98 protein-coding genes and 1 pseudogene (1 of these 99 running past the window's edge) are annotated in these 115,343 nt (G+C 49.8%); 81 read left to right on the top strand and 18 right to left on the bottom strand.

What is annotated here, in order from left to right; all coding sequences use genetic code 11:
* From ABID13_RS20220 to ABID13_RS20205, 4 genes are all read right to left on the bottom strand, one after another.
* Window positions 1–123: the beginning of a hypothetical protein gene (locus ABID13_RS20220; protein WP_007865815.1), read on the bottom strand. It extends 921 nt beyond the left edge of the window; the window shows 123 of its 1,044 coding nt (coding positions 1–123); its start codon is at window positions 121–123; its stop codon lies off the left edge, out of view.
* A gap of 87 nt (window positions 124–210) precedes the next feature.
* On the bottom strand, window positions 211–1,617 hold the full coding sequence (locus tag ABID13_RS20215) for a sensor histidine kinase (RefSeq protein WP_045092419.1): 1,407 nt from the start codon (window positions 1,615–1,617) through the stop codon (window positions 211–213).
* A gap of 4 nt (window positions 1,618–1,621) precedes the next feature.
* Complete coding sequence (locus tag ABID13_RS20210; RefSeq protein WP_007865817.1) at window positions 1,622–2,332, bottom strand: response regulator; 711 nt, start codon at window positions 2,330–2,332, stop codon at window positions 1,622–1,624.
* 43 nt (window positions 2,333–2,375) lie between these two features.
* Window positions 2,376–4,814, bottom strand: a complete 2,439-nt coding sequence (locus tag ABID13_RS20205) for an endonuclease MutS2 (RefSeq protein ID WP_007865818.1) — start codon at window positions 4,812–4,814, stop codon at window positions 2,376–2,378.
* A 190-nt stretch (window positions 4,815–5,004) separates the two neighbouring features.
* Between ABID13_RS20205 and ABID13_RS20200 the strand changes: the two genes are divergently transcribed.
* The 3 genes from ABID13_RS20200 (at window position 5,005) to rlmD (ending at window position 8,968) form a co-directional block, all read left to right on the top strand.
* Window positions 5,005–6,348, top strand: coding sequence for a S1C family serine protease (locus tag ABID13_RS20200; RefSeq protein ID WP_007865821.1), 1,344 nt, complete (start codon window positions 5,005–5,007; stop codon window positions 6,346–6,348).
* A 98-nt stretch (window positions 6,349–6,446) separates the two neighbouring features.
* Window positions 6,447–7,400 carry a 3'-5' exoribonuclease YhaM family protein gene (locus ABID13_RS20195; RefSeq protein ID WP_007865824.1) on the top strand — a complete coding sequence of 318 codons (954 nt, stop codon included), beginning with the start codon at window positions 6,447–6,449 and terminating at the stop codon, window positions 7,398–7,400.
* Between the two features lie 173 nt (window positions 7,401–7,573).
* Entirely contained in the window at window positions 7,574–8,968 is a 1,395-nt protein-coding gene (gene rlmD / locus ABID13_RS20190) for a 23S rRNA (uracil(1939)-C(5))-methyltransferase RlmD (protein ID WP_048930015.1), read from the top strand.
* 89 nt (window positions 8,969–9,057) lie between these two features.
* Here rlmD and ABID13_RS20185 read toward each other — a convergent pair.
* Window positions 9,058–9,694, bottom strand: a pseudogene (locus ABID13_RS20185) (PBECR4 domain-containing protein).
* A gap of 516 nt (window positions 9,695–10,210) precedes the next feature.
* Between ABID13_RS20185 and ABID13_RS20180 the strand changes: the two are divergent.
* The 26 genes from ABID13_RS20180 to ABID13_RS20055 all read left to right on the top strand — a co-directional run bounded on the left by ABID13_RS20180 (window position 10,211) and on the right by ABID13_RS20055 (window position 36,319).
* Entirely contained in the window at window positions 10,211–10,531 is a 321-nt protein-coding gene (locus ABID13_RS20180) for a hypothetical protein (protein ID WP_045093597.1), read from the top strand.
* Between the two features lie 146 nt (window positions 10,532–10,677).
* Window positions 10,678–11,613: a sensor domain-containing diguanylate cyclase gene (locus ABID13_RS20175; protein ID WP_007865836.1), complete on the top strand. Its 936-nt coding sequence runs from the start codon at window positions 10,678–10,680 to the stop codon at window positions 11,611–11,613.
* A 202-nt stretch (window positions 11,614–11,815) separates the two neighbouring features.
* Window positions 11,816–12,838, top strand: a complete 1,023-nt coding sequence (locus ABID13_RS20170; RefSeq protein WP_048930120.1) for a nucleotidyltransferase domain-containing protein — start codon at window positions 11,816–11,818, stop codon at window positions 12,836–12,838.
* A 2-nt stretch (window positions 12,839–12,840) separates the two neighbouring features.
* A complete protein-coding gene (locus tag ABID13_RS20165) occupies window positions 12,841–13,632 on the top strand; it encodes a nucleotidyltransferase domain-containing protein (protein ID WP_007865842.1) in 792 nt (263 codons plus the stop codon).
* A 109-nt stretch (window positions 13,633–13,741) separates the two neighbouring features.
* Window positions 13,742–14,569, top strand: coding sequence for a hypothetical protein (locus tag ABID13_RS20160; RefSeq protein WP_227162486.1), 828 nt, complete (start codon window positions 13,742–13,744; stop codon window positions 14,567–14,569).
* A 171-nt stretch (window positions 14,570–14,740) separates the two neighbouring features.
* Entirely contained in the window at window positions 14,741–15,751 is a 1,011-nt protein-coding gene (locus ABID13_RS20155; protein ID WP_048930014.1) for an aromatic acid exporter family protein, read from the top strand.
* A 131-nt stretch (window positions 15,752–15,882) separates the two neighbouring features.
* Complete coding sequence (locus ABID13_RS20150; RefSeq protein WP_048930119.1) at window positions 15,883–16,311, top strand: DUF3788 domain-containing protein; 429 nt, start codon at window positions 15,883–15,885, stop codon at window positions 16,309–16,311.
* A gap of 446 nt (window positions 16,312–16,757) precedes the next feature.
* On the top strand, window positions 16,758–18,035 hold the full coding sequence (locus ABID13_RS20145) for a PTS sugar transporter subunit IIC (RefSeq protein WP_007865855.1): 1,278 nt from the start codon (window positions 16,758–16,760) through the stop codon (window positions 18,033–18,035).
* A 69-nt stretch (window positions 18,036–18,104) separates the two neighbouring features.
* Complete coding sequence (locus ABID13_RS20140) at window positions 18,105–18,440, top strand: PTS sugar transporter subunit IIB (protein ID WP_007865859.1); 336 nt, start codon at window positions 18,105–18,107, stop codon at window positions 18,438–18,440.
* 18 nt (window positions 18,441–18,458) lie between these two features.
* Window positions 18,459–18,797, top strand: a complete 339-nt coding sequence (locus ABID13_RS20135) for a PTS sugar transporter subunit IIA (protein WP_007865861.1) — start codon at window positions 18,459–18,461, stop codon at window positions 18,795–18,797.
* Window positions 18,794–19,810 (top strand): SIS domain-containing protein, encoded by a 1,017-nt coding sequence (locus ABID13_RS20130; RefSeq protein ID WP_007865863.1) that lies wholly within the window; start codon window positions 18,794–18,796, stop codon window positions 19,808–19,810. Before ABID13_RS20135 ends, ABID13_RS20130 begins: the two co-directional genes overlap by 4 nt.
* A gap of 62 nt (window positions 19,811–19,872) precedes the next feature.
* Window positions 19,873–20,604: an amidohydrolase family protein gene (locus tag ABID13_RS20125; protein ID WP_048930013.1), complete on the top strand. Its 732-nt coding sequence runs from the start codon at window positions 19,873–19,875 to the stop codon at window positions 20,602–20,604.
* Window positions 20,605–21,324: an amidohydrolase family protein gene (locus ABID13_RS20120; RefSeq protein WP_048930012.1), complete on the top strand. Its 720-nt coding sequence runs from the start codon at window positions 20,605–20,607 to the stop codon at window positions 21,322–21,324.
* 21 nt (window positions 21,325–21,345) lie between these two features.
* The gene (locus ABID13_RS20115; RefSeq protein WP_048930011.1) at window positions 21,346–22,434 is read left to right on the top strand and encodes an SIS domain-containing protein; all 1,089 of its coding nucleotides are present in this window, start codon (window positions 21,346–21,348) and stop codon (window positions 22,432–22,434) included.
* Between the two features lie 85 nt (window positions 22,435–22,519).
* On the top strand, window positions 22,520–23,287 hold the full coding sequence (locus tag ABID13_RS20110) for a DeoR/GlpR family DNA-binding transcription regulator (protein ID WP_007865873.1): 768 nt from the start codon (window positions 22,520–22,522) through the stop codon (window positions 23,285–23,287).
* A 220-nt stretch (window positions 23,288–23,507) separates the two neighbouring features.
* Window positions 23,508–24,023: a GNAT family N-acetyltransferase gene (locus ABID13_RS20105; protein ID WP_007865876.1), complete on the top strand. Its 516-nt coding sequence runs from the start codon at window positions 23,508–23,510 to the stop codon at window positions 24,021–24,023.
* 57 nt (window positions 24,024–24,080) lie between these two features.
* Entirely contained in the window at window positions 24,081–24,908 is an 828-nt protein-coding gene (locus tag ABID13_RS20100; RefSeq protein WP_007865880.1) for a DNA-formamidopyrimidine glycosylase family protein, read from the top strand.
* Window positions 24,909–25,026: 118 nt separating this feature from the next.
* Window positions 25,027–26,016, top strand: a complete 990-nt coding sequence (locus ABID13_RS20095; protein ID WP_007865882.1) for a LacI family DNA-binding transcriptional regulator — start codon at window positions 25,027–25,029, stop codon at window positions 26,014–26,016.
* A 361-nt stretch (window positions 26,017–26,377) separates the two neighbouring features.
* Window positions 26,378–26,851: a NanQ anomerase/TabA/YiaL family protein gene (locus ABID13_RS20090; RefSeq protein WP_007865884.1), complete on the top strand. Its 474-nt coding sequence runs from the start codon at window positions 26,378–26,380 to the stop codon at window positions 26,849–26,851.
* 139 nt (window positions 26,852–26,990) lie between these two features.
* Window positions 26,991–27,992, top strand: coding sequence for a 3-dehydro-L-gulonate 2-dehydrogenase (gene yiaK, locus ABID13_RS20085; protein WP_040416971.1), 1,002 nt, complete (start codon window positions 26,991–26,993; stop codon window positions 27,990–27,992).
* Window positions 27,993–28,280: 288 nt separating this feature from the next.
* Window positions 28,281–29,480 carry an ROK family protein gene (locus ABID13_RS20080; RefSeq protein WP_007865887.1) on the top strand — a complete coding sequence of 400 codons (1,200 nt, stop codon included), beginning with the start codon at window positions 28,281–28,283 and terminating at the stop codon, window positions 29,478–29,480.
* A 244-nt stretch (window positions 29,481–29,724) separates the two neighbouring features.
* Window positions 29,725–30,801: a substrate-binding domain-containing protein gene (locus ABID13_RS20075; protein ID WP_045093590.1), complete on the top strand. Its 1,077-nt coding sequence runs from the start codon at window positions 29,725–29,727 to the stop codon at window positions 30,799–30,801.
* A gap of 34 nt (window positions 30,802–30,835) precedes the next feature.
* Window positions 30,836–32,332 (top strand): sugar ABC transporter ATP-binding protein, encoded by a 1,497-nt coding sequence (locus ABID13_RS20070; RefSeq protein WP_045093589.1) that lies wholly within the window; start codon window positions 30,836–30,838, stop codon window positions 32,330–32,332.
* Window positions 32,333–32,341: 9 nt separating this feature from the next.
* Window positions 32,342–33,331 (top strand): ABC transporter permease, encoded by a 990-nt coding sequence (locus tag ABID13_RS20065; protein WP_007865894.1) that lies wholly within the window; start codon window positions 32,342–32,344, stop codon window positions 33,329–33,331.
* A gap of 21 nt (window positions 33,332–33,352) precedes the next feature.
* Entirely contained in the window at window positions 33,353–34,831 is a 1,479-nt protein-coding gene (gene xylB, locus ABID13_RS20060; RefSeq protein WP_007865896.1) for a xylulokinase, read from the top strand.
* A gap of 15 nt (window positions 34,832–34,846) precedes the next feature.
* Entirely contained in the window at window positions 34,847–36,319 is a 1,473-nt protein-coding gene (locus tag ABID13_RS20055; protein WP_007865899.1) for a family 43 glycosylhydrolase, read from the top strand.
* 19 nt (window positions 36,320–36,338) lie between these two features.
* Here ABID13_RS20055 and ABID13_RS20050 read toward each other — a convergent pair whose 3' ends face one another.
* The 3 genes from ABID13_RS20050 to ABID13_RS20040 form a co-directional block, all read right to left on the bottom strand.
* A complete protein-coding gene (locus ABID13_RS20050) occupies window positions 36,339–37,283 on the bottom strand; it encodes a LysR family transcriptional regulator (protein WP_040416899.1) in 945 nt (314 codons plus the stop codon).
* An 83-nt stretch (window positions 37,284–37,366) separates the two neighbouring features.
* Window positions 37,367–39,334, bottom strand: coding sequence for a DNA topoisomerase (ATP-hydrolyzing) subunit B (gene gyrB / locus ABID13_RS20045; protein ID WP_048930010.1), 1,968 nt, complete (start codon window positions 39,332–39,334; stop codon window positions 37,367–37,369).
* A gap of 93 nt (window positions 39,335–39,427) precedes the next feature.
* Window positions 39,428–40,135 carry a Crp/Fnr family transcriptional regulator gene (locus ABID13_RS20040; RefSeq protein ID WP_007865905.1) on the bottom strand — a complete coding sequence of 236 codons (708 nt, stop codon included), beginning with the start codon at window positions 40,133–40,135 and terminating at the stop codon, window positions 39,428–39,430.
* Window positions 40,136–40,394: 259 nt separating this feature from the next.
* Here ABID13_RS20040 and ABID13_RS20035 point away from each other — a divergent pair, with 259 nt between their 5' ends.
* The 17 genes from ABID13_RS20035 (at window position 40,395) to ABID13_RS19955 (ending at window position 58,764) form a co-directional block, all read left to right on the top strand.
* Entirely contained in the window at window positions 40,395–41,258 is an 864-nt protein-coding gene (locus ABID13_RS20035; protein WP_048930009.1) for a DUF3100 domain-containing protein, read from the top strand.
* Window positions 41,255–41,701 (top strand): hypothetical protein, encoded by a 447-nt coding sequence (locus ABID13_RS20030; RefSeq protein WP_007865912.1) that lies wholly within the window; start codon window positions 41,255–41,257, stop codon window positions 41,699–41,701. Before ABID13_RS20035 ends, ABID13_RS20030 begins: the two co-directional genes overlap by 4 nt.
* Before the next feature lie 70 nt (window positions 41,702–41,771).
* On the top strand, window positions 41,772–43,082 hold the full coding sequence (locus tag ABID13_RS20025; RefSeq protein WP_007865915.1) for an amidohydrolase family protein: 1,311 nt from the start codon (window positions 41,772–41,774) through the stop codon (window positions 43,080–43,082).
* Window positions 43,083–43,152: 70 nt separating this feature from the next.
* A complete protein-coding gene (locus tag ABID13_RS20020) occupies window positions 43,153–43,914 on the top strand; it encodes a sulfite exporter TauE/SafE family protein (protein WP_007865917.1) in 762 nt (253 codons plus the stop codon).
* Between the two features lie 418 nt (window positions 43,915–44,332).
* Window positions 44,333–46,324, top strand: a complete 1,992-nt coding sequence (locus ABID13_RS20015) for a DUF4118 domain-containing protein (protein WP_048930008.1) — start codon at window positions 44,333–44,335, stop codon at window positions 46,322–46,324.
* Window positions 46,325–46,452: 128 nt separating this feature from the next.
* On the top strand, window positions 46,453–46,650 hold the full coding sequence (locus ABID13_RS20010) for a hypothetical protein (protein WP_045093584.1): 198 nt from the start codon (window positions 46,453–46,455) through the stop codon (window positions 46,648–46,650).
* A 232-nt stretch (window positions 46,651–46,882) separates the two neighbouring features.
* A complete protein-coding gene (locus tag ABID13_RS20005; protein WP_007865927.1) occupies window positions 46,883–47,320 on the top strand; it encodes a potassium channel family protein in 438 nt (145 codons plus the stop codon).
* On the top strand, window positions 47,317–47,700 hold the full coding sequence (locus ABID13_RS20000) for a potassium channel family protein (RefSeq protein ID WP_007865930.1): 384 nt from the start codon (window positions 47,317–47,319) through the stop codon (window positions 47,698–47,700). The genes ABID13_RS20005 and ABID13_RS20000 overlap by 4 nt, the downstream gene beginning before the upstream one ends.
* A gap of 49 nt (window positions 47,701–47,749) precedes the next feature.
* Entirely contained in the window at window positions 47,750–49,231 is a 1,482-nt protein-coding gene (locus ABID13_RS19995; RefSeq protein WP_007865933.1) for an ATP-binding protein, read from the top strand.
* A complete protein-coding gene (locus ABID13_RS19990) occupies window positions 49,224–49,913 on the top strand; it encodes a response regulator (protein ID WP_007865934.1) in 690 nt (229 codons plus the stop codon). Before ABID13_RS19995 ends, ABID13_RS19990 begins: the two co-directional genes overlap by 8 nt.
* 118 nt (window positions 49,914–50,031) lie before the next feature.
* Window positions 50,032–50,973: a leucine-rich repeat protein gene (locus ABID13_RS19985; protein WP_045093582.1), complete on the top strand. Its 942-nt coding sequence runs from the start codon at window positions 50,032–50,034 to the stop codon at window positions 50,971–50,973.
* Between the two features lie 13 nt (window positions 50,974–50,986).
* Entirely contained in the window at window positions 50,987–52,381 is a 1,395-nt protein-coding gene (locus tag ABID13_RS19980) for an aminopeptidase (protein ID WP_007865969.1), read from the top strand.
* Window positions 52,382–52,555: 174 nt separating this feature from the next.
* On the top strand, window positions 52,556–53,656 hold the full coding sequence (gene tig, locus ABID13_RS19975; RefSeq protein ID WP_048930007.1) for a trigger factor: 1,101 nt from the start codon (window positions 52,556–52,558) through the stop codon (window positions 53,654–53,656).
* Window positions 53,657–53,686: 30 nt separating this feature from the next.
* On the top strand, window positions 53,687–54,271 hold the full coding sequence (locus ABID13_RS19970; protein ID WP_007865972.1) for a xanthine phosphoribosyltransferase: 585 nt from the start codon (window positions 53,687–53,689) through the stop codon (window positions 54,269–54,271).
* On the top strand, window positions 54,249–55,058 hold the full coding sequence (locus ABID13_RS19965) for an HAD family hydrolase (RefSeq protein ID WP_007865975.1): 810 nt from the start codon (window positions 54,249–54,251) through the stop codon (window positions 55,056–55,058). Before ABID13_RS19970 ends, ABID13_RS19965 begins: the two co-directional genes overlap by 23 nt.
* A 14-nt stretch (window positions 55,059–55,072) precedes the next feature.
* On the top strand, window positions 55,073–56,626 hold the full coding sequence (locus ABID13_RS19960) for a metallophosphoesterase (RefSeq protein ID WP_045093580.1): 1,554 nt from the start codon (window positions 55,073–55,075) through the stop codon (window positions 56,624–56,626).
* A 143-nt stretch (window positions 56,627–56,769) separates the two neighbouring features.
* On the top strand, window positions 56,770–58,764 hold the full coding sequence (locus ABID13_RS19955) for a gluzincin family metallopeptidase (protein ID WP_048930006.1): 1,995 nt from the start codon (window positions 56,770–56,772) through the stop codon (window positions 58,762–58,764).
* Here ABID13_RS19955 and ABID13_RS19950 read toward each other — a convergent pair whose 3' ends face one another.
* A complete protein-coding gene (locus ABID13_RS19950) occupies window positions 58,765–60,399 on the bottom strand; it encodes a response regulator (protein WP_156200090.1) in 1,635 nt (544 codons plus the stop codon).
* An 11-nt stretch (window positions 60,400–60,410) separates the two neighbouring features.
* Window positions 60,411–62,192, bottom strand: a complete 1,782-nt coding sequence (locus ABID13_RS19945; RefSeq protein ID WP_494337789.1) for a cache domain-containing sensor histidine kinase — start codon at window positions 62,190–62,192, stop codon at window positions 60,411–60,413.
* A 286-nt stretch (window positions 62,193–62,478) separates the two neighbouring features.
* Here ABID13_RS19945 and ABID13_RS19940 point away from each other — a divergent pair, with 286 nt between their 5' ends.
* The 6 genes from ABID13_RS19940 to ABID13_RS19915 all read left to right on the top strand — a co-directional run bounded on the left by ABID13_RS19940 (window position 62,479) and on the right by ABID13_RS19915 (window position 69,405).
* Window positions 62,479–63,906 (top strand): ABC transporter substrate-binding protein, encoded by a 1,428-nt coding sequence (locus tag ABID13_RS19940; RefSeq protein ID WP_048930003.1) that lies wholly within the window; start codon window positions 62,479–62,481, stop codon window positions 63,904–63,906.
* Window positions 63,907–64,078: 172 nt separating this feature from the next.
* Window positions 64,079–64,840 carry a carbohydrate ABC transporter permease gene (locus ABID13_RS19935; RefSeq protein WP_197092182.1) on the top strand — a complete coding sequence of 254 codons (762 nt, stop codon included), beginning with the start codon at window positions 64,079–64,081 and terminating at the stop codon, window positions 64,838–64,840.
* A 12-nt stretch (window positions 64,841–64,852) separates the two neighbouring features.
* A complete protein-coding gene (locus ABID13_RS19930; RefSeq protein ID WP_045093575.1) occupies window positions 64,853–65,689 on the top strand; it encodes a carbohydrate ABC transporter permease in 837 nt (278 codons plus the stop codon).
* Window positions 65,690–65,755: 66 nt separating this feature from the next.
* Entirely contained in the window at window positions 65,756–67,552 is a 1,797-nt protein-coding gene (locus tag ABID13_RS19925) for an FAD-dependent oxidoreductase (protein WP_048930002.1), read from the top strand.
* An 18-nt stretch (window positions 67,553–67,570) separates the two neighbouring features.
* Window positions 67,571–68,401, top strand: coding sequence for an SDR family NAD(P)-dependent oxidoreductase (locus tag ABID13_RS19920; protein WP_048930001.1), 831 nt, complete (start codon window positions 67,571–67,573; stop codon window positions 68,399–68,401).
* Window positions 68,402–68,427: 26 nt separating this feature from the next.
* Window positions 68,428–69,405, top strand: a complete 978-nt coding sequence (locus ABID13_RS19915; RefSeq protein WP_048930000.1) for a Gfo/Idh/MocA family protein — start codon at window positions 68,428–68,430, stop codon at window positions 69,403–69,405.
* Window positions 69,406–69,481: 76 nt separating this feature from the next.
* On the opposite strand, the gene ABID13_RS19910 is transcribed toward ABID13_RS19915, so the two are convergent.
* From ABID13_RS19910 to ABID13_RS19900, 3 genes are all read right to left on the bottom strand, one after another.
* A complete protein-coding gene (locus tag ABID13_RS19910) occupies window positions 69,482–70,663 on the bottom strand; it encodes a DUF3810 domain-containing protein (protein ID WP_048929999.1) in 1,182 nt (393 codons plus the stop codon).
* Between the two features lie 49 nt (window positions 70,664–70,712).
* Window positions 70,713–71,774 carry a sporulation integral membrane protein YtvI gene (gene ytvI, locus ABID13_RS19905; protein WP_007865987.1) on the bottom strand — a complete coding sequence of 354 codons (1,062 nt, stop codon included), beginning with the start codon at window positions 71,772–71,774 and terminating at the stop codon, window positions 70,713–70,715.
* 201 nt (window positions 71,775–71,975) lie between these two features.
* Window positions 71,976–73,880, bottom strand: a complete 1,905-nt coding sequence (locus ABID13_RS19900; protein WP_048929998.1) for a FeoB small GTPase domain-containing protein — start codon at window positions 73,878–73,880, stop codon at window positions 71,976–71,978.
* A 267-nt stretch (window positions 73,881–74,147) separates the two neighbouring features.
* Between ABID13_RS19900 and ABID13_RS19895 the strand changes: the two genes are divergently transcribed.
* The 6 genes from ABID13_RS19895 (at window position 74,148) to ABID13_RS19870 (ending at window position 82,055) form a co-directional block, all read left to right on the top strand.
* Window positions 74,148–74,543, top strand: coding sequence for a DUF6483 family protein (locus tag ABID13_RS19895; RefSeq protein WP_007865991.1), 396 nt, complete (start codon window positions 74,148–74,150; stop codon window positions 74,541–74,543).
* A gap of 13 nt (window positions 74,544–74,556) precedes the next feature.
* A complete protein-coding gene (locus ABID13_RS19890; RefSeq protein ID WP_045093570.1) occupies window positions 74,557–76,563 on the top strand; it encodes a helicase-related protein in 2,007 nt (668 codons plus the stop codon).
* A 30-nt stretch (window positions 76,564–76,593) separates the two neighbouring features.
* Entirely contained in the window at window positions 76,594–77,859 is a 1,266-nt protein-coding gene (uraA, locus tag ABID13_RS19885) for a uracil permease (RefSeq protein WP_007865995.1), read from the top strand.
* A gap of 389 nt (window positions 77,860–78,248) precedes the next feature.
* Complete coding sequence (gene iorA / locus ABID13_RS19880) at window positions 78,249–80,117, top strand: indolepyruvate ferredoxin oxidoreductase subunit alpha (protein ID WP_048929997.1); 1,869 nt, start codon at window positions 78,249–78,251, stop codon at window positions 80,115–80,117.
* A gap of 24 nt (window positions 80,118–80,141) precedes the next feature.
* Window positions 80,142–80,729, top strand: coding sequence for an indolepyruvate oxidoreductase subunit beta (locus ABID13_RS19875; RefSeq protein ID WP_007866001.1), 588 nt, complete (start codon window positions 80,142–80,144; stop codon window positions 80,727–80,729).
* 93 nt (window positions 80,730–80,822) lie between these two features.
* A complete protein-coding gene (locus ABID13_RS19870) occupies window positions 80,823–82,055 on the top strand; it encodes a phenylacetate--CoA ligase family protein (RefSeq protein ID WP_007866003.1) in 1,233 nt (410 codons plus the stop codon).
* Between the two features lie 55 nt (window positions 82,056–82,110).
* Here the strand turns inward: ABID13_RS19870 and ABID13_RS19865 are convergent, their stop codons facing one another.
* The gene (locus ABID13_RS19865) at window positions 82,111–82,353 is read right to left on the bottom strand and encodes a FeoA family protein (RefSeq protein ID WP_040416901.1); all 243 of its coding nucleotides are present in this window, start codon (window positions 82,351–82,353) and stop codon (window positions 82,111–82,113) included.
* Window positions 82,354–82,496: 143 nt separating this feature from the next.
* Here ABID13_RS19865 and ABID13_RS19860 point away from each other — a divergent pair, with 143 nt between their 5' ends.
* On the top strand, window positions 82,497–82,814 hold the full coding sequence (locus ABID13_RS19860) for a hypothetical protein (RefSeq protein WP_007866008.1): 318 nt from the start codon (window positions 82,497–82,499) through the stop codon (window positions 82,812–82,814).
* A 172-nt stretch (window positions 82,815–82,986) separates the two neighbouring features.
* Here the strand turns inward: ABID13_RS19860 and sfsA are convergent, their stop codons facing one another.
* Window positions 82,987–83,736: a DNA/RNA nuclease SfsA gene (gene sfsA / locus ABID13_RS19855; protein WP_048929996.1), complete on the bottom strand. Its 750-nt coding sequence runs from the start codon at window positions 83,734–83,736 to the stop codon at window positions 82,987–82,989.
* 203 nt (window positions 83,737–83,939) lie between these two features.
* On the opposite strand from sfsA, the gene thrC reads away from it, so the two are divergent.
* The 9 genes from thrC (at window position 83,940) to rho (ending at window position 98,415) form a co-directional block, all read left to right on the top strand.
* On the top strand, window positions 83,940–85,436 hold the full coding sequence (gene thrC / locus ABID13_RS19850; protein ID WP_048929995.1) for a threonine synthase: 1,497 nt from the start codon (window positions 83,940–83,942) through the stop codon (window positions 85,434–85,436).
* A 119-nt stretch (window positions 85,437–85,555) separates the two neighbouring features.
* Window positions 85,556–86,419, top strand: a complete 864-nt coding sequence (gene fba / locus ABID13_RS19845; protein WP_007866016.1) for a class II fructose-1,6-bisphosphate aldolase — start codon at window positions 85,556–85,558, stop codon at window positions 86,417–86,419.
* Between the two features lie 259 nt (window positions 86,420–86,678).
* A complete protein-coding gene (locus tag ABID13_RS19840) occupies window positions 86,679–88,793 on the top strand; it encodes a glutamine synthetase III family protein (protein WP_007866023.1) in 2,115 nt (704 codons plus the stop codon).
* A 217-nt stretch (window positions 88,794–89,010) separates the two neighbouring features.
* Window positions 89,011–90,894 carry a sugar phosphate nucleotidyltransferase gene (locus ABID13_RS19835; protein ID WP_048929994.1) on the top strand — a complete coding sequence of 628 codons (1,884 nt, stop codon included), beginning with the start codon at window positions 89,011–89,013 and terminating at the stop codon, window positions 90,892–90,894.
* Between the two features lie 164 nt (window positions 90,895–91,058).
* A complete protein-coding gene (locus tag ABID13_RS19830; protein WP_007866027.1) occupies window positions 91,059–92,132 on the top strand; it encodes a PspC-like choline-binding domain-containing protein in 1,074 nt (357 codons plus the stop codon).
* A gap of 93 nt (window positions 92,133–92,225) precedes the next feature.
* Complete coding sequence (locus tag ABID13_RS19825) at window positions 92,226–94,064, top strand: GH25 family lysozyme (protein ID WP_048929993.1); 1,839 nt, start codon at window positions 92,226–92,228, stop codon at window positions 94,062–94,064.
* A gap of 204 nt (window positions 94,065–94,268) precedes the next feature.
* Window positions 94,269–94,997 carry a polysaccharide deacetylase family protein gene (locus ABID13_RS19820; protein ID WP_007866029.1) on the top strand — a complete coding sequence of 243 codons (729 nt, stop codon included), beginning with the start codon at window positions 94,269–94,271 and terminating at the stop codon, window positions 94,995–94,997.
* 71 nt (window positions 94,998–95,068) lie between these two features.
* Window positions 95,069–96,385 (top strand): replication-associated recombination protein A, encoded by a 1,317-nt coding sequence (locus ABID13_RS19815; RefSeq protein ID WP_040416978.1) that lies wholly within the window; start codon window positions 95,069–95,071, stop codon window positions 96,383–96,385.
* 257 nt (window positions 96,386–96,642) lie between these two features.
* Window positions 96,643–98,415 carry a transcription termination factor Rho gene (gene rho / locus ABID13_RS19810; RefSeq protein WP_048929992.1) on the top strand — a complete coding sequence of 591 codons (1,773 nt, stop codon included), beginning with the start codon at window positions 96,643–96,645 and terminating at the stop codon, window positions 98,413–98,415.
* A 22-nt stretch (window positions 98,416–98,437) separates the two neighbouring features.
* Here the strand turns inward: rho and mscL are convergent, their stop codons facing one another.
* Both mscL and ABID13_RS19800 read right to left on the bottom strand, forming a co-directional pair.
* On the bottom strand, window positions 98,438–98,893 hold the full coding sequence (mscL, locus tag ABID13_RS19805; RefSeq protein WP_007866038.1) for a large-conductance mechanosensitive channel protein MscL: 456 nt from the start codon (window positions 98,891–98,893) through the stop codon (window positions 98,438–98,440).
* Window positions 98,894–99,258: 365 nt separating this feature from the next.
* Entirely contained in the window at window positions 99,259–99,741 is a 483-nt protein-coding gene (locus tag ABID13_RS19800) for a MarR family winged helix-turn-helix transcriptional regulator (protein ID WP_007866040.1), read from the bottom strand.
* A 271-nt stretch (window positions 99,742–100,012) separates the two neighbouring features.
* On the opposite strand from ABID13_RS19800, the gene ABID13_RS19795 reads away from it, so the two are divergent.
* The 7 genes from ABID13_RS19795 (at window position 100,013) to prfA (ending at window position 108,102) form a co-directional block, all read left to right on the top strand.
* Window positions 100,013–101,206 carry a MalY/PatB family protein gene (locus ABID13_RS19795; RefSeq protein WP_048929991.1) on the top strand — a complete coding sequence of 398 codons (1,194 nt, stop codon included), beginning with the start codon at window positions 100,013–100,015 and terminating at the stop codon, window positions 101,204–101,206.
* Entirely contained in the window at window positions 101,207–102,589 is a 1,383-nt protein-coding gene (locus ABID13_RS19790) for a cation:dicarboxylate symporter family transporter (protein ID WP_007866044.1), read from the top strand.
* A gap of 98 nt (window positions 102,590–102,687) precedes the next feature.
* Entirely contained in the window at window positions 102,688–104,385 is a 1,698-nt protein-coding gene (locus ABID13_RS19785; protein ID WP_007866046.1) for an FAD-dependent oxidoreductase, read from the top strand.
* A gap of 357 nt (window positions 104,386–104,742) precedes the next feature.
* On the top strand, window positions 104,743–104,949 hold the full coding sequence (gene rpmE / locus ABID13_RS19780; RefSeq protein WP_007866051.1) for a 50S ribosomal protein L31: 207 nt from the start codon (window positions 104,743–104,745) through the stop codon (window positions 104,947–104,949).
* Window positions 104,950–105,083: 134 nt separating this feature from the next.
* A complete protein-coding gene (locus ABID13_RS19775; protein ID WP_048929990.1) occupies window positions 105,084–106,106 on the top strand; it encodes a DUF1385 domain-containing protein in 1,023 nt (340 codons plus the stop codon).
* Window positions 106,060–106,980: a peptide chain release factor N(5)-glutamine methyltransferase gene (gene prmC / locus ABID13_RS19770; RefSeq protein ID WP_048929989.1), complete on the top strand. Its 921-nt coding sequence runs from the start codon at window positions 106,060–106,062 to the stop codon at window positions 106,978–106,980. The genes ABID13_RS19775 and prmC overlap by 47 nt, the downstream gene beginning before the upstream one ends.
* Before the next feature lie 48 nt (window positions 106,981–107,028).
* Complete coding sequence (gene prfA, locus ABID13_RS19765) at window positions 107,029–108,102, top strand: peptide chain release factor 1 (protein ID WP_007866058.1); 1,074 nt, start codon at window positions 107,029–107,031, stop codon at window positions 108,100–108,102.
* A 139-nt stretch (window positions 108,103–108,241) separates the two neighbouring features.
* On the opposite strand, the gene ABID13_RS19760 is transcribed toward prfA, so the two are convergent.
* Window positions 108,242–109,117, bottom strand: a complete 876-nt coding sequence (locus ABID13_RS19760) for a LysR family transcriptional regulator (protein WP_007866060.1) — start codon at window positions 109,115–109,117, stop codon at window positions 108,242–108,244.
* Between the two features lie 221 nt (window positions 109,118–109,338).
* Between ABID13_RS19760 and ABID13_RS19755 the strand changes: the two genes are divergently transcribed.
* Genes ABID13_RS19755 through ABID13_RS19730 form a run of 6 tightly spaced genes read left to right on the top strand, consistent with a single transcriptional unit; the run spans window position 109,339 to window position 115,130 of the window.
* Window positions 109,339–110,304, top strand: coding sequence for a cupin domain-containing protein (locus tag ABID13_RS19755; RefSeq protein ID WP_007866063.1), 966 nt, complete (start codon window positions 109,339–109,341; stop codon window positions 110,302–110,304).
* Between the two features lie 13 nt (window positions 110,305–110,317).
* On the top strand, window positions 110,318–111,262 hold the full coding sequence (locus ABID13_RS19750; protein WP_007866065.1) for a cupin domain-containing protein: 945 nt from the start codon (window positions 110,318–110,320) through the stop codon (window positions 111,260–111,262).
* Between the two features lie 57 nt (window positions 111,263–111,319).
* Window positions 111,320–112,249 (top strand): ABC transporter permease, encoded by a 930-nt coding sequence (locus tag ABID13_RS19745; RefSeq protein ID WP_007866068.1) that lies wholly within the window; start codon window positions 111,320–111,322, stop codon window positions 112,247–112,249.
* Between the two features lie 11 nt (window positions 112,250–112,260).
* Entirely contained in the window at window positions 112,261–113,142 is an 882-nt protein-coding gene (locus ABID13_RS19740; protein ID WP_007866070.1) for an ABC transporter permease, read from the top strand.
* 12 nt (window positions 113,143–113,154) lie between these two features.
* Complete coding sequence (locus ABID13_RS19735) at window positions 113,155–114,168, top strand: ABC transporter ATP-binding protein (RefSeq protein WP_048929988.1); 1,014 nt, start codon at window positions 113,155–113,157, stop codon at window positions 114,166–114,168.
* Complete coding sequence (locus tag ABID13_RS19730) at window positions 114,165–115,130, top strand: ABC transporter ATP-binding protein (protein ID WP_048929987.1); 966 nt, start codon at window positions 114,165–114,167, stop codon at window positions 115,128–115,130. The genes ABID13_RS19735 and ABID13_RS19730 overlap by 4 nt, the downstream gene beginning before the upstream one ends.
* Window positions 115,131–115,343: the final 213 nt, after the last annotated feature.

Genomic DNA, 115,343 nt, shown 5'->3' with positions numbered 1-115,343 from the left:
ATCAATGGTAAGATTGATCTTGCCCACTTTCTGTTTGCTTGCTGCCATGACTGCCGGTGCCATTGCAGTGGACAGCAGGGAAATGATTAAAAGTGCAGCGCCTGCTTTTTTCCATATGATCATATCGGCATGTCCTTCCTTTCTTGGTTTTTACAAGGTTTATCTACTTATAACTATATCACATTATTCCAGGAAATGTCTTACAAATTATTAAAGGTTGGTGGAGCGGGGGAGGGAGAAGATAAATTCCGTGCCTACCCCTTCCGTGCTTACCACATCGATGTTTTCCCCGTGAGACTGGATGATCTCCTTCACGATGGAAAGCCCCAGCCCGGTGCCTTTTTTATCCTTGCCCCTTGACAGGTCCGTCTTATAAAAACGCTCCCAGATCTTTTTTTGGCTGTCCTTTGGGATGCCGATCCCCGTATCCTTCACTGATACGAATATTTTCTCATACCGGCCTGATGCCTGTATATAGATGGTGGAGTTGTGATGGCTGAATTTGATCGCATTGTCAATGAGATTGTAGAGGACCTGCTGTATTTTCCCAAGGTCCGCAAACACCATCTGGATGCTGTCGGAGAATGTGAGTTCAAAGCTTATATTCTTGGCATCGCAGGTGCCCTCAAATGAGGCCGCCGTATCCTTGATGACCCGGTTGATGTCAAAGTTTGTGCGGGACAGGTAACCTTTGGCATCCAGTGAATTCAGGGTCAGCATGCTTTCAGTCAGCTTGTGCAGGCGGTCTGTCTCTGAGATAACACGGGAAATATACTTCTCGTACATCTCGCTGGGAATGGTGCCGTCCAGGATGGCTTCCAGGTATCCTTTGATGGAAGTCAGCGGTGAGCGGTAATCATGGGAAACATTGGCAATGAAGTTTTTCTGGTACTCCTCCATCTTATTCAGCTCATCGGACATGTAGTTCAGCGTGTTGGCCAGATAGCCCACCTCATCATGGGTTTTTACTTCAATCCTGTAATCCAGATTGCCTGCGGCATATTCGTTGGCGCCATAGGTGATCTTGCGCAGAGGCAGGTATACGGTCTGGGTAAATACCAAAAGGATGATCAAGGACAAAGCAAACACAATGGCGGATGTGATGTAGAGGATGTTCAGGATATCATTTTGGGACTGGGTGATCTGACTCAGAGGGAGATGGATCAGAACGTAGCCGTAGGTGTTGTAATTCCCTGTGATGGGAGCGGATACGCTGAGTACGTCCTCTTTAAATAACCCATAATAGTTGCCCATGGAATAGGATCGGTTGCCCACTGCAGTGGGGTCAAAATTGGTGATGGTGGTCTGGACCCGGGAACTGCCCTGGCTGTCCATGACAACAGTCCCCTGCCGGTTGACAACCCATATTTCGGCCCGCAGGTACTTGGAAAGAGCCCGGATCTGGGAGGTGACCTCCTCGGAGTCCAGACGCTTGCCCTGGTACATGGTGCTGCAGGAGGATGCAATGATATTGGCTTCGTCATACATGGCATCCGCCTGGTATCTCACCAGATAGTCGCGTGTCATTTTCGATGAAAATGTGGCGATTGTGATGAACCCTAAAAGCCCGAATATCAGGTATCCCAGTATGAACTTGGAATATAAGGAACGGGTCATCGTGTTACCTCTTTACTTCAAATTTGTAGCCGATTCCCCACACAGTGGTGATGGCCCAGTTGGTATGATCTTTTATTTTTTCCCGGAGACGTTTGATATGTACGTCCACGGTGCGGGTGTCGCCTATATACTCATAGCCCCAGATGTGGTCCAGAAGCTGTTCCCTGGTGAATACCTGGTTGGGTGAGGATGCCAGGAAATATAAAAGCTCCAGCTCCTTTGGCGGCATTTCCACGGAGTGGCCCATGTAGATCACGGAGTAGTTGGTCAGGTTCACAATCAGATCCGGATACTCCACATACTCCCCCTGCTGCTGGGTGGAGGAGGGCATGGGAGCGGGAGCCGCCTGGTAGCGGCGCAGCACGGCCTTTACCCTGGCCACCAGTTCCTTGGAGTCAAATGGTTTTATCATATAATCGTCAGCCCCCAGCTCCAGGCCCAGGACTTTGTCAAAAATCTCTCCCTTGGCCGACAGCATGATGACCGGTACCTGAGAGGCGGACCGCAGCTCCCGGCACACCTGATATCCGTCCATGCCCGGAAGCATCAGGTCCAGAAGGACCAGGTTGGGCTTAAATTCAGGGAACACCCTGAGCGCTTCCTCACCGTCTCCCACGATCATTGTCTCATAACACTCTTTCATCAGGTAGAGGGAGATTAATTCCGCAATATTTGCATCATCATCCACAATCAGAATTCTCTGCTTCTCTGCCATGTTCTATTCCTCCTCTTTGGGTCAGTTTTAGTTGGGTGATCATTTACTTGAAGGTCACAATAGTTACGCCGGAGTCCCCTTCTCCGAACTGGCCAAGGCGGAATTCCTTTACGTATTTTAACTGGCGAAGACGCTTGTGCACCGCGTTCTTTAGGGCGCCTGTACCGCGCCCATGGACTACGCGCACGCTCTGCAAATGGGCCAGGTAGGCATCGTCCAGGTATTTTTCCATGACAGGAAGGGCTTCATCAGTGGTCATGCCTATGAGGTTCACTTCCGTGGAAATGGATGCGGACTTGGACATCTTGATCTGGCTGGAGCCGCTTCCCTTGCCCTTGGCCGGGGACTTCCCGCCATAGCTGTAGGAGGAGCCGTCACCCAGGGTGGCGCTTATGTCCTTTTCATTGAGGAGTTCCAGGTCCTTAATGTTTACCAGGGAGCGGAGTATGCCCATCTGCACATAAAGGTCGCCCTTGGCATTGGGCAGGGTGCTTACCGTGCCCTTTAAGTTCATGGACAGGACCTTGACGCCATCGCCGATTTTCAGTTTCTTGGGAGAAATGGGCTGGCTGGGGCCTTTGGCCTTAACCGCCAGTTTCTCATCTGTTTTTTTCATCTGGTCCCTCAGCTTGGCGCGCTGTTCCTCCAGCTCCTTGTTCACACCGCTGCTGGCAGCCAGTTTGTTGATCTGTTTGATGGTCTGGTCCGCTGTCTCCTTGGCTTCACGCAGAATGCGCTGGGCCTCCTCGGTGGCATTCCGGATCACCTTATCCTTGCGTTCATCCAGGCGCTCCTCCTTCTGGGTGAGCCTGGATTTGAGCTTGGCGATCTCTTCCTTGTAGGTATTGATCTCCGCCTGCTCCTTCTCTATGGTAAGGCGGCTGGACTCCAGGCTGGACAGCAGGTCCTCAAAGGACTCATCCTTGGCTTCCAGATGGTTCTTGGCGTCCTCAATGATATAGTCCGGAAGTCCCAGCTTCTTGGAAATGGCAAATGCATTGCTTTTGCCGGGAATGCCGATCAGCAGTCTGTAGGTGGGCTGCAGTGTCTCCACGTTAAACTCACAGCAGGCATTCTCCACACCCTGTGTTCCAAGGGCAAACACCTTCAGCTCGCTGTAATGGGTGGTGGCCATGGTGCGGCACTTCATGTTGTGCAGGAAGGAAAGGATGGCAATGGCCAGGGCAGCACCCTCTGTGGGGTCTGTTCCTGCGCCAAGTTCATCAAAAAGACACAGGGAGCGTGCATCAGCTTCGCTTAAAATGCGGACAATATTAGTCATATGGGCGGAGAAGGTGCTGAGACTTTGTTCAATACTCTGTTCATCGCCGATATCTGCAAACACCTCGTCAAACACTGCCAGCTCGGATCCTTCCCAGGCCGGGATGTGCAGCCCTGACTGGCCCATGAGGGTAAAGAGCCCCACGGTCTTTAAGGACACGGTCTTGCCGCCGGTATTGGGGCCTGTGACGATAAGCAGGTCAAAATCCTTTCCCAGCCATACATTGATGGGAACTACGGACTGAGGATTTAGCAGCGGATGGCGCCCGTCCTTGATATGGATAAAACCACGGTTGTTAAATACAGGGGCACTGCACTTGTAGCGGCGCGCCAGGCTTGCTTTTGCGAAGATAAAGTCCAGTTGTGACAACAGCTCCTGGTTCATCTTAAGCTCCTCAATAAAGGGCGCGGCCTGATTGCTGAGAGAAGCCAGGACAGCTTCGATCTCCTTCTGTTCCTGGATCTCCAGTTCGCGCACTTCATTGTTCAGCTTGATAATGGCCATGGGCTCTATGAACAGAGTGGAGCCGGTCGCAGACTGGTCGTGGACCATGCCGGACACCTGGTTCTTGTATTCGGATTTGACGGGAAGGCAGTAGCGCCCGTCCCTCATGGTGATAACCGCGTCCTGAAGATAGGAACGGTTGGAATTGAGGATGGAATTCAGCTGTGTATGGATGCGGTCGGCGATCACCTTCATGGACCGGCGTACATGGGATAATCCGGGACTGGCATCGTCCGCCACCTCGTCCTCGGAGAGGATACAGCGTTTGATCTCGTTGTTCAGGGGGGTGAGGGGTTCCAGACCTGCAAACAGAGGTTCCAGGGAATCGGATGTGTCGATTCCGTCCTGCCGGCTGCCATCGTCCTCTGCCTCATGCCTGCCATAGGCCTTGGCCCTGGCCGCTGCGGTCATGTTGGAGCTGATGGAGAGCAGCTCCGGTATGCTTAAGGAACTTCCGATCTCCAGACGTTTTAATGAGTCCCTGATGTCCCTGACGCCTGCAAAAGAAGTGGTGCCTTTTAATCGGACTCTTGTAACTGCATCAGTTGTCTGCGCCTGCCATGTGCGGATCTCTTCCAGATCCGATGAAGGGGCAAGGCCGCGGCAGAGTTCTTTTCCCAGAGGGGATGCCGCATATTCTGTCAACTGGTTGATTATCTTATCGTATTCTAACGTTTTTAATGCTTTCAAATTCATATGATCCACCTATAATTTATGTCAAGATGCTGGATTAAAAAGGGCCTTTTTCCAAAAGGCGACATTTAAATTATACCATAAAAAATGATATTTACTATCTTTTTTACGATCTTTTCATATATAAAATCTTGCATAATATCTGGAAGAAACGTATAATAGAAAATGAGATTCTTCGTGAGGGAGGAGTACTATGGCGGATAAACATGCAGACCAGCATAGAAATACCAACCAGCAGGACCATGAGCCGGACAAGTCCCACCGCTTTATCAATGAAAAAATTGTCCGTCAGCCCCTGTCCAGGCGTCAGGTTGCCAGGAAGATCCTGCTGACTGTATTTTGTGCTGTGTTGTTCGGCGTATTGTCGGCTATCTGTTTTGTGGTGAGCCGTCCCGTGGCGGAGCGTCTGCTGGGCCAGGAAACACCTGAGGAGAGCAGTCAGATCACCATTCCCAAGGATGATCCGGAGACCACCCAGGCCACTACGGCAGAGGAATCCTCCGAAGCGGAACCGGCCCAGACAGAGCCTGTGGATGAGATGGTACGCTCCGAGATGGAGAAGTACCGGTATTCCATTGACGATTTGAATAAATTATACAGCAACCTTCGTGCCATTGCCGTTAATGCGGACGACAGTCTGGTGGTGGTGCATTCCATACAGCATGAAAAGGACTGGTTTGATAATCCTATTGAGACATCAGGACAGTTCTCCGGAATTATCATTGCCAGGACCAGGGCTGAAATCCTTATATTGGCTCCCGGGCAGGCGGTGAAGGCAGCGGATTCCATTGAAGTTGCGTTTCCGGATAATACCATGATGCCGGGCACGGTGAAGCAGAGCGACACCATCGCCGGTCTGGCTGTGATAAGTGTGGATGCGGCCCAGATGGACAGCGAGCAGTTTAAGAAGGTAGAGGCCATTGAACTAGGAAATTCCTACTCGGTAAAGCAGGGAGATCTGGTGGTGGCAGTGGGCGCTCCTGCGGGGATCGTGCATTCCAGTGATTACGGCAACATTTCCTATGTTGTGCGCAATGTGCAGACCGTGGATGGTACAAGCCGTTTTTTCTACACAGATGCCAATGGGGATGCGGATGCAGGAACATTTCTGGTCAATACATCCGGTGAACTGATCGGATGGGTTACGGATCAATATGATGATGAGGACTCCGGCCGGATGACCACGGTGGTGGCTGTGTCTGATTATAAGGGGATCCTTTCCATGCTGATCAACGGGATTTCAGCTCCGTATTTCGGCATTAAGGGGCAGGAGGTAAATCAGGCCATGGAGGACAGCGGCATGCCTTACGGCATTTATGTCACTGCATCCATTACAGACGGACCGGCGTATAATGCGGGCATACAGGCAGGCGACATCATTACCTGGATGAACGGTGAGCAGGTGGGTAATATGAAGGATTTCCAGAACCAGGTGGAGAAGCTTCATGTGGGCGACAAGATCAAGGTAGCCGTACTGCGCAACGGGAAAGATGAATATAAAGAAATTGAATTTCCAGTAACCATCGGAGCCAGGTAGTTCAGACGCCTGGCTGCGTTATTGTATAGTCATTTAATATAGTCATTCAAACTTATGCAATGCAGTACTAAACATATCAGAAAGACGAGGAAGTAAAAATGAAATACATTGACACCTTCAGGGAAGGCATGCACATTGCGGATGTGTACCTGTGCAAGAACAAGCAGATTGCACTGACAAAGAGCGGCAAGGAGTACGGCAATCTGGTGCTTCAGGATAAGACAGGGACCATTGATGCCAAGATCTGGGACCTGGGTTCGCCCGGCGTGGGAGAGTTTGAAACCATGGATTATGTTCACGTGGAGGCGGACATTACCCTGTTCCAAAGCTCCAACCAGATGAATATACGCCGCATCCGCAAGGCCCAGGAAGGGGAGTACGTGGAAGCGGATTATCTGCCGGTTTCCAAGAAGAATATTCAGGAGATGTATGAGGAACTGCTGGGCTACATAAGATCCGTGAAGAACCAGCATCTTCAGAAGCTGTTAAGTATTTATTTTGTGGACAGCCCGGCCTTTGCAAAGGCATTCCAGTTCCACTCCGCTGCAAAAAGCGTCCATCATGGATTTGTGGGCGGACTTTTGGAGCATACCCTGAGCGTGACAAAGCTTTGTGATTATTATGCTTCCTACTATCCTCAGCTCAACCGGGATCTGCTGCTGACAGCAGCCATTTTCCATGACATCGGTAAGACAAAGGAATTGTCCCGTTTCCCGGAGAATGATTATACGGATGACGGCCAGCTGCTGGGGCATATTATTATTGGTACCGAGATGGTGAGCAGGGGTATACGTGCCATTCCGGGATTCCCGGAGGTGCTGGCTCTGGAGCTTAAGCACTGTATCCTGGCACATCACGGAGAGCTGGAATACGGCTCACCTAAGAAACCGGCTCTGTTAGAGGCATTGGCCCTGAACTTTGCGGATAATACAGATGCCAAGATGGAGACCATGATCGAGGCGCTGAATGCAGGCAATGCAGGAAATGATAATAAAGGCTGGCTGGGATACAACAGGCTGCTGGAGACAAATATCAGGAAGACTTCGGAGTAAGAAAGATTTTTACAGCAGAAAAATTTCGACAATAGAATGAATGGAAAAGGCTGAAAACACGGGGCGTGAGGAGTGGTGGAAGAAAAAATCAAACGCGCGTTGATGTTTTCAGCTTTTTAAATGAAAATTTGCCTGAAATCCATGGGCAAGAACGTTAAGGCAGGAGATGTATAATGGAAAAGAACCAGGAATTTACGGTTGTGATAGAGGACATGAGTGAGGATGGCGCAGGGGTGGGAAAGCTGGATGGCTACATCTGGTTTATCAAGGACACGGTAATAGGGGATGTGGTCCGTGCAAAAGCCATGAAGATGAAAAAATCATATGGTTTTGCACGCCTGATGGAGGTGCTGGAACCGTCCGGCAGCCGGGTGGAGGCGGCCTGCCCCGTGGCACGCCGGTGCGGCGGGTGCCAGCTTCAGTCCATGAGCTATGAAGAGCAGCTTCAGTTTAAGGAGCGGAAGGTGCTTAACAATCTGATGCGGATCGGAAGGTTTGGCAGGGAGGAAATTAACATGCTGCCCATCATGGGTATGGAACATCCATGGCGATACCGCAACAAGGCACAGTTCCCCTTTGGCAGGGACAAGAATGGGAAGATCATAGCGGGATTTTATGCCGGCCGTACCCACGACATCATAGAAAATGATGACTGTCTCTTGGGGGTGGAGGAGAATCAGGAGATATTAGGGATCATCAAACGGTTCATGGAAGAACAGGGGGTGGAGCCCTATGACGAGACCGGTCATAAAGGTCTTGTGAGACATGCGCTGATCCGAAAGGGATTTAAGACCGGGGAGATCATGGTCTGCCTGGTGATCAACGGGAGAAAGCTGTCAGGGAAGAACGCGGGGACAGGAGAGGAGCGCCTGGTGGAAATGCTGCGCCAGGTAAAAGGGATGACCAGTATTTCCTACAGCATCAATACGGAACAGACAAATGTGATCATGGGAAAGGAGATCGTAAACCTATATGGGCCTGGGTATATAAGGGATTATATCGGGGATGTGCAGTACCAGATCTCCCCGCTTTCATTTTACCAGGTAAATCCCGTGCAGACGGAGAAGCTGTACAAAACCGCCCTGGAGTATGCAAATCTTAGCGGAAATGAGACGGTGTGGGATCTGTACTGCGGCATCGGGACCATTTCCCTGTTCCTGGCCCAAAAAGCAAAGCAGGTCTATGGGGTGGAGATCGTGCCCCAGGCCATTGAGGATGCCCGGAGGAATGCGGCTGTCAATGGGATGGATCATGTGGAATTCTTTGTGGGAAAGGCGGAGGAGGTACTTCCCCAACAGTATGAGAAAAACCAGATCCACGCGGACGTGATCGTGGTGGACCCACCCAGAAAAGGGTGTGATACGGTCTGCCTGGATACGATACTTAAAATGCAGCCGGAGAGGGTGGTCTATGTGAGCTGCGATTCGGCTACGCTGGCCAGGGATCTGAGGTATCTGGCTGATGGGGGATATGAGGTGGAGAAGGTGAGATGTTGTGATATGTTTCCTGGGACGGTGCACTGCGAGGTCGTGGTAAACATGACGTATTGTGGTGATAAGAAGAAATAGCGGGGTTGAACCACAAGATGTTGTTATTATAAGCAGAGATAGAAGCTAAAAAGTGAAAAGCAGAATGGTCAGTACGGTTATTCTGCTTTTCACTTTTTAGGGTTCTCTTGCAGAGATATCTTTGCGGAGTCGCTTTTGGGAGTGAGCCGGTCATACTGGATGACGTTCTCTCCAGTACTGACAGTAATCTTTTCTTTAAAGAGTAACGTGTATTGTGGTTGCCCAATCGTATAATCTTTCTTTTCTTTAGGAAAAAAGGAACGACAGAAAAATCGTCCTACAGTTTCTTTTTCCTTGATAAAAATATAAATATCATTCCCAGAAAAAGCGGTGGACAAAAGGTAGTCTGTTTCAATTAGGGAAAATTGATTCTGTTTTTCATTATAGCGGAAGATCAGTTTATTGCTGTCAAAAATCTGCTCGATATAGGAAAGGGGAGTGAAGCGGTTTTCAATCTGTCCTATGTAACGACTCTTACAGATGGAAGGATACGTGATTGTTCCGTTCAGGATTCCGAAAAAAAACGGATTCCCAGTTCTGCGTTGCAATACGCAGGTCTTTTAATTTCCCAAGCCCCATGAGATGATGAAAGTCGATAGGTTTAAATTCAATGGTGATATCTACAGATTTTCCTTTGCGCCTGATAATCAGATGATACTGTGTATCCAAAAGGGAGTGAAAGCCTTCGGCTGATATCCTTAATTTATCAGATGTCTGCTGTTCCATAGATGGCTTCTCCTGATAAAGGTAGATAAGTTGACAAGATGATGATAGTAAAAAACCGTCCTGCTTTGATGCAAGACGGTTTTAAGCATTTTCTTTCGGCTAAAGCCTACTCCGGTTTGAGGTTATTGCATAACCCCTACTGAAAGCTCCGCATAACAAGGCTTTCCGGTACGCTGTTATACTTCAACGCTTGGACAGACACACGCTGTTGCCTGTCTGTTACTATTATTATATGCTGGGTACAAAAATAGGTCAAGAAAAACAAAAATATCTGTTGGTAATTGGCGATGTAAAAGAATAGTGGTAAAATAATAAACACGTATTATTGAAACTGATGTTTTCAAAATTTGTTTGGTAATACAAGAAGAAACATGCGGTTGTAAATGAGTTATTTGATTCAAAACATTTACAAAATTACATGGAAAGAATGCAGACGAATTTGTTGCCGGGGAAATTTTTGAAAAAGCAAAGACTTGTAAAATTAGAACGGAGAGAAAAATAGAAGGGGATAATTTTATGGAACCATCGAAACGTGATTGGAAACTTTATAGAGAAAAAGTATCTGGTTGGCAGGAGCATTATATGGAGCGGCTCATTGAGGATTATGTTGCTTATTTAAACAGTAATGAACCTGCTTCAACAAAGTTTTGGACAATGGAGAAGCGTATGAAACAGGATAAGAAAACACCTGGGGTCTGTATAGAACTTAGTAAAAGAAATATGATATTTGATCTAGTCCGTTTTTTGCAGGATGAAGTAATTGTATTTGATGATTTGGACGAATTTTCAGAGGAACTAAGGGAAAGCGTAAAGCTTTTGAAGGAAAGATTCGGCTGATTAAAATGTAAAAGGACGGACTACTACGAATGGAGGTGTGAGTACAGATATGTATATATGAAAAAATGTAACTGAAAGAAACAGTCATTCCCGTTCAATTGATGGAAACGGAAGACAACCATCATTAAAGAAAGGCCCAAAATAGCATGAATGAATTGGAACAATACAAAGAAAGACTGCGTATCGCTTTGAGTGCTGCAAGGATCTGTATTTTTGAAGTTGACATTTTGCGGCAGCAATACACCTTTTTTGAAAACGCGGAGACCATATTCGGCGTTTCAGGGGATGATATTCTAAAAGACGTGCAGCCCTACAGCGTGTTGGAGCCGGAAGCATACCGACTGGCTGTTAGCGAATATTTTTCACATCCGGATGATTGGGAAGTGATCGAGGATGCTTTTGCACAAATTCTGAACGGCAAACCGGCGATCTATGATGCCCGCATGAAAGCCGGAGGGTCTGGGTTTATATGGTGCAGGATCCATGTGACTCCTATCATAGAAGATAATAAGCCCGTAAGAATGATCGGCGTAATCATGGATATAACTGATACAAAGAAAAAGACCGAAAGCTTGGAACAAGCTGTCAACCGGGATGCTTTTACAGGCTTTTACAATAAAGAATATTCCATCACATTGATTCGTGATATCCTGGAGGAACGTAAAAATTTACAGCATGCTCTTGTAATATTGGATATTGACAATTTTAAGCATTTTAATGATACTTATGGACATGATCAGGGTGATAGGATTATCAAATCGCTGTCCCGGACAATTAAAATGTCATTCCGTAAAACAGACATACTGGGCCGCTTTGGCGGTGACGAATTTATTATATTTATTCCGGATATCGAAGATGAGAAATGGCTGTACCGTAAGCTTCAGAATCTGAGCCGTTTGGAGATTGATGATTTTGTCTGCACGAACAGTATGGGAGTTGCTGTTTTTCCCAGGGAGGCGGCAAATTTTAACCTTCTATTTAAAAAGGCGGATATAGCGCTTTACCATGCCAAGATCTCAAAGGAAAAGCCTGTATTCTTTTCAGAACTTGACAGAAGCGAACAAGAGATTCCCTTGCGCTAAGGCGGACTCCGTTTCTTCAGACATCATTATTACCCGGATTTCCTATTGACGCGAACACTGTGCCGCGCTGTATTCTTGGGCTTAAATGGTCTAAAATGTCTTCTCGCCTTCCAAGAATAAACGTATACATACCCGCAGATAATATTACCCCTCATCCCGATACTATACTGGGAAATTTGCAGAAATGGAAACAGAGAATAGCATGATTGATTTCAAACAATTGATGAACACAAGTGAATATGATTTCCTCCGGACAGAGAAAAGGCTGGGAAACAGGATCATCCTTCTGGGCCTGGGGGGAAGCTATGCATACGGAACGTGTAATGAGAACAGTGACATTGATTTTCGCGGGATTACCTTGAATATGCCTTCTGACCTGATCGGGCTTACGGAATTTGAACAGTATGAGGATGCCAATACGGACACGGTGATCTATTCATTTAACAAGATCGTGAGACTGCTGCTGGACTGCAATCCCAACACCTGTGAGATCCTTGGCCTGGATGAGGACCAGTACCTGATCAAATCAAAACTGGGCCAGGAACTGCTGGATCACAAGGGGATCTTTTTATCCAAACGGGCGGCCAAGTCCTTTGGGGGATATGCGGGAGCGCAGCTGAGACGGCTTCAGAACGCCATTGCCAGGGACTCCATGCCCCAGACCGAAAAGGAGCAGCACATCCTTCGGTCGGTGAGAAATGCCCTGGAGGATTTTGAAAGGCGGTATTCCAGCTTTGACAGGGGAAGTATCCGCCTATACATTGACCGGTCTGAGAATCCGGAATTGGAAACGGAAATCTATATGGATGCGGACTACCGGCATATGCCTCTTCGGGATTATGAAAGTATGTGGGCGGCCATGCACAGCGTTGTGAAGGATTATGATAAGATCGGTAAACGCAACAGGAAAAAGGATGATAATCATCTGAATAAACATGCAATGCATTTGATCCGGTTATTTATGATGGCTGTAGATATATTGGAAAAAGGGGAGATTAATACCAACCGGAGGCATGATCTGGATCTGCTGATGAAGATACGCAGCGGAGGGTTCCGGAAAGAGGACGGGACATTTGACAGTGAATTTTACGATATCCTTGCCGATTTTGAGGAACGGCTTCAAACCGCCACCAGGGAAAGCATGCTTCCGGATAATCCGGACATGGAAAAGGTGGGGGCATTTGTGGAATATGTAAACCGAAGATCCATAGAGGGGGATTATTGATGATGGATGATATTTTTAATACGATCCAGCAAAAGCTTGGGGAAATTGAGAAAAAGGAAAAAGTCAGGATTCTTCACGCAGTGGAGTCGGGAAGCCGCGCTTGGGGCTTTGCTTCCCCGGACAGTGATTATGATGTAAGGTTTATCTATGTGAGAAGCGGAGAAGATTACCTGAGACTGGATGAACCAAGGGATGTGATCGAATGGCAGCTGGACGAGGTGCTGGATATCAATGGATGGGATCTGAAAAAGGCTCTGAGACAATTCCATAGAGGGAATGCGACTTTGTTTGAGTGGAGCAATTCTCCTATCGTATACAGGACCACAAAAGAGTGGGGGCGGATCTATGAGGCGGCAGCCGGCTTCTTTTCCTCAAAGGCGGCCTCCCATCACTATTATGGGACGGCCAACAGTACATATGCCCAGTATCTGCAGGAGGAGAGGGTGAGTTATAAAAAGTATTTTTATGCCCTGAGGCCTCTTCTTGCAGGAAAATATATTGAGGAAACCCACTGTCCGCCGCCGGTGCTTTTTTCTGATCTGATGAAAATGGACATACCCCAGGAACTGAGGGAGGGTATAGAGGAACTTCTGGAGCTCAAGGGACGCATGGGAGAGGGCGAGAAGGGGACGCAAATGCCGGCCATTCAATGTTTTATTGAGGAGGAGCTGGCAAGGCAGAAATCCTATACGGATCATTTGCCTGAAGACAGGAAAAACGGATGGGATGAATTAAACCATGTTTTCATGGAAATTCTGGATTCAGGTTCCCGCTGTCCTGAACTGTTACTATAAAATAAAAATCAGAAAGTGCCTGCAACTTTAATCCTCATTTCTCCGTCTAAGATATGTAACCAATAGGAAGCTATCACAAAAAAGAAGGGATAAAGAAATGAGATTAAATATGACAAGAAGACACACGGTAATTATGCTATGCGCATTGGCAATGGCCACCACCGTGCCGGCCATACCGGCATTTGCGAATGGAAACATCCCTGTCAAAGGGCAGGCTATTGCAAAAGGCACAGCCTATGGGGCCAGATCCCAATCTTCTGATGAGAGTAAAATGAGGGACGCGGCAGCACATGTGCAGGAGGCATTTGATAAACAGGATCTGAATAAGCTGGCCGGGCTGTGTACGTATCCTTTGACGGTTTCCTATAAGAACGGAGATTTGGTGGAGATAAAAAATAAGCAGGGATTTCTGGCATTGGGCAGTGAGATAATATTTTCCAGGGCGATGAGAAATGCCGTTGCTTCCACCAATGTGGCGAAATTAGTCAGCGTAGGCAAGGCGGGGGCCCAGATGGGGGATGATTGCGGGCTGTCTTTGTATAAAGTGGGAGGAAAATGGAAGGCAGGCTACTTCTATCTGGATGCGGCAGGCAGTTCAGACCAGCAGGCTGTGGATATCAGCAGCCTTTCTGAGATGGCTGAGCAGATTCAGAAGACATTTTCTTATAAAAGCCTTGACACTCTTGCCATGATGTGTAATTATCCAATGGTAATGACCTATGCAAACGGTACCAGCCAGGAGATCCAGACACCGGACCAGTTAAAGGCCCTTGGGGAAGATAAAGTGTTTACGGATAAGTTGTCCAAAGCCATCGACAGGGTGGAGGTGTCTAAATTAAAAGAGGTAGGAAATGCCGGCGTGCAGATGGGCGGTGACAGCGGCCTGAATATGTATCGGTTTAATGGATATTGGAAGATCAACCAGATTTACCAGTAAAAGACGGCTTACCAGAAAAAGACAAAGAGATGTGTGGAACCGGAAGACTGCTGCAGCTTCCGGTTTGTCCTGTTTTACGGAACAGAAGGCATGGGAGCCGTATGGATCGGGCATGGCAGGGGCAGAATAAATTAGCTTGGAGTGTGACTGAAAAGGGACGGGTGTGGGCAAATGAACCAGCATTTTAATGTTTTAAAAGTAGTGAAAATAGCCGGCGGCAGCCTTCTTGCCATGCTGATCGCGGAGGGGCTTGGATTAAATTATGCTGCGTCAGCAGGGGTGATCACTCTTTTGAGCATACATGACACCAAACGTGAGACCATACGGCTGATGGCCAGGAGAATGTCTGCCTTTCTTCTGGCCCTGGCGCTGGCGCCCCTGTGCTTTGGGCTGTGCGGATACGGTCCGCTGGCCATAGGTGTGTTTCTTCTCCTGTTCACTCCTGCCTGTACCTGGCTTCAGATACAGGACGGAATATCGGTGAGCACGGTGCTTATGACACATTTCCTTGCAGAAGGCGCCATGGGAACTGCCAATGTGGTGAACGAGGTCCTGCTTTTAGTAATCGGCACCGGTGTGGGGGTTGCCATGAATCTCTATATTCCGGGGAGAAGGGCGGCCATTCGGCGGAGACAGCAGATGATCGAGGAACAGTTTCGCTTTCTGCTGGCAGGGATGGCGGATGTTTTGGACGGAAAATCCAAACGCGGAGAGGAAGGACGCAGATCTTATGATACATGTGTGGGGAGCTTGGAACAGATGCTGAGAGACGGCGAACAGGAGGCATACCGCCATATGGAGAACAGCCTGCTGGCAGATACAAGGTATTATCTGAGTTATATGGGACTGAGGAAAAATCAGCTGGCCGTGCTCAGAAGGATCCGGTCATATTTGGAGTGGGCAGATTCCTTCCCGGTGCAGGCTGAACGTCTGGCTGTTCTTGCCCGTGATATCAGCCGGTCGTTTCATGAGTATAACAATGCGTTAGGACTTCTGGAGAAAACGGAATGGGTGAAGCTGGAGATGAGACAGCAGCCCCTGCCCGCGACCAGGGAGGAATTTGAGGCCAGGGCTGTGCTGTTTCAGGTGCTGCTGGAGCTGGAACGGTTCTTGGTGCTGAAGCGGGAATTTGTCCAGGGACTGAGCCGGGAGGATATCAGCGCGTTTTGGGAAAAGGCGTAGGCTGTCCCGGGAAATGTATGGGGTGCCGTGAAATGTACAGAGCCTGAGCAGACCATATAAAATGACACACAGATGTCATGTTTGATCTGATATATTATCCATACAATAAAGCAGATGAGAGAGGTGGATTTATGGTTTGGCATGAAGCGTATCCTGCAGACAGACAGCCTGATATGGAGGAAATAGATAGTTTTATCGGGAGCCCATACTGGAAATCCCTGTGCACTTATGTGGAGAGAAACTATCTTGTAACACCGCGCATTGAATTCAGCAGATGCACCATGCAGACGGGGTGGAATGTGAAATACAAAAAAAGTTCCCGGGCAATCTGCACCCTGTATCCTGAACAGGGGAAGTTTATCTGTATGATTTCCATCGGAGCAAAGGAAGCAACTGAAGCAGAGCTGGTATTAAAGGGATGCACTGCCTATCTCCGGCAATTGTATGAAAGATGTACCCCCTTCAACGGTGGGCGGTGGCTGATGATTGAGGTGACCAGTGAGGAGATCTTGGAGGATGTAAAGGAACTGATAGGTGTAAGGATGAAGACAAAGAGATAGAAGCGGGTAAGCCGGTGTATAAGGGCCGGTGTATAAGGGCCGGTGTATAAGGGCTGCAGTTTGTGAATCACACATCACAGGCTGCGGCCCTTTTTTGCTTTCGTATTATCGAATCAGAAGATAAAAAGAACCATAACGAACAAATGTGGAAAGGAGATGGCAGAACGGATATATGAATAGTGCACATAAATATATGTACAAAAAACTGAAAATAAAAAGAATTATACAAATCATTGACTTAAAAACAGGTTTGGTATAGAATAAAAGCACTAAAAACGAACTGATTAGAACTACATAAAGGAACAAAACAAACAATAATAAACAATAGGGGGTGTGGATGGATTCCATGTATGGAGGATCATTGTATCAATGATCCCTCCCGGTTATTTCAGGTTTAAAAAGAAAATGTCGGATGTGAGAGAAAACAGTATAAAGGAGGTAATGAGATGGCAGAAAGAAAAGTGAGTAAATTCGAGACCAGGATGGAACAGTTTGGCGCGTGGATTGAGAAGTATGTGGCGCCTCCCCTTGTGAAGTTCGGCAACCAAAGGCATATGGCTGCGATCAGGACCGCGTATATCAGAATCATCCCGTTTATCATCGTGGGTTCTGTTCCGCTGATCCTTACAAACCTGCCGATTCCCGGACTGGCAAACCTGTTTGCGCCCTATGCTGATAAGCTGAATGTCCTCTATTCCATGACCTTTAATTTTATCGGTCTGTGGCTGGCGATCAGTCTTGGTGCGGAGATGGCTAAAATGTATGGGTTGGACCAGAACATTGGAAGCATTGTGACGGTGGCATGTTCTCTTATTGTGGTGTCTCCCATTGATCTTTCCGCCAATACCATGGACTGTACCGGACTTTCGGTCAAGGGTATGTTTTCCATTATCATTGTCAGCGTGATCGTAGCGGAATTTATGAAATTTGCCCATGACAAGAACCTGACCATACGTATGCCCAAGGGCGTACCTGCCAACATAGCCACCAGTTTTGGCGCCCTGGTCCCCATGTCCATTCTGGCGACTTTTTTCTGGATCGCCAGGGTGGTGCTGGGATTTGACCTGACCCAGTTCCTCAATATTATCATCAGTCCCCTGCTGGTGCTTCAGGATACATGGTTTGGCGTGCTGGTATGCGTTATTTTGCTTCAGCTTCTCTGGTTTGTGGGAATCCATGGAGGATCCTTTACTGTATGGGGGGTATGTTATCCCCTGCTGATCACCAATATTGCTGAGAATACAGCAGCATCCCTGATCGGCCAGCCTTTGCCTCATGTATTTACAGAGCCCTTTGTGTACACCTGGATCATGATCGGAGGCGTGGGCAGTACACTGCCCCTGTGCCTGATCTGGTGGAAGTCTAAGTCCGCGACCCTGAGGGAGGTGGCTCACCTGGCTTTGCCCTGCGGCATTTTTAATATCAATGAACCCATTATCTTCGGCGCTCCCATTGCATTTAACCCCATTATGTTTGTGCCTTTCATGCTGTCGGGGATCGTGGGATCCATGTTTGCGTATTTCCTCACAAGGCTGGGGATGATCACGGCAGCCTATGTGCCGACACCGTGGACCACGCCTCTTTTGATCAATCCATACCTGTCATCCGGAGGGGATGTGTGGTGTGTGGTTGCCCAGGTGGTGCTGCTGATCGTACTTTTTGTCATCTACTATCCATTTGCTAAGATCTGGGAGGCAAGGATGATCGAGGAGGAGAATTCATAGAAACGGGCTTATAGAAGCGGGGTTATAGGAACCGGTTCACAGGAATGAAATAAAAAGGAGTGTGCGATAATGGCAAGAAAAGTTAAAATGATGGTTTTATGTGCGTCCGGCATGTCCAGCGGACTGGTGGTTGACAGTATCATCCGGCATGCGGGGGAATACGGCGTGGAGGCGGATGTGCATTGTTCGCCCAGCCTGCGTTACCGGGAATTGGATTACAATGGGCTGGATATTATATTGATCGCCCCTCAGGTTAAAAGCTCCACCGGAGATATCATGGAGTATGTAAAGAGCCTTGGGCTGGATATCCCCTATATGAATATCCCGATGCGTGAATATGGGCTGGTAAAGGGCGGGGCGATCCTGAAGGAGGCTCTGGATGTATTGGATCATTACCAAGAGTGACAGGGGAGGATGGAGTAAATGGCACTTTCATTGGAAGAATTAGCAGCCCATTGTATGGAGATGATCGGCTATACGGGGGAAGGGAGATCCCTGGTGTATGAGGCGGTGGAACTGATGGTGGCGGATGAGTATCAGGCGGCTCTGAAGAAAATAGAGGAAGCGGAGGATCATCTCTCAAAGGCCCATGAGATCCAGTTCCTGAAGCTTATGAGCGTCCAGGCAGGAGGGGAGGAGATCCCCTGTAATATGCTTCTGCTCCATGCCATGGACATTCTTATGACCAGCACGGCGGAAAAGGATATGATCAAGACCATTGTGAAGGCAAAGATCAGGAAAGGGGAAGGAGTCAAAGAATGAATGGATTTATAGAGGAAGTATGTACCCAGGGGATGCTTCTGAAACGCTACCTGAAGGAATACTGGCCCGTGGACCGGGAAGTTGTGGATGCGATTGCCGAATGCTTTAAGTCCAAGGCCATGAACCGTGTGATCCTTACCGGCATGGGAAGCTCCCTGTACGCCATAGATGCGGTCAGAAGCTATCTCACCGGACACGGAATCCCGGCCCTGGCATTCAGTTCCTTTGAACTGTCCAGATTTCAGTTTAACCAGATTGACAGCCGCTGCCTGGTGATCATCATTTCCCAGTCCGGAAAATCACCTGAGGTGGTGGAGATAGCAAAGAAGGCCGCTCAGATTACCACAGTGGTGGGTATCCACAATTATGAGGAGAGTCCTCTGAAAGAGGAATGCGGCTTTATGCTTCAGATCCATGCCGACAAAGAGTATTCCGTGACAAACAAGACATATGAGCTGACCATGCTGATCCTCAATCTGGTCGCCCGGAGGCTGACAGGCGAACTGGACCAGGGGTTCATGGAGGAGTGCCGGAAGACGGCGGACTGGGCATGCCGGTGGCTGGAAAACTGGGAGGAAAACACCAGACCCATGTTTGAGTTCGCCCAGGGCACGCTTCTGTACGACCTGCTTGCAAATGACGCATCATTGGCGACTGCGCGCCAGCTGTCCCTGGCTTACAGGGAGGGACTGCATAATTGTACAGCCGTGTGGGAATGCGCGGATTATGCCCACGGGCAGTATCACAGTTCCAAGCTGGGGGCAAAGTACCTGGCCCAGATGTTTTTTCCGGATTTTCTGGAAGGCACAAAGGAAATGAAAATGAAAGACTACATACTGGATCATGGGGGAAAAGTGATGCTTTATACATGTACTCCGATAAAACTCCAGGAGAACCTGATGGTGGTGCGGCTTCCCAGGGTGCAGGATTCGCTGATGCCTCTTGTGGAAAGCATTGCAGCTGAAACATTTCTGGGTATGCTGTATGGAGCGGATTGGGTAAAGGACCATTGATCCGGCCCCGCAGTTGCCGTGGCCAGGCCGGCATGTAAGCGTTTAGAAAGGAGGAGATCTGCATGATTATTGATGTATCAAATACACTGGGACGCCACCGGTTCAAACCGGAGATCAAAGCAGAGGAACTGTTAAAGGAGATGGACAAAAACCATATTGATATGGCGGTAATCCACTGTTATGGGGAGAGTATGGACAACGAATCCGTATACAGGGCGGTCACGGGCCATCCGGACCGGTTTATCGGCCTTTATACGGTAAATCCCTGGTCAACGGACAGCGCCGGGGAGCTTGAGGAGGCATTGAAGGAAAAAGGGTTTAAGGGGCTGTACATGGATCCGGTCCGCCACGGCTACATGCTGTGCGAGCGCGAAGTGTTCTATCCCCTGCTGGATGTGTGCAGGAAGCACCAGGTGCCTGTGTGGTGCTATGGGGCGGCGGAGGTATTTTCCAACCCTGTTTTCTTTGAACAGATCGCGGAGGATTATCCGGACGTCAACATTATCATGGGGCGGATGGGACTTCAGTACGACAATGCAAGCGCGGTCGTGGTGGGGAAACGCCATAAGAATGTATTCCTGGAAACGTCCTCCAGTATGGATTTTAATACTCTGAGAGCCATGAAAACAGCGGGGATCGACCAGGTGCTTTTGGGAACGGGCACGCCGGATGCGGGATTCTATGAGCTGGAACTGGTAAAGGTGAGAAAGGCGGCAGTCAATTTCCCGGATGGGGAGGAAAAGGTTTTGTGGAAAAATGCAGCCAGGATATTCCGCATAGGGGAGGTGGACTAGATGATCATTGACATGCTTGCACATATTGGCATAAAAAAAGGTGAGGATTACCATGTGGAATCCCTGATCCGGATCATGGACCAGTCCGGCGAGGACAAGTGCATGATCTGCTCCCAGCTGGAAACGGTGAACAACGAATACATATATGAGTCCGTACAGAAATTCCCGGAAAGGACCTTTGGTTTTGCGGTCATTAACCCATGGGATATTGACGGTGAGGAGCAGCTGGAAAAATGTTTCCGTGATTACCATTTTTATGGATTGAAAATGAATGCCATACGCTTTGGATACTCAGCCGACCGCCACAGCTTGCTGGATCCATATTTTGAATTATGTTGTAAATACAACAAATGTGTGGTAGTTCACGGACAATCAGATATGTTCTCTATTCCGGACAAATGGGCCCAGATGGCAAAAAGTTTTCCGGATGTGCCTGTGGTGCTGTTTCATATGGGGGTTCCCTTAATGTATGAGAGGGCCATAGAATTGGCCGGGGAAATTCCGAATTTTTACCTCAGCACGGCAGGGGCGTATGTGCCTGTGATCCAGATGGCATATGACCGGCTGGGACCGGAAAAAATACTGTTTTCATCCGATGCCCCCTTCTGCGACCAGACACAGGAGATGGATAAGATCCGTTACGTGACAAAGAATGAGGAACATCTGGAAATGATGCTTGGAAGGAATGCGGCCAGGATCATGGGGATGGAATACAGATAGGAGCCTTGAGGGGAGGGAAAGATGAAGGGTACAAGTATCATGTGGGATTACATCAGGGAAGAACAGGCGGCGCTCAGCCGGATGCTGGATGACAAAGCACTGTTTGAGTGCGCCGGATCCCTTCCTCAGGTGGATGCAATCTATATTGTGGCCCATGGCAGTTCCTTTAACGGCGCTGTGGTGATGTCGGATTTTCTGTCCCGGTGCATGAATGCCAGGGTGTACGGCTATATGCCGGCCAATTTCATTCACAGCTGCCACTCCCTTTTGTGTGAGGACAGGAAACGATGTATGGTGGTGGCTATCAGCCAGACCGGTACCAGCAGAGGGCTTTTGGAGGCTGCTATCCATGCAAGGGAACTGGGCTTTGCTGTGGTGGGGATCACCCAGGTAACTGATTCTCCTATCAGCCGTCTGGCGGACCGGTGTCTGTATCTGGGATGCGGCGGGGAGAACAGCAATGCCAAGACCAAGGGGTACAGCAGTACCCTTCTGGCCCTTATGATCATGGGCATCGGATATGGGCAGAAATACGGCAGTATGGACCAGGAAAGCTGCAGGAATATCCTGGAGGAACTGCGGCTGTGTGTAAAACGGCTGGATCGTACCATGGAACGGACCATGGATTGGTGCAGCCGATATGGGAAGGATTGGAAGATGCAGGACCTCTACGTGCTGGGAACAGGAATGAATTACGGCACGGCCATGGAGGGACAGCTTAAGCTGATGGAGACCATGTGTATTCCCACCATGTACAATGATCTGGAGGAGTTCTCCCATGGGATGCACCGCTCCATCGGAAGGGGATCCAGCGTCCTGCTGCTGTGCACGGATGGGATTTATAAAGAACTGGCCATGGGAACATTTTCCTACCTGCTGGGCATAACGGAAAAAGTGCTGATGCTCTATGCGGGCGATGAGGATATAAGATGTGAAGAAAGCCATGAGAAAGTGCTGAAGCTGGATCATTACCCCCTTACACAGTCGGTGCTTCCCATTACCATGGCTGTGCAGGTCCTTTCCGTATTTATGCCCGAGGCCCTGGGGCAGGATCCCAACAGGGCAGCCAATGACGACTATACGGACTTTGTGCACACGAGGGTTACATAGATTGGTTTTCACCCCTGGACTGGAGAAAAGCGGTTGATAAGGACTTTTTCCTATGGTATATTGAAATCAGAGGGGAGGATTCAGGATGATACAAAAAAGACGCCTGGACACGATCATGGGCATTCTAAAGGAAGAGGGCATGGCGGATGTAAAGACCCTGAGCCAACGGCTTGAAGTCACGGAAAAGACGGTCAGGCTGGACCTTAAAGAGCTGGAGAATCAGAACCTTCTGGAGCGTGTCCATGGAGGGGCCGTGCTTAAGACCCAGGAACTGTCCCTGGGGTATAAGGATTCCTCCCGCAGGACATCACATCTGGAGCAGAAGCAGGTGATCGCAAGGCGGGCTCTGACATTGATAGAGGAAAATGACGTGATCCTTCTGGATGACGGAAGCACCACCCAGGAGGTGGCAAAGCTGTTGGGGGATTTTCGGGTAACCGTACTGACCAATGATCTTTTGATCGTGAATGAACTGATGTATAAACCCAATATCACCCTTTACATCATAGGCGGGCTGGTGCGCAGGGACAGTGATTCCTACATTGTCACGGGAGAGGATGCGATCCAGTTCCTTAAGAAGTACCGCGTCAGCAAATTGTTCCTGGGAACCAGTACCGTTGACGTGAAGGAAGGGCTGATGATTTTTAATTACGGGGACAATTTCACTAAGAGGGCATTTATCGATGCGGCGGACAGGGTGGTCTGCCTGGCGGACTCTTCTAAGTTTGACCGTACGGCATTTACCAAGGTGGCCAGGCTGAATGAGGTGGATACCTTTATCACGGACAGCGGGCTGAGCCAGGAGGTGATCAGGCGGTATGAGGGCCTGGGACGGGAGATTATTGTAGCGTAGAGCGTGTTTGGGATATTAAACCATAAGGCCCATTGAACAGATGAGAAATCGTGTATGACAGGGACAGCCCGGTAGGAACAAGTTCTTACCGGGTTCTTCTTATGAACTGCTTTTGCTGTCCCCAGGCTGTTTTTGTGGTATACTGATCCTATAATCCGCGCATAAAAAAGCAGCCCATGTACGGCATTGCGTGCAGGCGGTATGAAGACAGGAGGAAGCAATGAAACTAAGGCAATATCAGTCCAAGGACTGCGGCGGGATGTCAGAACTTTTTTATGACACCGTACATACAGTGAACCGCAGGGATTACACAGAGGAGCAGGTTTGTGCATGGGCAGACGGACATGTGGATCCGGATGTCTGGAACCGGTCTTTCCTGGAGCATTTTACAGTGATAGCGGAGGACAATGGAACGCTGGTGGGATTTGGGGACATGGCAAAGGACGGTTATCTGGACCGGCTGTACGTGCACAGGGATCATCAGGGAAAGGGGATCGGCAGGGCGCTGTGCGACTGTATGGAACAGTGGTACAGGGAGAAGGGCATGGCCGGGGACAGGGATGGTTCGCCCCATGAGGTCACGTCCGATACGGCCACGTCCCATAGGGTCACGACCCATGCGTCAATTACGGCCAGACCCTTTTTTGAACAGAGGGGTTACAGGGTAGTGAAGGAACAGCAGGTGGAGCGGAGAGGGCAGATGCTTACCAATTATGTGATGGTAAAGGATCTCTGAGTGATATGGGGCCGGAAGTGATGCGTTGTTATCCGTAAATATACAGAAGGAGTCAGTATGATCGAATTACCGGAAGCACTTACATATAAAAAGGATTTGGAGCAGTATGTGGTTGGGAGGACAATTGCCCGGGTATATCCGCCTTCCTCGCCCCATAAATTTTGCTGGTTTAACGGGGAACCGGAGCGCTATCATGAGCGTCTGGCAGGAAAACGTGTGGCGGGGGCAGATGCATTCGGCATTTATGGAGAACTCGAACTGGAGGATGACATGAGCCTGGCATTTAACGATGGCGTAAATGTAAGGCTGGTGGAACCGGGGGATAAAAGGCCGCCGAAATATCAGCTGATGGCAGAGTTCCTGGATGGGTCCGCTCTGGTGTTTTCTGTGGCAATGTATGGGGGGATCATTTGTCACGGCAAAGATTATGACAACGAATATTACGTCAGGAGCCGTGAAGGAATATCTCCCATGGACATCAGGTTCAATCTGGAGTATTTTGGAAATATGATGAGATCGGTAAAGCCTTCCGTCAGCGCCAAGGCATTTCTGGCCACGGAGCAGAGGATTCCGGGCCTGGGCAATGGGTGCCTTCAGGATATTCTGTTCAAAGCCAGGATGCATCCTAAAAGAAAGCTTGCCGCCTGGTCCGGCGAGGATGCCGCGCGGGTGTTTTCAGCCATAAAGGATGTGATGGCGGATATGACGGCAAAGGGCGGAAGGGATACGGAAAAGGATCTGCTGGGACATGCAGGCGGGTATAAGACAGTGATGTCCAAGAATACGTGGGACAAGGGATGCCCTGTTTGCGGGGGAAGAATTATAAAGGAATCTTATCTGGGAGGTGCAGTGTATTATTGCCCGGTGTGCCAGCCCCTTGACTAGCGTCCCGGAAGCATGATGGGGGTTGCGGGAAATGCGTTCCCGTGCTACAATATTTTTATTTAGAAATCGATTGCAGGATACAGCTGCAGGGTATAGGCAGGGGAAAGGGCAGAGGGCTATGACTATTTATGATATTGCCAGGATCGCCGGGGTTTCCGCCAGTACGGTATCCCGGGTGGTGAATAACAAACCGGGCATCAAGGAAGAAACAAGGAAGCAGATTCTGGCACTGCTGGAGCAGTATGATTACAGCCCCAATGAGACGGCAAGAGGGCTGGTGAATAAGGCCAGCCGTATGATCGGCATACTGATTGAGGATATCCGGTATGCTCATCATGTGGATATCGCCTACTATATTGAGGAGGAGATGGGAAAGCACGGCTACTGCAGCCTGATACTGAATACCGGCCTCACGGATGACAAAAAGGTGGAGGCCGTTAAGGTACTGGCGCAGAGGCGGGTGGACGGAGTCATACTGGTTGGCTCCACTTTTGAAACAGAAGCCGTGAAACGGGCCCTGGATGCTGGTCTTTCCGCCGTTCCGGTGATAATGACCAACGGATACCTGAACCTGCCCAATGTAAAGGGGGTCCTGGTGGATGAGCGGGAAGGCGTGGAGAACTGCGTGGAGCTGATGCGCGTGAAAGGGCATGAGAAGCTTGCCTTTGTGCGTCCCAGCCACACCAAGAGCAGTCTTTCCAAGGAGCAGGGATTTGTGCAGGGGATGGAGCGCCGCGGCTTTAAACGGGAGGAACTTTGGATTTATGAATGCCCTACCACGCTTGAGGACGGATATGCCATGATGGAGCGGATCCTAGAGGACCATCCTGATGTGGAAGGGGTTATTTTCGGGGAGGATCTGTCGGCGGTAAGCGCCATACGGGCTCTGGTGGACCGGAACATAAAGGTGCCGGAACAGGTTGCCGTGATTGGAGTGGATAATTCCAAATACTGTGATATCTGCTATCCCAAGCTTACCTCATTAAATAACCGGATGGTGGAAATGAGCCTGGAGGCTGCAAGGATATTGTTTGACAGTCTGGAGGGCAGGGAGAATCCCGATCGGATCATGCTGTTTTCACGGATTGTGGAAAGGGAAAGCACGTAAGGGCTGCGGGTATGTAATAAGGCCCGTAAGCGTGTAAGGCCCGTAAACGCATAGGAACTGGTAGAAAGATCATATGGAAGGGATGTGTCCTGGGGTTATATTAACAGGACTGCATCCCTGCTTTTATATGTAAAACGATATCGATTGCAGAATGTGGAACAGATCAATAAACAGATCGGGCATTTTCTGGATAAAATGCACAATATTTGTTGAGTAAATACAGTAAATAAGACAATAAAAATAGACTTGAAAACACATACCAGTTGTGATATGATTTGTACATAAATAGCAATCGATTGCAAAGTATTTTTATTTCAAATAAACGATATGAATCTTCAACAAAACCGGAAAGAGGTAAACCATGATATTAGGACATATCAATGCCAGGGAAAGCGAGGCCGCCTATTCAAAACAGATACAAAGGGCCATTGCCTATTGCAGGGATACGGACGTATCCGGGATGGAGGAAGGCCGTTATCCTCAGGATGGGGATGATTTTATTGTATTGATCAATCAGCGCCGTACCGGAAGCCGGGAGGAAAAGCTCCCTGAAGTGCACCGGGAATATGCGGAACTGCAGTACATGGTCTCCGGCAGGGAATATATGGGATTTTATCCGGACAGGGGTGATAATGAGGTATTAAAGGACTGTCTGGAGGAAAAGGATACCTTGTATTATAAGGAGAATCCCGGTTCGGGTGAGGTGATGCTTCCCCTGGTGCCGGGCTCCTATGGAATATTTTTCCCTGAGGATGTACACCGCCCCTTTTGCCAGGTGGATGGGCCTGAGGATATAAAGAAGATCGTTATCAAGATAAGGATGAGCACGCTGTAGGATAAGCCGGGCTTTATGACGACAGGGTTTGTGGTGATCAAACACAGACTCTTTTCCTTCGATTGTTTTGGCAATCGATTGCAACAACTGTAAATGATTGTAAAACTGCGAATATATTAAACAGGAGGATATAAAGATGATGAGAATTCCCTATGAGACAATGGTAAGCGAGTTTGAGCGTGTACTTAAAAAGAAAGGATTCAAAGAGGACCGGGCCCGGGCAGCGGCAACTATTTTTGCCCAGAACAGCCTGGCCGGCGTGTACTCCCATGGATTGAACCGTTTTCCCAGGGTGGTGGAGTATCTGGAAAAGGGTGAGATCGATCCGGACATTGTGGCAGAGTGCGAATTAAAGCTGGGGGCATTTGAGCGCTGGAACGGACACAGGGGATTTGGCCCGTTAAATGCAAAGCTTGCAATGGACAGGGCCTGTGAACTGGCAAAGGAATACGGGATCGGCCTGGTAGCCCTTGGGAACAACAACCACTGGATGAGGGGCGGAAGCTATGGTTTTCAGGCAGCAGACCAGGGCTGCATAGGGATCTGCTGGTCCAATACATGCCCGAACATGCCGGCATGGGGAGGCAAAGACAGAAAGATCGGAAATAACCCCATTATCTTTGCAGTGCCCAGAAGCAATGGACAGCATGTGGTCATTGACTGTGCGGTATCCCAGTTCTCCTATGGAAAGATCGAAGACTGCAAATTAAAGGGGATTGAACTTCCGGTTCCAGGCGGATATGATACAAAGGGAAAACTGACCACTGATCCGGCAGAGATTGAGAAGACCTGGAGGGTGCTTCCCATGGGTTATTGGAAGGGAAGCGGAATCTCCATCGCTCTGGACCTGATCGCCACTGTACTTACAAACGGCAATTCCGTGCAGACCATTGGAACCTTTGGGGACGAGGTGGGGCTGACCCAGGTCATGATCGCCATTGACCCTACAAAGGCCAACTCAGTGGAATTGACAGATGAGATCGTGGATCAGATCGTAGCAGATGTTAAGTCCTCCGAACCGGTGGAGGAGGGCAGGGACGTACTTTATCCCGGAGAGCCCGAGGCCCTGACCATCCAGGATAATCTGGCCAATGGTATTCCTGTGATCGAGGAGAAGTGGAATCAGGTATTGGCTATGTAAGGTGTGCTCTCGCAGTCTCCGAGCGTACACTAAGGACTGAAAGTGGAGCGGGATTGCCGCTGGGATAACAAGATGAGAAGATAGCATGGTTAGCATTTCAGGCCCGCCTGTTGGCGGGCTTTTTACGTTTCCCTCTTATAGGGACTCCTGATTTTTTAGTGGAGAGCAGTAGGAGCCATATAAATTTCACGTTCTATGTGCGGTATTTTCAATCGGTTTATTGACAGAATTCTATATTTAAGTTATGATTAACCTAATTCAACGAATTAACCAATGGGAGAGAGTACAATGGCGGGTAATGATTTAAAAGGAGTAAACCAGGACAGTATTCAGTCTATGAACCGTACACTAATCATAAAACTTCTAAGGGAACAGGGGGTCTGTTCCCGCGCTAACCTGGCAAAATTGTCCGGTCTTAAGAAGGCTACAGTTACATATATAGTCAATGATTTTATCAGCTGGGGATGTGTAAGGGAAGTTGGCCTTATGCAGGGGGATAAAGGCAGGAGATCCATAGGCATCACTCTGGCTGAGGACAGCTATTATGTAATAGGCATACGTTTGGCCAGGCGTAATTTTAAGATAGGATTATTCAGTATCAATGGCAGGCTAATCCATATGAAACAGCAGCAGATCGAGTCCGGGCAGAGCCCGGACAGGACCATGGAATATATTATCAATAATATTCACGCTGTGGTGGACCAGGTTGAGCCGGATAAGATCCTTGCGATCGGTATGGCTATTCCGGGGCCGTTTATAAAACAGGAGGGAAAGATCGCCGTTCTTACAGAGACTGCAGGATGGGGGAATATGGCGTTTAAGGAAGAATTGGAAAAACATTTTTCATACCCGGTTTTTATGGAGCACGATGCCAATGCGGGAGCATATGCACAAATATGGTATGATAAAACCATTGATAAAAACAGTTCACTTATTTATGTCGCTATAGGACAGGGCGTGGGTGCCGGCATTGTCTATCATGGTGAGATCATAAAGGGAGAATTGGGCATTGCAGGGGAAATCGGGCATACTACCATTAATTATGATGGACCCAGATGTGAATGCGGTAACAGGGGATGTCTGGAGAAATACTGCTCCAGTATTGTCCTGGCAAGGAATATTGCAAGAAAACGGGGGAGAGGCGAACAGTATGATCTGGGTCAGATTGGAGAAATGATAGAGGTTGGGGATATGGCCGCCATGGATGAATTTCGGACAGAATGCCGCTATCTGGGGTACGGGCTGGTGAATGTGGTGAACAGTTTTAATCCCAGTGTGATCATTCTGGGAGATGAAATGAGCCACATAAATGATGATATTATGCTGGAGGAAGTGGACCATGTCCTGAAAGAACGGCTTTTGCCTGAAGTGTATTCAAATTTAAAAGTCAAGGTCAGCAAAGCAGTGAAGGATTCTGTTCTCCATGGGATCGGTGCGATCTGCATCAATGAAGTATTGGGAAATTTAGAGTTATATTTAGTTAAATGAATTTGCAGAATTAAATATGTATGGAAAGATTATGGATGAGAAAAGCCGGTAGCAGACAAAGTAATTAATTTATTTTGATCGGATACCGGCTTTTTGCATGAAAAAAAGTTGGTATCTTTATATAATATACACAAAAAAAGGATTTAATAGTTAATTCAATTGACAAATATAGTGAATGGTAGTATTATGATATTGAGTTAAATCAATTAACTAATTCATGCAATGAATGAAAAGGAGAGGGATTATGACAAAGTATTTGAGAAACATGGTAATTGGTGTGAGTCTGGTGACTATGGCATTGACAGGATGCGGAAATGGGGCAAAGGCGGAGGCAACCACAGCAAAGCAGGAAGAAGTAAAAGCAGATACGACTGCAGCTCGAACAAGCGAAAAAGAGACAAGCGCAGACCAGTCTGGATCACAGACAGAAAGGACAGCAGAGGGAACAGAGGAGGGAGAAAAGAAAACATATAAATTTGGGTTTACTGAATGGGCGGCCGGTTCATTTTTTGATGCATGCTATGATGGTGTAATGGAGGTTGTGAATGAAAAGGGCGGAGAAGTGATCAGAGTTGAGGGAAAGACAGACAGTAACTATCAGCTGGGGGTTATAGAGGACTTCATTGCTCAGGATGTGGATTGTGTTTTCTACAATCCGGTTGACGCAGAGGCGGCAGGTCCCGCACTTAAACTTTTACAGGAGGCAGGCATTCCGGTTGTGAATTTTGACCTTGCAGTGGCAGATCTGGATATGGTGACAGCCTTTGTGGCAACGGACCATTACTCGGCCGGAAAGGTTGCAGGGGAATCCATGATCAAGGATCATCCGGAAGGCGGAAAGATTGCTATCCTGGACAGGACAAACGATAATGCGGCTGCACAGCGGATCCAGGGTTTGTTAGATACAATTGAAGGAAAGGGATTTGAGGTGGCTGCCAGACTGGATGCCGGAGGAAAGCCGGAAACAGGATTGTCAACAACAGAGGATATCCTTCAGGCCAACAGTGATCTAGTGGCTATTTACTGCATCAATGATGAATGTGCCCAGGGAGCTTATTCTGCGGTTAAGGCGTCCGGTGAAAAAGTGGGTATCTACAGTGCCAATGGAGGACCGGAGTCAAAGGCAGCGATCAAAAAGGACGGAGCCGATGGCATCTGGAAAATGAGTGCGGCACAGTCGCCCTTTACCGTTGGAAAGGAAAGCGCTGAAATTGCATATAAGATTCTGGAAGGCGAGAACTATGAAAAGGAAACCCTGGTTCCCACATTTGCGATCGATGCGACTAATATTGATCAGTATGCTGGATCTGACTGGCAGTAAAATCCGCGGTTGATAAGACAGAGAGGAAGTAGTTATGGGCATTTTATTGGAAATGAAAAATATCAATAAAAGCTTTGGCAGCAATCTGGTGCTTCAGGATGTAAGTCTGGAACTCCACGAAGGTGAGGTGCTTGCATTATTAGGTGAAAATGGTGCCGGCAAATCTACTTTAATAAAAATATTAGGAGGCATTTACACCAAGGACTCCGGGGAAATATTCATTCAAGGTCAGGCGGCCGGTATAAATAGTGTGGATGAAGCTAGAAAATTCGGAATCAGTATCATTCATCAGGAACTGATGCTGGCCAAAGACCTGTCCATTGCAGAAAATATTTTTATGGGTAATGAACTGTGTGCAAAAGGAGGCTTTCTGTCCTTAAAGTCCCAGACCCAGGCTGCCCAGGAAAAACTGGGCCAGTATAATCTGGGGTTTGATGCGGGCGAGATACTTGGGCATTTGACAATTGCCCAGCAGCAGATGGTAGAGATTGTCAGGGCGGTTTCCTTTGGGGCCAGGATCATTGTCATGGACGAACCTACGTCTTCCCTGTCTTCCCACGAGGTGGAGATCCTGTTTGATATGATACGCAGATTGCGGTCGGAAGGGGTTGGAATCATATATATATCCCATCGGCTGGATGAGCTTTATGAGATAACGGATCAGGTGGCGGTACTGCGTGACGGTACGAATGTGGGCACTGTAGTTACAAAGGAAACGGAACGTTCCCAGCTGGTGGCTATGATGGTGGGCCGTGAACTTTCCAGTTATTACATAAAGAATAATAAGGCTTCCGATCAGGTGGTCTTTAAGGCTCTACACCTTTCCGATGGGAAGGTTGTAAAGGATGTAAGCTTTGACCTTTGCCAGGGGGAAATCCTGGGATTGGCCGGCCTTGTTGGTGCTGGCAGAAGTGAAACCATGGAATGTATTTTCGGCTTGAGGAAAAAAACAGGCGGAACCATCTGGATGGACGGGAAACAGGTGGATTTTAATACAGCCGGAAAGGCCATGGAGGCTGGGATCGGTTTTGTTCCTGAGGACAGGAAGGGGGCAGGCCTGTTCCTTAAACAGGATGTTCAGTTTAATACCACCATCACAATTTTGGACCAGCTTTTCCACCGGCTAAAATATAATGGAAAAAAGGAAATCGGGATTGTTGATGGGATGATCCGAGATATCCAGATAAAGGTCACAGGGCGTAATCAGGTTGTAGGTAATCTCAGCGGTGGCAACCAGCAGAAGGTTTTGATTGGAAAGTGGCTTCTTTCCGCAAAGCGGATCTTGATTCTGGATGAACCTACAAGAGGAGTCGATGTTAAGACAAAGGCGGAGATCTATTCGCTGATCAATGATCTGGCAAAAAACGGACTGTCGATCATTATGGTATCCTCTGAATTGCCGGAATTGATTAATATGAGTGATCGCATTGTTACATTGTGCAGAGGATACAGTACCGGTGTTATTTCCAGAGAAGAGTTCAGCCAGGAACGGATAATGATGCTGGCCACAACAGAAGTAGGAACAGTTTAGGAGGCAGTCATGAAAAGCGCAGAGGTAAAAAGTATAAGAAGAGATTCTTCCAATGAAATGATACAAATGGTAAAGGGGAATTTGGGTATATTAATTGGTTTTGCCATCATGTGTATTGCCCTGACTGTGATTACGGATTCTTTTGCCACAACCAGGAACATCTTTAATGTGATGAGGCAGATTTCAGTCAATGTATTTTTGGCATGCGGTATGACCATGGTAATTCTGATAGGGGGAATTGACCTTTCTGTGGGGTCGATCATAGCAATATCAGGCTGTCTGAGTGCCGGGTTTATAACAAATAACGGGATACCATCCGCAGCAGCCATTATTCTGGCTATTGCCATCGGCACGGCAGTGGGGGCTGTTAATGGAGTGATCATATCCAACACAAAGATTCCTCCGTTTATTGTGACCTTGGCAATGATGAACATAGGACGTGGATTTGCACGTATCTATACCAAGGCCACCACTATACTGGTGGATGATGATCTGTTTATCTGGATCGGCAGCGGAAAAATATTTGGCAGTATACCAATACAGATCGTATTTATGATCATAGTAGTGGTGATAACGGCAATCATTCTGAACCGGACTAAATTCGGAAGAAACATATATGCGGTAGGGGATAACCGGCAGGCGGCTGAATACAGCGGTATCAATGCCAAGAGAATTACCTTTTGGATATTTACCCTGTCAGGACTGTTCGCGTCATGCGCCGGGGTCTTGAGCGCGGCCAGGACCTTTTCAGGGCAGTTCAGCGTAGGTGACGGCGCTGAAATGGATGCTATCTCAGCTGTTGTACTGGGAGGAACCAGCATGACAGGAGGAGTTGGGCGGATCAGCGGTACTATCATCGGGTGTCTGGTCATAGGCGTGCTGAACAATGGCATGAACTTATTAGGCATTGATTCATCCTGGCAATATGTTGTAAAAGGCCTTGTGGTTCTCCTGGCAGTCTATATTGATTACATAAAGAAAGAAAAGAGCAAGGGCTGATGCGTTGCAGAAAGGAATCACATGCAGACATTATTAGGTATTGACCTGGGAACATCCAGTATTAAGGCCATGCTTTTGGATACGGAAAGGGGAGTAATAGGAATTGAATCCCAAAAATATGATGTGGAAATTCCTGCAGCCAATTGTGCAGAACAAAACCCTGACCATTGGTGGAATGCGACCATAGAACTGTGTAGCCGTCTGAAGAAAAAGTATCAGGAGGCGTTTGGCCAGATCAGGGGAATAGGATTGTCCGGTCAGATGCATGGACTTGTAACTGTTGACAAACAGGGAAATATCCTGCGCCCGGCAATCATCTGGCTGGATCAGCGCTCCTGTGAAGAGGTGGAAGAAATAAATCAGGGCATGACGGAGGATGAAAAAAAGCAGATACTTCATAACCGTATTTATCCTGGTTTTGCATTTCCTTCCCTTCTGTGGATAAAAAAGCATGAGCCTGATCTGTATGGCCAGATTTCTAAGATCATGCAGCCAAAGGATTATATCAGGTATAAGCTGACCGGTTATATTGGCACTGATGTGAGTGATGCGTCTGCTACGGCTATGTTTGACGTAGGGCAGAGGGAATGGGCCTGGGCGGTTATCAGACGGTTTGGAATTCCGGAACATATATTTGCAGACTGTCACGAATCAACGGAGATCGCAGGGATGGTGACTTCAGAAAGCGCCGTACTTTGTGGACTGCAGGAGGGGATTCCCGTTGTATTCGGCTGTGGGGATCAGATGGCCCAAAGCATTGGAAACGGAGTAATTGGTGAAGGCTGCATTGTTTCTAATATAGGGACCGGAGGACAGATTTCCACTTATGCAGATAAAGACATATATGATAGGCAGCTTCGGACTCACACGTTCTGTCATGCATTAAACCATGCATATACTGTGTTTGGCGCAACCCTTAGCTGCGGTTTATCATTAAAGTGGCTGACAAACCAGATATTGGAAATCGATGATTTTGAACAGTGTAATGAACTGGCATCCCAGATAGCTCCGGGAAGTGATGGAATCATATATCTTCCTTATCTGTCCGGAGAAAGGACTCCGATCATGAATGCCCATGCAAAAGGTGTCATATATGGATTTAAGCTGGAGCATGATAAGCGGCATATGATCAGGGCGGTAATGGAAGGAATTATATATAGCTTAAAGGATTCGCTTGATTTACTGGAAGACATGGGCATACGAAGCAATTTGGTAATAGCTTCGGGAGGAGGTTCTGTGAGCAATCTTCTGCTGCAAATGCAGGCTGATATCTTTGAAAAACAGATTAAGGTTTGTAACGTCAAGGAGCAGGCGTGTCTGGGAGCCTGTATGCTCGCGGGTATAGGTACAGGTGTGTTAAAGGATATAGAATCAGCCAGCAGGCGTTTTGTCACGTTCAGCAATACAATATATGAGCCTGATCCGGAAAACTGCCGGATATACAGGGAGAGTTTTAAACGTTATCATGAGTTATACAATAGCACAAAAATTATGATGTAGGATGAGGAGGAAATTATGAAGGTTTTCAGAAGATTGAGCAGCGGATTATCCTGTGGGGACTCTATTCCCTTTTATCATGATGGCACATACCACCTGTTCTTTTTATCCGTGCCTGCCAATACGGTGAGATATCCGGAACGTACCAGAAATACCTGGCAGCATGTGATTTCAAAGGATCTGGTGAATTGGGAAGAACTGCCCCCGGTTTTACTGCCGGGAGAGGAGCCGGCCATTGATGCGGACGGATGCTGGACCGGTTCTGTTCTATATGCGGATCATAAATATCATATTTTCTATACGGGTTATCATATCAACGCCCAGTTTCCGCAGACCATCTGCCATGCAACCAGTGATGATTCCATAACATGGGTCAAGGATGAGAAGAGTCCGTACATTGTGCCGGATACCCGATATTATGAAAGTATTGACTGGAGGGATCCGTATATTTTTTATAATGAAGATGACGGATGCTATTGGATGCTGATCGCGGCCAGAAAAAATAGCGGCCCGTCTAACAGGCGAGGGGTGGTTGTACTGTATACAACAAAAGATCTGGTACATTTTGAACACCGAGGACCTATATATGAGCCATATCACACCAACTGCCCGGAGTGTCCTGAGATGTACAAAATGGGTAATTACTGGTATCTGGTTTACTCCAGGTTTTCTGAAAGGGCTCAGACCCTGTACCGGGTTTCCAAATCCCCTTATGGGCCATGGAGAACGCCTAAATTTGACGGGATTGACGGACGCCGCTTTTATGCAGCCAAGTCTCTTGTGGATGACAATGGGAGACGGTTTTACTTTGCCTGGATCCATGAAAGAGAAAACGGAACAGACCAGGACCTGTGGCAGACCGGCGGAGACTTCGGTATTCCTCATGAAGTGATCCCCATGGAAGACGGAAACTTAAGGGTGGTTATGCCAAAGGAAGTGTGCAGGGCTTTTAAGGGCACTAAAATTCCTTATAAATTCATGCCAAAGCTTGGTAATATCAAGGAGTATGGTAATACGTCCCTGGAGGTAAATTCCGCAGGCACCTTATCCTATGGTTACTTTGATATTGATGAACCTGAATTTATGATGGAGTGCGTTATCAAGGCAACGGACCCGGCTGATTATTTTGGCCTGTCCATAAAGACGGATGAGGATCTGGACAATGGTTATCTGCTGGCATTTAATATTGCAAATCAGCAGGTATCCCTGAATAAACTGCCTGCACCTTTGGATCCCTTCTGGTCTACACTTTCCGGAAAGCCCATTATACCGCCGGAGGTGGATGGTCCCAGGGTTTGTGAAAAGCCGTTTCCATTTAAACCTGGAGATTATATTAATGTAAAAGTGGTTATGTGCAATGATCTGATCGAAATATTTGTGGGGGACACCATTGCATTCTCGTACAGGAGTTATACGGAAATGCCGTATAAGATTGGGGTTTTTGCACAGGACTGCAGCGTGGAATACCACAATCTGGCTTTTACAAAATAAATATTGATTTTATCACATTCTACTCCATCAAACACCCCTCAGAATTATGCATTTTCAGGTATTCCCTGAGGTACCGGGTAAAAAGCTCCGTATTGCCGGAGGATATGCGGGAGGGGGATTCGTGGGTCAGCATATACAGGGTGCGTCCCGGCGGAGGGGGAGACAGGGGCAGTATGGAAATGGGATACTGCTCCTTAAGGCCGTTGGCGGTGGTGGAGGGCATGATGGTCCAGTAATCCCCTGCTTCCAGAAATCCGGTGAGAATGGAAATGCTGGAGGCAGTCACAAGAGGGCGGGCCTGGGGATTGATGTAACGGTCATGCCACAGCCTGAATTCCGGTCCCCATCCCATATTGCTGTTGAACCGGGATCCTGTAAGCAGTTCCTTATCCGGCGCAAGGGAGGACGGGTGGACCGGGGCATGGTTTTCACTGCTTTCGCGAAATGCGGGCTGTCCTTTTGGCACGACCAGCACCATGTCATCTTCCATAATGGGAACCACGTCCACATGGGGACAGCTGGTATGGTAAAGGGCAAAGCCGATGTCAGCCTGTTTGCTGCTCACCAGGGAGTAGATCATGTCGGCGGGATAGCATTTGATGTCCAGGGAAAATCCGTGGGCTGATACCAGCTCCCTGTAAAGGGGGGTCAGATTGTGATCCAGAAAGCTGTCCACGGTGGCAATGGTGAGGAAGGGTGATTCACAGTGGTGGCGGATCTGGTCCGCTTCGTTCCACAGGGCCAGCATCTGGGCTGAAAGCCTGGAGAATTCCTGGCCTTTGGGCGTTGGAAGCGCTGTCTTAACGCCCCGCCTGCGCTCAAAAAGCTCAAATCCCAGTTCTTCCTCCATGGCCCTCAGTCTTGACCCTGCCGTGGAAGGGGACATGTACAGGAGTTCGGCTGCCTTTATGAGATTATTTTCCTCCAGTATGGTCATGAATAGCTGCAAGTCTTCACGGTTCAAGATAAATTCCCCTTTCTGATCGCCGGCCGCAGTGCTTTTTGGCTGTTTGCCCGCAATGCTGCCGGCTTTTTACACCTTTACACTTATACATCCAGCATGGTGGTATATTGTGCGTGTTCCAGGATATAGTTTTTTCTGGGTTCCACATCATCACCCATAAGGATACTGAACATACGGCTGGTCTCGCTGACAGGGTCCGATGCACCGGCGCCTTCCTCAGGGCTTACACGCAGCAGGGTGCGGTGCATGGGATCCATGGTGGTTTCCCATAGCTGATTGGCGTCCATTTCCCCCAGTCCTTTATAGCGCTGGATCTTATTGGTGCCGTCCCTGCCTATGTCATCCAGTATCCGGGCAAGCTCGATGTCACTGTAAGCATACCAGAGTTTCTTCCCTTTTTCTACCCGGTACAGCGGGGGCTGGGCAAGATAGACGTGCCCGGCCTCGATCAGTTTTGGCATATAGCGGAACAGGAAGGTGAGCAGCAGGGTGGTGATGTGGGCTCCGTCCACATCCGCATCGGTCATCAGTATGATCTTGTGGTAACGCAGCCCTTCCAGGGAAAAGCTGTCCATGATCCCTGTCCCGAATGCGGATATCATGGCCTTGATTTCCGCATTGGCGCAGACCTTGTCCAGGGAAGTCTTTTCCACGTTCAGGATCTTGCCGCGAAGGGGGAGCACCGCCTGGTTCTCACGGCAGCGGGCCATTTTGGCGGAGCCGCCTGCGGAGTCCCCTTCCACAATAAAAAGTTCGCACTCCCTGGGATCACGGCCTGAGCAGTCGGCCAGCTTGCCGGGAAGGGCGAGACCGGCCAGGGCTGTTTTGCGGCGGGCCAGATCCCTGGCGCTTCTGGCAGCTGCCCTGGCTTTTTTTGCCAGGACTGCTTTGTTCAGGATGGCCTTGGCTGCCTGGGGGTTCTGTTCCAGGAACAGGGTGACCTTTTCGTATACCAGGCGGTCCACCACCGGCCTGGCGGAGCTGCTGCCCAGCTTTTGCTTAGTCTGTCCCTCAAACTGCGGATCCTTTAAACGGACACTGACAATGGCCACCATGCCCTCAGACAGTTCATCCCTGGAGAGGGAGGAATCACATTCCTTTAACAATCCCTGTTTCCTGGCATATTCATTGATCGCACGGGTAAGGGCCTGTCTAAAACCGCTTACATGGGTGCCGCCTTCCGGCGTGGATATATTGTTGGCAAAGCTTAAGAGCTTTTCTTCATAGGATGTATTATAGATCAAGGCAAATTCAGCCTGTATGTCCTCTGTTCCCCACTGACCGTACAGAATATCGGAATACAGCGTGGGCTGGCCGTCATTCATAAAACTGATAAAGTCCCGAAGGCCGTTCTGATAGCAGAAACAACAGACGTTGGAGCCGGCGTCATCGGCACAGGTCCTGTCATAGAGAATAATTTCAAGTCCGCTGGTAAGAAAGGCGGTTTCCTGCAGGTGGAGCATCAATGTCCGAAAGTCAAAGCTGCAGTCCGGAAATATTTCCCCGTCAGGCCAGAAGGTAACGGTGGTTCCGTGTTCTTGGCCGGCGCAGGGACACAGGATATGGACCTGGTCCAGGGGAACGCCACGGGCATAGCTTTGCACATAGGAATATCCGTCCTGGTCCACCTGCACTTCCAGACGGCGCGAGAGGGCATTGACAACAGAGGCCCCAACACCGTGGAGGCCTCCAGATACTTTATAGCTGCTGTTATCGAATTTGCCTCCTGCGTGGAGGACGGTGAACACCACCTGTATGGCTGAAAGGCCGGTCTTTTTCTGGACACCGGCGGGGATGCCCCGTCCGTTGTCCCGGACGGTTACGGAGCCGTCCTCATTCAGGGACACCTCGATCCTGGTGCAGTGCCCGGCAAGGGCTTCGTCCACTGCATTGTCCACGATCTCATATACCATGTGGTGAAGGCCCTGGGACGTGGTACTGCCGATGTACATGCTGGGACGCTTGCGCACTGCTTCCAGTCCTTCCAGGATTTGTATCTGGGCGGCCCCGTAATCTGTATTGTCTTCTGTTATATCCGGATTTAAGTTCATTTGGCAACACTCCTGAAACGTAGAATATTGCCATTATATCAAAATGCAGGCTCAAACATCCGCTGAATTCCCGCGATTAAATAGCAGGAATCATCACTTGTCTTTGGCTGCCTCCAGCCAATCCATGGCTGCCCGGTACTGTTCTTTTGAAAAGGTGAGTTTTCCTTTGCAGAGATCAAAGAACCCCTCCTCCTTTAACTGCCGGATGGTCCGGTTCAGGGTCTTTACATTGACGCCGATCTCCTCCTGGAGCATCTGGCGGGTGCGTCCCACGGTGATGGCCTTTGGGGGATGGGCGCTGTCCATGCCGTTCTGCCTTCCATAGCGGACCATATAATCCAGAAGAAGGTAGGAGGGCGGATAAAAGAGCTTGGCCCCGTTATTATAGGAGGAGCGGTAGAGCTTAAATGCCGTGTGCCTGGCAGTGAGGCGCAGGATGTTCATGTCTTCTGCCAGCCAGCGCTCCGCATCCCTGCGGCTGATATAGGCGACCACATTGTCGGTTACCGCCTCGATTGTCACCGAGGTCCGTTCCATCCGGGCAAGTATGGTTACCTCGCCGATAAAGTCAATGGCCTTGTTGCCCTCTATCATGTATACATTTCCATTTTCAAATTCATTGATCACGCGGTTCTCGCCCAGGACGACAATTCCAAAATATCCCAATTCCATATCCTTTTGATGTATGATGGAACCTGCCGGATGGGTCCTCACCGTACACCGGTTTCGTATATCCTCAGGCATATTTTTCGTGTATTCCTTCAAGGCAGGAACCTGTTCCTCCAATTGGGTCAGTGTCATTGGTATTCCCTCAATTCCTTATTGTGCACTCCCGAGAGCACACTATTTAGTCACTCCGCTTCCATACAGCGTTCCCGGTCACAGCGGACAGGGACACCTATTAGTATAACATCAGGGAAATTTTAAAATCAATGCAAATTTTCGTTAAAAGTGCTCATTTGTCCTTTTTTTAGAAAGGCGTTTTGGCTAAAATACTCAATACAAGGTGATTGTAACAGCCGGCGGGGTGAAAAAAGCCGGCTGGAAAGGAGGGGCTCTTATGAGCGGCAAGAAAAAAGAAACATATGTGTATGGTTCCCTGAAGGAACGGTTTGCAGTGGAATGGAAGATTTTCGCCCTGGCATTTGTATTTATCCTGATCGCGGATAATATTGGTCAGGTGAAGATCCCGGTGGGAAAAGGGATGTTTATCCTGTTTCCGATTTTTTATGCCATTATACTGGGGGTGTTAAGCGGTCCTCAGGTGCTTAAGATCGTAAACAGCAAGCAGGTGAAGGCAGCCTCCAAACTGGTGGTTGTGGGTATCTGCCCCTTTATCGCAAAGCTGGGGATCACGGCAGGGGCAAATATCGATACCATCCTTCAGTCAGGCCCGGTGCTTTTGCTCCACGGGTTCGGCAACCTGTTAGGCCCGCTGCTGGCACTGCCCATTGCCATTCTCCTGGGAATGAAGCGGGAGGCCATCGGAGCATGTCATTCCATTAACAGGGAGTATCACATGGCGCTGGTCAACAATATTTATGGTCCTGATTCGGCCGAGGCCAGAGGCAGCCTGTCTATCTACATTGTTGGCGGAATGGTGGGAACCATTTACTTTGGACTTATGGCTTCCGTAATCGGCATGACAGGTTGGTTCCATCCCCAGGCTCTGGGGCTGGCATCCGGTGTGGGGGCCGGCATTATGATGGCAAGCTCCAGTGCAAGCCTGTGCGCCATCTATCCTTCCTGGGCCGAGACTATCTCAGCCATGGCCAGTGTGGGGGAGACCATTGCGGGAATTACGGGTATGTATATCACAATGCTGATTGCCATCCCCATGACGGATAAGCTTTACCGGATACTGGAGCCAAAACTGGGGAGGTTTGCACTTAAGAGCAAGGAAATAAAGGAGGAGACGGTATGAGATACATAGAATGGCTTGTATTGTTTGTCATAGCAGCGTGCGGAACAGGTCTTGCCAATTTGATCGGTTACGGTGTGGGATTTGGTGATTCCATCCCGGGTCTGGTGGTGCTTATTGTGATTTCCATGGTGGCGGTGGTCCTTACCAAGGTCCTTCCCCTGAAGCTTCCCATTGTGGCCTACTGCTCCATCATCGGACTTTTAAGCGCTTCACCTATTTCACCGGTGAGGGAATTTGTGATCCAGGCAGCGGCCAACATTAATTTTACAGCTCCCTTTACCATGGTGGGCGCCTTTGCCGGTCTGGCCATCAGCGACCAGTTAAAGACATTTATCAGCCAGGGCTGGAAGATCCTGATCGTGGGAATCTTTGTTATGACGGGAACATTTCTGGGGTCCTGTCTCTGGGACCAGATGCTGCTGACCCTGGCAGGCGTGATCTGATGTTGTACGAACATCATGTCACCGGAAAATGTAATAGGATGCCATAGAAATGATATGAGGAGAGAATAGAATGCAGACATGTGATTTGTTGATAAAAGACAGCACTGTGTTGATAAAATCTGATGTTATAAGCAGACATGCGGATATTGCAGTTTCAGATGGCAGGATTCTGGAAGTGGGGCCGGATCTGGGGAAAATGTACCAGGCGGCCGAGACTTTGTGCGGAAAGGGAAAACTGTTTATGCCCGGGCTTATTGACAGCCATATGCACACCGGACAGCAGCTGTTAAAGGGACAGGTGCTGGATGCAAAGCCCATTATCTGGACCAGGATCATGCTTCCCTTTGAGAGCACTCTGACGCCCGGGAAAATGCGTCTTAGCGCCCAGGCGGCAGCCCTTGAGATGATCAAATGCGGAACGGCCGGATTCATCGATGCAGGCAGCTACTATATGGAGGACGCAGCAGATGTCTACGGCCGGAGCGGGCTGAGAGGGGCGCTGTCCTACTCCACCATGGATGAGGAAGGGCTGCCGGATTCCATTGCCATGGACGCGGACGAGGCGGTGCGCCGCACCGATTCCCTGTACGACAGGTTCCACGGCAGGGATAACCTGAAGGTATACTATTCCCTCAGGGCCTTGAATTCCTGTTCCAACCGTCTGGTGGAACTGGAGGCAGCCCATGCAAGGGAGCGGGGGACCATGCTTCAGGCTCATATGAATGAGTATATGGGGGAAATAAACGGCATTATGAACCGGGAGGGTATGCGCCCTTATGAATACCTGGAAAAAATGCAGGTGCTGGGGCCTAATTTCCTGGGCGCCCACAGCCTGATCCTTTCCGAGCAGGAAAAGACCCTGGTGATGGAGAGGGGGGTAAAGACATGCCACTGCCCCTTCAGCAACTGCGGCAAGGCGGTGCCGGATACGCCCCAGCTGTTGGAAATGGGCATCCCGGTGGGGCTGGGTACGGACGGCGCGGCCCACGGAGGGCTGAGCCTGTGGAATGAAATGAAGATATTCCGCTCTGTCATGAACATTTATCACGGAGTGCCAAACGGAAATCCAAAAGTGATGCCGGCTGAAACCATACTCAGGATCGTGCTGGAGGGCGGCGCGGCGGCGCTGGATGAGGAGGGCAGTCTTGGACGGCTGGAACCGGGTTATAAAGCAGATATCATAGGCATTAATTTGGATCAGCCCCATCTCATCCCCACCGGCAATGTGATCCATACCCTGTTGGAATGTGTCAACGCAGGGGATGTGTGGGATATGATCGTAAACGGAAGGATCCTTATGAAGGACAGGGAGGTCTTATCCCTGGATGAAGAGCGGATCCTCTACGAATCAAGAAAATATATGGAGTCTTTGGACGTATAAAACATTATGGAAATAACAGCCGGTGACCTTTGGCGCCGGCAGAGGAGAGAGCAAGGAGGTTAACTGGGTCATGGGATTTTGGCTGATTGTTGTGGCAGCGAACCTGGTGGTAGGCGCATTTGTAGGATTGACGGGAGTGGCGGGTTTTTTACTGCCCATTGTGTACACAGGGCCGCTGGCCATGGGAGTGACAGAGGGGCTGGCATTAAGCTTTGCGGCCTTTATTGTGTCGGGAGCCCTGGGCTCGGTAAACTATAACAGGGCAGGAAATCTGGATATCCCCTTTGGAATCCGCCTGAGTCTGGGAAGCCTTGTGGGAGCCATCCTGGGAGTGAAGCTGAATCTGGTCATTCCGGAATCCGTGGTTAAGATCCTTCTGTATATGGTGGTGCTCTTATCCGGCATCTCCATTCTCCTGAGAAAGGATAAAAAGGCAAAAGACGGGAAAACGGGCTATGTGATCTCAGAACACCTGGCAGCCACATTGGTGTTAGGCTTTGTTACAGGCGCCATCTGCGCCCTGTCCGGGGCGGGCGGTCCGGTTTTGGTCATGCCCCTTCTGGTGGTCCTGGGAATCGGCATAAGGACGGCTGTGGGCGTGTCCCTGTTTAATTCCGTGTTTATCGGTATACCTGCCTGTATCGGTTATATGATGCAGTGCAATATAAAATCCCTTTTGCCTGTGATGGCGGCAGCCCTGGTGTTCCACGCAGTGGGGGTGGTCTACGGCAGCAGGAATGCGGTCAGGATCAATCAGGTTGTTTTAAAAAAAGGAATCGCAGTATTTTCCATATTGATTGCCATATGGAAACTATCTTCCCAGTTATTGTGAATTTCATCACGGATATGGCCATATCCCAGATAAGAATTTGCCTACAACCAGACAGGAGCAGATCGCTCCTGTTTTTTGTGTTTGCGCCGTCCCCGGCAGGGCAGCCTCCGCAGGTGCGCTGTGACGCGCCTGGTATTTATAGGATTTTTATATGAAACGGAAAATGACTTATGGCTTTTTAATATGTATGTCTGATATTTTATAGAAACAGAACAAAAAACTTAGTAAGAGTGTCGGGGATGCGGCGCCGGGATACCATGGCCCTAAAGATACCTTTACCAGGTCAAAAAGATAAAATGATCCAGGTTAAATCCACAGAACTGAAAAAAGGTGATATTGTATATGTAAAGGACTTAGAATGGCCTGGATGCGGACCGGATGCCCGCCGGGAGGCAGATCGATGTAAGGAGGGACCCAAATGGAAAAGGAATGGGACGGCAGGCCTGACCCGGAGCTTCTGCTCAGGCAGAATTTCCCGGACAGCAATAACAAAGGCAGGGGAAAACTGAAGATATTTTTCGGGTATGCGGCCGGCGTGGGGAAAACATTTGCCATGCTGGAAGCTGCGCGCCAGGAAAAGGCAGGAGGAAGGGATGTGGTGGTGGGCTACATTGAACCACATGACAGGCCGGATACCCTGGCCCTTTTGGATGGGCTGGAGCTGCTGACTCCAAAATATGTGGAATATAAAGGCATAACCCTGCGGGAATTCGACCTGGACGGGGTTTTGATCCGGCATCCTGACCTGGTACTGGTGGATGAGCTGGCCCATACCAACGCCCAGGGATGCCGGCATAAAAAGCGGTATCAGGACGTGACGGAACTTCTGGACGCGGGGATCAATGTGTATACCACGGTCAATGTCCAGCATCTGGAGAGCCTGCACGATATTGTGGCCTCCATTACCCATGTCCGGGTCAATGAGCGCATACCGGACCGGGTCTTTGACAATGCGGCCCAGGTGGAGCTTGTGGATATTGGACCCGAGGAACTGCGCCAGCGCCTGGAGGAGGGAAAGATATACCACAGGGAGCAGGCTGACCGGGCAAGCATCAGTTTCTTTACAGCACAAAACCTGTCCGCCCTTCGTGAGATTGCCTTAAGGCGCACGGCGGACCGGGTAAACCGGGAGGTGATCAGGGAGCGGGACGCGGCCGGAAAGGATTATTTTACAGGGGAGCACGTGCTGGTCTGCCTGTCGCCCTCGCCCACCAATGCAAAGGTGATCAGGACAGCTGCCCGGATGGCCAGTGCCTTTCATGCAGACTTTACCGCGGTCCTGGTGGAGACAGAACACCTAAAAAAGGAACATGTCAGGATAAGCCGGAGCATGGAGGCCAATATAAACCTGGCAAAGCAGTTCAGGGCCAATGTGATCACGCTGTACGGGGATGATATTGTGGAACAGGTGGCCTCCTATGCCAGGCAGAACGGCATTTCCAAGATCGTCATAGGGAGGACTGTGAGGACGCGCCACAGTATATTTGCAAAGCCCACGCTGATCGACCGTCTGATCAAGGCGGTCCCCAACATGGATATTTATGTGATTCCTGATGCCTCGGCAAGGGAACGCAAACGAAATGGGGGAACAGAGCAAAAACGCAGAGTAGGGTCAGATCTTTTAAAAACCGCATTGGTCATGGCGTTTTGTACCGCCATGTCCCTTATTTTGGATCATTACCAGCTGGGAATCATCAATGCGGCTATGATCTATATGATGGGCACCATACTGTCCGCTTACCTTACCAGGGCGGGATGGTGCGGTCTTCTGGCATCGGTGGCATCGGTGCTGCTGTTTAATTTCTTTTTTACCGAGCCACGTTACACCCTACAGGCGGATGCGTCCATCTATCCATTTACCTTTGCGGCCATGCTGGTCTGTGCCCTGGTGACCAGTTCCATGGCGTCCAGGCTGAAGCGGGAAGCTGCAAAGGGGGAGGCGGAGTCCAGGTATATGCAGATTCTCTTTGATATTAACCGTAACCTCCGTAAAGGCTCCACCGGGGAGGAAATATTGGATATATGCGGAACCTTGGTGCGTAATCTGTTAAAGCGCAACATAGTGATCTATGATACCAGGGAGGGCAGGACGGACAGGATGAAGATATATCCTGCTTCGGAGAATGAGGATTCGGCAAGGCTCACATCCCTGTTTAAACAGCAGAGTGAGGCAGCGGTTGCCTTCTGGGTCTATAAGAACCGGCATAAGGCGGGAGCAACAACGGATACCCTTCCCGGAGCCCAGGCCCGCTATACGCCTGTGTACAAGGACGATAGGGTGTATGCGGTGATTGGAGTGGAAATGAAGGGAGGGGATACCATTCAGCCCAATGACAAAAATGTGCTTAATATCATTGCCGAGGAGACATCCTACAGGCTGGGAGATATGAAGGAAGGATGCCCTCGGTAGACAAAGGGTGCGCGCCCCTGTCGGCCGGGAATCGTATTTGCACTTAATTTATGTGATGTTCCAAGTGATGCATGGAATCTTTACGGCCATATGCAGTATCCTTAAGTTAGAACAAGGAGGAATCTGAAATGGCTGCTAAACTGCTCTTAAAACTCAAGGGTCCTTTGGAACATAAAATAGATTGTTTCTGTCAGCGTTTTCCGCTGTTTTCCAGTGTGTGCATTCAGCTGGCTGCGGCAATATCCATGATCTGCGTGGTGGGATCCATCGCCATGGCGGGAGGTTCAGTCATCTGGCTGTTTTATAAACTGTTTGGGGTCATGTGATGGCAGGAACTGAAACGGGAACGAAATGGAGACTGGAACGGGGACTGAAAAAGAACTGGGATAATTATATTTGACAGGACAAGGATTTACAGATATATTGTATGTATGGAACAGGGGTATAAAGATATCTTTATAGAATCTTTATATCCTGTTTGTACATTCTCCCTAGTTTCTTTATATGGTTTTCTTTTACAATAAAAGTGGGAACCTATCATAGAAAGGGGGAAATATTATGTTATTCCATCAATCAAAGGGCGTTATTATAGTAGGCTGCAGCCCCTTTGGCGCGGCCCTGGCCAATACCTTATATCATAGAGGTCACAAGGTGGTGGTGCTTGACAAGGACAGGGAGAGCTTTCGGTATCTGCCTGAGGAGTTTGGCGGGTCTGAGCTGGAGGGGGATCCCACCGATCCAAGGGTGTTAAAAGAGGCGGGGATCGAGCGGGCCGGGATGATTATAGCGGCAACCCAGGATGATAATTCCAATCTCCTCATTTCTCAGATAGCCAGCAGCATTTTCCAGGTGGGGCGTGTGTATGCGAGGCTGGATGATACCAGCAGATGCCGTCTGATCACTGACATGCCCATTCAGCCCATCAGCCTTTATAACCTGTCGGCAGATGACTACAAGGATCTAGCTGATTCTGTGAGCCGGGAGGTGGCTGTATGAGGATTGCAGTGACCGGAGGAAATGAATATACGGAGTTTTTTCTGGGGATCCTGGCAGCTGGCAAGAACCGGGTGACGGTGATTGACCGGGATAAGGAATTCTGCGAGCGGGTATGCGGCGCCTATGATGTAGATGCCATATTGGGCGATCCCTGTCAGGAATGTGTGCTGGAGGAAGCCGGAATAAGAAATTTTGACGTGATCGTGGCTTTGGGACCGGAAGATACGGATAATTTTGAGATATGCCAGATGGGCAAGAAGATATTCGGCATCCGTAAGACCCTATGCCTTGTGAGAAACCCAAGAAACGTGGAACTATTTGAAAAATTGGGAGTTGATCAGGCAGTGAACATACCCGTGATCATAGCCGGAATGCTGTAGGGCGTATTTGGCCGCTGACGGCAGCATAAAGACAGAAAAGGATAGGACTATGTTTGACCACTGGGAAAAAATACTTGATTTTGTAAAGGCGTGTGTGAAGATTACCCTTATCTGGGTATTTTCAACCATATTGACGATCGTGCTGGACAGCTGCGGGATCAGGGCGGAGAACCTTTTGCTGATCTACCTGGTAGGGGTGCTGATCAGCATTTTGGCAACAGGAAGCCTGGCATGGTCCCTGTGCGCGGCTGTGGTTTTTACCTTTACCTTTAACTATCTGTTTACGGAACCAAAGCTGACTTTCCACATGGATGACCTGAACTATGTGATATCATCCGTCATATTTGTGGCAGTGGCCGCAATTGTGGCCACCCTGGTGGTAAAGCTTCAAAAGCAGATGCAGATCGCCAACAAGAAGACAGAGATAACAGCCAAGTTAAATGAGATCGGAAGCGGTTTTTTAAACCTGTCCGGATATCAGCAGATCAAGGACTACAGCGAGGCCAGTCTTGCCAACCTGATCGGCAAACGCGTGACGGTCCTTCTCAAGGAGGATGAAAGCAAGGAATTTTCCAATTCCATGGCGGAGTGGTGCTACAGGCAGTCCATCCCCTGCGGCCACGGGGAGTGCCAGTTCCCGGATGACAACGGACTTTATATACCCATCAGAAACCGGGAAAAGACATACGGGGTCATCATTTTCGACTGCGCGGGCTGGACCTTAAATGAAGAAGAAAAAATATACGTGGACACGGTGATTTCCCAGATCACCCTTGTGATAGAGAGGGAGCTTTTAAGCAGGGAAAAGGAGGAGTCCAGGATACAAATGGAGCGGGAGCGGCTTAAGAGTACCCTGCTCAGAAGCGTTTCCCATGATCTGAGGACGCCGTTGACCGGGATCAGCGGAAGCTCCGGGTTCCTGTATGAGAATCTGGAGATCATGGACACGTCCACCATCAGGAGTATGTTAAAGGATATCTGCACGGATTCGGAGTGGCTCAGTTCCATGGTGGAGAACCTGCTTAACATGACAAGGATCCAGGAGGGACGTCTGGATATCAATAAGAAAAAAGAGGTGGTGGATGATATTGTGTCATCCGCAGTCCGTTTGGTCTCAAAGCGGATCGGAAACCATACCTTAAGGACCAGGACACCGGACGATATCCTGCTTTTTTCCGTGGATGGCAGGCTGTTTATACAGGTCCTGGTGAACTTGCTGGACAATGCCTTCCGCCATTCAGGGGACGGCACGGTTGTCACACTCAGCGTGGGCGTGGAGGACGGAAACCTGAAGTTTGTGGTGGCGGATGACGGCAAGGGACTGCCCCAGGACAAGATAAACCAGATATTTGATAATTTTTTTACCACCGCCTATGAAAAGGGCGACCGCCAGAGAGGGGTGGGACTGGGACTTACCATCTGCAAGGCCATTGTGGAAGCCCAGGGAGGCACCATCCAGGCGTATAACAGCAGCCAGGGCGGCGCGGTTTTTGAAATCAGAATGCCATTGGAGGATAAGAAGGATGAATGATACCACGATACTGGTTATTGAGGATGACAAGACCATCCAGAATTTTATGAAGATATCCCTGAGGACCAGAGGATACTCCTATATTCTGGCAGATAACGGCCTGTCCGGTATTTCTCTTTTTTATGCCAACCATCCGGACCTTATCCTGCTGGACCTGGGACTGCCGGACATCGATGGCATGGAGGTGTTAAAACAGATCAGGCAGCAATCCAACACACCGATCATTGTTGTGTCCGCCAGGGGACAGGAGCGGGAAAAGATCAGCGCCCTGGACCAGGGGGCTGATGATTATGTGACAAAGCCCTTCAGTGCAGAGGAGCTGCTGGCCAGGATAAGGGTGGGGCTGAGGCATAAGAATTCCTTTGTAAGCAGACAGGACCAGGAGTTTGTGCTGGACTATTTCAGGATGGATCTTGAGAAGAGGAAGGTGTATGTCCATGACCAGGAGATCCACCTTACCCCCCTGGAGTACAAGATGATGGTGCTTTTGGTGAACAACAGCGGCAAGGTGCTGACCCACCACTATATCCAACAGGAGGTGTGGGGCTATGACACAACGGACGATTACCAGTCCCTGCGTGTATTCATGGCCAATATCAGGCGGAAAATTGAGGACAATACGGCCAATCCCCGCTTTATCCTCACCGAGGTGGGCGTGGGCTACCGGTTTGTGGATGAATAAAACCCCAAGGGCGTGGATTTGGTATCCATGCCCTTTTTTAGGAATGTTTTGCGGGCCGGTTTTCCATTTCCATAAAAATTCTCTTGAAAAAATACAGTAAAGTGATTAAACTGTTACCATGAAGTTATTATATGAAGAAACGCTGGACGGAATATCTGTCCAGCGTTGTTATGGTTTGGATGGAATTGTACAGATTCCTGACACGATAGAGGGAAAGCCGGTGACAGGGCTGGCATCCTATCTTTTTTCTGAGACAGTCAGGGGGCGCCAGGTGCCTCCTTCTGTGTATGAGGGCGAGCCGGAAATCTGCGGCAGCCAGGTGAAGGAACTGACGCTGCCCGTGCACGTAAAGAGGATAGGGGCATATGCCTTTTACAACTGTTCCGGCTTAAGAAAGCTTTCCTGCCACAGCACCATAGCGGATTGGGGGGCAGGTGTATTCACAGGATGCAGCGGGATCACAAGTCTCAGTATCCAGGTGGCGGAAAACTGCAAATCCTGTCTCAGGGAGATCCTGTCAGAGCTGCGCCAGACACTGGATGTGGATTACAGGGACGGAGCGGGGAATCTGCTCTGCAGGCTGGTGTTTCCTGAATATTTTGAGGAATCCGTGGAAAATACCCCTGCCCGGATCATTATGAGGCAGATGCACGGCTGCGGCCACCTGTACCGGTACTGCTTTGAGGAGACCCGGTTTCAGGTAGGGGAGTATGACAAACTGTTTCCCCATGTGGTGGTCCAGGAACTTCCCGGACTTGTGACGCGCCTGGCCCTGTACCGTCTGTACCGGCCCTGGGGGCTTAAGGAGGAGGCGGCCCGGGGATACCGGGAGTATGTGGCAGCCCATGCAGAGGAAGCAGCGGCCGGTCTCTTTGAACGGGGTGAGCGGGACATCCTGGGATGGCTGGCCCGGGAACCGTACATGAATGAGGCGGCTCTTAGGGCAATGCTAAAAGCAGCGGCCCGCTCCGGCGATGCAGGTGACGCGGCCCTGCTCATGGATGTAAAACACAAAAGATTCGGTCATGTGCCGTCAAAGGCCAGGACGTTTGAATTATAAAAGGAGGAAAAACATGGCTAAAAAAACAAAAGCACAGGAACTTAGGGAAGAACTCACGTGGTCATTTCCACACATTGCAAAGGACGCGCCGGAGCAGGTGGAAAAGGCCTTTGGATATTGCGAGGGTTATAAGGCATTCCTGGACGGTGGTAAAACAGAGCGTGAATGTGTGAAAGCAGGGATCAAAATGCTTAAAAAGGCAGGCTATAAACCTTTTGACAGAAAGGCGTCCTACGAGCCGGGAGATAAGGTGTATTATGTCAATCGGGGCAAGGCGCTGATCGCCACCACCTTTGGCAGGAAGCCTCTTACAGAAGGGGTCAGGATCAACGGGGCCCATATAGATTCCCCGCGCCTGGATCTAAAACCCAATCCCTTGTATGAAAAGGAAGAGATTGCATATTTTAAAACCCACTATTACGGCGGGATCCGCAAATACCAGTGGGGGACCATCCCTCTTGCCATCCACGGCGTTGTGGTAAAGAAGAACGGTGAAACCGTAGAGGTATGTATTGGAGAGAAGGAATCGGATCCCGTGTTCTGTGTCACCGACCTGTTGCCCCACCTTTCCGCAAAGCAGAATGAAAGGCCCTTAAAGGACGGGCTTAAAGGGGAGGAGTTAAACATTGTGGTGGGCTCCCTGCCGTTTCAGGACGAGGAGATCAAGGAGCCATTTAAGCTTCTGGCCCTGTCCCTGCTGAACGAGCGTTACGGCATAACGGAAAAGGACTTTTTCCGGGCCGAACTGGAACTGGTTCCGGCGGTAAAGGCCAGGGATGTGGGACTGGACGCCAGCATGATCGGAGCTTACGGACAGGACGACCGCGTATGCGCATATACTGCACTGACCGCGGAGATCGATGCCAAAAAGCCGGCCCATACCACCATAACCATACTGACAGACAAGGAGGAGACAGGTTCGGACGGCAATACCGGACTGAATTCCGACTATGTGCTTCATTACATAGAAGACCTTGCCGACCAGGCCGGAGTAAAGGTGAGGGATATCCTGCGTAATTCCCTGTGCCTTTCCTCGGATGTAAACGCTGCCTATGACCCCACATTCCCTGATGTTTACGAGAGCCGGAACTCCAGCTATGTGAATAAGGGCTGCGTCCTGACCAAATACACAGGCGCCAGGGGGAAGTCAGGCTCCAATGACGCCAGCGCTGAAGTCATGGCAAAGGTCATATCCATGATGGAGCAGGAAGGGGTGTACTGGCAGGCCGGGGAACTGGGCGCGGTAGATGCGGGAGGAGGCGGGACCATCGCCAAGTTCGTAGCCCATATGAATGTGGATACCGTGGACCTTGGGGTTCCCATTTTGTCCATGCACTCGCCCTTTGAGCTTGCGTCCAAATTGGATGTTTACAACACCTACAAGGCATTCAGGGCATTCTACAAATAACAACCTTAAATTTTCATGAAATTGATGGAAACACTTTTTTTTCCCACACAGGTATGGTATAACTATGTACAGCGCACGCCCGGAAAAGCACATGTTTTTTATGGTATGAATACTGGGAATATAAGGGTTTTCACAAGGATGCGTAAAACGAGTAAAAGAAAAGGGAAATGTAAGATGAAAAAAATAGCATTGATATGTTTATGTACAATGACGGCCTTGTCACTTCTGACAGGCTGTTCTAACAGCACAGGCAGCGGAAATGAAAATCTGGGATCTGTGGAGCTGGGAGAATACAAAGGCGTTAAGGTGAACATGCCTTCTGTGATCGTAACAGACGCGGAGGTGGAATCCAGGATCAATCAGGTTCTGAGCCAGAATCCGTCCGAGGAGGAATTGGACCGCCCGGCCCAGGAAGGCGATGTGGTCAATATCGATTATGTGGGCAAGCAGGATGGCGTGGAATTTGCCGGGGGTACAGATACCGGATATGACCTGACACTTGGTTCCGGAAGATTCATCGAAGGGTTTGAGGATGGATTGATCGGAGCAAAGAAAGGGGATAAGAAGGAGTTGAACCTGACGTTCCCGGAAACTTATTCAGAGGAAACCCTGGCCGGCAAGCCGGTGGTATTTGAGGTCACTGTCAACGCAGTGAAGGAGAAAAAGGACGCTGTGCTGGATGACGCATTTGTACAGAGGGTTTCCGATTACAAGACAGTGGACGAGTATAAGGAGAGCATTAAGGCGGACCTCTTAAAGCAGAAGCAGCAGTCCGCAGACCTTCAGGTTCAGCAGTCCGTGCTGCAGCAGGTAGTGGAGAGTTCCACGTTCAAGCTGAATAAGACTGCCCTGTCCAGGCGCTATAACACAAGGATCAAACAGTACGAAGAACAGGCAAAGATGTATGGAAGCAGCCTGTCCCACATGGCCCAGGCCAATGGTATGGATGTACCAGGACTCCAGGAAGCGATCTATGCTTCTGTGAAGGATGATGTGCGGAACCAGCTGGTCATCAATACGGTTGCTGAGCGCGAGGGCATTGTGCTGGAGGATGCAGACCGCCAGGCATTTGCAGAGAGCAACGGACAGGATGTGGAGGATGCTGTTGCATATTACGGCCAGGAGACCTTTGACGAGATGGCGCTGAATTATAAGGTGATGAAGTTTATGGCTGACAATGCTTCCAACGTGGCTGAAACCACAGAGACGGAGACATCCGCGGCAGAGACAGCAGCCGGGGCAACAGCAGCAGAAGAGACTACGGCAGCAAAATAAACGGGAGCGAATTGTGAGGAGGGGACATACATGCAGATTTTAAAGGACAGGATACGAAAGGACGGCAAGATCAAGGCCGGAAACGTACTGAAAGTAGACAGCTTCTTAAACCACCAGATGGACATTAAGCTGTTTGGAGAGATTGGCAGGGAGTTTAAGCGCAGATTTGCCGATGTGCCGGTGACAAAGATTTTGACCATTGAGGCGTCCGGCATCGGCATTGCATGTATTGTGGCCCAGTATTTTGATGTGCCGGTTGTATTTGCCAAGAAGACGCAGACCAAGAACATTGCCGGGGAAGTGTATACCACCAAGGTGGAATCCTTTACCCACGGGCGCGTGTATGATATCATCGTATCCAGGGAATTCCTGGGTCCTGGGGATAAGGTACTGCTGATTGATGATTTCCTGGCCAATGGAAAGGCACTGGAAGGTCTGGCAGCCCTTGTAAGGGATTCGGGCGCGGAGTTGGTAGGAGCTGGCATTGTAATTGAAAAAGGTTTCCAGGTAGGCGGCGATCTGCTGCGTTCCGAGGGGATCAGGCTGGAGTCCCTGGCAATTGTAGAGAGCATGGATGAGGAGACACAGACGATTGTGTTCAGAGATGATGAGTAATAAGACAAAAGCATTATTTTTCGATATTGACGGAACCCTCCTGTCTGAAAAGACAGGGGAGGTGCCGGAAAGTGCAAAACAGGCGGTCAAAGAAGCCAGGTCAAAAGGGCATCTGGTTTTTATCAATACAGGCAGGGTCTACCCCCATACATGGCAGATACGTTCAGAGATCGAGGTTGACGGCTGTCTGTGCGGGTGCGGCACGTATGTCCTTGCAGAGGGAAGGGTGCTTTACTATTACCATATTCCCAGGGAGCGCGGCATCCGCATTAAAAAGGACATTGACGAGTGCGGTCTGGACGGAGCCTTGGAAGGTGTGGACGGCTGTTATTTCCACAGAACCATCTCAAGGATGCCGCGGGTGGAGGAACTAAAAGCAGCACTCAGGGAAGCGGGATGCGCCGGCAGGTATGACTGGGAAGATGACTGCTATGATTTCTCCAAATTTTACCTTGCGTCTGACGGGAACAGCCGGTGTATGGAATTATTTGGACGTCTTAAGGATATAGAGGTCATTGACAGGGGGGATGGATATTATGAGTGTGTCCCCAGAGGCCATTCTAAGGCCACTGCCATGGATCAGGTACTGAAACACTACGGTATTTCCAAGGATGATGCCTATGTGTTTGGGGATAGCAGCAATGATCTGTCCATGTTCCAATACGCAACCAACTGTGTGCTTATGGGACAGCACAGTGAGGTACTGGTCCCCTATGCCACATTCGAGACAAAGGATGTGGAGGAAGATGGTATCGCTTATGCAATGAAAGAGTTAGGCATTATATAGAAAGAGCTGACCGGATGAAGAGAAAGACTTGGATGATAAGCGCCCTGATGTATGCTATGGTATTCATGGCATGCTTCGGGGTTTTGCATTTTATGAAAAAGGTAATGGAACCACCGGGACCTGTACAGGTGGCGGGGACCGAGCCCATAGAGGAGCCTTCAGACAGCCCCCGTGGTACCCGGGAAGATACGGGCGAGCCTGTACCGGCTGCCACGGACTCTGAGGCTGAAAAAGAGGAGACAGTGGAGCGGGAGGGGGGATACACGGGATGGAAGAAGGAGTTCCCTTCTGTTTGGACCCCGCCCCAGGAAACCGAGGTGCCCTACGTTCCGCCGGATGTGATCCTTGCAACGGATCTCCACTATCAGAGTGCCCTGACAGATGACGGAGGGGAGGCGTTCCAGCTTTTTGTGGAGCGCAGTGACGGAAAGGTTATCCGGTATCTGCCCCAGCTTTTGGAGGCATTTCTGGACGAGGTGATAGAAGAAAAGCCTGCCGCGCTGGTGCTCAGCGGTGACATCACCATGAACGGGGAAAAGGTCAACCATCAGGAATTGGCTGATCGGTTAAAGCGGGTACAGGACGCGGGCGTACAGGTGCTGGTGATTCCCGGCAACCATGATATCAATAACGGGAATGCGGCGGTATATTACGGGGCGGAAAAAGCAGCAGCCCCATCCATTGACGGACCTGAGTTTTATGATATTTACCACGAGTACGGCTATGACCAGGCATTAAGCCGTGACAGTGATTCCCTGAGCTATGTCTATGCCCTGGATGAGAGAAACTGGCTGTTGATGCTGGATTCCTGCCAGTATGAGCCGGATAACAAGGTGGAGGGCAGGATCAAGGATACGACCATGGCCTGGATGGATGAGCAGCTTGCCAAAGCCGGTGAGGAAGGAATATTTGTGGTTCCCATTGCCCATCACAATCTTCTGGCCCAGAGCCGGATGTACACAACCCAGTGCGCCATGGATAACAATCAGGATGTGATCCAACTTCTGCAGAAATACAGGCTGCCCTTGTTTTTCAGCGGCCACCTGCATGTACAGCGGGTGCGCAAATACAAGGCGGAACCGGGAGTCCCGGAAGCAGCTTACGGCATACAGGAGATCATCACAGACGCGCTGAGTATCCCTCCCTGCCAATATGGGCACATCATATGGGAGGAGGACGGAAGCATATCCTATGAGACCAGGTCTGTGGATGTGTCTGCCTGGGCCAGGAGAACGGGGATTGATAACCCGGATCTTCTGGATTTTGAGGACTGGTCCTTCCGCTACATACAAAAGCTGATCAGCGATCAGATACGGGGAGTGGTAAAAAACCTGGGGAATGATGTGGAGCGCTCCATGGCAGCCACCTATGCAGGCGTGTACATTGACTATTATGCCGGGCGCAAAATTGACGCAAAAGGGATTAAGGGAACCAGAGGATACCGGTGGTGGGAGCGCAATATGCCGGACAGCTACCTTCTCAGGGAATTGAACGCCATGATCGCGGATTCGGACAGGGATAATAATTATTTCCTTCTCCCGGAGGAACAGGGATGGTTTCTGGATTAGGATAAAATATACGGTGAAAATACATGGCAATTCCGCCCCTCCTGAGCCTTGTGGCTGTTTTTGTTGTGTGTTAGAATAAATGTAAGAAATTGTTAGCTCAAGAAGATTCTGAGAGTACACATACACTAAAGGAGGAACCGGCCATGAGAAAGTTTGACTGGAAAAATGTCTTAAAGCGCGGTGCAGCCCTTGCCCTGGCGTTTATGATAGCAGTATCCGTGCCGTCCTACGGTGCGGCAGCCGCACAGGCAGCGGTTCCTTCAGGAGCCGGCCGCCCGGGAATAAAAAAGCAGCTGCCCGATGCAGCGGACTATTCCCAAAGGCCCTATGAGCATTATTCCACCCAGGTCATTGACCAGGCCATGGAGGATTTTGAAAAGGCCTGCCAGACCGAGGGACAGGAGGAGGAAGTGCTCCGCCTGTACGACCTGATCATCAGTGAGTTTGACCGCCTGGCCACCATGACATATATGGCCCAGATTGAATATGACAAAGACGTGTCCAATGAGGCAGCTGCCCAGGAGCAGGCATATACCACGGATCTGTATGCAGAGCTGGGGGACAAGGCCGCATCCTGTATCAGCAGAGGGCTTGCCACTTCCTATGCCAATGCTCTGGAAGACAGGATCGGCGGGGAATATGTGTCCATGGTGGAGTATTACCAGGAGGACTCACAGGAGAGACAGGAACTGGATAAAAAGGAGCAGGAGCTGCTTCGCCAGTATGACCAGCTGGCGGCGGATGACATAACAGTGGAGTATAATGGACAGCAGTGGAATTACCAGCGCCTGGAGACAGAGGAAGATCTAAGCACCGACACATACCGCGACATACTGAAAGAGCTGAGCCGGGAAAAGAACAGGATCCTGGGAAATAAGTTTATGGAGCTGGTTCAGGTCCGTGACCAGATAGCCGGGGTATCAGGATACGACAACTATGCGGAATACGCATACAATGCGGTATATGGGCGTGATTATACCATGGAGGACGCAAAAAAGCTGTGCGGGAATGTGAAGGACACCATTGTTCCGCTCAATGATGATATGTGGTATCTGGACGTGGATTATGCTTCCTATGACAGCCTGGATGAGCTGGAGAGCAGTTCCGCAGAGGACATGTTTAATGCGGTGGGGCCTGCCTTGGTGAGGACCCAGCCGGAACTGGGGGAAATATTCCAGTATATGCGGGATAACCATCTGTATGATATCCAGGCCGGGGCAGAGGGGGAGGACCGCGCGGACAGCAGTTATACCGTGGCTCTTCCCAGTTATAAAGATGCATTTATCTTTATCAACCGCAGCAATACCTTCAGGGATTACCAGTCCCTGATCCATGAATTCGGCCATTTCAGCAGCTACTATTACAACGCGGGGCCTGAATTATATCAGGGGTTTAACGTGGATGTGTGCGAGATACAGTCCCAGGGGCTGGAACTTCTTGTTACAAGACAGGCGGAGAGCATGCTGGGGGAAGGGGCTGAGGCCTATGTATTCGAGACACTTACGGATATGCTCTATGTAACCATCACAGCCTGCATGTTCCAGGAATTTGAGGAGGCCGTATACAGGAATCCGGATATGACCCTGGAGGAGATGAACCGCAAGTTTAAGGAGATCCAGGATTCCTATGACGGATGGTACTACCGGGTATATGGGGATGAATGCTATGAATGGGTGGACATCCCCCATCTGTTCCACAGCCCCATGTACTATATCGGTTATGGAACCTCGGCCCTTTCCGCTCTTGACCTGTGGGTACTGTCCGGTGATGACTGGGATCTGGCAGTGGACACATACATGGGAATTCTTCATGAAGGTATGGATGCACCCTATAAAGGAACCATCAGCAAGTGGGGAATGAGGGATGTATTCGACCAACCGCAGATGGAAGACCTGGCCCGGGATATCCGAAGCATACAGGGCCTGGCCGATGGGTCAGAGGTCCAGCCGGGGGAAGAACTGCCCCAGGAAAGCGATGGCTATGATACCAACACCGCCCTCCAGGGACAGCGGATGCTCTCAGCGGTAATGATCCTGCTCCTGGGAGTGGGGGCCGTGATCGTGCTTCAGGTTATGATCCTGTGCGTTGGAGTTGTTGTCTTGTGGGTTTTGGTGAAGGGGAGGAAGGAAAAGGATTAATTACTTCAGATTCCGATATTCCAAAGGAGTCTGACCAGTTGTTTTTTTAAAGATGCGGTTAAAATAGTAGCTGTTGGTATATCCAACCATCTGGGCCACCTCATAGATTTTCAGGTTATTTTCCCGGAGAAGGGATTGAGCGTTCCTTATCCTGACCTTGGTAAGGTAAGCCCCAATACTCATTCCCGTATACTGGGTGAATAGAACACCAAAATAGGCTGGACTCAGATGGACATAGTCTGCAAGTGCCTTTACATTAATATTCTGAAAATAGTTTTTTTCAATATACTGTTTTCCAATGCGTACGGAGAGAGGACAATTTCCCTGACGGCTTATGTCTAAGTAACAGGATAAGTCATCTATGATTCCATCCAGCCATTGAACCGCGGCAGAATCAGTGGACAGATCGGAAACCTGCTCCAGGGTACGGATGCTGTGGGGAAGTACGGTGTGAATGTCGATGCCATATCCTTTGAAGTATTTGAGAATACAGGCATAAACATGCAGTGTAAATATAAAACAGGCGGTTCCTTCCTTTACACCAGAGTGGTCCCTGAATTGAACATCACTGGCAGAATCTTCTGCCAGTGTGGACAACATGCGGAAGGTTTCAGGCAGCTGGCCACAAACATTAGTTTGAGATAGGATGCTGCGAATGTGAATATCGATCAGTTTCCCATTGGTAAAGGAAGCGATTTCTTCGATATAGGGGAAATTCATGTAAGTATAGATTGATGCTATGTTTTCGGAGTCTATGGATCCAAGGAATAAAGCGGTTCTGGCCTGCGCATATGAAGCAGGAATATTGGAACTGGAATTTATAATGCTCCCGATGCCTGCTGCAGGATGTATGTTCAAATAGGTTTCAAGCATTTGCAGCAGGGTATCAGTCTGCTGATTAATGGAGGTGGGAGAAAAATCACCTTGGGCAGAGGGTGATATCAGTATACACAACTCGTCTTTTTCCACAAGAAAACAATGGCCCGTGAATCTGTCGGCAATGATCTCTTCAGTGATACTGACCGCTGATGAAGATAAAATCTCCGAAGGCGGAGAGGGTTTGGCAGGAGAAAAGGGGGCCAATTTAACCAATATGCAGCAGATGAAGGCAGGATCCAGCTGTATTTGAAGAATGTCCTTTAGTTGAAGGAATAGGGCATCTGCTTCACCGCCTAGGGAGAGCAGATCCCGCAGAAATTTTTGCCTTAGAAAAGAAAGGCTTTTAGCCAAGCAATCAGCCTCTTTGCTTTCTGTTGGAACAATATGTATTTTCTCTCTGATCTGCAATAGGGTTTCCAACAGGACATTTTCGGTCACTCTCATTTTTAGCAGATAATCACAGGCACCCAAAAGCATAGCTTCTTTAACCAGGTCAAAATCATTGTAGCTGCTCAGTACTACCACCTTGGTAGGATAGTTACGTCTGCGGATTTCCCGTATTAATTCTAAACCATCCATTTCCGGCATTTTAATATCAGTGATAACCACGTCAGGGATATTTTTTTCCATGATAGATAGGGCTGCAACTCCATTGGCCGCTTCTCCGATCAAATCAATTTGATTATTTTCCCAGTCAATAATTGACTTTAACCCTACCCGTACTACCATCTCATCATCTACAATTAAAACTTTCATTTTATCAGCCCTCACTCTCTCTCCATAGGAATCTTCATAACTACCTGAGTGAATTGATTTTTTTTGCTGGAAATGTGGAGTCCATAGCTCTCACCGTAGACATATTTTAATCGCTTATTTACGTTTCCCAATCCCATTCCTTTCGTATTGTGGGGGGAATCCGTATCTTGTATCTCTTCCAGGATATGCATAAGCGTTTCGTGATCCATGCCAGCTCCGTCATCATTAATGTTTATGAGAATATCATGTTCTTTCTGGCAAATTTCTATGGTGATATGTCCCGTTGTATTCTTTCTCTCAATCCCATGAAAAATAGCATTTTCTACAATAGGCTGTAGTACAAATTTTACGATCATGCAGTCCAGAAGAGTGTCATTTTCACAGTACATATGAAATGACACTTTTCCTTTATAGCGAACTCTCTGAATAGCAAAATAAGCATCAATTACAGACAGCTCCTCACGGATAGTAATTTTTTCTGTTGTGCTGCGGGTGGAACAATCTATAATGATGCCCAGAGAAGTAATCATATCTACAATTCCCTGAGCTCCCTGCATAATGGCCATTAATCGGATGGAATTTAATGTATTGTTGAGAAAATGGGGATTTATCTGAGCCTGCAGCATCTGAATTTCCAATTGCCGTTTTTCCTCTGCCCGGTTTAAGTCCTCTGCCATCAATTGTCTGATCCCCTGCTCCATCTCGTAGAGATCACGATTTAAGGATGCGATCTCATTGTTTCCCGGTAATTGTTCTATATCCTCAGAATGATGAAAATTTCCCTTGGCAATCTGATTTACTTTTTTTGCGATTTGGTTAATAGGCTTGGTAAAATTCAGTGACAGGTACCAGGAAAGGAAAAATGCAAATAGCAAGACCAGACCGGAAACTATGAACCCTGTGTTCAGAGCTGTTTTATTCAGCTGAGTAACCTCACTTACCGGTTGAATATGAACCAGTGTATAATCGCTGTGATCGGATTTTTTATAGGTGATCAGTTCTTTGATTTTCTTTTCTTTGTGGATGAAAAAACGTTCTCCTCCCTTTTGGATCCGTCCATAAAACTCCTGATCGCTTAAATTGGTTCCGGTAAGCTCTGGACGATTGGATGCCAGGACTTCCCCTTTGGAATCCATCAGAAAACTTTGAACGCTGGAATGGGGCGGATTATTATTTTCAACCAGCATTTCTGAGTCTAAGAGAATGACCAGTTTGCCAAGAGGTTTACTGTTATAGTCATATTTTATTTGTTTGTAAACAGGTATTACATATTCGGCCGGGGAGGACCGAAGAATGGTGGGGATTCGGTTGTGATTAGGAATCGCATGGTAATAGACAGTCTGCCCCTTTGTGGTGGAAGCCTGCTTATACCAGGAATCATGGTTGAACATGTGCACATCCACATTGTATGCATTGGAACCATATTTGATAATGAGTCCGTTGTCTCCGATGATATAGAGTGAACTGATCCAATTTTTCAAACTGAAGAACAGATTGCGGTCATTAATATTATTGTAAACCCTGCTTTTTACCGTGTCAAAAATATGTATTGAATCTCCCTGTCGTTTTAACAATACATGAATATCCTCATTAAGACAGATCCAGTCAATAAAACTGTTTAATTGATAGAGGTCACGGTCAATGGTATCCATCCTGGAGGAAACCAGAAGATACACCTGCTCACCGGCATTATTAATGATTAGCTGGGAGGACGAATCATAGTAGTAGGAGGAAAAAAATATCCCTACAATCAGAACAACCGTACAAAAGTAGGCAATGAGCTGAGTTCTCAATGAAACATGTTGTTTAGGAAAGAATTTCAAGCCACCACCCCCAAGATATCGTTTGATATAGTATAACAAATAGAAACTAAAAATGAAAGAGATATTATATTTACCATAAATATGTACAATAAAACATTATTTTGTATTATTTCCACAAAAGAGTATGGTAAATGATGGGAAAATAATCACTAAAAGATATAGTAATTATGCGTGCCCCTGCATTGTTTGGATATTATAAAAATGTTACCATAATTACAGATAATATATTGGGGAATAAGAGAAAGGAGAATTAATTATGGCAAAAAAATGGTTTCTTAGGTTCATTCCTATCCTTCTTGGAATGATCATGTTATCGGGGTGTGGAAAGAACAACCAAGGGGATTCCACGTCCTCATCACCGCCGCCAGGTACGGATAGTGCCGGTGCAGCATCTCAAACCTCTGAGCCTCCTGTGACGGATGAGCCGGTGAAGCTGACCTGCTGGTTTGAAGCAGCTTTCCGTGGTGTTTATGACCAGACGGAACCAGGAGCTGATTTTGGGGATTTCCACAGATATGTAGCAGAGGAATATAAGAAGATTCATCCCAATGTGGATATTGAAGTTGTGGTTGTGGGGCCTCAGGAGCGGGCGGAAAAGCTGAGTGTAGCGGTACAGTCTAATGAGATGCCGGACCTGATGTTTGATACTCATTTTGCGCTGTTTGACTATGCACATGCAGGGATTCTTCTTCCTCTAAATGATATTATAACGCCTGAGGACAGAGAAGATATTCCGGCAGCCGCCTGGGACAATGTTACGTTAAACGGCAACACTTACATGTTTCCATTTACGTCAGAAGATGGACATATGGGATTAAATCTGGATCTTTTTGAGCAGGCGGGAGCCATGGACTATGTGCCGGAAGGAGAGATAGGCCAGTGGACGCCGGAAGAATTTCGGGATGCTTTGCGTGCGCTGAAAAAGGGGCTGCCGGAGGATGTATATCCTTTTGTATTTTATTGCGGGGGACCCACGGGGGATACATGGAATAACATGTTGCTCCGCATGTTTGGTGCCCAATTCTTTAATGAGGACACCACGGAAATCGTATTGAATGACGAAAAGGGAGTGAAAGCACTGGATTTTCTCCTTAGCCTTCAGGAGGAGGGGCTGATTGCACCTGGTTGTGAGACTCTGACAGTGGAAGATGCAGTCCAGATTTTCTTAAACAAGAAAGCGGCAGTCAGTGTGTTTAATGTGCTCCATTATAATAACCTGATGAAGGGATTAAATGAAGGAACCATTGAGAAACCGTTTAACTTGAAATTTGCTTACATTCCTAACGAGGAAGGTCCTACCTGCTTTACCTATGTGTTTGGCAGTGCTGTCTTTGCTACAGGAGATGAGAAAAAGATCGCAGCAGCAAAGGATTTCATAAAATTCTATTCTTCACCTCCATATTCTGATGCATCGATGATTATGCTTCCTTTCCGTAATTCGGTGGCAGATAAACTAAGGGAAACCAATCCAACTATGGCACAGCTGGCAGAATCCCTCCAGTATTCCAAACCGTTTAATCAGTTGGCACCGGGATATCTGGAATTGCGTGCACTGTTCTTCCCGGAATTACAGGCAGCTTTCACAGGACAGAAGACAGCTCAGGAGGCTTTGGATTCTTATGCTCAGAAAGGGAATGAAATACTAAAAAAGAATGTTGAAAAGTCAAAACTGCTGAATCATTAGGAGCTTATAAAAAAAGCTGTGGGAAAAATGGACAAAGGAGGTGAAGCCCATGGAATTCCTGTACCGTGCAGGTAAAGGGTGGAAAAAACAGAAATGGGGATATCTCTTTATTGCACCTCAGATGACACTCTTTCTGATATTTTTGGTATACCCTGTATTAGAAGGAATTCATTTGAGCTTGTATGATATTAAATTCTTGGATAAGGAATGGGCAGGCCTGGGTAACTATGTAAAACTATTTCAGGATGAGGTTTTTAGGAAAGCCCTTGTAAATACCCTGGCTTTTGTCTTTTGGGGCACGCTTTTTACTGTAGTGGCCGGATTGTTTATTTCAGTTTCCATCTTTGACAAAGCGCCCAGGTATGTGTCGGTGATCAGGGGGAGTTTTTATCTCCCCACGATCATATCGGTAGTGGTACTTTCCATTGTCTGGTCATGGCTTCTGAATCCCGCCATGGGTATCATCAATTATTATATGGCGGAAATGGGGATGGAGCGGGTCAATTTCATGGGAAATGTAAAGTTTGCCATGCCGGTATTGATCTTTATGGTTTGGTTGGTAAATATAGGGCAGGCGGTTATCTTATTTGTAGCAGCTATGCAAGGAATCTCAGGGGATATTCTTGCGGCGGCTGAAATCGATGGTTCCAGTCGTTTCCAAAAGATTATTTATGTGATTCTCCCCATGATAAAAAATAATGTTGTGTACTTGATGGTATTAAGCATTATAAGCATTATTAAGGTGTTTATCGCTATTGATCTGATGACCAGGGGAGGTCCTAATTATGCTACCACTACAATGATGTATCTCTGCTATCAGGAGGCATTTAAAAATAATAAGTTAGGGAGCGCGTCAGCAATCGGGGTCATTATGTTTATGGTTGTCTTACTGCTTTCCATAACTCAGTTTAAAACATTTAGAATGGAAGATTGAGGGAGGGAGACTATGAAGCACAGGCTTGAGCACATGGGCAGGTTTGATCTTATCTGCAATATTGTCATTTCCGCCGCGGCAATTTTGAATCTGTTTCCCCTCTATTGGATGATCAGCAGTTCGCTGAAGGTTTCGCAGGATGTGAGTAAGATGCCTCCGGACTGGATTCCATTTCCTCCAGCTGTACAAAATTATAAGAACCTGTTCCAGACTGGCCATGCATTGACATGGACCTGTAACAGTTTCCTCATTGCGATTGGAACAACAGCAGCGATTCTGCTGGTAAGTGCTATGGCATCCTATTCCTTTGCCAAGCTGAGATTTTGGGGAAGAAATACAATTTTCCTTGCCTTTATTCTGACATTAATGATTCCAAAGGAGATTTATATTGTTCCTCTTATAAAGGTAATGCAGTATTTGAATTTAAAGGGAACTTACATAGGTATTATTCTGCCCAATGTGGCTCTGCCGTTCGGTGTGTTCCTGCTCCGCCAATTTTTTGCCACAGTGCCCGACTCGCTTAGGGAGTCGGCCTGGTTGGATGGAGGTTCAGAGTGGAATGTATTTACGAAAATCATGCTTCCTATCTGTAAGCCGGGATTGTCGGCACTGGCAATCCTAATGTTTGTACAAACATGGAATGATTATTTGTGGCAAATGGTGATGATAACTAAGGATTCTATGAAGACACTCCAGCTGGGGGTCGCATTGATGCAGCAGGAGAATAATCCTGATTACGGACTTAAGATGGCCAGTGCCTGTGTGGCGGCAGTGCCTATGATTTTAGTGTTTTTTGTGTTTCAGAGGTATTTTACAAGTGGAATTACCATGGGAGCAATTAAAGAATAGGAGCTGCTAAGAATAGGAACTGCTGAAAGCAGGAAACAAAGTGAACGAAAAAAGGAGGAGAGGAACATGTCAGTGATAGAAAAAAATTATGATGTGGTAGTGGTAGGAGGAGGGCTTGCTGGAGTCTGCGCCGCATTGGCCAGTGCCAGAGGGGGAGCAGTTACAGCCTTGATTCAGGATCGTCCGGTTCTTGGAGGAAATGCCAGTTCTGAGGTGCGGATGTGTATTTGCGGGGCAGATGCCCATGGAACGCGCCCCAATGCCAGGGAGACCGGAATCGTGGAAGAGTTTTTACTAAAGAACCGAAGATGCAATGTGGAGCAGTCATTCTCTATTTCTGATACGATTTTTTGGGAAATGACACATTTTCAGGAAAATCTGGATCTTTATCTTAACACGCGGGTTACTCAGGTGGAAACAGAAGGAGATATGATTACAGCAGTATCAGCAGTCCAGATTACTAATGAAAAGGAGTACCAAATAAATGGTAAAATTTTTGTGGATAGTACTGGAGATGGATTTGTAGGAGCCAGAGCAGGCGCTGAATATATGAAAGGACGGGAGGCAAAAACCGAATTTAACGAACCGGATGCGCCGGATACCCATGACGATTATGTAATGGGGATTACTCTGATGTTTAAATCTTTTAATACCGGGAGGCCGGTAAAGTTTGAGAAACCTTTTTGGGCCAACACCTATACTGAAGAGGATTTAAAACATCGTGGACACTGTTCCGGTGCCCATATCTGGCAGTCCAAATATGGAATAGACTCCGGATATTGGTGGATCGAGCTAGGGGGAGGAGAGTTAGATGTCATAGAAGATACAGAGGAAATCCGGGATGAACTGTTAAAAATCCTATATGGAGTATGGGATCATCTGAAGAATGGAGGCGACCACGGAGCGGAAAATTATGTGCTGGATTGGGTACAGTTCCTTCCCGCAAAGCGGGAGAGCCGGCGCATTACGGGAGATTATGTCCTTAATGAAAGGGATCTGCTCTCCTCATCCAAATTCCAGGATGCAGTTGCGTATGGAGGCTGGCCCATGGATATGCATGCAATCAGAGGAATGAAGAATTTGGAATCTTTACCGACAGACTATATCCATGTTCCTGATATATTCCAAATTCCCTATCGATGCTATTATTCAAAAAATATCAGGAATCTTATGATGGCAGGTCGATGTATCAGTGTATCTCATATGGCTCACGGTTCTACCCGGATGATGGGAACCTGCGGGGTTGGCGGGCAAGCGGTAGGTACTGCTGCGGCTCTTGCTATCCGTAAGCAATGCCTCCCAAAGGACATTGGGAATTGTATAGAGGAATTACAGCAGCAGCTTTTGCGTGATGATTGTTATATTCCGGATGTCAAAAATAGTGATGCAGAAGACAAGGCACCTTTATGCACCAACATTACGGCTACCTCTTGGATAGAGGGAAAGGAGCCTTGGCATGTGGTTGATGGCGTACACAGAAGCGAAAAGGACAATTCCCATTGTTGGCAGTCCGGCCGATTGGGCGAAGGGCAGTCGATTATTCTGGATTTTGGTAAAGCAGTAGAGCTGTCTGAACTGATTTTACGTTTTGATACGAACTTAGGTAAAGAGATTTCGCTGTTTTTGTTCAAAGCCCATTTAGTGGACCAGATTCCCGGGGTGCCGCCGGAACTGGTAAAAGATTTTACAGTTGAGTTTTTACTAGATCATCAGGTGGTGAGAACAATCCCTGTCTTGGAAAACTATATGCGAATGGTGAAACTTCCAATGGGACAGCAGGTATGCTGTGATCAGATTCAGGTGACCGTGACAGACACTTATGGGGCGGATTTCGGAAAGATTTATGAAATCAGAGCTTACTAAATATTAGGAAAGGACAAAATGGAAAAAGCAGGAGTGGAAAAGGCAGATTGTATATTGGAACGCTTTTGCCTGAAGGGAAAAACTGCAATCGTCACAGGAGGAAATACAGGGCTGGGTGCGGATATGGCTTTGGCTCTTGCACAGGCGGGGGCTAACGTTATTGTAACCTCCAGAAGTCTTAAACGGGCTAAAGACGCTGCCAGAGAATTGTCAGAACATTATGGTATAAATAGTCTTGGATTGGAGTTAGTGCAGCAGGAATGGGACAGTGTAGAGCAGATGGCAGGGGAAGCGGCCTCATTCCAAGGCAGGATTGATATTTTGGTAAATAATGCCGGAGGAGGTGCGGGACTTTCAGATGGAGATTTTGCAGTCCGTGATATCCACGCTATGGAGGAGATGATTGCCGTTAACCTTATGGGTGTTTTGTACTGCTGTCGGGCAGTAGCTGGATATATGATCAAGCAGGGAAGGGGAAAAATTGTTAATATTGCATCAGTTGCAGGTATGGTGGGAAGAAACCGGATCATATATAAGGAGAATGGACGTAACCAGCAGCCGGTGGAATATGCGGCGGCAAAAAGCGGTGTTATTGGAATGAGCCGGGATCTTGCGGCATATCTGGCCCCTTATGGAATTCATGTCAATTCGCTGTCACCGGGATTATTTAATAAAGGAGAACTGAGCCAGGGATTTGACCGGGATTCCAGTAAAAAAATCCCCCTGGGACATATGGGACATATGGGGGGAGATATCATGGGGCCGGTTTTGTTCTTGTGCAGCAGTGCATCAGATTACGTGACAGGGCACAACTTGGTGGTAGATGGTGGATTCTCTATATACAGATAAAACAAGCAGGAGAAGGAAAGGCTGATATGGATAATTTGGATTATAAAAAGCTAAAGGTAGCTGTGGCGGGGTGCGGTTCCATTGGCAAACGGCATATTCGTATCTTGCATACCCTGGGAGTTGAGGATATCAGGGTTTTTGATTCCTCAAGGGAAAAGATGGAGGCGGCCCTTGCTGGGACTCCGGGGATAGGGCTGGCAGATTCATATGATGATTTACTGGACAGCCATCCGGAGGTGGTGTTTATCCTCACTCCCACTGGACTCCATATAGATATGGCAGTCCAGGCTTTGACTCGTGGATGCCATGTGTTTTTGGAAAAGCCATTGTCAGTTGATCTTGACGGGGTTGCGCACCTAAAGGAATTACGGGATAGGACAGGGCTGAAAGTTATGGTAGGTTTTTGTTTTCGCTATCACCAGGGCCTTTTAAGGGCAAAAGATCTTTTAAGTCAGGGAGAAATTGGAAGGCTGATATCTGTCAGAGCTATGGTGGGGGAACATCTTCCCACTGTCCGCCGTGATTATCGGAAAACCTATTACGTAAAGTATTCCGGCGCTTTTGAGATGGTACATGATCTAGACTTGGCTATCTGGTATGCGGGGCAACCGGTGAAACGTAGCTATGGTATCTACGGTGCCTACACAGACTTGGGATTTGAGTCTCCAGATAATGTGGAATTACTTTTGGAATTCGAGGACAGGCTTTCTGCCAGCATACATCTGGATTTTTATCAGCGTCCCCGTAGAAGGGTAATGGAACTTGTGGGTACGGAGGGAACCATACTTATCGATTTTTCAAGGTGGGAGGATTATACGATTTATTTAGGGCGTGCAGATGGTAACTGGGAAAAGGAGACAGGAGTCACAACCCGGGATGATATGTTTATAGACGAAGATCTCGAGTTCCTTCGGGCAGTTGCTGAGGATCTTCCTGTGTCATGCACTATAGAAGAAGCGTGTAAATCCCTGGAAGTTGTGTTGTCGGTAACACGGCCATTGTAATTATTGCATATTAAAAACAGAATGATAAGAGGCAGACTGTCCATCAGCCTGCCTCTTAATTCGGTTCATGAAAATCCTAACTATGAAGATCAGGATCTATCTTTTCTTCCTCCAGCGCTTCTCTATAATACGCCAGCATCAGATCCACCATCCGCCCATAACTCCTGACACCATCCTCCTGGCTGTGTGCTTTCAGGTAGCGGTCATTGAGCTGGGTGGAGGCTTCTGCCACCTTGCCGTCATATTGGTCCCAGAACTGGTTGTTCCATTTCAGATCCTGGGCTGCTTTGGGGGAGAGCATGCCATAGAGTTCATAGTATGCTTCCAGGTCCACCTTTGCCAGGGCATTGCCTGCGTAGACCCAGCCGGTGAGGTAGCCGCTGTAGCGGAAATCCGATGACTGGGAGCCGATGCATGCCAGGTAGCCGATGAAGTTGGCCTCGTCCTCCCGCATAAAGCCTTTTAGGTGGGAGAGCTCATGGCAGATGGTGTGGGGAATATTGTAGTAGGGCATTTCCCTGTTATAGTTCGCCTCAATGGTAAAGGGGGAATAGATGCCGCAGAGCTGCTGGATGGACAGCAGCCTGGGGTTCATCAGGGGCTTGGGGTAGGGGTAGTATCCATCCAGCTGGGCATAGGAAGCTCCCAGGTTGTTCATGGCGGTTACGCCTTCCAGACCCATTTCCCTGAGAGCGGACATTGCCGGCAGAGGGGTATCCTCTGTCTGGCCCGGATACAGGCCGGACAGGAAATCCGTAGAGTGGTCCACTTCCTCCAGGGAACTGTTCACCTGACTGGTCAGGAACAGGCACAGGCTGTAAAGCTCCTCTGCAGAGGACTGTTCCATAACCATACCCGCCTCATAGGAAAATGGGCTCCTGTAATAGTTGATCCCGCAGTTTATTGTAAACAGGAACAGCAGGAGACAGGCATAAAAGAAGACACGGGCCAGTGAGCACAGGGGCCTCTTAAACAGGAGGACAATGCTGATGATGCAGAATACTACGGTAAGGTACAGACCTGCCTCAGAGAGGGAAAATGGAAACAGCCCGCTAAAACGCCCCAGTGTGTTCACCAGCACAGGATAGACTGTGACGGAGTAGTTCTGGGCAAATCCGGGGACCATCCTGGAACACATGGTGAGGATGCCTGAGAGAAGAACCAGAACAAGACCCGCTATAAAAAGGCGGAGCGCAGTCCCGGGGCAATTGGCGGCTAAACCGGAGGATCGTAAGTTGGCTTTTAAGGGAAGCTTCATAGGTATACCTGCCTTTATTTAGTATCACACCCGCTGTTATTTTTAGCGATTACTTTAATATATGGATCACACCGGCCTCGTCAAGTTCCACCAGCACGGTAGCCGCAATGGGGAAAAGGAAAATGCCGGGAAGGCCCAGAAGCTTTCCTCCTGCAAAGATGCACAGCAGGGTAGCGGCCGGGGAAAGCCCCATTTGCAGGCCGATCACCTTGGGCTCCAGCGATTGGCGGATGACAGTGATCAGCAGGTAGAGGCAGAGCAGGCCGAAGCCCAGGCTTTTGGGACCGCTGACCCAGGCTGTCAGGGCCCAGGGAAGTAAAATGGTGCCTGTACCCAATACGGGGAGGATATCCACCAGTGTAATGAGGCAGGCGGTTGTAAATGCCATGGGTACACCCAGTATATAGAATCCTGCATAGAGTTCCGCAAAGGTCAGGGACATTAACAGGGCATAGGCCCTTATAAGGCGGCCTGTAACATTACGGGCGCTGGTCCAGGCTTGAATAAGCATGGTGCGTTTGTCTTTTGGCAGCTGGCGCAGGAGAAAAGAGATGACCTGGCGATAACTGCCGGTGAGGAAAAAAGAGGCGATCACTGTTACAAGGAGATCCACCAGCAGGGTGGGGAATCCCACGATCACAGATGCCCCCCAGCCGATCAGGCTGGAGGAAAGGGCGCCCGCCGCATTTTCCATGGCATGTTCCAGACTGCTTCCAAGGGAGGAGATATGGATGCTGTGTCCGGGAAAGCTGTTTTCCAAAAGGGAAAAGAATCGGGACAGACCCGGCTCCACCACCTCGCTGTAAAAGGCGGGCAGTTTTTTTCCCTGTTCCTGGATCATGGTCACGGCCTGGCTTCCTGCCAGCGCTATGATCCCAAGGATACACCCGTAAAATACCAGCAGAACCACCACAGCTGCCTGTTCCTTTCCTCTCCCCATCCGCGCTTCCAGCAGGGAGACGGCAGGATCCAGCATAGCGGCAATGGCCAGTGCCGCTATGAAAGGCATGAGCATGGGAATCAGCCGTTTAAAAAGTATGTAGCAGAGCACGCCAATGATGGAAAAGTAGACGAAGCTGATAATGAATGTCCTGCGCTTTTGAATGTCCATAAATTAGATTCCTGTTTATTTCATTACCTCTATTATAGGCATTCCGCAAGTCACAGTCAAGGAAGAATCCCCAGAAAATGGGGGACAACCCTTGGTATATTTTTTGCTGGAACAGTGTTGTTTTGCACATGTTCCTCCATATACCATTGGCATCCCCCGGAATATGAAAAATAGGGACCGCCTCCGCTGTAATTACCGGAATCAGAAGCCGGCCAGCAAGCGGGTTAGAAATGAGATCCCCATACACAATGCAATGCCGGGAAGGGTGGAGATACATACGGCTGCCGCTGCCCATTTCCATCCCCTGGCCTCTCTGGCAATGGCTTTGCATGTGGTCAGGCAGGGCCAGTGAAACAGGGCAAATACCAGGGTACACATCGCAGTGGTCCAGGTCCATCCGTTGGATGTGAGCAGCTGGTGCAGAGGGAGCCCGCTGGTCATGGACACCAGGCTGTCCCCTTGCATGTATATCATGATCAGAAGGGGCAGGACCAGCTCGCTGGCAGGAAAACCCAGGATAAATGCGGCAAGGATGATGCCGTCCATTCCCAGAAGCCGGGCGGCAGGGTCCAGAACGCCGGTAAAAAAGGAGAGAAGACTGGGCCCGTTTACCCCCTGGGATGCAAAGGCCAGCGCAAACCCGTCAGACCCTGTGTAGATCGCATTGGCCAGGAACCAGATAAGGATTCCGGCAGGAACAGAAGCCTTGACGGCGCGGGCCACCATGACCAGGGTCCTGTTCAGCAGGGAGCGCAGAGCGGAGGCCGTGATCCTCGGCTTCCTGTACGGCGGCATTTCCAGGACAAAAGCAGAGGGAAGTCCCTTTAATGCGGTACGGGATAAAAGCCAGGAAATTCCCAGGGCCATGTAGACTGCGGACAGCAGCAGGATGGCAAAAAACAGGGCGCAGGCCAGGGAGCCGGCCACAGAGTCAACCGGGGCTGAAGCAAAAAACAGGGGGATCAGGGCAATAAAAATGGGAAGCCGGCCGCAGCAGGGAACCATGGAACTGGTCAGCACGGCTGCCATGCGCTCCCTGGGAGAGCGGATCGCCCTGCAGCAGGCCACGCCCGCGGCGTTGCATCCCAGTCCCAGAGCCATGGAAAGGCAGTGTCCTCCGCAGGAACTGCATTTTTCCAATACAGGATCCATGACGCAGGCTGCCCTGGGCAGGAAGCCCAGGTCCTCCAGCAGGGTAAAGCAAAAGAAGAAGACGGTAAGCGGGGGAAACATCACGGCCACGGCCCAGGACATGGCCCTGAATCCCCCGTGGATCAGGCTTCCCGTGACCCATGGAGCTGTTCCCAGATAAGTCATGATCATGTCCAGGCGGTTTTCCAGCCGTGCCAGCGCATCCCACAGGATCCGCGATGGAAGGCCGGCGGCAGCCATGGTCAGCCTGAGCACCGCGGCCAGGGCCAGCAGCAGTATGACTTTTCCCAGAACCGGGCTGGTGAGCAGGTGATCCGCTATGACCCTGCGTGCTCCGGAAGCAGCGGATATGACGGTAATACATTCGCGGGTCAGATTTTTAGGGGAAAAGTCCAGACAGTCATAGGAAAACATCTGACTGTTGGACGGCTTTGCCGCATAGTGGATGGCTGCCTTTATATCATCCAGGTGCCTTTGTTTTCTGGCGCAGCAGGGAATGACGGGGATTTGAAGCACATCCTCCAGAAGGTTAAAGTCAATGAGGATTCCCTGACGCAGGGCTTCATCACAAAAATTCACACACAGTACAATGGGGGTGTTGGTTTCTTCCTGAGCCGCCCGCTTCACAACCTGCTTGAGAAGATGGAGGCCCATCTCCAGCCGGGTGGCGTCAGCCACCACAGCGATCACATCAGGCCGTACCGGAAACAGGGGAACAGGGGTCTGTTTCCGGTACGGCGCAGGGAAGGCCTCCCTGGGAAGGGAATAGATGCCTGGAAGGTCCATGAGCAGGTAGGTGGTATCACAGTACCGGTAGGTTCCCCGGCCGGGTGTACCGTCATCCCCCCACCAGCCGCCGGTATAGCGGCATTTACCTGTAAGACCGTTAAATATCGTGCTTTTTCCCGCTTTGGGACTGCCTGTAAGAGCAATGACACTGCATCCATTTTCCATTGAATCACTCCATATATATAAAATCCGCCACAGAGGGCGGAGCAGTTCTTATAATTACATATGCCGCAGAAATACCTCTGTGCAAGGCCCGATACCGGGTTGCGCAAATAACCGTGAAAACTCCCCCGGTCCGGGGGCATTCATATCACATATGACAGGATGAATCCACTGCTTGACGGCAGAATCGATATCAACTATACTTATACGCAGTACTGGAGCGAGTTTGAACATCACTCTAATTCAAAAACAATCAGGAGATGAACGGTTATGGGATATCAGGACGATTATGTTATGAGAACGATCAGTGATCTGGTAAGGGCCATTGCAAGGCTGGTGCTGGGCAAGAACGATATTGATTATGAACTGCCGGAGGACGAGGAAAAGTATACCCCTCTGGACAGGACATACCGTCAGTTAAAGGATCTGGCGGATGCGGGTGACATTAACGAGGCTGAGAATTTTCTTTCCGACCAGCTGGACCCTCCGGACCTGGATTGTCTGGAGATGGCCCTTACTTTTTATATGTATCTGAACCAGTTTAATGATGACATCCTTTACCAGGCCAACTATTCCAGGGAAGAGATTGTGGATGGCATTAACAGCGTATGCGCGGAGTACGGTATTTCCGGCTTTGAGCATTTCGTAGATACGACCATGGTTTAGAAAGAGAGTGTTCATGGAGATAAAGAAGGAGTGCGTCCAGTTTCTGGGGGAGTACTATAAGGAACTGTTTTTTGGAAATGTGAACAAGCGCTACCGGGCCATGACCGGGGCGGAATTAAAGAAGCGCCTGCGCCGCCTGACAGAGGAGAACTTAAAGCCCATTGAAAAGGCCAATGAGCTCAGTGATATCCATGCCATGCTGTCCAAAGTCTGTGCCTGTCTCATGCGCAAGGAGGGGAACCTGCCTCCGGGACCGGCGGTGGAGGAATGGGAAAAGAACTGCGCCTCCATGGGGGAGTTCTGCGAGGCGCTGGCAAGAAAGGATCTGGAATATCTGTCCGGCCTGTCACTGGAGGAACTGGAGCATGTGCTGAAGATGCAGGGCATCCGCCGCTATCTTCTGACCAATTCACTGGAACGGGCCTATCAGCTGTTCTATATACCCAAAACCATAAAAAAGGGAATACGGGAATCCGTGAACCAGAAGCCGGAGGAGGAATACCCCGGAGCCAGGGAGATGAAGCGAAGGTTTATCCTCCATGTGGGGCCTACCAACAGCGGTAAGACCCACGATGCCCTGGAGCGCCTGAAGGAGTGCGGCCATGGAGCGTATTTCGGTCCCTTAAGGCTTCTGGCTCTGGAGGTTTACGACAAGCTGAACGCAGAAGGACTGCCCTGTTCCATGATAACAGGGGAGGAGACCCTGGAGGTGCCCGGTTCGATCTGCCAGTCCTGTACCGTGGAAATGCTCAATGACCATGAATATTTTGACATTGTGGTGGTGGACGAGTGCCAGATGATCGCAGATCCATATAGGGGACATAACTGGACCAGGGCCGTGCTGGGACTTCGGGCTGATGAGATACATCTGTGCATGGCGCCGGAGGCGGAGGATATTGTGGTCCAGATGATCAAGCGGTGCGGTGATCAGTACCGGGTGGTGCGCCATAAGAGGAATACAAGGCTGACCATGGAGTCCAAACCATATAATCTGAAGAGGGACCTGAAAAAAGGAGATGCATTGATTGTATTTTCCAAGAAATCAGTGCTGGCCCTGGCAGCCCATCTGGAAAACGAAGGGATCCACTGCAGCGTTATATACGGAAGCCTTCCTCCTGCCACCAGAAGGGAACAGGTCCGCCGTTTCCTTGCAAAAGAGACAGAGGTTGTGGTCAGCACGGATGCCATTGGAATGGGGCTCAACCTTCCCATCCGCAGGATCGTGTTTGTGGAAACCAGGAAATTCGATGGCGTGAACAAGCGCACCCTGACTCCGGAGGAGATCAAGCAGATCGCGGGCAGGGCGGGCAGGTTCGGCCTGTATGATGAGGGATTTGTCTCGGCCATTGATGAGCCGGAGGTGATCCGGGACGGACTGTCCCGGCTGCCTATTCCCATTATGAAAGCGTATGTGGGATTCCCGGAACAGCTTTTAAACCTGCCTGCTGAGATTGATACCCTGGTAAAGATCTGGGCATCCATGGACACCCCGTCTATCTATGAGAAGATGGAGGTGGATGAGCTGCTGGCATTGTATATGACGTTTGAACATGTGCACCAGAATGATATAGAGGATTTCACCAGGCAGGAGATCTATAAACTGATCACCTGTTCCATTGATATAGATAATAAGATGGTTATGGATCTTTGGAAGGATTACTGCAGGGATTACAGGGAAATGGAAGAACTGGAATTCCCTTACAGTCCCGGGGATGACCTGTATGACCTGGAGAGCTATTATAAGATGCTGGATCTGTATTTCCAGTTTTCCAGAAAAGCGGGACTGCCTGTGCAGACCGAGAATCTGGCCGAGGAGCGGCGCCGGACAGAAGAAGAGATCAGCCGTATCCTGAAAACAGAATGTGCCAGCTATTCCCGCAAGTGTTCTGCCTGCGGAAAAGAGCTGTCATGGGATTACCCCTTCTCCGTATGTGAGAGATGTTTTGAGAGGGGTAAGATAAACCGCGCCCACAACCGCGGGGGGCGCCGGCACTCGCCGGGCACAGTGGGGCGTGTATGATAAAAGTGAGAGAGGCAAAGGAGGAAGAAAATGGAAAGTAAACGTATCATTCAGGTGGAGGACAAGGTGCCCATTAAACTGCTGGTCCCTCTGAGCATTCAGCACATGTTTGCCATGTTCGGAGCGTCCATCCTGGTGCCGTTCCTGTTTGGCATCAGCCCGGCAGTGGTGCTGTTTATGAACGGCATGGGAACTCTGCTGTTTATCTTTGTGACAAAGGGAAAGGCGCCTGCATATCTGGGATCCAGTTTTGCATTCCTGGCACCTGCGGGTGTGGTTATCAGCAGCTTCGGGGAGTCAGGATATGCTTATGCCCTGGGCGGTTTCGTGGTAGTGGGGTTTTGCGGATGTATCCTTGCGTTTATAGTGTATAAGTTCGGCACGGAGTGGATCGATGTAGTTCTGCCCCCGGCTGCCATGGGACCGGTTGTGGCCCTGATCGGACTTGAACTTTCCGGCAATGCGGCCCAGAATGCAGGCCTTTTGGACGAAGTCATGGATCCTAAAAAGATCATTGTGTTTATGATCACTTTGGGCACCGCGGTATTTGGTTCCATTTTGTTTAGGAAATTCTTTTCCGTTATTCCTATCCTGATCGCGGTCATAGCAGGGTATGTGGCGGCATTTGCATGCGGACTTCTGGATTTTACGGCGGTGGCAGCTGCTCCTGTATTTGCCCTTCCTAATTTTTCCAGACCCAAATTCAACCTGGATGCCATTATGACCATCCTTCCGGTGCTTTTGGTCATTACCTCAGAACACATTGGCCATCAGGTGGTGACCAGCAAGATCGTGGGCCGTGACCTGTTAAAGGATCCCGGGCTTCACCGTTCCCTGTTCGGAGACAACTTCTCCACCATGATCTCAGGCCTCATCGGTTCCGTTCCCACCACCACTTACGGTGAGAACATCGGTGTTATGGCCATTACCAGGGTATACAGCGTGCGCGTGATCGCCGGCGCGGCAGTGCTCTCCATTGTATGCTCCTTTATAGGAAAACTGTCCACCCTGATCAGTACCATTCCGGGACCTGTGATCGGAGGCATTTCCTTCCTTCTGTACGGTATGATCGGTACCTCGGGCCTGCGGATCCTGGTGGATTCCAGGGTGGATTACGGCAACTCCAGGAACCTGGCCCTGACCTCGGTCATCTTTGTCACCGGCCTTTCAGGAATTGCTGTAAAGATCGGCAATATCCAGCTCACCGGCATGGTACTGGCCTGTGTGGTGGGGATGATCTTAAGCCTGGTATTCTACCTTCTGGATTATTTCCACCTGACCAATGACCAGGAATGAAAAGTCATTGACATTTAGGGGAATTTCTGCAATAATAACTGATAAAGTAGAGTTTTAAACCGATGAAGCGGAGATCAAACCGTAAAGGGCATTCACAGAGAGCAGGGGATGGTGGGATCCCTGTAATAGGCCGGACGGCAAATGGACCGCTGAGGGAAAGGTGAAAGTCAGACCAGGAGCAGCCCCTGCGGCTGTCATGAACTGGGATCTGTATCAGTATCCGGACCGCAGGCCTGCGTTAAAGGCAGAATATGTGTTGGCATATTTGTTGAAGCGGTAAACAGATAAGGTGGTATTGCAGGTATTGTATATTCAGACCTGTCCTTTCTTGAAGGGCAGGTCTTTTTGTACATAAATATATCATCTGACCATACGGAAGGAGAGAGGTAATGTCCAAATCATTTTTAATGGGAAATGAAGCAATCGGCCTGGGAGCCATCAGAGCCGGCGTGCGGGTGGTTTCCGGATATCCCGGGACACCGTCCACAGAGGTCCTTGAGACAGTGGCAAAGCATAACCCGGGCGATATTTATGTGGAGTGGTCTGTAAATGAAAAAGCGGGAATGGAGGTGGCTGCCGCGGCTGCCTATACAGGGGCCAGAACCATGGTGACCATGAAGCAGGTAGGGTTAAACGTGGCCTCAGACCCCCTTATGAGTCTGGCCTATGTGGGAGTAAAGGGAGGCATGGTGGTGATGGTGGCGGATGATCCAGGTCCCATTTCCTCCCAGACAGAGCAGGATACACGCTGCTTCGGCCAGTTTTCCAAACTTCCGGTCTTTGATCCCAGTTCCCCGGAGGAGGCGTATGAGATGATCGGGGATGCCTTTGAGTATTCGGAAAAATACCACACGCCCGTGCTGTTCCGCCCCACCACAAGGATCTGCCATGGCTGTGCCAGTGTGGAGTTAAAAGAACGTGTCTGTCTTCCGGAACCCGAGGGTTTTGTGAAAGATTCCAATAAATGGGTGATCTTTCCACGCCTGTCCAACGCCAACCACAGGATGATAGAGGAGCGCAATCCTGTGATCGGCGAGGATTTCAGCTCTTATCGGTTCAATCTGCTGCACAGGGAGAATGAGGAATCGGGAAAGGGGATTATCACCCACGGCATCAACTATGAGTCTGTGATGGAAGCCCTGAACGGCTATCAGGGAGTCCGTGTCCTCAAGATCTCCACCCCCAACCCCATGCCGGAGAAGCTGATGCTGGAGTTTATGGACGGCCTTAAGGAGGTCATGGCAGTGGAGGAACTGGATTCTGTGCTGGAGCAGGAACTTCTGCTTCTGTGCGGAAAGCACCATCTGGATGTGAATGTCAGGGGGAAGCTGACAAGGGATGTCCAAAGCGCGGGTGAGAACAGTGTGGAATCTGTTAGAAATGTGCTGGAGGCATATTTGGGCCGTCCTTACATAGAATACCTGGAAAAAATCGGGGCGGCCCATCCGGTTTCCCCGCTCCCGGTTCCGCCTCTCCCCATCCGTCCTCCCGTGTTGTGTGCCGGATGTCCTCACAGGGCTTCCTTTTATGCAGTGAAGCGGGCCATGGAAAAGCTGAACCGGAATCTGGCTCAGGGCCAAAAGCCGGTGGAGGGGATCTACTGCGGCGATATCGGCTGCTATACCCTGGGGAATGCGAAGCCCTTGGATATGGTGGATACCTGTCTCTGTATGGGGGCTGGCATAACCATGGCCCAGGGTATGCAGAGAGTGGAGCCTGACAAGCGGTATTTTTCCTTTGTGGGAGATTCCACCTTTTTTGCCTCCGGCCTTACAGGCATTGTCAATGCGGTGTACAATGAAGCAAACCTGACCCTGTGCATTCTGGACAATTCCACCACGGCCATGACCGGGCACCAGCCCCATCCGGGCACCGGGCATACCATGATGGGACAGGTGGTGGATAAGATCGATATAACAAAAGTGCTGGAAGGCATCGGTGTCAGGAACATTGTGACAGTGGATGCACTGGATCTGGACCAGTGTGTGGACGCCGTACTGGAGATTTCAGCTAAAAAGGGAGTGGGTGCCGTGATATTTAAGGCGCCCTGCATTGCCATTGTAAAAACCTCCAAAAAGTGCAGGATCGTGGAGGATAAGTGTGTGAACTGCCGGACCTGTATCAATGAGATCGGCTGCCCGGCCCTGGTCCTGGACGGGGATATGGTGAGGATCGATGCCGGACTCTGCAATGGATGCGGACTCTGCGGCCAGATCTGTACAGTGGAAGCCATAGAGCCTGTAGATGAAGGCTGCTAAGTGCTCATAACTAGGAGGATGGATATGACAAAGAATGTATTGTTATGCGGAGTGGGCGGTCAGGGAACAGTCCTTGCATCCCGCCTGATAGCCCTGGCAGCCATGGAAAAGGGAATGGAAGCCAGAGGCGCGGAGACCATTGGAATGGCTCAGAGAGGCGGAAGCGTGGTAAGCCATGTGCGCATTGGGGGAGAGATCTATTCACCCATGATTCCCCACAAAGGGGCGGATGTCATGATCGGATTTGAGCCTGCGGAGGCAGTACGCTGCCTTCCCTATCTGAAAAAGGGCGGATGCGTAGTGGTATCACCCGTTCCTATCCGGCCGGTGACCGCGTCCCTGACAGGAGGCGCCTACACAGGTGAGGAGATGATGGAATATCTGAAACAGACAGTGGATCATCTGGTAGTGGTGGATGGAACCTCCATCTGCAGCCGGTGCGGCTCAACCAAGGTTTTAAATGTGGCCCTTCTGGGCGCTGCCATTGCCAGCGGCCTTATAGGCATTTCCCTGGAGGAGATGGAGCAGGCCATCTTAAAGCGGGTGCCTGAGAAATTCAGAGACATGAACGTGACGGCATTAAAAATGGGCGCTGCCTCAGAGCATGTTTAGACTGTGCCTGAAAACAGCTTTCTGACACCCGGGGGGTGGGCTGACCATTCCCGCCGGGCACACCCCAGCATATAACAGATGGAGGAAAAATCAATGAAGATGAAAGAATCACAGTTCCTTCTTATCAAGGAACAGCTTAAGAAACTGACCAGCAAAGAATGCTTTTACAAACAGAAACTGGAAGGCATCAATGTGGACCAGATCCAGTCGCAGGAGGATTTTGAGAAACTTCCGTTTACATGGAAGGGAGATCTGAGGGAGGCCTATCCTCTTGGGCTTATGGCTGCTCCTGAGGAAGAGATCGTGCGGATCCATTCCTCTTCAGGCACCACCGGAACACCGGTCATCATTCCCTATACCCAGCGGGATGTGGATGACTGGGCCCGGATGTTTGCCCGCTGTTACGAGATGGCGGGGATCACCAACATGGACAGAATCCAGATCACGCCGGGATATGGACTGTGGACTGCCGGAATCGGGTTCCAGCTGGGAGCCGAGCGCCTGGGAGCCATGACCGTGCCCATGGGACCGGGAAACACGGACAAACAGCTGCGCATGATGATGGATATGAAATCCACGGTCCTGTGCGCAACCTCATCTTACGCCCTGCTTCTTGCCGAGGAGATCGCCAAGAGAGGAATCGGGGAGAGGATCTGCCTGAAAAAGGGTGTGATCGGTTCCGAGCGCTGGGGCGAGAAAATGAGAAAAAGGATCGCCTCCGAGCTGGGAGTAGATCTCTACGATATCTACGGCCTGACCGAGGTCTATGGGCCTGGTATTGCCATCAACTGTCAGAAGCAGGGGGCCATGCATTATTGGGATGACTTTATATACATTGAAATTGTGGACCCCAAAACAGGCGAAGTCCTTCCTGACGGAGAGGTGGGAGAGATCGTGATCACCACCCTGAAAAAAGAGGGAGCGCCCCTGATCCGCTACCGCACCCATGACCTTTCCAGGATCGTGCCGGGAGATTGCCCCTGCGGTTCGCCGTATCCCAGGATCGATACCCTGATCGGACGCACGGATGATATGGTCAAGGTAAAGGGTGTGAACATTTTCCCCAGCCAGATCGAGGAACTGCTCAGCTCCATTGGCGGGGCATCCAGCGAGTACCAGGTCATGGTGGACCATCTCCTGGGCAAGGATGTGCTGACCCTGTTTGTGGAGACCAATCCCTCCATTAACCGGTATGCCCTTGAGATTGAGATACAGAACCAGTTTAAGAACAGGATCGGTCTGACACCGGTGGTAAAGCTGGTGGAACTGGGTGAACTTCCCAGAAGCGAGAAAAAATCCACCAGGGTGTTTGACAACAGGTATTAAAAGATCACATAAGAGCAGCCATCAGCCAGAGGAAGTGCCGGCAGGGCGGGACCGTCTATGAGGAAGGTTCCAGGGCCCGGACCAGCACTTCCTTTGCGTTTTCAGTGCGCAGAGCGATGAGGGTGCCGCGGATCAGATAGGCATTCATGGAATCCCTGCGGTTGCCCAGGATGCAGGTGACACGTTCCTTAAATGTAAAGCCAAGGGCGTCTAACTGTGAGGACATAAAGGAATCGCTGATGATCCAGACCACTTCGGCGGTATCTCCTGGATTTAATTCATTTAACGGATAGACCATAAATTTCACCGTTTCAGGTTCGTTATTATATTATATGCAGAGCGCTTATCCCGGGGGATGAAACGGGGGAGGGGGACGTGAGGAACACATTTGGTACAGGCCCATATAATAGAGTACAACCAAAATGAAAGGAGATATATAATATGAGTTGTAATAGTTGTGGTGGATACAGTGAGAACTTTGAGGAAGCTGTTTTCAGTGAAAATGAAAGATTTGCCAACAATGGCATCAATTACAGCAACAGCGGCTGCAATGCTGCGTCAGCATCAAACAGAGGGGGCAATAACTCCAGGCGCGGCTGCGACCTGTACTGGCAGGGATTTATGGCTGGTTTTTATTCCAACAACGGCTGCAATCAGTCGGCTGTGACCAGGACAGCTGCCCAGGCAGCTGAGCGCACAGCCGCTGCTGCCAGCAGATGTTCCTGCTGCTGCCAGTGCAATAATTGGAATTGCCGGTAATTCTGTCATAATCCTGTCTGTGTAAATAATTCTGATCCTTGGGGCTTTGGATATACCAGGGCTCTGGGGATAGGGGGATCTTAGACATGACAGAACCTTGGAGGTACTGGAATCTCAGACATGACAGAATTTTGGGGATACGGGGGCTTCGGAATGACCGGAGCCCCTCCTTTCAGTCCAAAAACACAGGAACCGGCTGATCCACGGCCATGGTGTCAGGCGTTATGATACAGTCATAGGCCAGCACATGGACCCCGCCGGAGGACGCCTCCCTCAGGGCTTCTCCAAAGGCGGGATGGGTTATATTGTTGGGCTTGAACCCTTTGATCCCCTTCATCTGGATCACAAACAATACATAAGCGTCATACCCCTCCCTCACGGCCTGGGCAAGTCCGTGGAGATGTTTGATGCCCCGCAGTGTGGGGGCGTCAGGGAACATGGCCATACCATGGTCTTCCAGGGTCACTCCTTTTACCTCCATAAAGGCGGGAACCTGGCTTTTTCCGTCCATATGATCCAGGGTAAATGCCAGGTCAAAGCGGGAATCCCCGTGGGTCACCTCCCTGCGTATATTGTCAGGTGTCCGGACAGTATCACCCGGGTTCGCGCCCGGCTCGGGGAATGCCCGGCCCTTCATGGCTTCCAGCCATTCCCAGGCCGCCCTGTTGGGAGCCTGGGAGTCCATGTTGATCAGCACATTCCCTTTATATACCCCGATCAGGTCATATTCTGTTTTGCGCCCTGTAACACCTGCTTCCGGGTGATACTCCAGGATGACCGTAACGCCGGGAATCAGAAGCTCCCTGCACCGCCCGGTATTTTTAACATGGCATATAACCGTCCGGCCGTTTACATCCACATGTGCGATAAAACGGTTGGGGCGGCTTAGAAAGGTTCCGGTTACTGTATGTTTATAAGTCATTGATCGTTCCTCCTGCTGTAAAACATGACCAGTATAGCAGATTATTTTGCCACGGTAAAGCGCTGCCCATGATTTCAGTTGCGCCCAACCAGGAAATGTGTTAATATTTCAATAACGTAAGCCAGGATTCCACCGCCTTTACAGGTGGAGCGCGGATCCAAACAATAAATCTGAACATAAATGTAAAAAGTGAGGACAAGAGTATGGGATTAACCTATCAGAGTACAAGGGGCGGTGAGACGGGCGTGTCAGCATCCATGGCCATTCTGCAGGGCCTGGCAAAGGACGGCGGCCTGTTCATGCCCACTGAGATACCAAAGCTGGATGTTCCAATGGAACGCCTTTCAGCCATGACCTACCAGGAAACCGCCTATGAGGTCATGAAGCTGTTCCTTACGGATTATACCCAGGAGGAATTAAAAAGCTGTATTGCCAGGGCGTATGACAGCAAGTTTGACACAGAGGAGATCGCCCCCCTGGCAAAGGCCGAGGGAGCATATTTCCTGGAACTGTACCATGGGTGCACCATTGCTTTTAAGGACATGGCTCTTTCCATTCTGCCCCATCTCATGACAACAGCGGCAAAGAAGAACCAGGTGGATAAGGAGATCGTGATCCTGACAGCCACCTCCGGCGATACGGGAAAGGCCGCCATGGCAGGGTTTGCGGATGTTCCTGGAACGCGTATCATTGTATTTTATCCCAAGGACGGGGTCAGCAAGGTGCAGGAACTCCAGATGCGTACCCAGAAGGGTGAGAATACAAGTGTTGTGGCAATCCATGGAAACTTTGACGATGCCCAGACCGGCGTTAAGAAGCTGTTTGGGGATAAGGAGCTGGAGGCGCAGCTGGCCGCAAAGGGATTTCAGTTCTCCTCAGCCAACTCCATCAATATCGGCAGGCTGGTTCCCCAGATCGTCTATTATGTATATGCATATGCCAAACTGCTGGCCAATGAGGAGATCAAGCAGGGCGAGGAGATCAATGTAGTGGTCCCCACAGGCAATTTCGGCAATATCCTGGCCGCCTATTTCGCTAAGCGCATGGGTCTTCCCATCAAGAACCTGATCTGCGCGTCCAATGACAATAAAGTGCTGTATGACTTCTTTACCACAGGAACCTATGACAGGAAGAGGGAGTTCATTCTCACCAATTCACCTTCCATGGATATCCTTATATCCAGCAATCTGGAGCGCCTTATCTATCTGAGCACCGGCTGTGACGGGGCTGCCAATGAGGCCCTTATGCAGGAGCTTTCTGCAAAGGGAAGCTACACCGTGACCCGGGATATGCGTGAGTTCATGTCTGATTTTAAGGGCGGTTACGCAACACAGGAGGAGAATGCGGCCGTCATCAAAAAGATGTTTGACCGCACAGGATACCTGATCGATACCCATACGGGCGTTGCCGCAGCTGTGTACGGCCAGTACAGGGCGGAGAGCGGTGACCATACAAAGACAGTGATCGCATCCACGGCCAGCCCATATAAATTCTCCAACAGCGTGATGGAAGCCATTGCCGGACCTGACAGCGTGAGAGGCAGGGATGAGTTTGAGGTGGTGGATGCCCTCAGCAGTCTGTCCAAAGTCGCAGTTCCAAAGGCGGTGGAGGAGATCCGCAATGCTCCCATCCGCCACAATACAGAGTGTGATGTGGATAAAATGAAAGCAACGGTAAAAGATATACTTGAGTGTGTTTGACCATTCATTCACGCCGTATGCATGACCTGTAGTCAAAAACCTCTTCCTTTTTGTTCGCAACTGCGATATAATAAGCAAGATGGTTAATAAAATAACAAAGTTTATAAGGAGGGTATCATATGTTAGTTTCAGCAAAAGAGATGCTTGACAAGGCTAGGGAAGGCAAGTACGCAGTTGGACAGTTTAACATCAATAACCTTGAATGGACCAAGTCAGTGCTTCTGACAGCAGAAGAGCTGAAGTCCCCTGTGATCCTGGGAGTATCCGAGGGCGCAGGAAAGTATATGACAGGATTTAAGACAGTGGCAGCCATGGTTGAGGCCATGATGGAAGAACTGAACATCACGGTCCCTGTAGCGCTGCATTTGGATCACGGCTCATATGAGGGCTGCTATAAATGTATTAAAGCAGGATTCTCATCCATTATGTTTGACGGTTCCCATTATCCAATCGAGGAGAACATCGAGAAGACAAAGGAACTGGTAAAGATCGCCCATGCAATGGGTCTGTCCCTGGAGGCAGAGGTTGGCTCCATCGGCGGTGAGGAAGACGGCGTTGTAGGTCTGGGCGAGTGCGCGGATCCCAATGAGTGCAAAGCCATTGCTGACCTGGGAATCGACTTTTTAGCGGCCGGTATCGGCAACATCCATGGAAAATATCCTGCCAACTGGCCTGGACTGCGCTTCGATGTTCTGGAGAGCGTTAAGGAAAAGGTTGGGGATATGCCTCTGGTGCTCCACGGCGGAACAGGCATTCCTGAGGACATGATCAAGAAGGCCATCAGCCTTGGGGTAGCTAAGATCAATGTTAACACAGAGTGCCAGCTGACCTTTGCGGCAGCAACCAGGGAATACATTGAAGCAGGCAAGGATCAGCAGGGCAAAGGCTTTGACCCAAGAAAGCTTCTGGCTCCCGGCGCAGATGCCATCAAGGCAACTGTGAAAGAGAAGATGGAATTATTCGGTTCCGTGGGCAAGGCTTAATGGCACGGATCACGCCAGATATTAAGACAGCTTAATAAAGCTTATTAGAATAAAAAACATGATTTCCGAAAAAATCACTTGCAATTTTAAGTGAAATGGTTTATTTTAATAAAGAACAAAGGTGTTCTCTCTCAAAGGGGGAACACCTTTTTGTTATATATCCGCCAAAGCCTAATAGAATTACGTGATAAGGGTATATGACAATATCTGGATGATGGAAATGGATGAGGAAGATTAAAAAGAGAGGATGGATGAATCTATGAGCGAAGTATTGAATGTATCTGAGATGTTTGGTAAGAACGTATTCAATGATGCGGTGATGAAGGACCGTCTGCCCAAGAACGTGTACAAAAAACTGAAGAAGACCATCGAAGACGGCGCAGAGCTGGATCCCAGCATAGCTGACGTGGTGGCACACGCCATGAAGGATTGGGCGATTGAGAGGGGGGCAACCCATTACACCCATTGGTTCCAGCCTCTCACCGGCGTGACGGCTGAGAAGCATGATTCCTTTATCTCCGCCCCAAATGACGGAAAGGTGATCATGGAGTTCTCCGGCAAGGAGCTGATCAAGGGCGAGCCGGATGCTTCCTCCTTCCCCTCCGGCGGTCTGAGGGCTACCTTTGAGGCCAGAGGATATACGGTGTGGGACTGTAGCTCACCTGCATTCTTAAGGGAGGATGCCATTGGCGTGACCCTCTGTATCCCCACCTCCTTCTGTTCCTACAAGGGTGAATCCCTGGATAAAAAGACCCCGCTGCTGCGTTCCATGCAGGCAGTGAATGAACAGGCACTGAGGATCCTCAGGCTGTTTGGCAATACAACTGCAAAGAGGGTTGCGCCCTCCGTGGGAGCCGAGCAGGAATACTTCCTGGTTGACCGTGAAAAGTACTTACAGCGCAAGGATCTGATCTATACAGGACGCACCCTGTTCGGGGCAATGCCTCCCAAGGGACAGGAACTGGAGGATCATTACTTTGGGGCCATCCGGGAGAGGATCGGTTCCTATATGAACGATGTGAATAAAGAGCTGTGGAAGCTGGGGGTTCCTGCCAAGACACAGCACAATGAGGTGGCTCCGGCGCAGCATGAGCTGGCCCCCATATACGAGGGAGTGAACCAGGCGGTGGATCACAACCAGATCGTGATGGAAACACTGAAAAAGGTTGCAGGGCGCCATGGTATGGCATGCCTTCTCCACGAGAAGCCGTTTGCGGGCGTGAACGGTTCCGGCAAGCACAATAACTGGTCCCTCACCGCGGATGACGGCACCAACCTTTTAAATCCCGGGGATACGCCCCATGAGAATATCCAGTTTCTGCTGGTTCTGGCCTGCATCATCAAGGCTGTGGATGTCCATGCAGACCTTTTGAGGGAATCGGCAGCTGATGTGGGAAATGACCACAGGCTGGGAGCCAACGAGGCGCCGCCTGCCATTATCTCCATTTTCCTGGGAGAACAGCTGGAGGATGTGATCGATCAGCTGTGCAGCACAGGAGAGGCCACCCATTCCAAGAAGGGCGGCACCCTGAAGACAGGCGTTGATATCCTTCCCGACCTTGATAAGGATGCAACGGACAGGAACAGGACCTCACCTTTTGCATTTACAGGCAATAAGTTTGAGTTCCGTATGGTGGGCTCCTCGGATTCCATTGCTTCCCCCAACGCAGTGCTGAATACCATTGTGGCCGAGGCATTTAAGGAAGCGGCTGATAAGCTGGAAAAGGCCGGTGACTTTGACATGGCCGTACATGATTTGATCAAGGAAACACTGTCCGCTCACAGAAGGATCATTTTTAATGGGAATGGCTATGCTGATGAGTGGGTCGTGGAGGCGGAACAGAGAGGGCTTCCCAACATCCGGTCCATGGTTGATGCCATCCCCGCCCTGACTACGGATAAGGCGGTAAAGCTGTTTGAGGAGTTCTGCGTATTCACAAGGGCGGAGCTGGAATCCAGGGCTGAGGTTGAATATGAGAATTATTCCAAGGCCATTAATATTGAAGCAAGAACCATGTATGATATGGCCAGTAAGTCCATCATACCGGCTGTGATCAAGTATACCACCGGTCTGGCAGCATCTATCACAGCTGTTAAGAGCGCCTGCCCGGATGCGGATGTCAGCACGCAGACAGAGCTTTTGTTAGAGACATCAGACCTTTTAAGCGAGACCAAGACTGCCCTTTCCAGACTGGCAGAGATGACGGAAAAAGCAGCCGCAGCGGAAGGGGGCAAGACGCAGGCCCTTGTCTATCATCAGGATGTGGTTCCGGCCATGGCGGCCTTGAGGGCGCCTGTGGATCAGCTGGAGATGATCGTGGATAAAGAGCTGTGGCCCATGCCAAGCTACGGCGATCTGATTTTTGAAGTATAGTTATATTAAAAAAGTACAGATCGTAAGATCACAGCGTGCTGCAGGATGGCCGGAATCCGGTTTTCCTGCAGCATTTTTGTGCGTATATTTTCAAAAAGCAATTTTCAAACACACTCTAATCCGTCTTGCATTTTCCCAAGTATATGGTATAATGTTCATATATTTTTCAATAATTAATATTTTGAACATAAATAGAGCGGAAGCGAGGAATCAGAATATGGACAGACATGGACTTGTGTGCAGGGCGGTGCTGGAACAGCCGGATATTACACAGAGGGAACTGGCGGCAAAGCTGAATGTATCCCTGGGAACAGCAAACGGGCTTGTAAAGGAGTGCATGGGCAGGGGATATATTGCTGAGAGGACAGAGGGAGAGGACGGCTTTAGGTACGGCTCCAAGTGGGAACTTAAGGAGGAGGGAAGACGCCTTCTGGAGCAATATAAGGTGGACGGCGCGCTGATCATAGCAGCAGGTTTTGGTTCCCGGTTCGTGCCGCTTACATTTGAGACGCCGAAAGGGCTTCTGGAAGTGTTTGGGGAACGCATGATCGAGCGGCAGATCCGCCAGCTTCATGAGGTTGGTATCAGAGACATTACCATTGCAGTGGGATATCTGAAGGAAAAGTTTGAATATCTCATTGACAAATATGACGTGGAGCTTTTGTACAATCCGGAATATTCCGGCAAGAACACCCTTGCCACTATTTACCGGGCCAGAAGGGTGCTGAAGGGGCGCAACATGTACGTGCTCTCATCTGATAACTGGATGAGGGAGAACATGTACCACGCCTACGAATGCGGCGCATGGTACAGTGCGGTGTTCCAAAAAGGAGAGACCAAGGAGTGGTGCCTTTCATTTAATAAAAAGGGAAGGATCACGGATGTAAAGGTAGGGGGACGGGACCAGTGGGTGATGTACGGGCCCACGTATTTTTCCAGGGAGTTTACAAGCCGGTTCATGCCGGTGCTGGAAGCCTATTATAAAACACCTGGAACGGAACAGTTTTACTGGGAGCAGGTCTATGTGGATATGCTCACCGGGGAGGCCAAAAGACGCCTGGAGCAGGAGGATCAGGAGATCCTGAAACAGGCGGTCAGGGAATCCGCCCTGCCGGCCGGCCATTGGAATGAGATAGAAATGGATGCGAACCGGCAGCCGGAGGACCAGGTCTATGAGTTTGAAAACCTGGAAGAGCTGAGGCTCTTTGATCCCAGGTATCAGAATCATTCCGACAATGCGGCCATGAAGCTGGTGGCAGAGGTATTTCAGGTGCCTGAGTCCCAGATCAGGGATATACGCTGCCTGAAATCGGGAATGACCAACAAATCCTTCCTGTTTAAAGTGGGGGAACGCCACTGTATCTGCCGGATACCGGGACCGGGCACGGAGCTTCTCATTAACAGAAGGCAGGAAAAACAGGTCTATGACGCGGTGGCGCCTCTGGGAGTTACGGAACATGTGATCTACATGAACGAGCGCACAGGATATAAGATCGCGGAGTACTATGAGGGGGCAAGAAATGCAGCGGCGGACAGCTGGTCCGATATGGAGCAGTGCATGGGGATTGTGCGGTGTCTCCACCAGTCCGGTATTGAGGTGGGACATGAATTTGATATCCGGGAGCGGATCGACTTTTACGAAAAGCTGTGCCGCAGCCACGGTGCGATCCTGTTTGAGGACTACGAGGAAGTGCGGGGCTGGATGGACTGGATCATGGACAGCCTGGAGGCCATGAAACGCACAAAATGCCTGTGCCACATTGACGCAAATGTGGATAACTTCCTGTTTTTAAAGGATGGCAGTGTAAAACTTCTGGATTGGGAGTACGCGGGCATGTGTGATCCCATTATGGATATTTCCATGAGCGCTATTTATTCCTATTATAATGGAGAGGACATGGAGCATCTGCTCAGGCTGTACCTTCAGAGGGAACCTGAACCTGAGGAGCTGTTTGCCGTTTACGGGTATGCTGCACTGGGAGGTTTTTTGTGGAGTCTGTGGGCTGTTTATAAGAGTGCGCTGGGAGATGAATTTGGCGAGTACACCATCATCATGTACCGGTACGCTAAAAAATATTATAGGAAATTACGGAAATTGTAATAAAAATGTTACCATTTGAATATGGGATTGTGCTATAATCGAAGAGATGTAAGAAGCTGGGGAATTCTGTGCCCCGGTTTGATATAAGAGTACCCTCGGAAACTCCCTTGTACCCGTCTTTGGGGCTGAGTTCCTGAGGACGCTCATAACGAGGAGGATGACACATGGGACGGAAAAGGTACTGGGCAGCTATCACCGCGGCCGGTATGATTGGGGCCATGGCATTGGGAAACGCATTCACAAGTTATGCGGCAGACGGCTGGACAAAGTCGAATGATCATTGGACCTATATATACAATGGCCAGGTACATACGGGGTGGCTCCAGACCAGTGAAGGATGGTACTATATGGACCTTTCCACTGGTCAGATGACAACGGGATTCAAGCAGATTGACGGCAAATGGTATTTCTTTAAGCCAAGCGGTCTTATGGCAACAGGATGGGTCAACCCTGAGGACGGCAAGTGGTATTACATGCTCGATGATGGGACCATGGTGACAGGATGGCTGAAGATTGGCGATGACTATTATTTCATGCGCGGCAACGGTACCATGGGTACGGGATGGCGCGAGATGGACGGCGCATGGTATTTCTTCCAGAGCAATGGAAAGTGCGTTGTGAATTCCTGGGCCCAGATCAAGGACAACTGGTACCTGTTCGGGACAGACGGCAAGATGATGACCGGATGGGCTAAGGTGGACAAGGATTATTTTTACCTGAACACAGACGGACGGATGCTGATCGGCTGGCTCAGCGACAGTGACGGCAACAAGTACTACATGGACATGTCAAACGGAAAGATGTCCACGGGCTGGAAGCAGATCGACAGCTCCTGGTACTATTTTAACAGCAACGGGCATATGATGACCGGCTGGATCCAGCTGGACGGAAAGTATTACTATCTGAACCCTGCCAATGAAGGGAAGATGATTGCAGGAACATCAGCAACCATCAACGGAACCCAGTATAACTTTGACTCAAGCGGTGTGTGCCAGAACGCAGGCGGTGTATCCGCCCAGACTCCTGGTACGGTTGACAACAGCAACAACAGCAATTCCGGCGTAAACGGCGGTCCGGGGGCGTCCAATAACTCCTCAGGCATCAGCAACAATGGACCTGGAGGCACCTCTTCAGGAAGCAGCGGTCCAACCAGCGGCAACAGCAGTAACACCAGCAACAGCCCTTCCGGCAGTTCTTCCAATAGCTTGGAGGCGGGACGGACAGACGGACCAGGCTGACGGACCATTCTGACAGGGAAACAGATCATAATATAGGGGGATGTCACAGCGGACGGCTGCACATCCCCTTTGATTTTGCATAAGGAGAACAGTATGAAAAATAAGCTGCACATGATAAAGCGCTGCCAGGCACTTGCAATGGCCGGGCTCATAGGGGCAGGCGCACTGCTGCCCTCAGGAACCGCATTGGCGATCGGACCCGGGGAGACATCCCCAACCGTAGTTTCATCCCCAGGACCGGGAGGGCCCGGGCAGGCAGCATCCGGAAGTACCACCAGCACCACCGGCAGCACCAATACCCAGTCTTCCTCCAGCACCAACCCCAATGCCTGGAAGAAGGTAAACGGAACCTATCAGATGCCGGACGGATCAGCGATCAACAATGTGCTGTTTAGGGGGATTGATGTTTCCAGATGGCAGGGAGATATTAACTGGAGCCAGGTGGCTGCGGATGACGTGTCATTCGTCATGCTGGGAACCAGGTCAAAGGGGGCAGTGGACCCGTATTTTCACAGGAATATCCAGCAGGCCAGCGCTGCCGGAGTGAAGGTGGGGGTATACATATACTCCCTTGCCACCACGCCTGAGATGGCGGTGGATGAGGCCAATTTTGTGCTGGACCTGATCCACGATTATCCGGTTTCCTATCCGGTGGCCTTTGACATGGAGGATTCAACCCAGGGCGCCCTTTCCAAGGATGAACTGGCGGCCATTGCCAATGCCTTCTGTTCCCGGATCTCCCAGGCAGGATACTATCCCGTCATCTATGCCAATGACAACTGGCTGGCCAACAAGCTGGACATGAGCAAGATGGATTATCCTGTATGGGTGGCCCGTTATTCCGCAAAACCGGCCTACCAGAATCCGGTGATGTGGCAGGCGACCAGCACGGGAGCGGTAAACGGCATCAGCGGGAATGTGGATATTGATTTCCAGTTTAAGGACTTTACCTCTGTGATCCCTGCCAATACGTGGAGGACGATCCAGGGAAATACCTACTATTACCAGAACTATGTGAAGCAGAAAAATGCATGGATCGATGACGGTACGGGCTGGTTCTACATGAACGGCGATGGGCTGGCATCCAAGGGCTGGCTCACACTTTCAGGGACAAGCTATTATCTGGACGACAGTACGGGCCGGATGATCACCGGCTGGAAGTCGGATAATGGAAAGTGGTACTATTTTGGCAGTTCAGGTTCCCTTTCCAAGGGCTGGATCAATGACGGCGGCCGGTGGTATTACTCAGACAACCAGGGCGTGATGCAGACCGGGTGGCTGGATGACAACGGCAGGAGGTATTTCCTGGAGAGTTCAGGCGCCATGGCCACGGGATGGACCAACCAGAACGGTAAATGGTACTATCTGGACAGTTCAGGTTCCCTTTCCAAGGGCTGGATCAATGACGGCGGGACGTGGTATTACTCAGACAGCCAGGGTGTGATGCAGACCGGGTGGCTGGAGGAAGGCGGCAGTCAGTATTATCTGAAGGGTTCAGGCGCCATGGCCACAGGATGGCGTGAGATGGACGGGGCCTGGTATTACTTTGAGGGTTCAGGCCGCATGGCAAAAGGCATGATCGATGTGGGCGGGCTCCACTATTATATGGATCCCTCCACAGGCAGGATGGCGGCAAATACCGTGGTCGATATCAATGGAACCAATTATCAGGCAGACGGCAGCGGTGTTCTCAGCCAGGTCCAGGAAACATCAGGATCACAGGATGGCGGCGAGGTCCAGTCAGGAAGCACGCCGGGCAGCAGCCAGGGCCAGCCGGGAAGCACGCCGGATAGTGTACAAACCGGGAGTACGCCGGGCGGCAGCCAGACAGGAAGCACCCCGGGCAGCAGCCAGGGACCGGGAAATTCCCAAAACAGCGGTTCTTCAGGCGGCCCAGGTGTGGTGATCACACCAGTGGCACCAGGCCAGTAGACCGCGGCCGGCAAATCAAGTCAGGAAACATCATACTGGAGTACGCTATACCAGATAGAAAACAGGGACGGGGTTTTGCCTTGCCTACATGTTCAGCGCCGGGATTACATACCCGGCGCTGATTTTTCATTATGGATGCATTTTCATATCCGGTCATATCATATATTGGATAGATAGAGGGTATCAGATGAAAGAAGGCATAGTGTGAAACTTGGAAATAAAATAAAGCTTTTGGCTGTAATCTGCATGGTGGACCTGTTCCTTCTGGGCGGGTTGTTCCGTGTTGTCTCAGACCCGCAGCCTGCCCACGTATCAACTGACGATGGAACCTGGGTGCAGGAGGGTGGGGACACATTGGACCGGGCCAAGGGGCTGGAGGGAAAGTGCATCGCCCTGACATTTGACGATGGACCCCACAAAGACTGCACGCCCCAGCTGCTGGATGGCCTGAAGAAACGCGGGGTACGGGCCACCTTTTTCCTCATGGGGCAGAACATAGAGGGAAATGAGGACCTGGTAAAGCGTATGAAGGAGGAGGGGCACCTGGTGGGTAACCACAGTTACAGCCACGTACAGCTTACCAAGGCCGGGTCGGCTGCAGTGTGCCAGGCAGTGGACAGGACCAGCAGGATGATAGAGGATATTACGGGGGAGCGGCCCCAGTATATGCGTCCTCCCTTTGGGGACTGGAATGAGGAACTGGAGTGCGAGGTGGGAATGACCACGGTGCTGTGGTCGGTGGATTCCCTGGATTGGAAGCTGAGGAACAAGAATAAGATCGTGAAGCGGGTCTTGAAAGATGTAGAGGATGGGGATATTATATTAATGCATGATATTTTCCCCACCTCAGTGGATGCGGCGCTGGAACTTGTTGACACACTTACCAAGCGGGGATATACTTTTGTTACGGTTGATGAACTGCTGATCGACTAGCACTGTACTGTGCAGACTCAGGTGCGGTGGGATAAGCGGATGCGGAAAAACACAGCAGAAGGGGCAGAATGATGGATCTATTTGATTATATGAGAGAAAACAGCATGGAAAAGGAGTCGCCTTTGGCGTCCAGACTGCGGCCGAGGACACTGGATGAGGTGGTGGGGCAGCAGCATATTGTGGGCAGGGATAAGCTGCTTTACCGGGCCATTCAGGCGGATAAACTGGGGTCGGTCATATTCTACGGACCTCCGGGAACCGGAAAGACGACCCTGGCCAAGGTGATCGCCAATACCACCAGTGCGGATTTTAAACAGATCAACGCCACGGTGGCAGGTAAAAAGGATATGGAGGAAGTGGTGAAGGAAGCCAAGGACAGTATGGGCATGTACGGCAGGAAGACCATATTGTTTGTGGATGAGATCCACCGCTTTAATAAAGGGCAGCAGGATTACCTCCTTCCTTTTGTGGAGGACGGGACCCTGATCCTGATTGGGGCAACCACGGAGAATCCGTATTTTGAGGTAAACGGTGCTCTCATATCCCGTTCCAGGATATTTGAGTTAAAGCCCCTGGAAAAGGACGATATCAAGGAACTGATCCACAGGGCTGTATATGACAGGGACAGGGGCATGGGCTCCTATGACGCCGTGATCGATGAGGATGCAGCGGATTTTCTGGCAGACACGGCCAATGGAGATGCCAGGGCAGCCTTGAACGCAGTGGAACTGGGAGTCCTGACCACCGGAAGGGGAGAGGACCAAAAGATACATATTGACCTGGCTGTTGCACAGGAGTGTATCCAGAAGCGGGTGGTCCGCTATGACAAGAATGGGGACAACCATTATGATACGATTTCCGCGTTTATCAAAAGCATGCGGGGCTCGGATCCGGATGCGGCGGTATATTACCTTGCCCGTATGCTGTATGCGGGGGAGGACATCAAGTTTATTGCAAGGCGTATTATGATATGCGCCTCGGAGGATGTGGGCAATGCGGATCCCCAGGCATTGGTGGTGGCGGTCAATGCGGCCATGGCAGTGGAGCGCATCGGCATGCCGGAGGCTCAGATCGTCCTGTCCCAGGCAGTGACCTATGTGGCTTCGGCTCCCAAGAGCAATGCTGCCTGCAATGCTGTATTTAAGGCCATGGAAGTTGTAAAGAGCCAGAGGACCATGCCGGTTCCCGTCCATTTACAGGACAAGCATTATAAGGGGGCGGAAAAGCTGGGCCATGGGGCAGGATACAAGTATGCACATGATTATCCCAAGCACTACGTGAAACAGCAGTACCTGCCCGATGGGCTGGAGGGGGAAGTGTTTTATGAGCCTTCCGACAATGGATATGAGAAGCAGATCGGACAGCATATGAAGTGGCTGAAAGAGTAGTTATGGAAATTTTTACTTTACATTCTTGTAGTTTCGTGTATATAATAGGGCTATACATAGATTAGCTGACAGTTTTCTCATGCTGTCAGCAGTCTGTTAGTCCCGAGCAATTCCCAAATCTGGAATAAACCCCGAATTTGAATGAACAGAAGATTATAGTTCTTGAGCATTTTTCAGATATGCTCTTGAATGTTAGGCATAAACCATCGGTCTGTTTTGGCGGATGATATGATTAATTTTGAATAAGGAGAGATACTATGCGGGAAAAACTACAGACCCTTCCTCTTGCAGAATTAAAAGAACTGGCAAGGAGCAGGGGAATCAAAGGCATCAGCAGCCTTCGCAAGGCGGAGATCATCGAACTGCTCTGTGCAGAGGCTGATAAAAACCCGGAGATCAAGCCGGTGGAGATGAAGAAAAAGGAAAGACGCCAGCCGCCGGCACAGGAGAGCGCATTGACAAGAAGCGCAGAACCCCAGAGCAGGCAGGAGAACGGTCCGTCCAGAAGCGCAGAACCCCAGAGCAGGCAGGAGAGCAGACAGGATAATACATCTTCCAGGAACACGGAATTTCAGGACAGGCAGGAAAACAGGGCTCAGGAATCCCAGGAGACCAGAAATCAGGAGTCCAGAAACCAGGAGTCCAGAAATCAGGATTCCAAAAATCAGGAGAACAGAAACCAGGAGTCCAGAAGCCAGGATCCCAGACGCAATATGAACCGGTCTTATGAAAATAACAAATACTCTTCCTCCAAACCCCAGATGTCCAGACAGCATACGGGCGGCGGACAGAACCAGGGGTCATACCAGCAGAACTCCGAAAGCGGGGAGCGGTCCTTCAGGCAGGATAACAGGACGGATGCGGCAGGCATGTCCAATCAGGACATGGCGGAACTGGACAGCGGGATCGAGGCCAACGGAATTCTGGAAGTCATGCCGGATGGATTTGGGTTTATACGCTGTGAGAATTTTCTTCCAGGTGAGAACGATGTGTACGTGGCACCGTCACAGATCCGCCGTTTTAACCTGAAAACAGGCGATATCATTGCAGGCAACAGGAGAGTGAAATCTGCAACAGAAAAATTTGCAGCCCTTCTTTATATCAAGACAGTGAACGGCTATCCTCTCAGCGCCACTGAGACCAGGCCTAATTTTGAAGACCTGACCCCTATTTTCCCCAACAAGCGTCTGCACATGGAGATGCCTGGAATCAAGACATCCGTGGCCATGAGGGTGGTGGATCTGCTTTCACCCATCGGTAAGGGACAGCGAGGCATGATCGTATCCCCGCCCAAGGCAGGTAAGACCACGCTTTTAAAGCAGGTGGCAAAGGCGATTACCACCAATCACCCGGACATGCATCTGATGATCCTGCTCATCGATGAGCGCCCTGAGGAAGTGACGGATATCAGGGAAGCGATCGTTGGGCCCAATGTGGAGGTGATCTACTCCACCTTTGATGAACTTCCGGACCGCCACAAAAGGGTGTCCGAGATGGTAATAGAGAGAGCTAAAAGGCTGGTGGAGCATGGACGTGACGTGATCATTCTTTTGGACAGCATAACCCGTCTTGCCAGGGCATACAACCTGACCGTTGCGCCCAGTGGACGTACGCTTTCCGGCGGTCTGGACCCGGCGGCCCTTCACATGCCGAAACGATTCTTCGGCGCTGCCCGCAACATGCGCGAGGGAGGAAGCCTGACCGTGCTGGCAACCGCGCTGGTGGACACGGGAAGCCGTATGGATGATGTTGTGTATGAGGAATTTAAGGGAACCGGCAACATGGAGCTGGTTCTGGACAGGAAGCTGTCCGAGAAGCGTATTTTCCCCGCCATTGATATCCTTAAGTCAGGCACAAGAAGGGATGACCTTCTGCTGTCCAGGGAGGAAGCCGAGGCAGTGGATATTATTCACAAAGCCACGAACTCCCTGAAGCCTGAGGATGCGGTGGAAAAGGTACTGGATCTGTTCGCAAGAACCAGGAACAACAGGGAGTTTGTGGAAAACGCAAAGAGAATCAGATTTTATTAATGGGGAACATAGGTCGGTTCGGTCACAGGGACACGTTCCTTTCCTTTAACAGGTCGCGGATCTCAGCCAGAAGCTCTTCCTGGGTGGGACCGGCCGGTGCAGGGGCCTCCTCCTTTTTCTCCTCCTCGTGGTGGAAGCGGGAGCTGACCACGGCCACGGCCTTGATCATAAAGAACATACATGCTCCGATAATGATAAAATCAAGTATATTCTGGAGGAAGCTGCCGTACAGTATGGCGGCTTCTTCTTTTACTTTTTCACCGTTTTCCCATACCGCGGGATTGATTACATATTTAAGCGTGTTAAAGCTTGCCCCGCCGGTCAGGGCTCCCAGCACAGGCATCAGTATATCGTTCACAAGGGATGTGACGATCTTGCTGAAAGCACCGCCGATGATAACGCCCACTGCCATATCAATGATATTGCCCTTCAGGATAAATGCTTTAAATTCCTTCATTACATTGTTTAAGTTACTCATTTGTGACCCTCCTGTCTTATGTAGTGTACTCTCGGAATCTCTTGGTACTCAGATTGGCGAAAAGTCAGCCAAAAGATGGATGCCGGGGAGACTCCGGGAGTACAATGTAATAGATACAGTATACACCATTTTGTGACCGGTTCACAGTGGTTTTTTCGGGCAGGATAAGGATATGGATTGTACTTTATCAGGTACAATCAAGAATCCGGGAAGAAATACCTGGATGCCGGGGCTGACTATGTGATCAGGGACATCCGGGAACTTCTCCCGATCCTTGATCCTTCCCTGCAATGAATTTGAATCTGCCTTATCCTGTGGATGGGGTTGTCTGATATGCTTATAATGATATGTTTATGATGATATACTTATGATTCCAGATCAGATTTCAGAAGTTCATTATATGTTTCAATAATCCGGTAAAAGGCATCCAGATCCGCCTCTCCGCACTGTTCGATCAGGTATGAGGTAGTCTGTGTGATGTCGGCAACGTCATAAGCTTTGTGGACAGAGGAGAGCCTCTGTCCTTTTTCTGTTACATACAGGCATACTGACTTTTCGTTATTTTCCTTGTAGCGCTTCTCCACATATCCGGAGTCCACCAGTTTTTTGATGACCTGGGAAATGGCGCTTTTGCTTTTGTGCCAGATCTTTGCCAGTTCAGTGGCCGTAATGCCCGGGGAATCTTCAATATATGTAAGGGTATGGATCTCCAGCATACTGAAGTTTTCGTTCTCATAAGTGTGATGGGCGTAGATGTAATTATGGTATAAGATGACGAATTCATATAATTTATCCGCCTTGGCGTTCAGCTTTTGATAGGCGCTGTTTATATCTGAAAGATGGCTCATATTAGTACTCCTATTCCGAAATATGTTTAAAAATGATCTTTATATGTAATAGTATCATAGATGGAAAATGGCTTCAATCATTTATTTCCAGCAAAATATGGAAATATTGTTAAGTAAATAAACTATAAAAATTTATTTTCAACATTTTTGTGTGCAAAATGCCCGATTTATAAAAAATGTATTAAAATTTTATTGACAATATGCACTAAGTATTTTATAATATAGTTCAGTTGATTAACAATATTTCTTAAGAGAAAGGACGGTATATGTAATGGATATTGAGAAGTTCTGCAGGGAAAATTGTGTGGAGAGGCGAGGAACAGGTACGCTGAAGTGGGACTCCCTCCAGGAGATCTTTGGAGATGCCGAACTGCTCCCGCTCTGGGTGGCGGATATGGAGATCCAGTCACCGGCAGCAGTGAGGGAAGCACTGGTAAAGCGTGTGGAGCACGGCGTGTTTGGCTATGGAAGAGTGGAGGATTCATATTTTGACTCTTTCTTTGTATGGCAGAAGAAGCACCACAATGTAGAGTATGTCAGGGAGAATGTAAGATTTGCCACCGGAGTGGTAGGCTCACTGTATGCGGCTGTAAGGGCATATACCAAGGAGGAGGCCTCCGTTATCATCTGCCCTCCGGTATACTATCCATTTTACGATGCCATACTGAATACAGGAAGAAAGCTGGTAACCTGTGAACTTGATAACAACAACGGTTACTACACACTGGACTTTGAAAAGTTTGAGAAAGAAATCACGGATAATAAGGTAGAGATGTTTATCCTGTGCTCCCCTCACAATCCTGTGAGCCGGGTATGGTCTGAAGAGGAGCTGGACACCATGTTTGACATCTGCCGCAGACATGGAGTGCTGGTGGTTTCTGATGAGATCCATCAGGATTTTACTTACGAGGGAAAGAAGTTCGTATCCTCCGCCCTGGTTGGGGACGGCAAGTACAAGGATATCCTGATCACCCTCAATGCCGGATCCAAGACATTTAACCTGGCCGGTCTGATCCATTCCCATGTGATCATTTTCGACAAGCAGCTGATGGAGACCTATGATGCTTATATTAAGGGGATCGGCTCTGCGGAAGTCAACCTGATGGGAATTGTGGGCGTGGAGGCCGCTTTCCGTGGCGGAGAAGAATGGCTGGATCATGTAAAGGCATTGATCATGCACAATTATAATTATATGAAGCAGGAGTTTGCAAGGGAGCTTCCCAAGATTGTGGTTACGCCTCTTGAGGGAACATACCTGTCCTGGATCGACCTTCGAGGTTATCTCACAGGTGAGGAGACAGCGGACTTTATCCAGACCAAGTGCCGTCTTGCCTGTGATGTGGGAGAGTGGTTCAGCCTTATGGCGCAAGGGTTTATTCGTATTAACCTGGCTACAGATAAGAAGAATATCGTTACTGCTGTTGAGAGCATTATTAAAAACATCAAGGAAAAGGTGGGGGAATAAATGGCTGTTTATATCAGTATAATCTGTTTTTTAATCTATCTGGGCGTTCTGTTTGTATTGCAGAAAAAAGGCAAATCCTTTAATGTACGTGTAGTGGCCGGTCTGTTCGGCGGTATTATATTTGGTGCGATTTTAAAGACAGTGGCGGATGACGCAGCGGTTTCAGAGAGTCTGCGGTGGATCAGCCTGGTGGGCACCGCATACACCAAGCTTTTAAAGATGATGGTAATCCCGCTGATCTTTGTATCCATTGTGTGTGCTATCATCAACCAGAAGTCAGGCAAGAACCTTGGAAAGATCACGGCCCTTGTACTGGCGATCCTCCTGTCCACAGCCGCGGTTGCAGCAGTGGTAGGCGGCGTTACGGCAACTGCATTTGGCGTCAGCGCAGAGGGACTGGAGATCGGCGAGGCCGAGAGCAAAAAGACATCCCAGCTGGAAGAGAAGGCTCAGGAGGGTATTTCCTTTGAGGATACCATCATTGATATCATTCCTTCCAACCCAATCTATGCCCTGACCGGACAGGGAAATAACGCCACTCTTTCCGTAGTGCTTTTTGCGGCATTCCTTGGAATCGGAGTGATCGGGGTGCGGACCTATGCACCGGAACAGGCGGAGTTTTTCGGGAAGATAATGAACTCGCTAAATACTTTGGTGGTGGAAGTGGTCATGATGATTATTATGCTGACGCCGTTCGGCATTTTCTCATTGATGACCAAGACCATTGCCGGAAGCGATTATACAAGTATCCTGCGACTTGTAACCTTTGTTCTCGCATCCTACACAGCCATATTTGTCATGTTCATCATCCATGGACTGATACTGGCCGCAGTGGGAGTAAGCCCCCTTATCTACTTTAAGAAGGCTATGACAACCCTGATATTTGCATTTACTTCCCGTACCAGTGCAGGAACCCTGCCGCTGACCATCAGGACCCTGACAGATGAGATGGGCGTGGACAACGGAGTTTCCAACCTGGCAGGTTCACTCAGTACTTCCATTGGACAGAACGGGTGCGCGGCTATTTATCCGGCTATGCTGGTGGTCATGGTGGCTCCCGCTGTGGGACAGCCTATTACTCCATCCTTCTTTATACTTATGGTGATCATCATCACCTTTGCGTCCATCGGTATCGCCGGCGTGGGCGGAGGCGCTACCTTTGCGGGTATCACCGTATTATCCGCACTGGGACTTCCTGTGGGTATTGCCGGCCTTCTGGTGGGAATTGAGCCTGTTATCGATATGGCCAGAACAGCATTGAATGTAAGCGATGGCATGGTGACCGGTCTGGTGGCCGCCAAGCTGACTAAGAATATTGATATGAACGTATATAATGACAAATCCGTGAACCTGGAAAAGAAATCCGCCTCAAGCGGGGATTAATGGCAGGGACGGATAACAGAGATCATGAACAGAGATCATGTTCAGGGATCATGAACAGACATAAATGACAGAGGATCATCTGGAAAGGAAGTGTGAACATGGGTAAACGTGTGCTCATAGTTGGAGGGGTTGCAGGCGGGGCGTCCGCGGCGGCCAGAATCAGGCGCCTGGATGCGGATGCGTCCATAACCATATTTGAACGGGGGGAGCATGTATCCTTTTCCAACTGCTCACTTCCCTACTATTTAAGCAGGACAGTGGCGGATAAGGACTACCTGGTGCTGATGACGCCGGAGGGATTTAAGTCCTCCTATGATATTGAGGTGCGTGTGAACAGCGAGGTGTGCATGATCGACCGTACCCTCAGAAAAATACGCGTCAAAGACAGCGTATCAGGCCGGGAATACGAGGAGGCATATGATGAACTGGTGCTTTCGCCCGGATCCTACCCGATCCGTCCGGGGTCCATTGAGGGAGTATTTCTCCCTCATGTGTTCACAGTGCGCAATGTGAATGACATTGCTAAACTGGATCAGTATGTTGCCAGGGAAGAGGTCCGCAGCGTGGTTGTAATCGGCGGCGGTTTTATCGGCCTGGAGGTGGCGGAAAACCTGAAATCAGCGGGAAAGCAGGTGGCAGTTGCAGAGGCTGCCGTCCAGATCATGGCTCCCTTTGACTATGATATGAGCCAGATCCTGCAAAAGGAGCTTTACGACAAAGGGGTGGAACTGGCAGTGGGGGATGGTGTCAAGGCCATCACCCAGGACAAGGTGATCTTAAACTCAGGAAGGGAGCTGCCCTGCGAAGCGGTGGTGCTTTCCATCGGCGTGCTGCCGGAGACAGAACTGGCAAAGCAGGCAGGCCTTAAGATCGGTGAAACCGGCGGGATCATGGTAACGCCGGATTACCGCACCAGTGATCCCCATATCTATGCGGTGGGGGATGCCATTGAGGTTTTCCAGAAGCTGACCCATAAGCCGGTGAAGCTTCCCCTGGCAGGTCCCGCCCTGCGCCAGGCAAGGGCTGCGGCGGATGCCATGTACGGTATAACTAGCAGGAACAAGGGAGTGATCGGCTCCTGCGCCGTTAGGCTGTTTGAGCTGAATGCAGCGGCTACTGGCCTGAATGAACGGACGGCCAAGGCAAATAACATCCCATGTGACTCGGTGTACACCATGTCCATGGATAAGGTGGGACTCATGCCCGGCAGCGCGCCTATGCATTTTAAACTGGTTTTTGAGGTGCCCACAGGAAGGATCCTGGGCGCCCAGGCAATCGGTAAGGGCAATGTGGATAAGCGGATCGATGTGATCGCCGCATTGATCTCCATGGATGGGACACTGGAGGATTTAAAGGATCTGGAACTGTGCTATTCCCCTGTGTTCGGTACGGCCAGGGATGTGGTGAATCTGGCTGCCCTTGTGGGTCTCAATGTGCTCCACGGAGTATTTAAGCAGGTTCATGTAAGTGAAGTGAGGGAACTGGTGGAAAGCCAAGCCTGCATCATTGATGTGAGGGGCAGGGACGAGTTTGAGATGGGACATCTGGTAGGTGCGGTGAACATCCCATTGGGTGAACTGAGGCAGCGGCTGCCTGAGATACCCCATGACAGGCCGGTGTACCTGCACTGCAGAACCAGCCAGAGAAGCTACAACGCCATCATGGCATTAAAGGGCCGGGGGTATGATAATATCATCAACATTTCCGGTTCCTTCCTGGGAATCAGCTGCTATGAATATTTTACAGATGTGACCACTGGGCGGGAGAAGATACTCACAGAGTATAATTTCATGTAAACGCCAAGGGGAATGGGTGTTAAGCTGCAGATTAGAAACTGTGGCTTAGCACCTTTTTATGACGTTGGCAAAAGCATGCAAAGTTAAAAAGATAAAAGATAAAATTTTGGCCAAGCTTTCATAAAATATCTTGCATTCATATTTTTTTTATGCTATACTGTTTAAGCTGTCTGGATTGACGGCAGTTTTAGCATCCGCGTGAGTCAGAACCTTACGGTGAGGGTGCGTTAAACTTGAACAGTGCTGATATCTGTGCGTTCTGGTGACGGCATGAGCCGGCTGCCTGTAATGTACAGAGGCAGATTGGCATACAGGCCGCGGTCGGAAACCGCAACTAATATCAGAGAGGTGAATATCATGAGAGAAGGAATCCATCCAAATTATTACCAGGCAACAGTTGTCTGCAACTGTGGTAATGAGTTCGTAACAGGTTCAACAAAGAAGGACATCCACGTTGAGGTTTGTTCCAAGTGCCATTCATTCTACACCGGTCAGCAGAAGGCTGCTCAGGCTCGTGGACGTATTGACAAGTTCAATCGTAAGTATGGCATGAATGCTAACTAATAGGCAAGAAAAGATGAGGGTTGGGCTTGGCATCAGGCTCAGCCCTTTCTGGTATTACGCCCTGCGGATTTAAGGCGCTTGGCCGATTGATATCTGCGCGGCGTAGTATGGATCTCACAGAAAGGTAAGAAAGGATGAAATATTCGGGAATTGGCGGTCAGGCCGTAATTGAAGGCATCATGATGCAGAACGGCAATGATTACGCCATTGCAGTCCGCAAGCCGGACGGGGATATTGAGGTGAAAAAGGATACCTACGTAAGCATTACCAAGAAGCACAAGTTTCTTGGACTTCCGTTTATCAGGGGTATTTTCAGTTTTATAGATTCCATGGTTGTGGGAATGCGTGCCCTGACCTGGTCCTGCAGCTTTTTTGAGGATGATGAGGAGGCGGAGCCGGGACGGTTTGAGGCATGGCTGGATAAGGTGTTTGGGGAGAAGCTGGAGAGCATACTCATGAGTGTGGTGATGGTATTTTCCTTTGTCATGGCCATCGGCATATTCATGGTGCTTCCCCTGTTCATTGCGCGGATCTGCAAAAGCTTTATTGCCTCGGAGACCGTGATGGCCATACTGGAGGGCGTGATCAGGATCCTTATCTTTATCCTGTATATCAAGCTGGTGTCCAGGATGGAGGATATAAAGAGGACGTTCATGTACCACGGCTCGGAGCACAAGTGTATCAACTGTATAGAACACGGGCTGGAACTGACCGTGGATAATGTAAGGGCCAGCTCCAAGGAGCATAAGCGCTGCGGCACCAGCTTTATCATGATCGTTATGATCATCAGTATCCTGTTCTTTATGGTGATCCGCGTGGACACCATCTGGCTCAGGATCGTCAGCCGTATTGTTCTGATCCCGGTCATTGCAGGTATATCCTATGAGTTCCTGCGCTTTGCGGGAAGGCATGATTCCAAGCTGGTGAATGTTTTAAGCCGTCCCGGTATGTGGATGCAGGGGCTGACCACCACGGAGCCTGACGACACAATGATAGAAGTTGCCATTGCCGCGGTTGAAACCGTGTTTGACTGGAGACAATATCTGGATGAGACATTTCCGGGCTGGAGAGAGAACAGCAGCAGGGAAGACTGCAAAGGAGCGGCAGGACATGACCATACAGCAGTTGCTATGGCAGGGTGCGCAGATACTGAATAAGGCAGGAGTGCCGGATGAGGCACTGGATTCCAGATATCTTTTGATGGAGGCGTTTCACTTAAATCTGGCGTCCCTGCTGGCAGTAAAGAACAGGGAACTTCCAGAGGATGAGGAAACCCTGGAAATGCGCAGAACATATGAGGAGTTGATCCGCAGGCGGGCCGGCCGGATCCCGCTGCAGCACCTTACCGGTGTCCAGGAGTTTATGGGGTTTGAGTTCCTTGTGAACGGGCATGTGCTGATCCCGCGCCAGGACACGGAGACTCTGGTGGAACTGGTGCTGGGGGACAGGCGCGGTAAGGATGGGGCCTGGGGCAGAGATAACGCTTACAACAAAAAGACAGACCTTAACAGGGATACCGCGCTTTTGGACGTGTGTACGGGGTCGGGGTGCATTGCCATCAGCCTGGCTCTCATGGGCGGCTATGGGAGGGTTACGGCCCTGGATGTATCTGAGGAGGCCCTGGCCGTGGCCGGGCGGAACGCGGACCGTCTGCTGGAACCATATAAAGGGGAGTTCAGGCTTGTTCACAGCAACATGTTTGAGGGCCTGGGATCAGAAGACAGATATGATATCATTGTCTCTAATCCTCCCTATATACCCAGCTTGGTGATCGAGGAGCTGGAGCCTGAGGTAAGGGACCACGAGCCCAGGATGGCACTGGACGGGACAGAGGACGGACTGAAGTTTTACCGGATCCTGGCCGCGGAATGTAAGGACCATCTGAATCCGGGAGGCAGTGTGTACATGGAGATCGGATATGACCAGGGGCAGGCGGTAAAAGAACTGTTTGCCGACCATGGATACGGACAGGTGGAAGTGAGAAAAGATATGGCCGGGCTGGACCGTGTGGTGCGGGCGGACTGGGAATAAGAATGGTACGTAACAGGTAAAGTGATTGGATAGAGGCAGGAGAAAACTATGTTTGATAAGTTAGATGATATGTTGATTCACTATGAGGAACTGATGCTGATGCTGGGTGACCCGGCCGTGACCCAGGATACCAAGCGGTTCACCAGGCTGATGAAGGAGCAGGCTGATCTGGCCCCTATTGTGGATGCCTACAAACAATACAAGCAGGCAAAGCAGGATGTGGAGGACAGCCTTGCTCTTTTGGAGGAAGAAAGCGATGATGAGATGCGCGAGATGGCCAAGGAGGAATTGTCCGATGCCAAGAAGCGCATTGAGGACCTGGAGCATGAACTTAAGATCCTGCTGCTTCCAAAGGACCCTAATGATGATAAGAACATCATCCTGGAGATCCGCGCAGGGGCAGGCGGGGACGAAGCAGCACTGTTTGCGTCCGAGCTTTACCGCATGTATTCAGGGTATGCGGACAGCCAGAGATGGAAGGTGGAGATCGTCAGCCTGAATGAGAACGGGATCGGCGGTTTTAAGGAAGTGGTGGCCATGGTGACGGGAAAGGGCGCATATTCCAAGCTTAAGTATGAGTCCGGCGTACACCGTGTGCAGCGTGTGCCGGAGACTGAGTCCGGCGGCAGAATACACACCTCCACTGCAACGGTTGCCGTCATGCCTGAGGCGGAGGATGTGGATGTACAGATTGACATGAACGATATCCGTATCGATGTAATGAGGGCATCGGGCAATGGAGGACAGTGTGTAAATACCACGGACTCCGCGGTCCGTCTGACCCATATGCCCTCCGGCATTGTGATCTACAGCCAGACTGAAAAATCGCAGCTTCAGAACAAGGAAAAGGCCTTCCGCCTGCTCCGTTCCAAGCTGTATGACATTGAACTGGAGAAACGCCAGAGTTCAGAGGCGGAGGAGCGGCGCAGCCAGATCGGAACCGGCGACCGGTCCGAGAAGATACGTACCTATAACTTCCCGCAGGGCCGTGTCACGGACCATAGGATCAAGCTGACCTTGTATAAGATCGATTCCATTATGAACGGGGATATACAGGAGCTCCTGGATAACCTGATTGCGGCCGACCAGGCGGCGAAGCTGGCAAAGATGAACGAAAATTAGGAAGATACCATGAGCAGTTGTATCATCTGCAAATACAGATGCTGAGAGAAGAAAATAAAGTGCCCGAGATTGGTTTTAACAGCTGATATCGGGCACTTTTTATCCTTTCTGTCAATTGAGTCTTCCATGTTTTCAGGGTTCAGCTGACCGGCTCCGCCTTAAAATACTCCATGCAGAAATCTTTAAACAGACGTCCGGCATTGGACATGCGCCGTTTGGTGTCATAAGAAAGGCTGATGGTACGTTCCAGCACCGGGTGGATAAGAGGAATGCACACAATATCGCGGGGGAGCACGGATCCCAGGGTGATCTCAGGAATGATGGAGATACCTACCCCGTGCCGCATCAGGGCCTCATAGGTGGTGCCGTTGTCACATTCCGCAATGATATTGGGCCGGAATCCGGCTTTTAGGCAATAGAATTCCAGATCCTCCTTTCGGTTGGATGCCACAAAGGGATAGGAAGCAGCTTCCTTGAGATGGATGGAGGTCCGGGAGGCCAGGGGATGGTCTTTGTGGACGGCCAGCACAAAGCGCTCGGTCAGTATGGGGATGACGCAGTTGCCCGCCAGGGGAGTGTAGCTGTCATTGGCGGTAAAGCAAAAGTCGCAGTCATACATAAACAGGTGCTCGGCGCGGATATAGTTGCTCAGCTGCAGCTTGATATAGGGATAGCGCTGGTGAAAGGCAATATAAAACTCAGGCATATAGGAAGAGGCTGCCAGCACCAGGAGCTTGATATTGCCAAAGGGTTCGTTGGACAGCTCGCCCACCTCAGACACCGTGTCGTCAATGAGATTGATGCCCTGGTCGATTTTTTGGTAAAAGATCTCTCCTGCGCGGTTCAGGAAAATGGAGCGGTTACGCCGGTCAAACAAGGGGGTGCCCAGTTCCTTTTCCAGGGCAATGATCGTTTTGCTCAGGGCCGGCTGGGAGATCATCAGTTCGGCAGCCGCCTTTGTCATATTCTGATGTTTTGCCACCACACAGAAGTAGCGGAGCTGCAGCAGTTCCATAGTAATTCCTCCTTGTTTGAAGATCTATAACCTATAAGATATGGAAAACATAAATAAACATATATTAGACAGAATTATAAAAATAGTATATACTATTTTTCATAAAATGAAAAGTGGATTCCCGGAAGAGTTGCATTGAGGCAAGGCAGCCTTCCTTTTTTTGAATCCCGGAATTTTAGCTGTTTAAAGTGATAAAATAAGTGAGTGGAGGAGGAGAAAACATGAGTGTGGAGAATTTGCGGAGCGTAATGCACATTGATCCCCTGAAGGATGTGCTGTATTCCATACCGGACAGCGACAATCACGGGGACCTGCTGATTCGTCCCCAGGGTGGGAGAATGGTGAATGAGCTGGGAGATACGGTCTACATCAAGGATGCATTTGTTCCCTATCACGACCACGAGAAGGGCTATGAGACCTTTCTGATCGATGGGGGGTCTGCCGAGGTCTGTATCAACAAGAAGAAATGTATTATTGAGCGGGGTGACATCGTACATATCCGTCCTTATGTAAACCACGGATACCGCTACCTGGAGGAAAATACCATCTGGAGGGAGATGTTCCAGGACATGGACATGTATAACTGTGTGGAGGACAAACATGTGATCCGTACCTACAGCCCGCAGTACTGGGAGGATGAGGAATTCAAAGCCAGGAGATACACCCTGTTAGGAACCCTGTACAGGGAGGATCCTGTTCCGGAGCCGGCCGGCAAATATGACATTCCTGCCGTACGTCCAAGGGGATGGGCCATTGCGGGGTTCGACATGGAGGGGATCCGGCTGAACCTGAAGGTGGGACGCTGGGAGACGGACGGAGTAAAGGAAATCTGGGAACTCCTTCCCCAAAAGGGGCTTCAGATTGAGTGGAATTATCCATATGCGGGAAATGATGTGTATCTGGTTATGGAAGGTTCTGTCCATGTTCAGGCTGACGGCCATGATTTTGTGGCCAAAAAACGGGATGTTATCAATATCCCGCCTTACTACAAGCACACCCTCACCGTGCTGGAGGAGGGGACGCAGATTTATGCCTACAATGTACAGTCCTATCTGATGCATATCATGGAACGCCTCAACGCAGAGAAGAAGCGCTCTCCTGAAAACCTAAAGGACTGGGGCTATGTGGAGAAGATACTGCGTGAGAACAACTGCTGGATTACCGGGATACGGAAAATAACTGTGTAAAGGATGGAAGGGTATGTTCGATTATAAAATACATATAACGCCGGATGATTATATCCATGAACTGGAGGAAAAGGACTGTAAGGATTATCTTTTTATTGCTCCGGTGGGGGAGACGCTGAACAATGAGATGAGTGATGTGTATTATCAGGAAAATGCTTTTGTCCCTTACCATGAGCATAAGAAGGGGTATGAGACATTTGCCATTGACAGGGGCAGTGTGGAGGTTACCATCAATGGAAAGAGAGCCATAGCAGAGACAGGGGACATGATCCACATTGAGCCGTATATGTCCCATGGATTCCGCTTCCTGGAGGAGGGGACCATATGGCGGGAGCTGTTTTCAGGCATGAACATGTACGGAGGCATCCTGGAAAAGCAGCTCATAGACAGGAGCTATCCTGAAAAACTCCAGGATGATGCATTTATGGCAGAGTACCGTTTGAAGCACCATACCATGCGTCTGGGAGAGCCTGAACCGGAGGTGGTGCCAAAGGAGCAGCTGGCGCAGATCCGGCCCAAGGGAGGGAGCATTGCCAGGTTTGTGTTTGACGGCATTGTGTGCAACCAGAAGGTGGGCCGCCATGAGACGGGCGGGGAAAAGGAAGTCTGGGAATTTGTGATGGAAAAGGGGATCTGTGTGGAATGGGACAGCCCTCATCCTGATTGGGACCTGTATGTGGTGAAGGAAGGCCGCGTGGAAGTGACCGTGCTGGGCGGGACCTTTGTGGCAAATGCCCGTGATATCCTGCATTTTCCTCCATATACCAATTATTCCATGAAAATACTGGATCATGGAACCGTGGTCCATGCTTATAATGTAAAGGCACTGGGACTGCGCCTGGCAGAGATCGTGGAGAAAAAGCTGGAAGGACGTCAGGACCTGGTAAACAACTGGGAGGATGTCAGGGAAATATTCCGGCAGAATAACAGCTGCATCACAAAAATCAGCAGGGTTTAGGCGCGGGCCAAAAGCGTCTTAAACAGTTCCTGCTGTCAGCGAAAAGGGGAAGCCTGTATGGGAAAGTATGTTATAAAACGACTGTTGCTGCTGATACCCATTTTATTGGGCGTAAGCTTTATTATCTTTACAATCATGAATATGATTCCGGGGGATGTGGCTTCCCTGGTTCTGGGGGATAACGCCCCGCTGTCCGCCAGAGAGGAGCTGACCCGGGAACTGGGGCTTGATAAGCCCTTCTGGCTGCGGTATGTGGATTATGTGCTCAATGCCCTTCAGGGGAATTTCGGACTATCCTACCGCACCAGGACGCCTGTGTTTACCGAGATATTTTCCAGGTTTCCAACCACTATGAAGCTGGCCGCGGGTGCCATGCTTTTGTCCGTGGCCATTGGAGTGCCTCTTGGGATCTTATCCGCCGTAAAGCAGTATTCTGCCCTGGACGTTATCAATTCCGTCACAGCCATGTTCTTTTCATCCATTCCCGCCTTCTGGCTGGGCCTTTTGTCCATCCTGCTGTTTGCACTGAAGCTGGGGTGGCTGCCATCCAACGGAGCGGACTCGTTTAAGAGTTTTATCCTGCCCATTGTTACCCTGGCCCTGCCCGGGGCGGCGGAGATCCTGCGTCTGACCCGTTCCACCATGCTGGAAGTCATCCGCCAGGATTATATCCGTACCGCAAAGGCAAAGGGAGCCACCAGCATGGTGGTCATATGGAAGCATGCCCTGAAAAATGCGCTTTTGCCGGTCATCACAGTGGCAGGTATGCATTTCGGCGCGCTGTTGGGCGGTTCTGTGATCACAGAGTCCGTATTCGCCATGCCGGGAGTGGGGACACTGGCCATTGACGCGATCCGGAGCAAGGATACGCCGCAGGTAATGGCCGCCGTGCTGATGTTGGCCGCCCTGTTTTGTATCATCATGCTGATTGTGGATCTCCTTTATGCATTTATTGATCCGCGTATACGTTCAAGATACAGTAAGTGAGGGCAGAAGATATGAGTGGAAAAAGTGAAAAAACAGCTGTGAAGCGGAACAGTCCCGCCTATGAGATCTGGAAACGTTTTAAAAAGAATAAGGCAGCCATGCTGGGCCTTGCCATATTTTCCGTCATGGTGATCCTTGCCGTATTTGCGGATGTGATCTGCGACTATGACACCCAGGTGATCGCCCAGAATGTGGCCAACCGTCTGAAGCCGCCCAGCGCGGCCCACTGGTTTGGAACGGACGCCTACGGCCGGGATATCTTTGCCAGGGTAGTCCATGGGGCCAGGATCTCCATTGTCATCGGGCTGGCTGCCACGGTCGGCAGCGTCTGTATCAGCGGGATCCTGGGGTCGATCGCAGGCTATTACGGAGGCCGCGTGGACAATGTTATCATGCGTGTGCTGGATACCTTTCTGGCAATCCCGGGTGAGCTCCTGGCAATGGCCATTGTGGCTTCCCTGGGGCCCAGCATGACCAACCTGCTGATCGCCGTTACCATAGCAAGGATCCCTCCCTTTACCAGGGTGATCCGTTCCTCCATCCTGACCGTGATCGACCAGGATTACATAGAGGCAGCCATAGCCAGCGGGGCCAGGGATTCCTATATCATTGTAAAACACATCCTGCCCAATGCCATGGGCCCCATCATCATCCAGGCAACCATGGGCGTGGGAAGAATGATACTGACAGCCGCGGGAATGAGTTTTATCGGCATGGGCGTTCAGCCTCCCCTTCCGGAGTGGGGTTCCATGCTGGCAGAAGGGCGGGATTTTATGAGGTACTCCCCGTACATTACCCTGTTCCCCGGCCTGGCCATTATACTGACCTCCCTGGCGCTTAACCTATTGGGAGACGGACTGAGGGATGCGTTAGATCCCAAGCTTAAAAATTAAGGGGGGACAGGTATGTCAGATGCATTATTGGAGATCAAAGATTTAAACATTGTATATCAGACTGACGAGGAGACTGTCCATGCCGTAAACCGTATCAGCCTGACGGTACATACAAAGGAAACCCTGGGCCTGGTAGGTGAGACCGGGGCAGGAAAGACTACTACGGCCCTTGCCATTATGCGCCTCCTTCCGGAGCGTATTGGAAAGGTGGAGCAGGGACAGGTGCTTTTTGACGGGGAAAACCTGCTGGATCTAAAGGAGAGTGAGATGCTGTCCGTCCGCGGACAGAAGATCGCCATGATCTTCCAGGATCCTATGACCAGCCTGAATCCTGTGCTCACAGTGGAGGACCAGATCCTGGAAGTGCTTCAGTTCCATAACCACAACAACCTGAGCCGGGCACAGATGGGAAAAAAGGTGGAGGAGATGCTGGAACTGGTGGGAATACCTGCTGCCAGGAAAAACTGCTATCCCCATGAATTTTCCGGAGGTATGAAGCAGAGGGTGGTGATTGCCATGGCCCTGGCCTGCAATCCCAGGCTGCTGATCGCAGATGAGCCCACCACGGCTCTGGATGTGACGATCCAGGCCCAGGTTCTGGGAATGATGGAGGAATTAAAGGAACGGTTCGGTACATCCATGCTGCTGATCACCCACGATCTGGGCGTGGTCGCCCAGACCTGCGACCGGGTTGCCATTATGTATGCGGGTGAGATCGTGGAGCATGGGACCATTGAGGATATATTCACGGGGAAGAGACACCATCCCTACACCCAGGGCCTGTTCGGCTCCATTCCCAGCATGACAGGGGATGCCAAACGCCTGAATCCCATTGCTGGGCTGATGCCTGATCCAACCAACCTGCTCCAGGGATGTAAGTTCCACACCAGATGTCCCCACTGCATGGAAGTCTGCAGGCACAGTCTGCCCCCGGTCTGCAAGGAGGGCACCCATGAGATCGCCTGCCATCTGTTTGTTGGTAAGGAGAATGTGACATCTGACGGAGAGGAGGTTATGCGCATATGAGCCGGAACAGCCAGAATACGCCTTTGATCGAGACGGTCCATTTGAAGAAATACTTTGATACAGGTTCCGGCGTGCTTCATGCAGTGGATGATGTGAACCTGACCATCAGCCCCCAGAAGACCCTGGGTGTGGTAGGGGAGTCGGGGTGCGGAAAATCCACCCTGGGCAGGGCCATCCTCAGGCTCACACCGGCCACAGAGGGAAAGATACTGTATAATGGAAAGGATATCCTGTCCTGCAATCCCAACCAGCTGAGGGAACTGCGAAAGGAAATGCAGATTATTTTCCAGGACCCCTATTCCAGCCTGAATCCGCGTATGACGGTCAGCGAGCTGATCGCGGAACCCCTGGTGGTCAACCGGGTGATGAAGAATAAAGCGCAGCTTCGGGAAAGGGTGGCGGAGCTGATGGAGACGGTGGGCCTGGCCCCGCGCCTGGAAAGTGCCTACCCACACGAGCTGGACGGCGGAAGGCGTCAGAGGATCGGAATTGCCAGGGCCCTTTCCGTAAATCCCAAGTTTATTGTCTGTGATGAGCCGGTATCGGCCCTGGATGTGTCCATTCAGGCGCAGATCCTCAACCTGCTGATGGATCTCCAGGATAATATGGGCCTTACCTACATGTTTATTACCCATGACCTCTCAGTGGTGCGCCATATCTCTGATGAGATTGCGGTCATGTATCTGGGGCAGTGTGTGGAGCGGTGTGAGTCAAAGGAACTGTTTGACAACCCCATCCATCCCTATACAAAAGCGCTTCTAGATGCCATCCAGGTGCCTGACATCTCACTGAGGGGAAAGAGAAAACCCGTTATCCACGGGGAGGTAACAAGCCCCATTGATCCTAAACCGGGATGCCGTTTTGCAACCCGCTGTCCCCTTGCCACTGACGGATGCTGGGGCAGCCCGGTCCCGCTTCGGGAGGTGAGCGCAGGTCATTTTGTTGCCTGTAATCTTATATAGCAGTGAACTCCCGGAGTCTCCCCGGCGCTCATATCTGCGGCTGATTTCCCGCAGGCCGCACACGAATCGGATCAACGTACACACCGTGTACGCCTCATAAATATGGGGTACACAACACAAATAAGCCTGCAAATAAAAAGTCAAGCTAAATTTTAAAGAACATTGAAAAATTTATACAGGTTGAAAAGTGGGTATCAAAATAAGACCGCCAGG

Origin of the sequence: Enterocloster citroniae, from assembly GCF_040545455.1 — a bacterium.
Taxonomy (GTDB): domain Bacteria; phylum Bacillota; class Clostridia; order Lachnospirales; family Lachnospiraceae; genus Enterocloster; species Enterocloster citroniae.
The sequence above is the reverse complement of the archived record's forward strand: the minus strand, read 5'-3'. Positions and strand labels throughout refer to the sequence as shown.

What these genes read in the sequence shown, in the direction of transcription:
- ABID13_RS20215 (WP_045092419.1), bottom strand. Translation starts at nt 1,617, where the DNA reads ATGACCCGTTCCTTATATTCCAAGTTCATACTGGGATACCTGATATTC.
- ABID13_RS20210 (WP_007865817.1), bottom strand. Translation starts at nt 2,332, where the DNA reads ATGGCAGAGAAGCAGAGAATTCTGATTGTGGATGATGATGCAAATATT.
- ABID13_RS20205 (WP_007865818.1), bottom strand. Translation starts at nt 4,814, where the DNA reads ATGAATTTGAAAGCATTAAAAACGTTAGAATACGATAAGATAATCAAC.
- ABID13_RS20200 (WP_007865821.1), top strand. Translation starts at nt 5,005, where the DNA reads ATGGCGGATAAACATGCAGACCAGCATAGAAATACCAACCAGCAGGAC.
- ABID13_RS20195 (WP_007865824.1), top strand. Translation starts at nt 6,447, where the DNA reads ATGAAATACATTGACACCTTCAGGGAAGGCATGCACATTGCGGATGTG.
- rlmD (WP_048930015.1), top strand. Translation starts at nt 7,574, where the DNA reads ATGGAAAAGAACCAGGAATTTACGGTTGTGATAGAGGACATGAGTGAG.
- ABID13_RS20180 (WP_045093597.1), top strand. Translation starts at nt 10,211, where the DNA reads ATGGAACCATCGAAACGTGATTGGAAACTTTATAGAGAAAAAGTATCT.
- ABID13_RS20175 (WP_007865836.1), top strand. Translation starts at nt 10,678, where the DNA reads ATGAATGAATTGGAACAATACAAAGAAAGACTGCGTATCGCTTTGAGT.
- ABID13_RS20170 (WP_048930120.1), top strand. Translation starts at nt 11,816, where the DNA reads ATGATTGATTTCAAACAATTGATGAACACAAGTGAATATGATTTCCTC.
- ABID13_RS20165 (WP_007865842.1), top strand. Translation starts at nt 12,841, where the DNA reads ATGGATGATATTTTTAATACGATCCAGCAAAAGCTTGGGGAAATTGAG.
- ABID13_RS20160 (WP_227162486.1), top strand. Translation starts at nt 13,742, where the DNA reads ATGACAAGAAGACACACGGTAATTATGCTATGCGCATTGGCAATGGCC.
- ABID13_RS20155 (WP_048930014.1), top strand. Translation starts at nt 14,741, where the DNA reads ATGAACCAGCATTTTAATGTTTTAAAAGTAGTGAAAATAGCCGGCGGC.
- ABID13_RS20150 (WP_048930119.1), top strand. Translation starts at nt 15,883, where the DNA reads ATGGTTTGGCATGAAGCGTATCCTGCAGACAGACAGCCTGATATGGAG.
- ABID13_RS20145 (WP_007865855.1), top strand. Translation starts at nt 16,758, where the DNA reads ATGGCAGAAAGAAAAGTGAGTAAATTCGAGACCAGGATGGAACAGTTT.
- ABID13_RS20140 (WP_007865859.1), top strand. Translation starts at nt 18,105, where the DNA reads ATGGCAAGAAAAGTTAAAATGATGGTTTTATGTGCGTCCGGCATGTCC.
- ABID13_RS20135 (WP_007865861.1), top strand. Translation starts at nt 18,459, where the DNA reads ATGGCACTTTCATTGGAAGAATTAGCAGCCCATTGTATGGAGATGATC.
- ABID13_RS20130 (WP_007865863.1), top strand. Translation starts at nt 18,794, where the DNA reads ATGAATGGATTTATAGAGGAAGTATGTACCCAGGGGATGCTTCTGAAA.
- ABID13_RS20125 (WP_048930013.1), top strand. Translation starts at nt 19,873, where the DNA reads ATGATTATTGATGTATCAAATACACTGGGACGCCACCGGTTCAAACCG.
- ABID13_RS20120 (WP_048930012.1), top strand. Translation starts at nt 20,605, where the DNA reads ATGATCATTGACATGCTTGCACATATTGGCATAAAAAAAGGTGAGGAT.
- ABID13_RS20115 (WP_048930011.1), top strand. Translation starts at nt 21,346, where the DNA reads ATGAAGGGTACAAGTATCATGTGGGATTACATCAGGGAAGAACAGGCG.
- ABID13_RS20110 (WP_007865873.1), top strand. Translation starts at nt 22,520, where the DNA reads ATGATACAAAAAAGACGCCTGGACACGATCATGGGCATTCTAAAGGAA.
- ABID13_RS20105 (WP_007865876.1), top strand. Translation starts at nt 23,508, where the DNA reads ATGAAACTAAGGCAATATCAGTCCAAGGACTGCGGCGGGATGTCAGAA.
- ABID13_RS20100 (WP_007865880.1), top strand. Translation starts at nt 24,081, where the DNA reads ATGATCGAATTACCGGAAGCACTTACATATAAAAAGGATTTGGAGCAG.
- ABID13_RS20095 (WP_007865882.1), top strand. Translation starts at nt 25,027, where the DNA reads ATGACTATTTATGATATTGCCAGGATCGCCGGGGTTTCCGCCAGTACG.
- ABID13_RS20090 (WP_007865884.1), top strand. Translation starts at nt 26,378, where the DNA reads ATGATATTAGGACATATCAATGCCAGGGAAAGCGAGGCCGCCTATTCA.
- yiaK (WP_040416971.1), top strand. Translation starts at nt 26,991, where the DNA reads ATGAGAATTCCCTATGAGACAATGGTAAGCGAGTTTGAGCGTGTACTT.
- ABID13_RS20080 (WP_007865887.1), top strand. Translation starts at nt 28,281, where the DNA reads ATGGCGGGTAATGATTTAAAAGGAGTAAACCAGGACAGTATTCAGTCT.
- ABID13_RS20075 (WP_045093590.1), top strand. Translation starts at nt 29,725, where the DNA reads ATGACAAAGTATTTGAGAAACATGGTAATTGGTGTGAGTCTGGTGACT.
- ABID13_RS20070 (WP_045093589.1), top strand. Translation starts at nt 30,836, where the DNA reads ATGGGCATTTTATTGGAAATGAAAAATATCAATAAAAGCTTTGGCAGC.
- ABID13_RS20065 (WP_007865894.1), top strand. Translation starts at nt 32,342, where the DNA reads ATGAAAAGCGCAGAGGTAAAAAGTATAAGAAGAGATTCTTCCAATGAA.
- xylB (WP_007865896.1), top strand. Translation starts at nt 33,353, where the DNA reads ATGCAGACATTATTAGGTATTGACCTGGGAACATCCAGTATTAAGGCC.
- ABID13_RS20055 (WP_007865899.1), top strand. Translation starts at nt 34,847, where the DNA reads ATGAAGGTTTTCAGAAGATTGAGCAGCGGATTATCCTGTGGGGACTCT.
- gyrB (WP_048930010.1), bottom strand. Translation starts at nt 39,334, where the DNA reads ATGAACTTAAATCCGGATATAACAGAAGACAATACAGATTACGGGGCC.
- ABID13_RS20040 (WP_007865905.1), bottom strand. Translation starts at nt 40,135, where the DNA reads ATGACACTGACCCAATTGGAGGAACAGGTTCCTGCCTTGAAGGAATAC.
- ABID13_RS20035 (WP_048930009.1), top strand. Translation starts at nt 40,395, where the DNA reads ATGAGCGGCAAGAAAAAAGAAACATATGTGTATGGTTCCCTGAAGGAA.
- ABID13_RS20030 (WP_007865912.1), top strand. Translation starts at nt 41,255, where the DNA reads ATGAGATACATAGAATGGCTTGTATTGTTTGTCATAGCAGCGTGCGGA.
- ABID13_RS20025 (WP_007865915.1), top strand. Translation starts at nt 41,772, where the DNA reads ATGCAGACATGTGATTTGTTGATAAAAGACAGCACTGTGTTGATAAAA.
- ABID13_RS20020 (WP_007865917.1), top strand. Translation starts at nt 43,153, where the DNA reads ATGGGATTTTGGCTGATTGTTGTGGCAGCGAACCTGGTGGTAGGCGCA.
- ABID13_RS20015 (WP_048930008.1), top strand. Translation starts at nt 44,333, where the DNA reads ATGGAAAAGGAATGGGACGGCAGGCCTGACCCGGAGCTTCTGCTCAGG.
- ABID13_RS20010 (WP_045093584.1), top strand. Translation starts at nt 46,453, where the DNA reads ATGGCTGCTAAACTGCTCTTAAAACTCAAGGGTCCTTTGGAACATAAA.
- ABID13_RS20005 (WP_007865927.1), top strand. Translation starts at nt 46,883, where the DNA reads ATGTTATTCCATCAATCAAAGGGCGTTATTATAGTAGGCTGCAGCCCC.
- ABID13_RS20000 (WP_007865930.1), top strand. Translation starts at nt 47,317, where the DNA reads ATGAGGATTGCAGTGACCGGAGGAAATGAATATACGGAGTTTTTTCTG.
- ABID13_RS19995 (WP_007865933.1), top strand. Translation starts at nt 47,750, where the DNA reads ATGTTTGACCACTGGGAAAAAATACTTGATTTTGTAAAGGCGTGTGTG.
- ABID13_RS19990 (WP_007865934.1), top strand. Translation starts at nt 49,224, where the DNA reads ATGAATGATACCACGATACTGGTTATTGAGGATGACAAGACCATCCAG.
- ABID13_RS19985 (WP_045093582.1), top strand. Translation starts at nt 50,032, where the DNA reads ATGAAGTTATTATATGAAGAAACGCTGGACGGAATATCTGTCCAGCGT.
- ABID13_RS19980 (WP_007865969.1), top strand. Translation starts at nt 50,987, where the DNA reads ATGGCTAAAAAAACAAAAGCACAGGAACTTAGGGAAGAACTCACGTGG.
- tig (WP_048930007.1), top strand. Translation starts at nt 52,556, where the DNA reads ATGAAAAAAATAGCATTGATATGTTTATGTACAATGACGGCCTTGTCA.
- ABID13_RS19970 (WP_007865972.1), top strand. Translation starts at nt 53,687, where the DNA reads ATGCAGATTTTAAAGGACAGGATACGAAAGGACGGCAAGATCAAGGCC.
- ABID13_RS19960 (WP_045093580.1), top strand. Translation starts at nt 55,073, where the DNA reads ATGAAGAGAAAGACTTGGATGATAAGCGCCCTGATGTATGCTATGGTA.
- ABID13_RS19955 (WP_048930006.1), top strand. Translation starts at nt 56,770, where the DNA reads ATGAGAAAGTTTGACTGGAAAAATGTCTTAAAGCGCGGTGCAGCCCTT.
- ABID13_RS19950 (WP_156200090.1), bottom strand. Translation starts at nt 60,399, where the DNA reads ATGAAAGTTTTAATTGTAGATGATGAGATGGTAGTACGGGTAGGGTTA.
- ABID13_RS19940 (WP_048930003.1), top strand. Translation starts at nt 62,479, where the DNA reads ATGGCAAAAAAATGGTTTCTTAGGTTCATTCCTATCCTTCTTGGAATG.
- ABID13_RS19930 (WP_045093575.1), top strand. Translation starts at nt 64,853, where the DNA reads ATGAAGCACAGGCTTGAGCACATGGGCAGGTTTGATCTTATCTGCAAT.
- ABID13_RS19925 (WP_048930002.1), top strand. Translation starts at nt 65,756, where the DNA reads ATGTCAGTGATAGAAAAAAATTATGATGTGGTAGTGGTAGGAGGAGGG.
- ABID13_RS19920 (WP_048930001.1), top strand. Translation starts at nt 67,571, where the DNA reads ATGGAAAAAGCAGGAGTGGAAAAGGCAGATTGTATATTGGAACGCTTT.
- ABID13_RS19915 (WP_048930000.1), top strand. Translation starts at nt 68,428, where the DNA reads ATGGATAATTTGGATTATAAAAAGCTAAAGGTAGCTGTGGCGGGGTGC.
- ABID13_RS19910 (WP_048929999.1), bottom strand. Translation starts at nt 70,663, where the DNA reads ATGAAGCTTCCCTTAAAAGCCAACTTACGATCCTCCGGTTTAGCCGCC.
- ytvI (WP_007865987.1), bottom strand. Translation starts at nt 71,774, where the DNA reads ATGGACATTCAAAAGCGCAGGACATTCATTATCAGCTTCGTCTACTTT.
- ABID13_RS19900 (WP_048929998.1), bottom strand. Translation starts at nt 73,880, where the DNA reads ATGGAAAATGGATGCAGTGTCATTGCTCTTACAGGCAGTCCCAAAGCG.
- ABID13_RS19895 (WP_007865991.1), top strand. Translation starts at nt 74,148, where the DNA reads ATGGGATATCAGGACGATTATGTTATGAGAACGATCAGTGATCTGGTA.
- ABID13_RS19890 (WP_045093570.1), top strand. Translation starts at nt 74,557, where the DNA reads ATGGAGATAAAGAAGGAGTGCGTCCAGTTTCTGGGGGAGTACTATAAG.
- uraA (WP_007865995.1), top strand. Translation starts at nt 76,594, where the DNA reads ATGGAAAGTAAACGTATCATTCAGGTGGAGGACAAGGTGCCCATTAAA.
- iorA (WP_048929997.1), top strand. Translation starts at nt 78,249, where the DNA reads ATGTCCAAATCATTTTTAATGGGAAATGAAGCAATCGGCCTGGGAGCC.
- ABID13_RS19875 (WP_007866001.1), top strand. Translation starts at nt 80,142, where the DNA reads ATGACAAAGAATGTATTGTTATGCGGAGTGGGCGGTCAGGGAACAGTC.
- ABID13_RS19870 (WP_007866003.1), top strand. Translation starts at nt 80,823, where the DNA reads ATGAAGATGAAAGAATCACAGTTCCTTCTTATCAAGGAACAGCTTAAG.
- ABID13_RS19865 (WP_040416901.1), bottom strand. Translation starts at nt 82,353, where the DNA reads ATGGTCTATCCGTTAAATGAATTAAATCCAGGAGATACCGCCGAAGTG.
- ABID13_RS19860 (WP_007866008.1), top strand. Translation starts at nt 82,497, where the DNA reads ATGAGTTGTAATAGTTGTGGTGGATACAGTGAGAACTTTGAGGAAGCT.
- sfsA (WP_048929996.1), bottom strand. Translation starts at nt 83,736, where the DNA reads ATGACTTATAAACATACAGTAACCGGAACCTTTCTAAGCCGCCCCAAC.
- thrC (WP_048929995.1), top strand. Translation starts at nt 83,940, where the DNA reads ATGGGATTAACCTATCAGAGTACAAGGGGCGGTGAGACGGGCGTGTCA.
- fba (WP_007866016.1), top strand. Translation starts at nt 85,556, where the DNA reads ATGTTAGTTTCAGCAAAAGAGATGCTTGACAAGGCTAGGGAAGGCAAG.
- ABID13_RS19840 (WP_007866023.1), top strand. Translation starts at nt 86,679, where the DNA reads ATGAGCGAAGTATTGAATGTATCTGAGATGTTTGGTAAGAACGTATTC.
- ABID13_RS19835 (WP_048929994.1), top strand. Translation starts at nt 89,011, where the DNA reads ATGGACAGACATGGACTTGTGTGCAGGGCGGTGCTGGAACAGCCGGAT.
- ABID13_RS19830 (WP_007866027.1), top strand. Translation starts at nt 91,059, where the DNA reads ATGGGACGGAAAAGGTACTGGGCAGCTATCACCGCGGCCGGTATGATT.
- ABID13_RS19825 (WP_048929993.1), top strand. Translation starts at nt 92,226, where the DNA reads ATGAAAAATAAGCTGCACATGATAAAGCGCTGCCAGGCACTTGCAATG.
- ABID13_RS19815 (WP_040416978.1), top strand. Translation starts at nt 95,069, where the DNA reads ATGGATCTATTTGATTATATGAGAGAAAACAGCATGGAAAAGGAGTCG.
- rho (WP_048929992.1), top strand. Translation starts at nt 96,643, where the DNA reads ATGCGGGAAAAACTACAGACCCTTCCTCTTGCAGAATTAAAAGAACTG.
- mscL (WP_007866038.1), bottom strand. Translation starts at nt 98,893, where the DNA reads ATGAGTAACTTAAACAATGTAATGAAGGAATTTAAAGCATTTATCCTG.
- ABID13_RS19800 (WP_007866040.1), bottom strand. Translation starts at nt 99,741, where the DNA reads ATGAGCCATCTTTCAGATATAAACAGCGCCTATCAAAAGCTGAACGCC.
- ABID13_RS19795 (WP_048929991.1), top strand. Translation starts at nt 100,013, where the DNA reads ATGGATATTGAGAAGTTCTGCAGGGAAAATTGTGTGGAGAGGCGAGGA.
- ABID13_RS19790 (WP_007866044.1), top strand. Translation starts at nt 101,207, where the DNA reads ATGGCTGTTTATATCAGTATAATCTGTTTTTTAATCTATCTGGGCGTT.
- ABID13_RS19785 (WP_007866046.1), top strand. Translation starts at nt 102,688, where the DNA reads ATGGGTAAACGTGTGCTCATAGTTGGAGGGGTTGCAGGCGGGGCGTCC.
- rpmE (WP_007866051.1), top strand. Translation starts at nt 104,743, where the DNA reads ATGAGAGAAGGAATCCATCCAAATTATTACCAGGCAACAGTTGTCTGC.
- ABID13_RS19775 (WP_048929990.1), top strand. Translation starts at nt 105,084, where the DNA reads ATGAAATATTCGGGAATTGGCGGTCAGGCCGTAATTGAAGGCATCATG.
- prmC (WP_048929989.1), top strand. Translation starts at nt 106,060, where the DNA reads ATGACCATACAGCAGTTGCTATGGCAGGGTGCGCAGATACTGAATAAG.
- prfA (WP_007866058.1), top strand. Translation starts at nt 107,029, where the DNA reads ATGTTTGATAAGTTAGATGATATGTTGATTCACTATGAGGAACTGATG.
- ABID13_RS19760 (WP_007866060.1), bottom strand. Translation starts at nt 109,117, where the DNA reads ATGGAACTGCTGCAGCTCCGCTACTTCTGTGTGGTGGCAAAACATCAG.
- ABID13_RS19755 (WP_007866063.1), top strand. Translation starts at nt 109,339, where the DNA reads ATGAGTGTGGAGAATTTGCGGAGCGTAATGCACATTGATCCCCTGAAG.
- ABID13_RS19750 (WP_007866065.1), top strand. Translation starts at nt 110,318, where the DNA reads ATGTTCGATTATAAAATACATATAACGCCGGATGATTATATCCATGAA.
- ABID13_RS19745 (WP_007866068.1), top strand. Translation starts at nt 111,320, where the DNA reads ATGGGAAAGTATGTTATAAAACGACTGTTGCTGCTGATACCCATTTTA.
- ABID13_RS19740 (WP_007866070.1), top strand. Translation starts at nt 112,261, where the DNA reads ATGAGTGGAAAAAGTGAAAAAACAGCTGTGAAGCGGAACAGTCCCGCC.
- ABID13_RS19735 (WP_048929988.1), top strand. Translation starts at nt 113,155, where the DNA reads ATGTCAGATGCATTATTGGAGATCAAAGATTTAAACATTGTATATCAG.
- ABID13_RS19730 (WP_048929987.1), top strand. Translation starts at nt 114,165, where the DNA reads ATGAGCCGGAACAGCCAGAATACGCCTTTGATCGAGACGGTCCATTTG.